This window comes from Pseudomonas sp. B707, assembly GCF_022496685.1.
In the GTDB taxonomy this organism is placed as follows: Bacteria; Pseudomonadota; Gammaproteobacteria; order Pseudomonadales; family Pseudomonadaceae; genus Aquipseudomonas; species Aquipseudomonas paraglycinae.
Map to the genome: position 1 here is coordinate 1 of NZ_WTVE01000019.1, position 114068 is coordinate 114068.

The 114068-nt window shown below is 61.4% G+C and carries 106 protein-coding genes (1 of these 106 running past the window's edge); 61 read left to right on the forward strand and 45 right to left on the reverse strand.

Annotated features, from left to right (window positions below):
* Positions 1-331: 331 nt before the first annotated feature.
* Together rhtA and GQX66_RS08875 are read left to right on the forward strand one after the other, a co-directional pair.
* Entirely contained in the window at positions 332-1219 is an 888-nt protein-coding gene (gene rhtA, locus GQX66_RS08870) for a threonine/homoserine exporter RhtA (RefSeq protein WP_085744902.1), read from the forward strand.
* Between the two features lie 168 nt (positions 1220-1387).
* The gene (locus GQX66_RS08875; RefSeq protein ID WP_007955851.1) at positions 1388-1669 is read left to right on the forward strand and encodes a hypothetical protein; all 282 of its coding nucleotides are present in this window, start codon (positions 1388-1390) and stop codon (positions 1667-1669) included.
* 10 nt (positions 1670-1679) lie between these two features.
* Here GQX66_RS08875 and GQX66_RS08880 read toward each other — a convergent pair whose 3' ends face one another.
* Positions 1680-2249 carry a TetR/AcrR family transcriptional regulator gene (locus GQX66_RS08880; RefSeq protein WP_240868231.1) on the reverse strand — a complete coding sequence of 190 codons (570 nt, stop codon included), beginning with the start codon at positions 2247-2249 and terminating at the stop codon, positions 1680-1682.
* A 91-nt stretch (positions 2250-2340) separates the two neighbouring features.
* Here GQX66_RS08880 and GQX66_RS08885 point away from each other — a divergent pair, with 91 nt between their 5' ends.
* On the forward strand, positions 2341-3069 hold the full coding sequence (locus GQX66_RS08885; RefSeq protein ID WP_129973797.1) for an SDR family oxidoreductase: 729 nt from the start codon (positions 2341-2343) through the stop codon (positions 3067-3069).
* Between the two features lie 33 nt (positions 3070-3102).
* Positions 3103-3693, forward strand: a complete 591-nt coding sequence (locus GQX66_RS08890) for a 2-hydroxychromene-2-carboxylate isomerase (protein WP_240868235.1) — start codon at positions 3103-3105, stop codon at positions 3691-3693.
* Here GQX66_RS08890 and GQX66_RS08895 read toward each other — a convergent pair.
* Complete coding sequence (locus tag GQX66_RS08895) at positions 3690-4688, reverse strand: zinc-dependent alcohol dehydrogenase family protein (RefSeq protein WP_102686417.1); 999 nt, start codon at positions 4686-4688, stop codon at positions 3690-3692. The two genes, GQX66_RS08890 and GQX66_RS08895, sit on opposite strands and share 4 nt — an antisense overlap.
* Before the next feature lie 112 nt (positions 4689-4800).
* Between GQX66_RS08895 and GQX66_RS08900 the strand changes: the two genes are divergently transcribed.
* Complete coding sequence (locus GQX66_RS08900) at positions 4801-5709, forward strand: LysR family transcriptional regulator (RefSeq protein ID WP_240868237.1); 909 nt, start codon at positions 4801-4803, stop codon at positions 5707-5709.
* Here GQX66_RS08900 and GQX66_RS08905 read toward each other — a convergent pair.
* The 4 genes from GQX66_RS08905 to GQX66_RS08920 form a co-directional block, all read right to left on the reverse strand.
* A complete protein-coding gene (locus tag GQX66_RS08905; protein WP_134021123.1) occupies positions 5702-7510 on the reverse strand; it encodes an aminopeptidase P family protein in 1809 nt (602 codons plus the stop codon). The genes GQX66_RS08900 and GQX66_RS08905 overlap by 8 nt on opposite strands.
* Positions 7511-7567: 57 nt before the next feature.
* On the reverse strand, positions 7568-8734 hold the full coding sequence (locus GQX66_RS08910) for an aminotransferase class V-fold PLP-dependent enzyme (protein WP_085744909.1): 1167 nt from the start codon (positions 8732-8734) through the stop codon (positions 7568-7570).
* Between the two features lie 206 nt (positions 8735-8940).
* A complete protein-coding gene (locus tag GQX66_RS08915) occupies positions 8941-9555 on the reverse strand; it encodes a LysE family translocator (RefSeq protein WP_007955835.1) in 615 nt (204 codons plus the stop codon).
* Positions 9556-9656: 101 nt separating this feature from the next.
* Positions 9657-9926, reverse strand: a complete 270-nt coding sequence (locus tag GQX66_RS08920) for a hypothetical protein (protein ID WP_085744911.1) — start codon at positions 9924-9926, stop codon at positions 9657-9659.
* A 387-nt stretch (positions 9927-10313) separates the two neighbouring features.
* Here GQX66_RS08920 and msuE point away from each other — a divergent pair, with 387 nt between their 5' ends.
* From msuE to GQX66_RS08940, 4 genes are read left to right on the forward strand one after another with little or no spacing between them, the layout of a single operon-like run.
* Entirely contained in the window at positions 10314-10877 is a 564-nt protein-coding gene (gene msuE, locus GQX66_RS08925; protein WP_134021129.1) for an FMN reductase, read from the forward strand.
* Between the two features lie 10 nt (positions 10878-10887).
* Entirely contained in the window at positions 10888-12033 is a 1146-nt protein-coding gene (ssuD, locus tag GQX66_RS08930) for an FMNH2-dependent alkanesulfonate monooxygenase (RefSeq protein WP_007955828.1), read from the forward strand.
* A 10-nt stretch (positions 12034-12043) separates the two neighbouring features.
* A complete protein-coding gene (locus GQX66_RS08935; RefSeq protein ID WP_085744913.1) occupies positions 12044-13231 on the forward strand; it encodes an acyl-CoA dehydrogenase family protein in 1188 nt (395 codons plus the stop codon).
* Between the two features lie 23 nt (positions 13232-13254).
* Positions 13255-14358: a sigma-54 dependent transcriptional regulator gene (locus GQX66_RS08940; protein ID WP_127799091.1), complete on the forward strand. Its 1104-nt coding sequence runs from the start codon at positions 13255-13257 to the stop codon at positions 14356-14358.
* Here the strand turns inward: GQX66_RS08940 and GQX66_RS08945 are convergent.
* A complete protein-coding gene (locus GQX66_RS08945; protein WP_085744915.1) occupies positions 14355-14720 on the reverse strand; it encodes an antibiotic biosynthesis monooxygenase in 366 nt (121 codons plus the stop codon). The two genes, GQX66_RS08940 and GQX66_RS08945, sit on opposite strands and share 4 nt — an antisense overlap.
* 90 nt (positions 14721-14810) lie before the next feature.
* Here GQX66_RS08945 and soxR point away from each other — a divergent pair, with 90 nt between their 5' ends.
* Positions 14811-15269 (forward strand): redox-sensitive transcriptional activator SoxR, encoded by a 459-nt coding sequence (gene soxR / locus GQX66_RS08950; protein WP_085744916.1) that lies wholly within the window; start codon positions 14811-14813, stop codon positions 15267-15269.
* Between the two features lie 36 nt (positions 15270-15305).
* Here soxR and GQX66_RS08955 read toward each other — a convergent pair whose 3' ends face one another.
* The 3 genes from GQX66_RS08955 to GQX66_RS08965 form a co-directional block, all read right to left on the reverse strand.
* Positions 15306-16076 (reverse strand): MetQ/NlpA family ABC transporter substrate-binding protein, encoded by a 771-nt coding sequence (locus GQX66_RS08955; protein ID WP_240868251.1) that lies wholly within the window; start codon positions 16074-16076, stop codon positions 15306-15308.
* Positions 16077-16148: 72 nt separating this feature from the next.
* Entirely contained in the window at positions 16149-16814 is a 666-nt protein-coding gene (locus GQX66_RS08960) for a methionine ABC transporter permease (protein ID WP_129973792.1), read from the reverse strand.
* A 2-nt stretch (positions 16815-16816) separates the two neighbouring features.
* Positions 16817-18031 carry an SfnB family sulfur acquisition oxidoreductase gene (locus tag GQX66_RS08965; RefSeq protein ID WP_240868277.1) on the reverse strand — a complete coding sequence of 405 codons (1215 nt, stop codon included), beginning with the start codon at positions 18029-18031 and terminating at the stop codon, positions 16817-16819.
* A 283-nt stretch (positions 18032-18314) separates the two neighbouring features.
* On the opposite strand from GQX66_RS08965, the gene GQX66_RS08970 reads away from it, so the two are divergent.
* The 10 genes from GQX66_RS08970 to GQX66_RS09015 all read left to right on the forward strand — a co-directional run bounded on the left by GQX66_RS08970 (position 18315) and on the right by GQX66_RS09015 (position 26199).
* Positions 18315-18773: a VOC family protein gene (locus tag GQX66_RS08970; protein ID WP_085744920.1), complete on the forward strand. Its 459-nt coding sequence runs from the start codon at positions 18315-18317 to the stop codon at positions 18771-18773.
* A gap of 142 nt (positions 18774-18915) precedes the next feature.
* Complete coding sequence (locus tag GQX66_RS08975; protein ID WP_240868280.1) at positions 18916-19791, forward strand: alpha/beta hydrolase; 876 nt, start codon at positions 18916-18918, stop codon at positions 19789-19791.
* A gap of 255 nt (positions 19792-20046) precedes the next feature.
* A complete protein-coding gene (locus GQX66_RS08980; RefSeq protein ID WP_134021144.1) occupies positions 20047-21249 on the forward strand; it encodes a PepSY domain-containing protein in 1203 nt (400 codons plus the stop codon).
* Positions 21246-21785: a thiamine pyrophosphate-binding protein gene (locus GQX66_RS08985; protein ID WP_240868301.1), complete on the forward strand. Its 540-nt coding sequence runs from the start codon at positions 21246-21248 to the stop codon at positions 21783-21785. Before GQX66_RS08980 ends, GQX66_RS08985 begins: the two co-directional genes overlap by 4 nt.
* Positions 21782-22123 (forward strand): hypothetical protein, encoded by a 342-nt coding sequence (locus GQX66_RS08990; protein WP_085612248.1) that lies wholly within the window; start codon positions 21782-21784, stop codon positions 22121-22123. The genes GQX66_RS08985 and GQX66_RS08990 overlap by 4 nt, the downstream gene beginning before the upstream one ends.
* A complete protein-coding gene (locus tag GQX66_RS08995; protein WP_085744925.1) occupies positions 22120-22695 on the forward strand; it encodes a DUF6162 family protein in 576 nt (191 codons plus the stop codon). Before GQX66_RS08990 ends, GQX66_RS08995 begins: the two co-directional genes overlap by 4 nt.
* Before the next feature lie 35 nt (positions 22696-22730).
* Positions 22731-23660 (forward strand): metal ABC transporter substrate-binding protein, encoded by a 930-nt coding sequence (locus GQX66_RS09000; protein WP_064598220.1) that lies wholly within the window; start codon positions 22731-22733, stop codon positions 23658-23660.
* Entirely contained in the window at positions 23657-24400 is a 744-nt protein-coding gene (locus GQX66_RS09005; protein ID WP_240868315.1) for a metal ABC transporter ATP-binding protein, read from the forward strand. The genes GQX66_RS09000 and GQX66_RS09005 overlap by 4 nt, the downstream gene beginning before the upstream one ends.
* On the forward strand, positions 24400-25299 hold the full coding sequence (locus tag GQX66_RS09010) for a metal ABC transporter permease (protein ID WP_033059198.1): 900 nt from the start codon (positions 24400-24402) through the stop codon (positions 25297-25299). The genes GQX66_RS09005 and GQX66_RS09010 overlap by 1 nt, the downstream gene beginning before the upstream one ends.
* Positions 25300-26199, forward strand: coding sequence for a zinc ABC transporter substrate-binding protein (locus GQX66_RS09015; RefSeq protein WP_134021152.1), 900 nt, complete (start codon positions 25300-25302; stop codon positions 26197-26199).
* A 207-nt stretch (positions 26200-26406) separates the two neighbouring features.
* On the opposite strand, the gene GQX66_RS09020 is transcribed toward GQX66_RS09015, so the two are convergent.
* The 5 genes from GQX66_RS09020 to GQX66_RS09040 all read right to left on the reverse strand — a co-directional run bounded on the left by GQX66_RS09020 (position 26407) and on the right by GQX66_RS09040 (position 30865).
* Positions 26407-26631, reverse strand: coding sequence for an MbtH family protein (locus tag GQX66_RS09020; protein WP_007917715.1), 225 nt, complete (start codon positions 26629-26631; stop codon positions 26407-26409).
* Between the two features lie 83 nt (positions 26632-26714).
* Complete coding sequence (locus tag GQX66_RS09025) at positions 26715-28127, reverse strand: aspartate aminotransferase family protein (protein WP_085744929.1); 1413 nt, start codon at positions 28125-28127, stop codon at positions 26715-26717.
* 142 nt (positions 28128-28269) lie between these two features.
* A complete protein-coding gene (locus tag GQX66_RS09030) occupies positions 28270-28755 on the reverse strand; it encodes a GNAT family N-acetyltransferase (RefSeq protein ID WP_085744930.1) in 486 nt (161 codons plus the stop codon).
* 107 nt (positions 28756-28862) lie between these two features.
* Positions 28863-30185 (reverse strand): ATP-binding protein, encoded by a 1323-nt coding sequence (locus tag GQX66_RS09035; protein ID WP_240868318.1) that lies wholly within the window; start codon positions 30183-30185, stop codon positions 28863-28865.
* Positions 30185-30865, reverse strand: a complete 681-nt coding sequence (locus tag GQX66_RS09040) for a response regulator (protein WP_064378569.1) — start codon at positions 30863-30865, stop codon at positions 30185-30187. The genes GQX66_RS09035 and GQX66_RS09040 overlap by 1 nt, the downstream gene beginning before the upstream one ends.
* A gap of 312 nt (positions 30866-31177) precedes the next feature.
* Here GQX66_RS09040 and GQX66_RS09045 point away from each other — a divergent pair, with 312 nt between their 5' ends.
* The 4 genes from GQX66_RS09045 (at position 31178) to dsbG (ending at position 35322) form a co-directional block, all read left to right on the forward strand.
* On the forward strand, positions 31178-31849 hold the full coding sequence (locus GQX66_RS09045; RefSeq protein ID WP_085744932.1) for a hypothetical protein: 672 nt from the start codon (positions 31178-31180) through the stop codon (positions 31847-31849).
* 124 nt (positions 31850-31973) lie between these two features.
* A complete protein-coding gene (gene dsbD / locus GQX66_RS09050) occupies positions 31974-33704 on the forward strand; it encodes a protein-disulfide reductase DsbD (protein ID WP_102686436.1) in 1731 nt (576 codons plus the stop codon).
* Positions 33704-34576 carry a TlpA disulfide reductase family protein gene (locus GQX66_RS09055; RefSeq protein WP_064378572.1) on the forward strand — a complete coding sequence of 291 codons (873 nt, stop codon included), beginning with the start codon at positions 33704-33706 and terminating at the stop codon, positions 34574-34576. Before dsbD ends, GQX66_RS09055 begins: the two co-directional genes overlap by 1 nt.
* Entirely contained in the window at positions 34552-35322 is a 771-nt protein-coding gene (dsbG, locus tag GQX66_RS09060) for a thiol:disulfide interchange protein DsbG (protein ID WP_007955786.1), read from the forward strand. Before GQX66_RS09055 ends, dsbG begins: the two co-directional genes overlap by 25 nt.
* 32 nt (positions 35323-35354) lie before the next feature.
* Here the strand turns inward: dsbG and GQX66_RS09065 are convergent, their stop codons facing one another.
* A complete protein-coding gene (locus GQX66_RS09065; protein ID WP_102718524.1) occupies positions 35355-36167 on the reverse strand; it encodes an alpha/beta fold hydrolase in 813 nt (270 codons plus the stop codon).
* Between the two features lie 120 nt (positions 36168-36287).
* Positions 36288-49289, reverse strand: coding sequence for a non-ribosomal peptide synthetase (locus GQX66_RS09070; RefSeq protein WP_240868340.1), 13002 nt, complete (start codon positions 49287-49289; stop codon positions 36288-36290).
* Between the two features lie 380 nt (positions 49290-49669).
* Between GQX66_RS09070 and GQX66_RS09075 the strand changes: the two genes are divergently transcribed.
* The gene (locus tag GQX66_RS09075) at positions 49670-50224 is read left to right on the forward strand and encodes an RNA polymerase factor sigma-70 (protein WP_007955779.1); all 555 of its coding nucleotides are present in this window, start codon (positions 49670-49672) and stop codon (positions 50222-50224) included.
* Positions 50225-50297: 73 nt separating this feature from the next.
* On the opposite strand, the gene GQX66_RS09080 is transcribed toward GQX66_RS09075, so the two are convergent.
* From GQX66_RS09080 to GQX66_RS09090, 3 genes are all read right to left on the reverse strand, one after another.
* Positions 50298-51311, reverse strand: a complete 1014-nt coding sequence (locus GQX66_RS09080) for a GNAT family N-acetyltransferase (protein ID WP_102686439.1) — start codon at positions 51309-51311, stop codon at positions 50298-50300.
* A gap of 87 nt (positions 51312-51398) precedes the next feature.
* Positions 51399-52196 (reverse strand): transporter substrate-binding domain-containing protein, encoded by a 798-nt coding sequence (locus GQX66_RS09085; protein ID WP_102686440.1) that lies wholly within the window; start codon positions 52194-52196, stop codon positions 51399-51401.
* A gap of 91 nt (positions 52197-52287) precedes the next feature.
* Positions 52288-52911, reverse strand: a complete 624-nt coding sequence (locus tag GQX66_RS09090; protein ID WP_007955773.1) for a TetR/AcrR family transcriptional regulator — start codon at positions 52909-52911, stop codon at positions 52288-52290.
* A gap of 194 nt (positions 52912-53105) precedes the next feature.
* Here GQX66_RS09090 and GQX66_RS09095 point away from each other — a divergent pair, with 194 nt between their 5' ends.
* The 8 genes from GQX66_RS09095 to GQX66_RS09130 all read left to right on the forward strand — a co-directional run bounded on the left by GQX66_RS09095 (position 53106) and on the right by GQX66_RS09130 (position 62436).
* The gene (locus GQX66_RS09095) at positions 53106-54896 is read left to right on the forward strand and encodes an acyclic terpene utilization AtuA family protein (protein ID WP_240868343.1); all 1791 of its coding nucleotides are present in this window, start codon (positions 53106-53108) and stop codon (positions 54894-54896) included.
* A 12-nt stretch (positions 54897-54908) separates the two neighbouring features.
* Positions 54909-55778 carry an SDR family oxidoreductase gene (locus GQX66_RS09100; RefSeq protein WP_085744941.1) on the forward strand — a complete coding sequence of 290 codons (870 nt, stop codon included), beginning with the start codon at positions 54909-54911 and terminating at the stop codon, positions 55776-55778.
* 3 nt (positions 55779-55781) lie between these two features.
* Positions 55782-57398 (forward strand): acyl-CoA carboxylase subunit beta, encoded by a 1617-nt coding sequence (gene atuC, locus GQX66_RS09105; RefSeq protein WP_240868359.1) that lies wholly within the window; start codon positions 55782-55784, stop codon positions 57396-57398.
* A gap of 29 nt (positions 57399-57427) precedes the next feature.
* A complete protein-coding gene (gene atuD / locus GQX66_RS09110) occupies positions 57428-58585 on the forward strand; it encodes a citronellyl-CoA dehydrogenase (RefSeq protein WP_085710720.1) in 1158 nt (385 codons plus the stop codon).
* Positions 58582-59379 carry an enoyl-CoA hydratase-related protein gene (locus GQX66_RS09115; RefSeq protein WP_240868381.1) on the forward strand — a complete coding sequence of 266 codons (798 nt, stop codon included), beginning with the start codon at positions 58582-58584 and terminating at the stop codon, positions 59377-59379. Before atuD ends, GQX66_RS09115 begins: the two co-directional genes overlap by 4 nt.
* A gap of 116 nt (positions 59380-59495) precedes the next feature.
* Entirely contained in the window at positions 59496-61457 is a 1962-nt protein-coding gene (locus GQX66_RS09120) for an acetyl/propionyl/methylcrotonyl-CoA carboxylase subunit alpha (RefSeq protein ID WP_102686446.1), read from the forward strand.
* 69 nt (positions 61458-61526) lie between these two features.
* Entirely contained in the window at positions 61527-62069 is a 543-nt protein-coding gene (locus GQX66_RS09125) for an exonuclease domain-containing protein (protein ID WP_011335265.1), read from the forward strand.
* Between the two features lie 82 nt (positions 62070-62151).
* Positions 62152-62436: a pyrimidine/purine nucleoside phosphorylase gene (locus GQX66_RS09130; RefSeq protein ID WP_236189604.1), complete on the forward strand. Its 285-nt coding sequence runs from the start codon at positions 62152-62154 to the stop codon at positions 62434-62436.
* A 71-nt stretch (positions 62437-62507) separates the two neighbouring features.
* Here GQX66_RS09130 and GQX66_RS09135 read toward each other — a convergent pair whose 3' ends face one another.
* Together GQX66_RS09135 and GQX66_RS09140 are read right to left on the reverse strand one after the other, a co-directional pair.
* On the reverse strand, positions 62508-63314 hold the full coding sequence (locus tag GQX66_RS09135; protein WP_085744946.1) for an MOSC domain-containing protein: 807 nt from the start codon (positions 63312-63314) through the stop codon (positions 62508-62510).
* A gap of 90 nt (positions 63315-63404) precedes the next feature.
* The gene (locus GQX66_RS09140; protein ID WP_034155209.1) at positions 63405-64340 is read right to left on the reverse strand and encodes a chemotaxis protein CheV; all 936 of its coding nucleotides are present in this window, start codon (positions 64338-64340) and stop codon (positions 63405-63407) included.
* 452 nt (positions 64341-64792) lie between these two features.
* Between GQX66_RS09140 and GQX66_RS09145 the strand changes: the two genes are divergently transcribed.
* From GQX66_RS09145 to GQX66_RS09155, 3 genes are all read left to right on the forward strand, one after another.
* Positions 64793-65263, forward strand: coding sequence for a hypothetical protein (locus GQX66_RS09145; RefSeq protein WP_085744947.1), 471 nt, complete (start codon positions 64793-64795; stop codon positions 65261-65263).
* Positions 65264-65745: 482 nt separating this feature from the next.
* Entirely contained in the window at positions 65746-66639 is an 894-nt protein-coding gene (locus tag GQX66_RS09150; protein WP_085744948.1) for a sensor histidine kinase, read from the forward strand.
* Positions 66636-67295 carry a response regulator transcription factor gene (locus GQX66_RS09155; protein WP_007955750.1) on the forward strand — a complete coding sequence of 220 codons (660 nt, stop codon included), beginning with the start codon at positions 66636-66638 and terminating at the stop codon, positions 67293-67295. The genes GQX66_RS09150 and GQX66_RS09155 overlap by 4 nt, the downstream gene beginning before the upstream one ends.
* On the opposite strand, the gene yegS is transcribed toward GQX66_RS09155, so the two are convergent.
* A complete protein-coding gene (gene yegS / locus GQX66_RS09160; RefSeq protein WP_102686451.1) occupies positions 67279-68196 on the reverse strand; it encodes a lipid kinase YegS in 918 nt (305 codons plus the stop codon). The genes GQX66_RS09155 and yegS overlap by 17 nt on opposite strands.
* Positions 68197-68510: 314 nt before the next feature.
* Between yegS and GQX66_RS09165 the strand changes: the two genes are divergently transcribed.
* The gene (locus GQX66_RS09165; RefSeq protein WP_173892738.1) at positions 68511-68819 is read left to right on the forward strand and encodes a hypothetical protein; all 309 of its coding nucleotides are present in this window, start codon (positions 68511-68513) and stop codon (positions 68817-68819) included.
* 56 nt (positions 68820-68875) lie between these two features.
* Here GQX66_RS09165 and glp read toward each other — a convergent pair whose 3' ends face one another.
* On the reverse strand, positions 68876-70102 hold the full coding sequence (glp, locus tag GQX66_RS09170; protein WP_134021169.1) for a gephyrin-like molybdotransferase Glp: 1227 nt from the start codon (positions 70100-70102) through the stop codon (positions 68876-68878).
* Positions 70086-70625 carry a molybdenum cofactor biosynthesis protein B gene (gene moaB / locus GQX66_RS09175; protein ID WP_085744951.1) on the reverse strand — a complete coding sequence of 180 codons (540 nt, stop codon included), beginning with the start codon at positions 70623-70625 and terminating at the stop codon, positions 70086-70088. The genes glp and moaB overlap by 17 nt, the downstream gene beginning before the upstream one ends.
* Positions 70626-70706: 81 nt before the next feature.
* On the opposite strand from moaB, the gene mobA reads away from it, so the two are divergent.
* Both mobA and GQX66_RS09185 read left to right on the forward strand, forming a co-directional pair.
* The gene (gene mobA, locus GQX66_RS09180; protein ID WP_085744952.1) at positions 70707-71309 is read left to right on the forward strand and encodes a molybdenum cofactor guanylyltransferase MobA; all 603 of its coding nucleotides are present in this window, start codon (positions 70707-70709) and stop codon (positions 71307-71309) included.
* A 78-nt stretch (positions 71310-71387) separates the two neighbouring features.
* Entirely contained in the window at positions 71388-71609 is a 222-nt protein-coding gene (locus tag GQX66_RS09185) for a YgdI/YgdR family lipoprotein (protein WP_039770418.1), read from the forward strand.
* A gap of 83 nt (positions 71610-71692) precedes the next feature.
* Here the strand turns inward: GQX66_RS09185 and GQX66_RS09190 are convergent, their stop codons facing one another.
* The 3 genes from GQX66_RS09190 to GQX66_RS09200 form a co-directional block, all read right to left on the reverse strand.
* Positions 71693-72586: a pseudouridine synthase gene (locus GQX66_RS09190; RefSeq protein WP_129972566.1), complete on the reverse strand. Its 894-nt coding sequence runs from the start codon at positions 72584-72586 to the stop codon at positions 71693-71695.
* A 68-nt stretch (positions 72587-72654) separates the two neighbouring features.
* Positions 72655-72972, reverse strand: a complete 318-nt coding sequence (locus GQX66_RS09195; protein ID WP_240868629.1) for a transcriptional regulator — start codon at positions 72970-72972, stop codon at positions 72655-72657.
* 164 nt (positions 72973-73136) lie between these two features.
* Positions 73137-73373, reverse strand: coding sequence for a glutaredoxin family protein (locus GQX66_RS09200; protein WP_007955734.1), 237 nt, complete (start codon positions 73371-73373; stop codon positions 73137-73139).
* A 190-nt stretch (positions 73374-73563) separates the two neighbouring features.
* Between GQX66_RS09200 and GQX66_RS09205 the strand changes: the two genes are divergently transcribed.
* Positions 73564-75276 (forward strand): monovalent cation:proton antiporter-2 (CPA2) family protein, encoded by a 1713-nt coding sequence (locus GQX66_RS09205; RefSeq protein WP_240868385.1) that lies wholly within the window; start codon positions 73564-73566, stop codon positions 75274-75276.
* Here the strand turns inward: GQX66_RS09205 and GQX66_RS09210 are convergent.
* Positions 75273-76481, reverse strand: a complete 1209-nt coding sequence (locus GQX66_RS09210) for an ammonium transporter (protein WP_085744955.1) — start codon at positions 76479-76481, stop codon at positions 75273-75275. The two genes, GQX66_RS09205 and GQX66_RS09210, sit on opposite strands and share 4 nt — an antisense overlap.
* Before the next feature lie 318 nt (positions 76482-76799).
* Here GQX66_RS09210 and GQX66_RS09215 point away from each other — a divergent pair, with 318 nt between their 5' ends.
* The 8 genes from GQX66_RS09215 (at position 76800) to GQX66_RS09250 (ending at position 88102) form a co-directional block, all read left to right on the forward strand.
* Positions 76800-77114: a YqjD family protein gene (locus tag GQX66_RS09215; RefSeq protein ID WP_085744956.1), complete on the forward strand. Its 315-nt coding sequence runs from the start codon at positions 76800-76802 to the stop codon at positions 77112-77114.
* 2 nt (positions 77115-77116) lie between these two features.
* Positions 77117-77503, forward strand: coding sequence for a phage holin family protein (locus tag GQX66_RS09220; RefSeq protein WP_085744957.1), 387 nt, complete (start codon positions 77117-77119; stop codon positions 77501-77503).
* Positions 77500-77838 (forward strand): hypothetical protein, encoded by a 339-nt coding sequence (locus tag GQX66_RS09225; protein WP_085744958.1) that lies wholly within the window; start codon positions 77500-77502, stop codon positions 77836-77838. Before GQX66_RS09220 ends, GQX66_RS09225 begins: the two co-directional genes overlap by 4 nt.
* A gap of 124 nt (positions 77839-77962) precedes the next feature.
* On the forward strand, positions 77963-79126 hold the full coding sequence (locus GQX66_RS09230; RefSeq protein WP_085744959.1) for an EAL domain-containing protein: 1164 nt from the start codon (positions 77963-77965) through the stop codon (positions 79124-79126).
* Between the two features lie 68 nt (positions 79127-79194).
* Positions 79195-80523 (forward strand): deoxyguanosinetriphosphate triphosphohydrolase, encoded by a 1329-nt coding sequence (locus GQX66_RS09235; protein WP_085744960.1) that lies wholly within the window; start codon positions 79195-79197, stop codon positions 80521-80523.
* A gap of 308 nt (positions 80524-80831) precedes the next feature.
* A complete protein-coding gene (locus GQX66_RS09240; protein WP_007955724.1) occupies positions 80832-81458 on the forward strand; it encodes a response regulator transcription factor in 627 nt (208 codons plus the stop codon).
* Between the two features lie 8 nt (positions 81459-81466).
* Positions 81467-85111: a transporter substrate-binding domain-containing protein gene (locus GQX66_RS09245; protein ID WP_085744961.1), complete on the forward strand. Its 3645-nt coding sequence runs from the start codon at positions 81467-81469 to the stop codon at positions 85109-85111.
* 48 nt (positions 85112-85159) lie between these two features.
* Positions 85160-88102 carry an HD domain-containing phosphohydrolase gene (locus GQX66_RS09250; RefSeq protein ID WP_240868400.1) on the forward strand — a complete coding sequence of 981 codons (2943 nt, stop codon included), beginning with the start codon at positions 85160-85162 and terminating at the stop codon, positions 88100-88102.
* Here the strand turns inward: GQX66_RS09250 and GQX66_RS09255 are convergent, their stop codons facing one another.
* Together GQX66_RS09255 and GQX66_RS09260 are read right to left on the reverse strand one after the other, a co-directional pair.
* A complete protein-coding gene (locus tag GQX66_RS09255; RefSeq protein ID WP_240868402.1) occupies positions 88103-88585 on the reverse strand; it encodes a GAF domain-containing protein in 483 nt (160 codons plus the stop codon).
* Positions 88582-89472 (reverse strand): ATP-binding protein, encoded by an 891-nt coding sequence (locus GQX66_RS09260; RefSeq protein ID WP_007955716.1) that lies wholly within the window; start codon positions 89470-89472, stop codon positions 88582-88584. The genes GQX66_RS09255 and GQX66_RS09260 overlap by 4 nt, the downstream gene beginning before the upstream one ends.
* 166 nt (positions 89473-89638) lie before the next feature.
* On the opposite strand from GQX66_RS09260, the gene GQX66_RS09265 reads away from it, so the two are divergent.
* Positions 89639-91960, forward strand: coding sequence for a response regulator (locus GQX66_RS09265; protein WP_129972561.1), 2322 nt, complete (start codon positions 89639-89641; stop codon positions 91958-91960).
* On the opposite strand, the gene GQX66_RS09270 is transcribed toward GQX66_RS09265, so the two are convergent.
* The 3 genes from GQX66_RS09270 to msrB all read right to left on the reverse strand — a co-directional run bounded on the left by GQX66_RS09270 (position 91944) and on the right by msrB (position 93385).
* The gene (locus GQX66_RS09270) at positions 91944-92405 is read right to left on the reverse strand and encodes a MarR family transcriptional regulator (RefSeq protein ID WP_085744964.1); all 462 of its coding nucleotides are present in this window, start codon (positions 92403-92405) and stop codon (positions 91944-91946) included. The genes GQX66_RS09265 and GQX66_RS09270 overlap by 17 nt on opposite strands.
* Complete coding sequence (locus GQX66_RS09275; RefSeq protein ID WP_085607138.1) at positions 92402-92887, reverse strand: glutathione peroxidase; 486 nt, start codon at positions 92885-92887, stop codon at positions 92402-92404. Before GQX66_RS09275 ends, GQX66_RS09270 begins: the two co-directional genes overlap by 4 nt.
* Positions 92888-92989: 102 nt before the next feature.
* The gene (gene msrB, locus GQX66_RS09280) at positions 92990-93385 is read right to left on the reverse strand and encodes a peptide-methionine (R)-S-oxide reductase MsrB (protein ID WP_129972559.1); all 396 of its coding nucleotides are present in this window, start codon (positions 93383-93385) and stop codon (positions 92990-92992) included.
* Between the two features lie 225 nt (positions 93386-93610).
* Between msrB and GQX66_RS09285 the strand changes: the two genes are divergently transcribed.
* Both GQX66_RS09285 and htpX read left to right on the forward strand, forming a co-directional pair.
* Positions 93611-94822: a pyridoxal phosphate-dependent aminotransferase gene (locus GQX66_RS09285; RefSeq protein WP_007955711.1), complete on the forward strand. Its 1212-nt coding sequence runs from the start codon at positions 93611-93613 to the stop codon at positions 94820-94822.
* 303 nt (positions 94823-95125) lie between these two features.
* A complete protein-coding gene (gene htpX / locus GQX66_RS09290) occupies positions 95126-96013 on the forward strand; it encodes a protease HtpX (RefSeq protein WP_007955710.1) in 888 nt (295 codons plus the stop codon).
* Positions 96014-96072: 59 nt separating this feature from the next.
* On the opposite strand, the gene GQX66_RS09295 is transcribed toward htpX, so the two are convergent.
* Positions 96073-96726 (reverse strand): thiopurine S-methyltransferase, encoded by a 654-nt coding sequence (locus GQX66_RS09295; RefSeq protein ID WP_240868413.1) that lies wholly within the window; start codon positions 96724-96726, stop codon positions 96073-96075.
* 102 nt (positions 96727-96828) lie between these two features.
* On the opposite strand from GQX66_RS09295, the gene GQX66_RS09300 reads away from it, so the two are divergent.
* Positions 96829-97596, forward strand: coding sequence for a class III extradiol ring-cleavage dioxygenase (locus GQX66_RS09300; protein ID WP_085744966.1), 768 nt, complete (start codon positions 96829-96831; stop codon positions 97594-97596).
* A 77-nt stretch (positions 97597-97673) separates the two neighbouring features.
* Here GQX66_RS09300 and GQX66_RS09305 read toward each other — a convergent pair whose 3' ends face one another.
* Positions 97674-99347 (reverse strand): DEAD/DEAH box helicase, encoded by a 1674-nt coding sequence (locus GQX66_RS09305; RefSeq protein ID WP_007955707.1) that lies wholly within the window; start codon positions 99345-99347, stop codon positions 97674-97676.
* Between the two features lie 422 nt (positions 99348-99769).
* Here GQX66_RS09305 and GQX66_RS09310 point away from each other — a divergent pair, with 422 nt between their 5' ends.
* Positions 99770-100561 (forward strand): crotonase/enoyl-CoA hydratase family protein, encoded by a 792-nt coding sequence (locus GQX66_RS09310; protein WP_102718498.1) that lies wholly within the window; start codon positions 99770-99772, stop codon positions 100559-100561.
* Between the two features lie 3 nt (positions 100562-100564).
* Here the strand turns inward: GQX66_RS09310 and GQX66_RS09315 are convergent, their stop codons facing one another.
* Positions 100565-101320, reverse strand: coding sequence for a spermidine synthase (locus tag GQX66_RS09315; protein WP_134021195.1), 756 nt, complete (start codon positions 101318-101320; stop codon positions 100565-100567).
* A 150-nt stretch (positions 101321-101470) separates the two neighbouring features.
* On the opposite strand from GQX66_RS09315, the gene GQX66_RS09320 reads away from it, so the two are divergent.
* Positions 101471-102817, forward strand: a complete 1347-nt coding sequence (locus GQX66_RS09320) for a 3-deoxy-7-phosphoheptulonate synthase class II (protein ID WP_240868415.1) — start codon at positions 101471-101473, stop codon at positions 102815-102817.
* Here GQX66_RS09320 and GQX66_RS09325 read toward each other — a convergent pair.
* Positions 102814-104061 carry a winged helix-turn-helix domain-containing protein gene (locus GQX66_RS09325; RefSeq protein WP_240868426.1) on the reverse strand — a complete coding sequence of 416 codons (1248 nt, stop codon included), beginning with the start codon at positions 104059-104061 and terminating at the stop codon, positions 102814-102816. The genes GQX66_RS09320 and GQX66_RS09325 overlap by 4 nt on opposite strands.
* Positions 104062-104125: 64 nt before the next feature.
* Positions 104126-104341, reverse strand: coding sequence for a DUF1127 domain-containing protein (locus GQX66_RS09330; RefSeq protein ID WP_085744970.1), 216 nt, complete (start codon positions 104339-104341; stop codon positions 104126-104128).
* Positions 104342-104438: 97 nt separating this feature from the next.
* Between GQX66_RS09330 and GQX66_RS09335 the strand changes: the two genes are divergently transcribed.
* Positions 104439-105293, forward strand: a complete 855-nt coding sequence (locus GQX66_RS09335; protein WP_240868632.1) for a LysR substrate-binding domain-containing protein — start codon at positions 104439-104441, stop codon at positions 105291-105293.
* Here GQX66_RS09335 and GQX66_RS09340 read toward each other — a convergent pair.
* On the reverse strand, positions 105283-106032 hold the full coding sequence (locus GQX66_RS09340) for a sulfite exporter TauE/SafE family protein (protein ID WP_102686458.1): 750 nt from the start codon (positions 106030-106032) through the stop codon (positions 105283-105285). The two genes, GQX66_RS09335 and GQX66_RS09340, sit on opposite strands and share 11 nt — an antisense overlap.
* A 112-nt stretch (positions 106033-106144) precedes the next feature.
* On the opposite strand from GQX66_RS09340, the gene GQX66_RS09345 reads away from it, so the two are divergent.
* From GQX66_RS09345 to GQX66_RS09360, 4 genes are all read left to right on the forward strand, one after another.
* Positions 106145-107101, forward strand: coding sequence for a LysR family transcriptional regulator (locus GQX66_RS09345; protein ID WP_011335300.1), 957 nt, complete (start codon positions 106145-106147; stop codon positions 107099-107101).
* Between the two features lie 83 nt (positions 107102-107184).
* Positions 107185-107649, forward strand: coding sequence for a MarR family transcriptional regulator (locus GQX66_RS09350; protein WP_085744972.1), 465 nt, complete (start codon positions 107185-107187; stop codon positions 107647-107649).
* Positions 107650-107922: 273 nt separating this feature from the next.
* Positions 107923-108342 (forward strand): organic hydroperoxide resistance protein, encoded by a 420-nt coding sequence (locus tag GQX66_RS09355; protein WP_034155242.1) that lies wholly within the window; start codon positions 107923-107925, stop codon positions 108340-108342.
* Positions 108343-108375: 33 nt separating this feature from the next.
* Positions 108376-109389 carry an alpha/beta hydrolase gene (locus GQX66_RS09360; RefSeq protein WP_085647565.1) on the forward strand — a complete coding sequence of 338 codons (1014 nt, stop codon included), beginning with the start codon at positions 108376-108378 and terminating at the stop codon, positions 109387-109389.
* 65 nt (positions 109390-109454) lie between these two features.
* Here GQX66_RS09360 and GQX66_RS09365 read toward each other — a convergent pair whose 3' ends face one another.
* Positions 109455-110024 (reverse strand): elongation factor P, encoded by a 570-nt coding sequence (locus GQX66_RS09365; protein ID WP_007955690.1) that lies wholly within the window; start codon positions 110022-110024, stop codon positions 109455-109457.
* Positions 110025-110072: 48 nt separating this feature from the next.
* Complete coding sequence (gene earP / locus GQX66_RS09370; RefSeq protein ID WP_240868438.1) at positions 110073-111215, reverse strand: elongation factor P maturation arginine rhamnosyltransferase EarP; 1143 nt, start codon at positions 111213-111215, stop codon at positions 110073-110075.
* Between the two features lie 124 nt (positions 111216-111339).
* Between earP and GQX66_RS09375 the strand changes: the two genes are divergently transcribed.
* Together GQX66_RS09375 and GQX66_RS09380 are read left to right on the forward strand one after the other, a co-directional pair.
* Positions 111340-111747, forward strand: coding sequence for a hypothetical protein (locus tag GQX66_RS09375; RefSeq protein ID WP_240868441.1), 408 nt, complete (start codon positions 111340-111342; stop codon positions 111745-111747).
* A 2-nt stretch (positions 111748-111749) separates the two neighbouring features.
* The gene (locus tag GQX66_RS09380) at positions 111750-112232 is read left to right on the forward strand and encodes a GreA/GreB family elongation factor (protein ID WP_074687988.1); all 483 of its coding nucleotides are present in this window, start codon (positions 111750-111752) and stop codon (positions 112230-112232) included.
* 8 nt (positions 112233-112240) lie between these two features.
* On the opposite strand, the gene cysB is transcribed toward GQX66_RS09380, so the two are convergent.
* The 3 genes from cysB to GQX66_RS09395 form a co-directional block, all read right to left on the reverse strand.
* Complete coding sequence (gene cysB, locus GQX66_RS09385) at positions 112241-113215, reverse strand: HTH-type transcriptional regulator CysB (protein WP_007955684.1); 975 nt, start codon at positions 113213-113215, stop codon at positions 112241-112243.
* Positions 113216-113328: 113 nt separating this feature from the next.
* Entirely contained in the window at positions 113329-113832 is a 504-nt protein-coding gene (locus GQX66_RS09390; protein ID WP_007955683.1) for a universal stress protein, read from the reverse strand.
* Positions 113833-113930: 98 nt separating this feature from the next.
* Positions 113931-114068: the final stretch of a 5'-nucleotidase gene (locus GQX66_RS09395; RefSeq protein ID WP_007955682.1), read on the reverse strand. The gene runs 768 nt beyond the window's last position; only the last 138 of its 906 coding nucleotides appear in the window; the start codon falls outside the window, past its right edge — the gene reads right to left on this strand; it ends in the stop codon at positions 113931-113933.

The following is a 114068-nucleotide window of genomic DNA, read 5'->3' on the forward strand; positions in this document are numbered from 1 at the left end:
GCTGTCAACACCTCTTTTTCTCCGCTTTCGACCGAGAAGATCGAACCGTTGAAAGCACCAAAAGAACCGGCATTTCCAACTCCTTCCAGACTTCGATGAACTGAAGCGACCCGCNTTCGAAACCTACTTAACTCATTGAATCTCAAGGAGTTTTCCGTTTCGACTGCGCCGGAAGTGGGGCGAATTATAGAGACTCAGAATCTGCCGTCAACCCCTAATTTGCGTTTTCTATCAAGAGAGGGAAAAAGGCTGCTCCTATATAGACGCGAACGCAGTGAGTGCGCACTATATTGCCCAACACACCAGCTACTTCCTCGGATGATGCCACGCAATGAACGACCAACCTCGCAGCCTTGCCTCAACCCTGTTCCCGGTTGGCCTTTTATTAATAGCTATGGCATCAATCCAGTCCGGCGCTTCGCTGGCTAAAAGCATGTTCCCCATCGTGGGCGCCCAAGGCACAACGACGCTGCGTTTGATTTTCGCCAGCGTGATCATGCTGTTACTGCTCAAACCCTGGAGGGCGAAGCTGACAGCCAAGTCGCTGCGCACAGTGATTGTCTACGGGATGGCGCTGGGGGGGATGAACTTCCTCTTCTATATGTCGCTACGCACCGTTCCGCTCGGCATCGCAGTTGCCTTGGAGTTTACCGGCCCGCTGGCGGTCGCCATCTATGCCTCACGTCGCGCAATCGACTTTGTTTGGATTGCCCTGGCTGCAATCGGCTTGTTGCTATTGATACCGACTGGCGCTACGTCCGCGGGCATCGATCTGGTCGGTGCAGGTTATGCACTGGGAGCCGGCGTTTGCTGGGCGCTATACATTCTGTTCGGCCAAAAGGCCGGCGCAGATAACGGCGTGACCACCGCAGCGCTTGGCGTGATGATCGCAGCCCTGTTCGTCGCCCCCATCGGCATCGTCCATGCCGGCAGCGCACTGCTGACTCCGGCATTGATCCCGATCGCTATCGGCGTCGCGATCCTGTCTACCGCCCTCCCCTACACACTGGAAATGGTCGCCCTCACCCGCATGCCCGCCCGCACTTTCGGCACGCTGATGAGCATCGAACCGGCCTTTGGCGCGCTGTCGGGCCTGCTATTCCTTCAGGAATACCTTTCTTTGTCACAATGGATGGCGATCCTGTGCATTATTCTGGCCTCCGTCGGTGCAACCATGACCATGGGCAGCACTGCCAAACCCGCCATCGCCGCGGATTAAAAGGGGATTGAACGAAGGTCTGGCATTTGGCGCTCATTTAGGCCATGTTTAGCCTCGCAACCCAATGCCAGACATGGATTTTTTCGGATAGGGACATCGGAACGCGTCAAGCGAGAGCGCATACAGGCAGACCCGAGCGCCAGACTCGAGGCCGCCATAAGGACGGTAATGAAACGAATTTTGATACTGATCGCCATACTCGCCGTTGCGGGCTGCGCGGCGACGTCGAAGACCCAGGTCAAGCATGGCAAGAAAGGGCTGCACATCAACTGTTCGGGGTTGTCCTCTTCTTGGGACAAGTGCTACGCCAGCGCTGCAAACTCTTGCGCGCCGAAGGGCTACAAGGTAATCGCAAAATCAGGCGATACCGTGGAAGAACCGGGTGATTACCCCTTCGGCCTCAACCCCGCCGGCTATACCAGCCGCAGCATGATCGTCATCTGCAAATAAACCATCGCCACTAGTGCGTTCGCGAAGCGGCGAGCTGGTGTCCGATCTCCTCATGACAGGACTTCAGCACCCGTTGCTGAATCTTCGGTGACGCCAACATACGCGCCACCACCAGTGCCCCGATACATTGCGACAGAATCGCCCAGGCCAGGCTGTCGCTTTCCAGAATCTGCGCCCAACTTTCCTGAAGCTTACAAATCCACAGCTCGGCCTGCTCCCGCACAACAATATCCGACCGCGCTATCTCGGCGCCCAGTGCAGGCAATGCGCAGCCCAGCTCAGGCTGCTCGACATGGGCCATGTTCAGATACAGTTTCAGGCACCGCTCCAGCCGTTCGCGATCCTGCGTACCCTGCCCGCCCAAGCGTTCAAGACTCTGGCACAACTCGCGCTCGACGATAGCCGCGAACAGGGCGTCCTTGGACGAGAAATGGCTGTAGAACGCGGCCCCGCTCAAGCCGATCGCCTTCATCAGGCCATCGACGCCCATTGATGAAAACCCGGTCTTTTTCGCAGACAGCGAGCTGCTTTGCAGGAGCTTTTCTTTGGTTTCCAGCTTGTGACCGGCGGAATACCGCATGTATTTGTCCTCACATTGAGTGCCTTGACGCTGAGCAAATCCTAGCATAACGTTCGTTCACTTAACGATCGTTTACTAAAGGGATCCACCCATGAATAACAAGAAGGTCGTATTGGTTGTCGGTGCAGGTGATGCCACGGGCGGCGCCATCGCCAAGCGGTTCGCCAAGGAAGGTTTCGTCGCGTGCGTCACGCGGCGCAGCGCCGACAAATTGCAGCCCTTGGTGGAAGCCATTCAAGCGAACGGTGGCGAAGCCCACGGTTTTGCCTGCGACGCGCGCAAGGAAGAAGACGTAATTGCGCTGATCGAAGATATCGAAACCCGCCTGGGCCCGATTGAAGCATTCGTCTTCAACATCGGCGCCAACGTACCCTGCAGCATCCTCGAAGAAACCGCACGCAAGTATTTCAAGATCTGGGAAATGGCCTGTTTCTCCGGATTTCTCAATGCCCGGGAAGTCGCCAAACGGATGGTGACCCGTAGCCGCGGCACTATCCTGTTCACCGGCGCAACTGCCGGATTACGCGGCGCCTCAGGCTTCGCCGCATTCGCCGGAGCCAAGCACGGTATCCGGGCTCTGGCACAGAGCATGGCCAGAGAGCTTGGCCCGATGAACATCCATGTCGCCCACGTCGTGGTCGACGGCGCCATCGATACCGACTTCATCCGCGACAATTTCCCTGACAAATATGCCACCAAGGATCAGGACGGTATTCTCAATCCCGACCACATCGCCGAGAACTACTGGTATCTGCATAGCCAGCCACGGGACGCCTGGACGTTCGAACTGGATCTGCGTCCGTGGAACGAGCGCTGGTAATCCCCCCAATAACAAAAACAGAGTGCAGCGAACATGAGCAAAACCGTGGAGTTCTATTTCGATCTCGGCAGCCCCGCCACCTACCTGGCGTATACCCAACTGCCGAAAATCTGCGCTGAAACCGGCAGCCAGTTGATCTACATTCCGATGTTGCTGGGCGGCGTCTTCAAAGCCACCGGCAACGCGTCGCCGGCAATGATCCCGGCCAAGGGTCGTTACATGTTTCAGGACCTGGACCGTTACGCCAAACGCTACGGCGTGCCCCTGAAATTCAACCCGCATTTCCCGATCAATACCCTGATGTTGATGCGTGCGGTCACCGGCATTCAACTGCGTGATCCCGATCGCTTTCAGGCGTTCATCGATTGCCTGTTCAAAGCGCTGTGGGTTGAAGGCCGCGCCCTTGATGAACCGTCAACAGTTGCCGCCGTGCTCACCGAACATGGCTTCAATCCTGAAGAAGTACTGGTATTGACCAACGATGAAGCAGTCAAGGCTGCGCTCAAAGACAACACCGAAACCGCCGTGAAGCGTGGCGTCTTCGGTGCGCCGAGCATGTTCATCGACAACCAGTTGTTCTTCGGTCAGGACCGGCTCGACTTCGTTGTGGAAGCCCTTCGCTAAATCTCCACGACCACACGCCCCTGAGCTGCTTTCGCTGCCAGCAGCTCATGGGCTTCTCCGGCGGTTTCCAGCGTGAACCGATGCGGATCGAGCATAGGTCGCAGCTGACCGGACTCAATCAGCGCGGCAGCCTGTCGCAAAATCTCGCCATGATGCTCACAGCCCCTGCCGGTCAGTAACGGCAACAAGGTGAACACGCCCGAATACGTCGCCCCACGAAACGACAACGGCGCAAGACTGTGCTGCCCCCAACCGAGGCAACTGAGTACATGCCCGCTGTAGATCCGTGCGGCCTTGAACGAGGCGTCCAGTGTATCGCCCCCGACCGTGTCATAGACAATGTCGAACCCCTCCCCCGCCGTGAACTCGGCGACATAGTTCTCCACCGAGCTCTCTCGATAATCAATGAACGTCGCGCCATACCCCTCGATGATCGAGCGTTGTCCCGCAGAACCCGTTGCATACACTTCAGCACCGAATGCACGGGCCAGTTGTACAGCCACATGCCCGACGCCGCCCGCTCCACCGTGAATCAATACTTTATGCCCCGCACTCATCCGAGCCCGATCCACCAGGCCTTCCCACGCCGTGACCAATATCAATGGCAGGCTCGCGGCCTCGCGCGGGCTCAGGTTCAAAGGCTTACGCGCCAGCAGTCGTGCGTCCACCACTGCAAACTCGGCCAACGAACCTTGCGCGCCACCAATGCCTGTGGCCAACGCATACACCTCGTCGCCCGGCGCCCAATTCTGCACGCCCTCACCCACCGCTTCGACCACACCCGCCAGATCCAGCCCCAACACCGCCGGCAACGGTTGCCGGGCATGGGCGGCCTGCCCCGCACGGATTTTCAGATCCAGCGGATTCACACCGCTGGCCTTGATCCGCACCAGTACCTGCCCGGCCTCTGCCACGGGGCGCTCAAGGGAAACCAAGCGTAACGGCCCGTTCGCGGTGTCCACTATCAGGGCTTTCATGTTGAGTGAGTCAGTCATTTCGGTCATTCCTGTGGGAGAAAGTGAAGCCATGGTCCCGCAGCAGACCCATGCCGATAAGACGTCAAATGACTATAGTGAGCATGCCGAATCGGCATGAATGAGGCGCTTCATGGACAAGCTCAACGCAATGGCCATCTTCGTCCGGGTGGTCGAACGCGGCAGTTTTTCCGCCGTTGCCCGGGAACTGCACACCACCCAGCCGACCATCAGCAAAGTCCTGCGCGCCCTTGAGAATGAATTGGGCGGCAAGCTGATTGCCCGCAGTACACGCAAGCTGTCACTGACCGATGAAGGTCAGCGGTACTACAACGAATGCCGAAATATCCTCGCCGCCGTGGATGCCGCCGAGCACAGCTTCCAGTCCGGCAGGGAAACCGTGGCCGGACCTTTGCGGATCGGCTCCTCCGTCAGTTTCGGCCGCTTGCAGATCGCTTCGCGGCTGGCGGAGTTTCTGCAGCGCTTCCCGCAGGTGCAGGTCGACCTGCAACTGAGCGATCAGAATCTGGATCTGGTCAGCGAAGGCCTGGACGTCAGCCTGCGCATCGGTGAGCTGAACGACAGCGGCATGATCGCCCGACGCATCGGCACCACCCACCGGCTCACGGTGGCGACGCCCGATTACCTGCAACGCCACGGTCACCCACAATCACCTCAGGATCTTACGCAGCACAACTGCCTGCAATTCAACCTGCTCAGCACTCAGAATCTGTGGACTTACGAGAAGGATGGCCAACACCACGACGTACGCATCCAGGGCAACGCCCAGAGCAACAACTCCGAAGCGATCCGCGAAATGGTCTTGGGAGGACTGGGGATTTCGCTGTCACCGGTCTGGTTGTTCAGCGAGGACTTGAAGGCCGGTCGAGTGGTCGCCCTGTTGCAGGACTATCAGACCCGATCATTGCCGATTCACGCCGTGTCCCCGGCGAACCGTCGCCAGTCCGCCAGGGTCAACGCGTTTGTCGATTTCATGACCCAGGCGCTGGCTGCAGCGCCCGAGCTTCAACCTGTTAAATAGCAGCAGTACGCGTGTTCAACCATTGCAGTGCCGCGCCTTCAAGCAGCGGACTCAGGCGCTCGCGCACTTCGGCGTGATAGGCGTTAAACCACTGTTTCTCTTCCTGCGTCAGCAACGACGGCTCCAGGCAGCGAGTGTCGATCGGGCACAGGGTCAGGGTTTCGAACTTGAGGAACTCGCCGAACTCGCTGCTTCCCGCTTCAACGTTCATCGCCAGGTTCTCGATCCGCACACCCCAGCGGCCCGGACGATAAGTGCCCGGTTCAATGGAAGTGATCATCCCTGGTTGCATGGCAGTTTGCGGCGCCGGCGCCGCCTGATAGGCGATCACCTGCGGACCTTCGTGAACGTTGAGGAAATAACCCACGCCGTGGCCGGTGCCATGACCATAGTCGACGTTCTCTGCCCAGATCGGCGCGCGGGCAATCGCATCCAGCAGCGGCGACAGAATGCCTTTCGGGAAATGTGCGCGGGACAAGGCAATCACGCCTTTCAGCACACGAGTGCAATCGCGCTTCTGCTCTTCGGTTGGCGTACCAACAGCCACCATGCGCGTGATGTCGGTAGTGCCGCCCAGGTATTGACCACCGGAATCGATCAGCAACAATCCATCACCCTCGATCACCGCGTGCTCCTCCGGGGTGGCGTGGTAATGCGGCATCGCGCCGTTGGCGTTGAATGCGGCGATGGTGTTGAAACTCAGCGACACATAATCCGGACGACGCTCACGAGCAGCAGTGAGTTTCTCGTCAATGGTCAGCTCGGTAATGCGCTCGCGACCCCAGGCCGATTCCAGCCAGGTGAAAAACTCGCACAGCGCCGCGCCATCCTGCTCCATCGCCTGACGAATGTGCCCGGCATCCGCCAGGCTCTTCTGCGACTTGGCCAGTGTGGTCGGGTTCAGGCCTTCGACCAGCTTCACGCCAGTGTCGAGGTTATCCAGCAGACCGCTGGTGACCCGCGCCGGATCCACCAGCAGGCTCGCGCCACTCGGAATAGCACGCAAGGCGTCAGCGACTTCGCTGTAGTCACGCAGGGTCACGCCGTCTTTTTCCAGCACGGCACGCAGCTCAGCATCGACCTTGCTCAGTGCCACAAACAGCGTGGCTTGTTGCTGGCTGATCAGCGCGAAGGAAACGAATACCGGATTGAACGACACATCGCCGCCGCGCAGGTTGAACAGCCAGGCGATGTCGTCGAGGGTGGCGATGAAATGCCAGTCAGCACCGCGCTCCTGCAGGGTTTCGCGCAGCTTGGCGAGTTTCTCGCCACGGCTGACAGTCGCCTGCGGCGGCAGGTGCTGGTAGATCGGCGCATTCGGCAGCGCCGGGCGATCGCTCCAGACTTCTTTCAACAAGTCGATGTCGGTACGCAGACTGGCGCCCCGCGCTTCGAGCTTGCTGCCCAGCGTACGCGCCGACGCGACGGCCATCACTGCGCCGTCGACCGCGACCACGCCACCTTCCGGCGTCTGCTCGGCCAGCCAGTCCAGCGGGCTCGGCTGACCCGGTTGCAGTTTCACCAGTTCGATACCGCTGCCCTTGAGTTCCTTGGTCGCCTGTTCCCAGTAGCGACTGTCGGCCCAGACCCCGGCGAAATCGGTGGTGACAATCAACGTGCCGACCGAGCCATGGAAACCCGACAGCCATTGCCGGCCCTGCCAGTAACCCGGCAGATATTCCGACAGGTGCGGATCGGCGGACGGCACCAGCAACGCGTGGATACCTTCGCGACGCATCAGTTCACGGGTGTGCGCGAGGCGCTGGGGAACCGTTCCTTCGGTCAAAGTCTGGGTACTCATCATGTCTCCTGCCAATCACTTCATCGTTATTGTTCGGTGCCGTTCGAAGCCGGCTCGTTAAAGCCCTGTCGCCCAGAATGCCGGAGCACTGGCGCAGGCGGTCTTGATCAGATCTACAGCCTTGTCGATGTCCTCGGCGGTGGTGAAACGACCGAGGCTCAGACGAATCGTGCGTCCCGCCAGGTGGGCGTCATGCCCCAGTGCCAGCAAGACGTGGGACGGTGTGTTGCTGGCGGAATTGCAGGCCGAGGTCGCGGAAAACGCGATCGAATGGCTCAGCGCCGCCGGATTGAACTCGCCTTCGCTGAAGGTCAGGCTCAAGGTGTGCGGGATACGTTGGGTGGAACTGCCGTTGAGGCGTACGCCGGGCAGGCTCAACAGTTGTTCGAGCAGTCGCTCGCGCAGCGCGACGATGGTTTTCTTCTCGTCATCGAAAGCCTCGGCGGCCAGGGCAAAAGCCGAGCCCATGGCAGCAATCTGGTGAGTCGCCAGGGTACCGGAACGCAAGCCGCCCTCGTGGCCACCACCGTGAATCTGCGCCTGCAAACGCTGCTGCGCACGCGGACCGACGTACAGCGCGCCGATGCCTTTGGGGCCGTAGAGCTTGTGCGCCGAGAACGACATCAGGTCCACCGGCCATTGCGCCAGATCGATCGCGACCTTGCCGGCGCCCTGGGCCGCATCGACGTGGAACAACGCTCCACGCCCACGCACCACTTCGCCGATGGCCGGGATGTCGTTGACGGTGCCGAGTTCGTTGTTGACCAGCATCAGCGACACCAGAAAGGTGTCATCGCGCATCGCTTCGCTGACCGCTTGCGGGGTAATCAGGCCTTCGGCGTCCGGTACCAGATAGGTCACGGCGACACCGGCGTCCTGCAATTGCCGGGCGGTGTCGAGGATGGCCTTGTGTTCAATCTGACTGGTGATGATGTGCCCGCCGGACACACCACGAGCCTGAGCCACGCCTTTAAGGGCGAGGTTGTTGGATTCTGTAGCGCCGGAGGTCCAGACGATCTGCTGCGCCTGGGCGCCGACCAGTTCGGCGACTTGCCGGCGAGCGTTCTCGACCGTTTGCCGGGCCTGCTGGCCGAAGGCGTGGGAACTGGAGGCCGGGTTGCCGAAGTTACCGTTGAAACCCAGACACTCGATCATCACCTGGATGACCCGCTCGTCCACCGGGGTGGTGGCGGCGTAATCGAAATACAGCGGACGTGTGTTCATAAAAAGACTCGCAGAGCGTGTTCCGGGATCAGGAAGCTCGTGTCTACAAACGGCACGACGCAGCCTTGTGAGCTGCGTCCGGGTTCGAGAGCGTCATCAATACCTGATCGGATGCCGTTAAAGAAGAACAACTTCATTTAAAAGTGCGTAGGAACGCTCCTGAACGCGACTTTAACAGGCATCGGGCCGGCGGTTGTAGCACTGCGTCAGCTAAAGCTTTCAAGGAGTAACGGATACAGCGAAATCACCAGCAGCGCCGCCATGCCCCAGTTGAACACCCGCAACCAGCGGCGATCCTTGAGCACGTTGCGCAGCAAGGTCCCGCACGCAGCCCAGACGCCGACGCTCGGCAGGTTGATGATGGCGAACACTGCCGCAATCACGATCACGTTGGTGAAATAACCCTGCATCGGCGTATAGGTGCTGATGGCACCGATGGCCATGATCCACGCCTTGGGATTGACCCACTGGAAGGCTGCCGCACCGAGATAGCTGATCGGTTTTGCCTCGCCCTGCTCGCTGTCGCCGACGGGGCCGGAATGGGCGATTTTCCACGCCAGGTACAGCAAGTACGCCGCGCCGACGTAACGCAGGACCGTATAAAGCAGCGGATAGGTCTGGAACACCGCGCCCAGGCCAAAACCCACCGCCACCACCAGCACGAAGAAACCGCAGGTAATGCCGAGCATATGGGGTATGGTGCGGTTAAAGCCGAAGTTCACGCCCGATGCCAGCAACATGGTGTTGTTCGGCCCCGGTGTGATCGAGGTGACAAGGGCAAACAGGGCGAAGCCCAGCAACAGGTCGAGCGAGAGGGTCATGGCAGGCAGTCCGTCAGGGTCATTCAGGTGTTGACCCTATCCCACGGCGCCGTGCAAACCCACGGACAGTTGGGTAAAACTTCAAGCAGTACAGTTATGAATCAGCTTGGACGACCGTGCAGCTGTACGGCCCGCTCGGCGCTCATCTCACCTTTGCTATCAAACCCGAAAGTCTTCTGTGGCTGGCCGAGCAATTCGGCTTTTTTCGCATGATATTCCTCAAATGACAGACCGCGACGGTTCAAGGTTTCAAGGGCCAGTTCGCGGGTTTCTTCCGCCGTGTAAGGGCGCAGTTCCGGGGAAACATGGCTCGCGCAACCGGCGAGAACGGAGACAGCGAGCATCAGCGAAACAGTCAGTAAACGATTCATGGGAGCGTCCTGGCGAGCAGTGTGGGTCGATGGAGAAAGGCTACGCCCGGGCACGCTTTGGCAGAAATCAACGCTCTCAATAGTGGCTATCAGAATTCGAACAGTATCCCCCTTTATATTCTAAAAAGACCTATCAATATCAATTAACAGTCTTTTACGGAATAACAGTCACCCTTTATAAATCCCTCATCGCGTTCGGCACTGTTGCTCCAGCAACTGTTTCCCAGGCAACAGTGGTTCAACAAACCGGCCTGAAAGTCACATGAGCACAGTCACCGACAACGCTCAAAGCCCCGGAATACGGGCCTTACAGGAATTGGTACAGCGCTTGCTGTGCTCCAGTGACTACTCACTGCTCGCCGAGCAACTGTTGAAAAGGAACTGACCATGTCGCGTCCACTGAAAGTCGTCGCCCTGTCCGGCGGAACCTGGCGTCCGTCCCGCACCCTGGTGCTGACCCAAGCCCTGCTGACCGAATTGTCCGGGCACCTGCCGGTCGAGAGCCATCTGATCGAACTCGGTGACATCGCCCGCCCGCTGGGCGCCGCACTGTCCCGTCAAGAACTGCCGGCCGAGATCGAAGCCGAGCTGCAGGCCATCGAACAGGCTGATCTGCTGATCGTCGCCGCGCCGGTGTATCGCGGCTCCTATCCGGGACTGCTCAAGCATTTGTTCGACCTGATCGACCTGAATGCGCTGATCGACACGCCTGTGCTGCTCGCCGCCACTGGTGGCAGTGAACGTCATGCACTGGTGCTCGATCACCAGTTGCGCCCGCTTTTCAGCTTCTTCCAGGCCGTGACCCTGCCGATCGGTGTGTACGCCACCGAAGCCGATTTCGCCGACTACCAGATCACCAGCGAACCGCTAAAAGCGCGCATCCGCCTGGCCGCCGAACGCGCCGCGCCGCTGTTCGGCACTCACCTCAAACCGTTACTGAAGATCGCTTAAGGAGCTGTTCATGGATGTTTTCTGGTTCCTGCCGACTCACGGCGACGGTCACTATCTGGGCACCACCCAAGGCGCACGCCCGGTCACCCTCAATTACCTGAAACAGGTGGCGCAAGCCGCCGACAGCCTCGGTTACCACGGCGTACTGATTCCCACCGGGCGGTCCTGCGAGGATTCGTGGGTGATCGCATCGGCACTGGTGCCGCTGACCGAACGCCTGCGTTATCTGGTGGCGATCCGTCCGGGAATCATCTCGCCGACCGTCTCGGCGCGCATGGCCGCGACCCTGGATCGACTGTCCAATGGCCGCTTGCTGATCAACGTTGTGACCGGCGGTGACCCCGACGAAAACCGTGGCGACGGCAGTTTCCTCAGCCACAGCGAACGCTACGAAGTCACCGACGAATTCCTGAAAATCTGGCGCCGGGTGTTGCAAGGCGAAGCGGTGGATTTCGAAGGCAAACACCTGAAGGTGCAGAACGCCAAAGCCCTGTATCCGCCGGTGCAGAAACCCTATCCACCGCTGTATTTCGGCGGTTCCTCCGACGCGGCCCACGATCTGGCCGCCGAGCAGGTTGACGTGTACCTGACCTGGGGCGAACCACCGGCCGCCGTCGCCGAAAAACTCGCCGATGTACGCGAACGCGCCGCGCGTCACGGGCGCAAAGTGAAGTTCGGCATCCGCCTGCACGTGATCGTGCGCGAGACCGCCGAAGAAGCCTGGAAAGCCGCCGACAAACTGATCGAACACATCAGCGACGAAACCATCGAGGCCGCACAGAAATCCTTTTCGCGCTTCGACTCCGAAGGCCAGCGACGCATGGCCGCCCTGCACGACGGGCGCCGCGACAACCTGGAAATCGCCCCCAACCTGTGGGCCGGCGTCGGCCTGGTGCGCGGCGGTGCCGGTACTGCATTGGTCGGCGATCCGCAGCAGGTGGCGGCGCGAATCAAGGAGTACGCAGACCTCGGCATCGAGAGTTTCATCTTCTCCGGCTACCCGCATCTCGAAGAGGCCTACCGCTTTGCCGAGCTGGTGTTCCCGTTGCTGCCCGAGCCGTATGCAAGCTTGGCCGGACGCGGCGTGACCAACCTCACCGGGCCGTTTGGCGAAATGATCGCCAATGATGTTCTGCCCGCCAAAGCCAACGCCTGAGGAAGACCGAGTGACTGCCAAACCGCAAAGCACCCTGCTTTCCCCGTTGCAGACCGCCCGCCAACTGGCCGCTGAATTCGCCCTGACCGCCGTCGAGCGCGACGAGCGTGGCGGCACGCCGAAAGCCGAACGCGACGCCCTGCGCGACAGCGGTCTGCTGGCCCTGAGCATTCCCACCCGTTACGGCGGCCTCGGCGCGCGCTGGAGCGAAACGCTGGAAGTGGTGCGCGAGTTCGCCAAGGTCGACAGCTCGATCGCCCACGTCTTCGGTTTTCATCATTTGATGCTCGCCACCGTGCGGCTGTTTTCTCGCCCGGAACAATGGCAGCCGTGGTTCGAACAGACCGCGCGGCAGAACTGGTTCTGGGGCAACGCGCTCAATCCGCTGGACACCCGCACCGTGGTCAAGGACCTCGGTGGCTGGCGCGAGTTTTCCGGCAAGAAGAGCTTCTGCTCCGGCGCCAGCGATTCGCAGATGCTGATCGCCTCGGCGGTGGATGAAAGCAACGGCGGCAAACTGCTGATCGCGGCAATCCCCAGCGGGCGCAGCGGCATCACCCTGCACAACGACTGGAACAACATCGGCCAGCGCCAGACCGACAGCGGCAGCGCCACGTTTGAACGAGTGCGGGTAGAAGAATCGGAACTGCTGCTGGATCCCGGTCCGCTGAGCACCCCCTTCGCCTGTTTGCGCCCATTGATTGCACAACTGACGTTCACCCATATGTTTCTCGGCATCGCCGAAGGGGCCTTTGAAGAAGCGCGGCAATACACCCTGAGTGAAACCCGTGTCTGGCACAAATCCTCGGTGCGCGAGGTACGTGAGGATCCTTATGTGCTGGCCCATTACGGCGAGTTTTGGGTCGCCCTCGAAGGCATCCGATTGCTGGTGGAACGCGCCGCTGCGTTGCTCGACGAGGCCTGGGCCAAAGGCCCGAACCTGAGCGCCGAAGAACGCGGCCATCTGGCCACGGCGATTGCCACAGCGAAGGTCGCCGCCAGCCGCCAGGGCCTGGAGATTTGCGGCCGATTGTTCGAAGTCACCGGCGCCCGTTCGACCCACGCCTCGCTGCGCCTCGACCGACACTGGCGCAACCTGCGCACGCAAACCCTGCACGACCCGCTGGATTACAAACTCCACGAGCTGGGCGACTGGGCACTGAACCAGTCCCTGCCGGTGCCGACGTTCTATTCCTGATTTCCTTTCGTGGAGCGAGACCCATGCAACTGCTGACCCTGCCGCCCTCACCCGCCCTGGCCACTTCGATTCGCGCCACCGCCCAGGTGTTCGAAGACCCGAAATCCCAGGCCCTGCTTGCGCATCTGCAACAGGTCGCGCCGAGCGAAGCCAGTGTGCTGATCATCGGCGAAACCGGCACCGGCAAAGAGTTGGTGGCGCGGCACATCCACAACCTGAGCAACCGGCGCAACCGACCGTTCATTGCGGTGAACTGCGGGGCGTTTTCCGAATCGCTGGTGGAAGCCGAACTGTTCGGCCACGAAAAAGGCGCCTTCACCGGTGCCCTCAGCGCCAAGGCCGGTTGGTTCGAAGAGGCGGATGGCGGCACTTTGTTCCTCGATGAAATCGGCGATCTGCCGATGGCGATTCAGGTCAAGTTGCTGCGGGTCTTGCAGGAGCGTGAAGTGGTGCGCCTGGGTTCGCGCAAGAGCATCCCCATCGATGTGCGGGTGCTGGCGGCAACCAACGTGCAACTGGAGAAAGCCATCAACGCCGGGCATTTCCGCGAGGATCTGTATTACCGGCTGAACGTGGTCAATCTGGAACTGAGCCCGTTGCGCGAGCGGCCCGGCGACATCCTGCCGCTGACCCGGCATTTCATCGAGGCCTACAGTCAGCGCCTGGGCTACGGACGCATCACCATCAGCCCCGGCGCCGAACACAAACTGCGCGGCTACAGTTGGCCGGGCAACATCCGCGAACTGGAAAACGTCATCCATCACACGCTGTTGATCTGCCGTAACGGCGTGATAGAACGCGACGATCTGCGCCTGTCGAACCTGCGCATCGACCGTCCCGACGATCAGCACGCGACCGCCGACGACTCACCGGAAGCGCTGCTGGAACGCGCCTTCCAGAAACTCTTCGAACAACAGGCCGGCGCCCTGCATGAGAAGGTCGAAGACGCGTTGCTGCGCGCAGCTTATCGCTTCTGCCATTACAACCAGGTGCACACCGCGTCCCTGCTCGGCCTGAGCCGCAACGTCACCCGCACGCGGCTGATCAAGATCGGCGAACTGGCGGTGAACAAGCGGCGGCCCACGGAAAACCTGCAAGGCGAGCGCTTGATCCAGCTGTCGATCTAGCCGACCAGTTGGCAGTGCAAACCGTCGTCGTGACTGCGGGCGATGCTGCTCAGCACCTGGAATGAACCGAAGGTCACGGTGCGCGCCTGATGGGTACGAATCAGTTGCCAGAAATCCTGCTCGCCGGATTCGAAACTCTGGAACGCCGCCTCCCCCGCCTCGCGGGACTGCCATTGCAGAAAGCTCAACACTCGCCGGCCATCGTCGCTGGCCTGGACGCTGGCGCTGACGAAGCCGGCGTAACGCTGGGCCAGACGTTCGGTCTGCACCGCCAGCGCCGAGACCAGCGCCGGTTGCTGGCCGGGTTCGATTTCAAATTCGATCAATTGGGTAAAGCTGCGGTTTTTCGCTGGTGCTTGCATGACATCCCCACTCTGTCAGACGAATCTTGCGATTCGAAGGCCTGCAGGGTAAAACCTCGAGTTAACTAGAGGTCAAGGGGCATTTTGCAAATGATCACTGCGGAAAATGTGCACAAACAACTGACCGTCGGCGAAGTCGCGGCCCGCAGCGGCGTGGCGGTCACCGCCCTACATTTCTATGAATCGATAGGCTTGATCAAAAGTCAGCGCAACGCCGGCAACCAGCGGCGTTATCCACGGGAAGTGCTGCGGCGGGTCGCGTTGATCAAAGTGGCGCAACGCCTGGGCATTCCGCTGGCGGAAATCGGCGAGGCGTTAAAACAGCTACCGGACAACCGCGCACCGACGGCGGCGGACTGGAAAGTGTTGTCGGAGCAGTGGCGGCGGGAGCTGGACGAGCGGATCAATCAGTTGATGCTGTTGCGGGACCGGCTGACCGGTTGCATCGGTTGCGGATGCCTGTCGATGGAAGCCTGCCCACTGCGCAATCAGGGCGATGTGCTGGGCGAGCAAGGGCCGGGGGCGCACTTTCTCGACGTACCCAAGTGAGGGTTCCCATGCCGTGGGAACCCTCAATTCGATCCATCAGAAGCCCGGCGCAATCTGCCCTTTGTAGCGGGTCAGAATGAACTGACGCACTTCATCGGAATTCAACGCCTTGGCCAGTTTCTGCAGGCCCGGGTCGTTGATGTTGTCGGGACGCGCGACCAGAAACTCGATGTACAGGCTCTTGCCTTTATCGACGATCAGCGCGCTGTTGGTGTCGATCCCGGCTTCCAGCGCGTAGTTGGCGAACACGAACGCCAGGTCCACCTGACTCACTGAACGAGCCAGCAACGCGCCTTCCAGCTCACGGATTTTCAGGTGCTTGGGGTTTTCGACGATGTCGCGCTGGGTGGCCAGGGTGTTGCTCGGATCCTTGAGCTTGATCAGCCCCGCCTCGTGCAGCAGCACCAAGGCGCGACCGGTGTTTACCGGGTCATTGGGGATCGACACGCTGGCGCCGTCCTTCAGCTCCGAGATGTTTTTGATTTTGGTCGAGTAAGCACCGAACGGTTCGATGTGCACGCCGACCACCGGCACCAGATCGGTGTGGCGAGTCTTGTTGAAATCATCGAGAAACGGCCGGTACTGGTAGTAGTTGGCGTCAAGGTTTTTCAGCGCCAGTTGCTGATTGGGCTGGATGAAGTCGGTGAAGACCTTGATATCCAGATCCACGCCTTCCTTGGCCAGGGTCGGTTTGACGAATTCGAGGATTTCCGCGTGCGGCACCGGGGTGGCACCGACGATCAGTTTTTCGTTGGCATGGGCGCCGAACGACAGAACGGCAGCCAGTACGGCCAGGGTCTTTTTCATGCTGTGCTCCAAGGCAGATTTGAGTGGCCGTCGTGGGGTGAACGTGGGGCCTTTATGGGTGAACTTGTTTTTTCAGCGTCGGCTGTAGTGCGCCACCAGGCGGTCGCCGGTCATTTGCAGGGCCTGCACCAGAATCAGCAGCAACACCACGGTGACCACCATCACGTCGGTCTGAAAGCGCTGATATCCGTAGCGGATCGCCAGATCGCCGAGCCCGCCGCCACCGATCACGCCGGCCATCGCCGTGTAATCCACCAGCACGATGGCGGTGACCGTCACCGCCGCCAGCAACCCGCCGCGGGCTTCCGGCAGCAAGGTGTGGCGAATGATTTGCCAGGTGTTGGCGCCCATCGCCTGGGTCGCCTCGACCACGCCGCGATCGACTTCGCGCAACGCGGTTTCCACCAGCCGCGCAAAGAACGGCGTGCAGCCGACCACCAGCGGCGGAATGGTCCCGGGCACGCCCAGCGACGTACCCACCAGCAGCGTGGTGAGTGGAATCAGCACGATCAGCAAAATGATGAAAGGCAGCGAACGCAGCATGTTCACGATCACCGACAGCACCCGGTACAGGCCGACCGTTTCATGCAACTGGCGCTTGCCGGTGAGAAACAACAGCAGCCCCAGCGGCAAGCCCAACAACACCGTGAACAGCAGCGCCGCGCCGAGCATGCTCAGGGTGTCGAGACAGGCCTGGGCGATGTCGGCCCAGTAAAGGTGTTTGAACCACTCGGCCATGATCAGGACCAGTCGTGGCGCGGCGGTTTGACGCCGTTGAGCAGCCAGTTGCCGACCACGTGGTACTTCCAGCGCACCGGGTCATGCAGGGTGTGGACCCGGGCGTTGCGCCAGTGGCGGTCGAAGTTGTGCTTCCTCAAGGTCGAACGGGTGCCACCGAGTTCGAACAACTTGTTGCTGGCCTCGATGGCGATTTCGGTGGTCAGCACTTTGGCCTTGGCTACCGCGAGTGACGCCAGTGCGACGTTGTCTTCATCGGGTGCCGGACGTGCGGCGTCGAGCGCCCAACCGGCGCGTTCCAGCAACGCCTCGGCGGCTTCCAGACGGATTTCCAGTGCGCCGATCTGAATGATGGTCAGCGGATCTTCGCTGGCCTTGTCCACACCCGCATCGATCCATGGCCGGGCGAACTGGCGGACAAATTCGACCGTATCGCGCAGCGCCGCACGGGCAATGCCGGCGTCGATGGCAGCGGTGGTCAACTGGGCGAACGGCCCGGCCAGGGTCGGGTTCTCGTAGGAACGGTACGTCGGAAACAGATTGAATGGCGCCACTTGCAGATTTTCCGCCAGCACCGTGCCGCTGGAGGTAGTGCGCTGGCCGATGCTGTCCCAGTCATCGACGATCACCAGCCCTTTCGTGCCGCGCTCGACGAAGGCCAACTGGCCCTTCTGTTCTTCATCCAGCGCCAGCACCGCCAGCCAGTGGGCGTAGAGCGAACCGGTGCAGTAGCCCTTGCGACCGTTGATCACAAAACCGTTGCCATAACGGCGGAGGGTCGCCTGAATGTCCTGCACATTCTTGCCGCCGGTTTCCGACAGCGCATTGGCGAAACGATGACCTTGCAGCGCCAGCTCAAAGAAATGCGCCTGCTGGGCCGGTGTGCCTTGCAGGCGGATGTCTTCGAGCAGGCAGTAATGGTTTTGCGGGATTTGCCCGAGGGACGGATCGGCGGCGGAAATGATCGCGATCACCTGCGCCAGCACCGCACAGGACACCTGCGCGCCGCCGTATTCCTTCGGCACGGTGATGCCCCACAGGCCACTGTTGGAATACAGATCGACGATCTCGGCGGGCACTTCGCGGTTGCGGTCACGCTCGGCGGCGTGTTCCTGCAAGACGGCGGCGACCTGTGCAGCCACGCGCAAGGCTTCGGCGTCGTCGGCGATCCGGTAGGCGGCCGGCGGGTTGATCGGATAAACGGCAGATTCAGACATGGATAACTCTCGGTATCGGTGTTGTACCGGGTCATTGCAGCTTCTGTGCCTGACAGACAGGCCTTGTTTTTCGGGGGTTGCAGCGGACTTTCAGGGCCTTGGACGATGAAAACCCGCGCATTCTGTTGCTTCACTGTCGATGGCAGAACAGTGCGAGGGCTGCTCGTCGGCTACTCGGCCATGGCGGCGGCACGGATCTATAGTTGAGCGACCGGCAACCCCGGCGAAGGCACACCTTCAACCTCTAATAAAAACCAGGCAACAAATAACAGGGAGTACCGCCATGAGCGTCAAACCCATTCCCGAGGGGTATCACAGCATTACCCCGTACCTCGGCATTCACAAAGCTGCCGAAGCCATCGACTTCTATAAAAAGGCGTTCGGTGCCACCGAAGTCATGCGCCTGAGCATGCCCGACGGCGGCATCGGCCACGCCGAACTGCGCATCGGCGACAGCGCGATCATGCTCGGCTCGCCATGCGATCAAGGTCCGTTGAGCAATCCGGACACAGCGGTGTCGGTCGGTCTGCATCTGTACGTGACCGATGTCGACAAATCCTTTCAGCGTGCGCTGGAGGCCGGCGCCACCTCGGTGTCCGAGGTCAAGGATCAGTTCTACGGCGACCGCAGCGGGACGTTGAAAGATCCGTACGGGCATCTGTGGTTCCTGGCCACGCGCAAGGAAGACCTGACCCAGGCGCAAATCGAGCAGCGGGCGAAGGAGATGTTCCAGCAGGGTTAGCAAAGCCAAGATGTCCATTCCCGCGCAGCGCGCGGGGATGGGCGAACACGATTCATGAACCGTCGAACCACACTTCACGTCTTGTCATGAACGCCCGGCGATTTCAGGATGCAGGCCACTCGCCTGAATAAAGGATCACCCGATGTTTGCCGGATTCGTCAAAGACCAGCGCCACGTCAACGGTGTGGACATCAGCTACCGCCTCAAAGGCAGCGGCCCGGGCCTGCTGCTGTTGCACGGGCACCCGCAGACCCACGTCATCTGGCACAAGATCGCCGAGCAACTGGCGGAGCACTTCACGGTGATCGCCGCCGACCTGCGCGGTTATGGCGACAGCAGTCGCCCGCCGGCCGATGAGGATCACCTCAACTATTCCAAACGCGAGATGGCTCGCGACGGCGTGGAATTGATGAAGGCGTTGGGCTTCGAGCAGTTCTCGATCCTTGCCCATGACCGTGGTGCGCGGGTTGCCCATCGCCTGGCGCTCGATCATCCCGAGGTTGTACAGCGCATGGTCCTGCTCGACATCGCGCCGACCCTGGCAATGTACAGCCAGACCAACGAAGCCTTTGCCCGGGCCTACTGGCACTGGTTCTTCCTGATCCGCCCGGCGCCGTTGCCGGAAACTTTGATCGAAGCCGATCCCGAAGGTTATCTGCGCAGTGTCATGGGCAGCCGCAGCGCCGGGCTTGCACCCTTTACCGACGAGGCATTCAGCGAATACCGGCGTTGCCTGGAACGTCCCGGCAGTGCTCGGGGGATCTGCGAGGATTACCGCGCCAGTGCCGGCATCGACCTGGAACATGACCGCGCCGACCTTGCTGTCGGCCGTCATCTGAACCTGCCGTTACTCGTGCTGTGGGGCGCCGGGGGCACCGTCGGTCGCTGCTTCGATCCGCTCAAGGAATGGCAACAGGTTGCCACCGACGTACGGGGCAACGCGCTGCCAGCCGGGCATTACCTCGCCGAAGAAGTGCCCGAATTGTTGCTGGCCGAAGCACTCGAATTTCTCCGCTGATTCCCCCTCCTTCAATCCGGCGGCATGCGCAGCCGGACTGCTTCGCCTCCCCCGCAAAAAATCCGCCCACGCGACAGCCACCTGCAATCGCGAAACATTTACTTTCATATGTTTTATCGGGATTTGCTTCGGTCATCCGTCTTATAGAAATGCGGGCTGGTCGCGTAGGCAAAAGCCACGACCGGCCTTTCAGGGGACTCCCGTGCTGCGAAGCCCGTAGTACCGCTCCCTCTCACTGAAACAAGACCCGTCATCATGTCGAAGAAATCCCGCTCGAAACTGTGGTTCCTGGTACACAGCTGGCTAGCGTTGCCGATCTGGTTTTTCGTTCTGATCGTCTGCGTCACCGGCACCCTGGCAGTGGTCAGCCAGGAAATCGTCTGGCTGGCCAACCCGCAAATGCGCGCCAGTGCCCCATCGGACGAAGCACCGTTGCTCAGCTACGATCAGGTCCTGGCCGCGATCAAGAAGGCCGAACCGCAGACCGTGGTGCAAAGCATCAGTCGTCCGGACGAATCGCACTTTGCCCTCGACGTCGAGGTCAGCTACCCCGACGGGCGTTCGCTGACGGTCTACGTCAACCCGTACACCGGGGTCATCCAGGGCCCCGCGCCAACCTTCAACTTCAAGGCGTTCACCCGCGCACTGCATGGCTGGTGGCTGGTGCCGTTCACCAACGGTTTCAGCTGGGGCTGGTATCTGGTGTCGTTCCTCGGCCTGCCGATGCTCGCTTCGCTGGTGACCGGGCTGGTGGTGTACAAGCGCTTCTGGAAAGGCTTTTTCCGCCCGACCCTGCGCATTCGCCACGGTGCGCGGATTTTCTGGGGCGACTTTCACCGCCTCAGCGGCATCTGGTCGATCTGGTTCATCGCGGTGATTTCCATTACCGGCGTGTGGTTCCTGATCCGCGCCCTGCTGTTCGACTTCCAGATTTCCATTTCCAGCGAACCGATCATCCCGGCGATGTCCAGGGAAAGTGTGCCGATCTCCGCCGACGGCACACCGCCACCGCGGATCAGTCTCGACTCGGCCATCGAGATCGCTCAACAAAAGATCCCGGGGCTGGAAGCCAGTTTCGTCAGCCTGCCCGGCAACGCCTACAGCCACATGAGTGTCGGTGGTCGTGGCTGGTATCCACTGATGTTCCAGACCGCCACGCTCAATCCTTACAACGGTGACATTGCCGCCTCGCGCCTGCTGTCCGACCGCTCCGCCCTGGAGTTCGTCACCGAATCGATGCGTCCGCTGCACACCGGCGATTTCGGCGGAATCTGGATCAAGCTGATCTGGTTCTTCTTCGGCCTGCTGCTGAGCATGATGGTTCTCAGCGGCCTACTGATCTGGACCAAGCGCACCGCCCTGGCCACGCTCAACGCACTCAAACGCGAAGACAAGAGAAACCGCAAGGTCGCGCCGCGATCGACGTCCCGACATGAACCTTCGGAGGTGCGTCCGTGAGCCACATTGGAATAACACCACCGTCGCGCCTGAACCGGTTCTGGCACAAATGGCGTTTCCACCTCAACGTCCTGTTGGTGCTGATCCCGCTCGGTTTCATGCCCAAATACTTCGCCGATGCTTCGCTTTTTCGTGGTGACAGCGGACTGGGTGAACGGGAGATCGGCGAAATCCAGGTCGGCCCCTGGAGCCTGCGACTGGCCGAACTGCGCAATCAGGCCCCGATCCTGACCGGCCCCGCCGGCTACATGAAAGATTTCAGCGCCGCCCTCTGCAACGCCTGTGTCGACCACGTCAAGGCGACGTACCTGCGCATCGGCAAACCTCGCAGCCTGCGCGCGGCCGGGGTGATTTTCTTCGGCACGCCGTACCGCATGGGCACCCAGTTGCCGGTGCCGGAAAAAACCGCTGCCGACGCCGAACTGTGGATCACCATGGAAGGCTGGGACGGCAGCATGCACCAGGCCTCGATTCCGCTGAGCCAGGCCTCGCCTGCCACCCTCGCCTGGCTGAACAAACAAGGAGCCAAACCATGAGTCATGCCCAACGCCCCTTCCGCCTGCACCTGAGCGCTGCCTTGGTGGTGCTGTCTGCCGGTTTCAGCACAGGCGCCCTGGCCCACAACCCGATGTGCGAGTGCAAGGCCATCGATGCCGAGCAGATCAAGTGCACCGGCGGTTTCTCCGACGGCAGCGGGGCACCGGGGGTGACCCTCGATGTGATCGGCTATGACGAAACCATTCTGGTGCCGGGCAAGCTCGGCGCCGATTCGACCCTGACCTTCAAGAAACCCGGCGCCGAGTTCTACGTGCTGTTTGACGCCGGCCCCGGTCACGTGGTCGAAATCGACCAAGCGGATATCGAAGCCCCATGACCACGCCGACCACCCAGGTTGTACGCCCGGCCGGTGCCGGGCACGAAACCCTCAATGTGCTGCTGATGTGTCTGTTGATCCTCACCGTCGCCGGATCGGTAGTCGCATGGCGCGGCGTTTCCCACGAACCGGAGCCGGTTTCCAGCCATCAACTGGACGCCCGCCGCGACCTAGGCGCCAGCGAGCAAGGCATCTATGCGGATCTGCGGGTGACCCTCGACGAGATCCACCTGTTGCGCGAAGAACAGCAAACACTGCCGACCCCGCAGAACCTGGCGGACGAAGGTTTCGCCCCGTTTGCCCAGGACGCCAGTTCGGTCAGTCGTGGTGGTCATGCCTGGCAGTTGCTGGCCGACCGCGCCTACTTCGGCCACAGCCAGGCACCAGCCGTGGCCGGTTCGTTTCTGATGCGCCTCAACGTAGCCGACGACGCTGCGCCGGACATCTGGCTCAACCGCGCCACCGACCTGCAAGCGCCAGCAGACCTGTCCGACGCAGCGCTGTCCGCCGCCGGCTGGAAACAGATCGTCGCGCAATTCGATGCCGGGGTGACCCGCGAACATCGTCATTGAACCCTCGCCTTCATTCGAGAGAAGACCGCTTGCCCATGCCTAGTTCATCTCAACGCCGTCCTTTCCTGCGCCTGCTGCTGATCGGTCTGTGCGCCTGCCTGCTGAGCCCGCTGGCCAGCGCCGATCAGGCCAAGCGCCTGCGCATCGGCATCACACTGCATCCGTATTACAGCTATGTGGCGAACATCGTCGGCGACAAGGCCGAGGTCGTGCCACTGATTCCCGCCGGTTTCAACCCGCACGCCTACGAGCCGCGCGCCGAAGACATCAAGCGCATCAGCGGGCTGGACGTGATCGTGCTCAACGGCGTCGGCCATGACGACTTCGCCGACCGCATGATCGCCGCCAGCGAAACGCCGAACATCAAGACTATCGAAGCCAACGAAAACGTGCCGTTGCTGGCCGCCACCGGGGTTGCTGCGCGCGGCGCCGGCAAAGTGGTGAACCCGCACACGTTCCTGTCGATCAGTGCCTCGATTGCCCAGGTCAACAACATCGCCCGGGAACTGGGCAAGCTCGACCCGGATAACGCCAAGACCTACACCCAGAACGCCCGCGCCTACGGCAAACGCCTGCGGCAGATGCGCGCCGACGCCCTGGCCAAACTGACCCAGGCGCCGAACGCCGAACTGCGAGTAGCCACGGTGCACGCCGCTTATGACTACCTGCTGCGCGAATTCGGTCTGGAAGTCACCGCCGTGGTCGAACCCGCCCACGGCATCGAGCCGAGCCCGAGCCAGTTGAAGAAAACCATCGATCAATTGCGGGAATTGGACGTGAAGGTGATCTTCTCCGAGATGGATTTCCCGTCCACCTACGTCGAAACCATCCAGCGCGAATCCGGTGTGAAGCTGTACCCGCTGTCGCACATTTCCTATGGCGAATACACCGCCGACAAGTACGAAAAGGAAATGACCGGCAACCTCAACACCGTGGTGCGGGCGATTCAGGAGTCCGGCGCATGACGGCTCAGGAAAACCTGTCGATAGCCAGCAGCGGCCCGACCCTGGATTTCGCCGACGTCAGCCTGACCCTCGGCCGCACGACGATCCTCGACAAAGTCACCTTCCAGGTGCAGCCCGGCAGCGTGCATGCGCTGGTCGGCCCCAACGGCGGTGGCAAGAGTTCGCTGATCAAGACCCTGCTCGGGCAGATGCCCCATCACGGCCGGCTCAGTCTGCAATGGCCCGGCGAACCCGGCACCATCGGTTACGTGCCGCAGGCGCTGGAATTCGATCGGGGTCTGCCGATGACCGTCGATGATTTTATGGCCGCCATGTGTCAGCGTCGCCCGGCCTTTCTCGGTTTGAGCAAACGCTACGCCGGCGCTATCGGTGATGCGCTGGAGCGGGTCGGCATGCAGGACAAGCGCAAGCGCCGGATGGGTGCGCTGTCCGGTGGCGAACGCCAGCGGGTACTGCTTGCTCAGGGCCTGATTCCGACACCGCAATTGCTGGTGCTGGATGAGCCGATGTCAGCCCTCGACGAAGCCGGGATCCAGGTGTTCGAACGCCTGCTCGGCGACTGGCGCGCGGCGGGCATCACGGTGCTGTGGATCGAGCACGATCTGGAAGCGGTCGGGCGTCTGGCCAATCGCGTCACCGGCCTCAACCGCCGCGTGCTGTTCGACGCCACGCCACAACAGGCCCTGACCCCGGAACGCCTGCTGACCCTGTTCTCGACCCATCCACGGAGCGCTGCCTGATGAGTTACGAAGCCTTTCGTTTGATGGTGCAAGGCTGGGCCTCTTCCGGTTACCTGCCGGAAGCCCTGGCCTATGGGTTTGTGGTCAACGCCTTGCTTGCCGGTCTGCTGATCGGCCCGGTGCTCGGTGGCCTCGGCACGCTAGTGGTGGTCAAGCGCTTCGCGTTTTTCTCCGAAGCAGTCGGTCACGCGGCGTTGACCGGCGTGGCCATCGGCATTCTGCTCGGCGAGCCCTACACCGGGCCGTACGGCAGCCTGTTCGGTTACTGCCTGCTGTTCGGCATTTTGCTCAACTACCTGCGCAACCGCACCGGTCTGGCACCCGACACATTGATTGGCGTGTTCCTGTCGGTGTCCCTCGCTTTGGGCGCCAGCCTGCTGCTGATTCTGGCGGGCAAGATCAACGTGCACATTCTGGAAAACGTGCTGTTCGGCTCGGTGCTGACCGTCAACGGCAACGACCTGCTGGTGCTGGCGATTGTCGGCTCACTGGTGATGGCGCTGGCCCTGCCGCTGTACAACCGGATCATGCTCGCCAGCTTCAATCCGCAACTGGCGGCGGTGCGCGGCGTCGCGGTGAAGACCCTGGATTACCTGTTCGTGATTCTGGTGACGCTGATTACGGTTGCTGCAGTGAAAGTCATCGGTGCGATTCTGGTCGGTGCGCTGCTGGTGATTCCGGCGGCGGCAGCACGTCTGCTTAGCCAGTCGCTCAAAGGCTTTTTCTGGTGTTCGGTGCTGATTGCCACGATCAGCACGCTGTGCGGGATTCTCGCGCCGATCGTGTTCGACCTGCCGATTCCGTCCGGCGCCGCGATCATCCTGGTCGCCGGTATCGCCTTCGCCCTCGCCGCGATTGCCCGGGGCGTCGTCCCCAGTCTGAAAGGGAACCTTGGATAAATGGCTTTTTCATTACGAAAACTGACTCTGGCAATCGCCCTCAGCGGTGCAGTTTCAAGCCCTCTGCTGGCTGCCGAGAAACCGTTGCGAGTGCTGGCCTCGTTGCCCATCACTTATGGTCTGGGTGAAGTCCTGCTCAAGGGCACCGACATCAGCCTCGAACGTGCGGCGCCAGCGAATCTGCCGGGCAGCCGCCAGACCGCCTATTTCACCGGTCGCGGCGCCCCGGCGCTGAGCAAACTGGCCACTGGCGCCGATGCCGTGATCGGCGTGCGCTCGCTGTGGGCCGATGATCCGCTGTATCCGATCGCCCGCCGCAGCAACATCCGCATCGTCGAAGTCGACGCCGCCCGCCCTGTGGACGGCGCCCTGCCCGGCATTGCCGTACAACCGGGGCTCAAGGTCGACGGTTTGAACAGCCAGCCGTGGCTGGCGAGCAACAACATGGGTCGCATGGCCGACGTGATGGCGGCAGACTTGGTGCGCCTGGCACCGAAGGACAAACCGAAGATCGAGGCCAATCTGGCGGCACTGAAACAGCGCCTGCTGAAACTCAGTGCCGACAGCGAGGCGCGTCTGGCCAGTGCCGACAACCTGAGCGTGATGAGCCTGAGCGATCACTTCGGTTACCTGATCGGCAGCCTCAATCTGGAATTGATCGGACAGGATGCCCGCGCGGATGCCGAATGGACGCCGGAGGATCTGAAAAAACTCACCGCCACCCTGAAAGACAATGACGTGGCAGTGGTGCTGCACCATCGGCAGCCGTCGGACGCGGTGAAAGCGGCGATTGCCGAATCGGGCAGTCATCTGCTGGTGCTGAGCACCGATGCAGCGGATCCGGTGGCAGAGCTGGAAGGCAATGTGGATGTGCTGCTCAAGGGCCTGAGCGGCGCCTAAGGCCAGTTGCCCCCCGTTGATCGTTCCCACGCTCCGCGTGGGAATGCAGCCCGGGACGCTCCGCGTCCCTTGCGAAGCGGACGCGGAGCGTCCAATGAGGCATTCCCACGCAGAGCGTGGGAACGATCACCGTCTGGGTGGGAACGATCGACATGAAAAAACCCGCTGACCGTTCCCGGTTCAGCGGGTTTCTTTTTGCCTGAAGACTTACTGTGCAGCCGCTTGCGCTTCCATCTTCTGGCGCAGGCTCAGCGGACGCATGTCGGTCCAGACTTCTTCGATGTAGGCCAGGCATTCCTTTTTCAGGCCACTCTTGCCGACGGTGCGCCAGCCTTCCGGCACGGCCTTGTAGTCCGGCCAGATCGAATACTGCTCTTCGTGGTTGACCACGACTTGAAAGAGGATGTCCTCGCGGTCGAATACTGACGTCATGCTGTGTCTCCATCGCTGTAAGGGTGGGCTGCACGACGGGTGCAGCCGGGTATGTAGAAAGAACGTTCGACGCGGCGAAAAATTTACAGGCCGGCGGTCGCGGCGCTCAACGCACGGCCGAAGATCTCGGCGACGCGGTCGATTTCCGCGGCGGTGATCACCAGCGGCGGCAGGAATCGCACCACCGCACCATGCCGACCGCCCAGCTCCAGAATCAGCCCGCGCTTGAGGCATTCGCGCTGAACCAGCGGCGCCAGACGCGCAAACGCCGGTGGATGGCCCAGTGCGTCCGGCGTGCCGTTCGGATCGACCAGTTCGACACCGAGCATCAGGCCACGACCGCGAATGTCGCCCAGCTGCGGGAAGTCACGCTGCAGGATGTGCAGATGCTCGCTCAGGCGTTCGCCCATGGCGGCGGCGTGTTCGCAGACCTTGTGCTCGACCAGGTAACGCATCACGGCAGAGCCGGCGGCCATCGCCATCTGATTGCCACGGAACGTACCGGCGTGGGCGCCCGGCTGCCAGGTGTCGAGCCAGTCGCGATAAACCACCACGGCCAGCGGCAGGCTGCCGCCGATGGCTTTGGACAGCACCACCACGTCCGGGGTGATGCCGGCGTGCTCGAAGGCAAACATCTTGCCGGTACGGGCGAAACCGCTCTGGATTTCGTCGATGATCAATGCGACGCCGGCCTTCTCGGTGATGCGGCGCAGACCGCGCAGCCACTCGATGTCAGCCGGGATCACACCGCCCTCGCCCTGCACCGCTTCAACGATGACTGCGGCCGGCAATTGCACGCCGGCCTCGGGATCATTGAGCAGGTTTTCCAGGTAACTCAGGTTGGCCTTCACACCCGCCGCGCCACCGAGGCCGAACGGGCAGCGGTAGTCGTACGGGAACGGCATGAATTGCACGCCGGTGCTGAGCAATGCGCCCAACGGTTTCTTCGGACCGAGGCTGCCCATCAGACTCAAGGCGCCCTGGCTCATGCCGTGATAACCGCCGGAAAACGACAGTACGGTGCTGCGCCCGGTGGCGGTGCGCACCAGTTTCAGCGCAGCTTCCACGGCGTCGGTGCCGGTCGGGCCGCAGAACTGGATTTTCGCTTCCTTGGCCAATGCTGGAGGCAGCAGGCCGAACAGGTCCTGAACGAATTGGTCTTTCACCGGCGTGGTCAGGTCCAGGGTGTGCAGCGGCAGCTCATCGGCCAGCACCTGCTGGATCGCCTCGATCACCACCGGGTGGTTATGCCCCAGCGCCAGAGTGCCGGCACCGGCCAGGCAATCGATGAAGGTACGGCCTTCGACGTCTTCGACGTACAGGCCCTTGGCGCGCTTCAGTGCCAGCGGAATTCGGCGCGGGTAGCTGCGGGCATTGGATTCCTGCTGGCTCTGCCGGGCCAGCAACGGTGATTCATTGAACTGATACAGCGTTTCAGCCGGCGCGGAGGCGATCCGGGCCGACGACTCTTCAATAAGACTGGTGGCGACTGACATCTCTCGACCCCTCAATACGCTATGGATAGTGACCAAAACTGCACACCGGGCAGGTGCGCGTTCCGGTCGCGGGGCGCACATGCAGGTTTTCCTGTTCTGGAAACGCACCAGCGTGTCGAGGATTTACACCCTTGATCGAATGTCAGGCCGACAATGCCAGCGGCTTGTGCATCGGCAGGCTCAAAACGCCGTGATGCGTGAAGGCAGACGCCGCTTCGCGATACCCCAGGCGCCGGTAGAACGCCTCGCCGGTTCGCGTGCTGGCGAGCGTGACGCAAGGCCGGCCGCGAATCCTCAGCCAACCCTCGAGATCGCCCACCAGCGCGCGGCCCGCGCCCCGACGAAACCACTCCGGCTGCACATGACAAAACGTGATCTCGCCATTGGCGGCGGCCATGCCGACCCCGACCGGCTTATCGTGAAGAAGCGCGATATTCAGATAGAGATGCGGATCGGCGAGCCAGCCGCTGATGTGTTCCGCCGATTGTCGGCGAACCCAGCGGTCGACCAGTTGGGGATCGTTGCGATGATCGAGCGCGCAACCGACACGAATAGAGCGCTCGAGAATCCGGCTGATGATGCCGGCGTCGGCGGGTGTGGCGGGACAGATGTGGATGGGTGCTTCCATGGCGCTGTTTCCCTCAATCCATTGAGTCAAAGGCTGGGGCGACAATAACGTCGCGGCCGGCGGATGACTAATGGAGAGAGGTTACATTTGATGTGCCTGGCAACCTTTCAGACCGGTTGCAGCGGCATCGTCAGCTCGACCCGCAAACCATCCGGGCGGCTGTCGAAATGCAAGGTGCAGGCGCAGCGCTGAACGATGGCCTGGACAATCGCCAGCCCCAGTCCGCAGCCGGTGCTCTGGCCGTTGCGCCAGAAGCGCTGGGTCAAGTGTTGCAGATCGTCCGGGGCAATCCCCGGCCCATGATCGCGCACCACGAAACGCACACGATTGGCGATGGTTTCCAGGCTCAACTCCACCGCGCCGTCGGTCGGCGTGTGGCGCAGGGCGTTGTCCAACAGATTACGCAGAGCCGCGATCGACAGCACCGCCGGCATTTGCAGGGGCGCATCGGACAATCGCTCAGGCAGGTGCAGCTTGATGCGCTGGCGCTGGTCACTGGCCGAATCCTGAATCGCCAGTTTCGCCACCTGTTCGGCGCTGCACTGCACACCGTCGTCGAACGACAGACTGCCCTCGACCCGCGCCAGCAACAGCAATTGCTCAAGGGTCCGGTGCAGGCGGTCGGCGCCCTCCTCGGCCCGGGCCAGGGACTGATCGCGGGCGTTGCCTTCGGTCATGCGCGCCACTTGCAGGTGGGTCTTGATCGCCGTCAGCGGGCTGCGCAGTTCATGGGCGGCATCGCCGGTCAGGCGACGTTCGCGTTCGATGGTCTTGCCGATGCGCTGGAACAACTGGTTCTGGGTTTCGAGCAGCGGTTTCAATTCGCTGGGGAATGACTGCAACGGCAAAGGTTCGAGCGAATCCGCGTTGCGACGCATCAAGGCTTCACGCAAGCGATTGAGCGGCGCCAGGCCCTGACCGATCCCCAGCCACAACAGGCACAGGCAGCCGAGCAGCGCCACGCCCACCGGCACCGAGGCCGCCAGCAGGATCGACATGTTCAGGGCTTCGCGCTCGATGACCCGGTCGGCAGTGGTAATTCGCACATCGCCCCGAGCCAGGGTGAAGCTGCGCCAAGGCGCGCCATCGATCATCTGATCGTGAAAACCCATTTTCTGCGCTTCCAGCGCCTGTTCCGGATTGTTGTGGCTGCGGGCAAGAATTTCCCCGCGCAACGAGCTGACCTGACAGGCCATGCCGCCGGGAATGTTCAGTTGCTCGGCGCTGAAGTGAGTGCCTTCGCCTTTGCTCGGGATGGCCGGCAATTGTTCCAGCAATCCGGCGACCATCCGCGCCGACGCCACCAGGCGCTGGTCGAGGGAAAACATCATCTGGTTACGCAGGTCGCTGAGCATCCAGGCGGCCGCCAGTGCCCAGATCAGCGCGAACGCGGCGCCGAGGGTCAGGCTCAGACGCAGGCGCAGACTCATCACTTGTCAGTTTCTCCGCCATCGGCCGGGCCCAGGCGATAACCCAGACCGCGCACGGTTTCGACGATGCCCTTGCCAAGTTTGCTGCGCAGGTGATGGATGTGCACGTTGAGCGCGTTGCTCTCCAGCTCATCGTTGAAACCGTAGACGCTGTCCTTCAATTGCTCGGTGGACAGCACCCGGCCACGGTTGTGCAGCAAGGCTTGCAGCAGGGATTGTTCACGACGGGACAGGTCCACCGGACGGCCCGCCAGCGTGGTTTCACGGCTGCTCGGGTCGTAGGTCAGCGCACCGTGTTCGATCAGGTTGACACTGCGCCCGGCTACCCGGCGCAGCAGGGTTTGCAGACGCGCGAACAATTCGCGCAGATCGAAAGGCTTAAGCAGATAGTCGTCGGCACCGGACTGCAAACCGTCGACACGGTCGGTGACCGAATCCCGCGCGGTGAGGATCAGCACCGGAATTTCCAGCCCTTGCTGACGCAGTTGTTGCAGCAGTTTGAGGCCATCTTCGTCCGGCAGGCCGAGATCGAGCACCATCACGTCGAACTCGGCAACCTTGAGAATCGCCCGCGCCTTGGAGGCGGTGTTGACGTGCTCGACCGTCAGGCCTTGCGCCGTCAGCCCGGCGACGATCCCGCTGGCGATCAACTCATCGTCTTCGCAAACCAGTACGTGCATGGGAGCTCCATGAGAAAAAAAGCGATTCAAGCAGGAGAGGATTAAGCGGCAATTATGGACACTGCCCGCGCCAAGGAAAAGCATGATCCCGATGTATACGACTGCGGGCAGTGGTTTTCTCAATAGCGACTATTGCAATGACAACTAAAAAACCAACAGACAATAATTTATCAAGTTCAAAGCGACACAAATGGTAATCACAAAATCAGTGCGCAAAAGTTATTTATAGCGATAACCTTCAACTGCAGAACATACAAACACCACACTCACTACAAAACCAAACAACCATTATTTATTCCAAGGAACTATCAAATGTCCAAACTCAACAACTTTGTTGCTATTGACTGGCGCTCCGGCCCTGACCGGATTTACTTTTTCTTCAAAGATACTGAAACCTTTTCCTGCTACAACAATGGCGACGAAGAAGTACCCGGCGAATATCCAAAACCGATCAAGGGGCACTGGGAAGGGTTCGATGCCTATGCCAAGCACCTGCGGTTCGGCTTCACCCAGACCCAGGCGGGCGACAAGGATATTGTCTGGTTATTCTTTTACAATGGTGATCGCCCAATGGTTTGTGCCTATAACCAGGACACCGGAAAGGCTGATGCCTTTTACAATCTTTCCAACTCCCTGTGGACGCCGATCCTGCCCTACTTCGACAGAATCGTTGCCGGTACTTGGCTGGAAGCCATCGGATACAAAAATCTGTTTCGCTTCTTGTTGAATGACGGGACCCACTTGACGCTGGATACTGTAACGCGAAAAGTAAATCACCATCCAACAGCAGTACTGCCCGGACTTGAACTTTATAAAGATCGCCTTGTTACCGCGGCTCAGATTGATCCGACCTTTAGCGACAACCTCTGGTATATCTTCCTGACCAATGACCAGTTCGTGGTTTACAACATGCAGAAAGGCCGAGTCGAGGGTGGTGTGCACAACGTGAGCGGTACATTCGCCGGGCTGACACGGGGTCTCTGACTCCATCATTCGTTTGCAATACTGCAGCGTCTCGCAGGTTTGACGCATGGATATACCCGGTTAATCACCGGTTAATCGCCGCCGCCCATTGTGCCCCTCAATTGCACAGGGACAAGGCTCCTCCATGCGTCATTTTTTTCTATTGTTTGCACTGTTGATTTCGAGTCTGGCCCAGGCAGGGAATGATCCTTTTGCGTCAAAACCGGAGTTCCTGCCGGTCGACAAGGCATTCGTACTGACCTCTGAGCGTCTGGATTCCGGTGAGACCCAGCTGTTCTGGCAAATCGCCGACGGTTATTACCTGTATCAGAAGCGTCTGAAGTTCGACGGGCTGGCGACGCAAAACGTCCCGGCCCTGCCCGAAGGCGAGTCCCACAGCGACGAGTATTTCGGCGAACAACCGGTTTATCGTCAGGGTCTGGAACTGAAGATTCCCGCAGCCGCCACGGGCCAGATAAAGGTCAGCTATCAGGGCTGCGCCGACGCCGGTCTTTGCTATCCGCCACAAACCCGAGTGATCGACCTCGGCGGCAAAGCCGCAGCAACGACAGATGAAGCGCCGGATCAGGCACTGGCCAGCGGTCTGCAACAGCACTCGCTGGGCTGGAGTCTGCTGGTGTTCTTCGGCCTCGGTCTGCTGCTGGCGTTCGCGCCGTGTTCGTTGCCGATGTTGCCGATTCTGGCCGGCATGGTGGTCGGCAGCGGCGCCACGCCACGTCGTGGTTTCGCGCTGGCCGGCAGTTATGTGGTTTGCATGGCGCTGGTGTATGCGGCGATGGGCGTCATCGCTGCGCTGCTGGGGGCGAACCTGCAGGCGTGGTTGCAGAACCCTTGGTTGCTCGGGACTTTTGCGGCCGTATTTGTGGTTCTGGCGCTGCCGATGTTCGGCTTCTTCGAGCTGCAATTGCCGGTGGCCCTGCGGGATCGACTGGAACATGCCTCGCGCAGTCAACGCGGTGGCAGTCTGGTCGGCGCGGGCGTACTGGGCGCGTTGTCCGGTCTGCTGGTCGGCCCATGCATGACCGCACCGCTGGCGGGCGCCCTGCTTTACATCGCGCAAAGTGGCAACGCGCTGCACGGCGGTCTGATTCTGTTTGCCCTCGGGATCGGCATCGGCGTACCGCTATTGTTGCTGGTAACCGTCGGCAATCGCTTCCTGCCCAAACCCGGCGCGTGGATGAACCTGCTCAAGGGCGTGTTCGGTTTCCTGTTCCTCGCCACCGCGCTGCTGATGCTGCGTCCGGTGCTGGATCCGTCGCTGTGGCTGGGTCTGTGCGGCGCGCTGCTGTTGATCGCCGCTTACAGTGCCTGGAAACAGTCAGAAGGCTTCGGTCGCGTGGCGCAGTTGTTCGGTGCCGGTTCGCTGTTACTGGGCTTGTGGGGCAGTCTGTTGGTGGTCGGTGCGGCGGGTGGCAGTGACGATCCGTATCAGCCGTTGCAGGTGTACAGCGCCGGCCGTGTCGGATCTGCGGCGCCCAGCGGCCACGAAGCCTTCACGACGATCAAGGATCCGGGCGCCCTGCAACGCGAGCTCGACACCGCCAAAGCGCAGGGCCAGTGGGTGCTGCTCGATTACTACGCCGACTGGTGCACGTCGTGCAAAGTCATGGAGAAACAGGTGTTCGGCCAGGCGCGGGTGATGCAGGCCCTGAGCGATGTGCGCTTGCTCCGACTCGACGTGACCGCCGACAATGCCGCCAGCCGCGAACTGCTCGGCCGTTATAAAGTGCCGGGGCCACCGAGTTTCGTGTGGATCGGCGCCGACGGCGAAGAGCGCCGCAGCCAGCGCATCACCGGCGAGGTCGATGCCGATACTTTCCTGCAACGCTGGACCACCACCCGAGACGCCCGTTAATGCTGACCTTCACCCTCGGCACCTTTGCCATCGCACTCAACCACCTGCTGCTGATCAGCGCGCTGGCGCTGGCGACCTTCGTCGGCTGGCGGGTGGCCAAGCGCGGCGGTGACAACCCCGAGTCGGCGCTGTTCAGCCTGTTTCTGCTCGGCATGCTGGCGGCGCGCATGGCGTTTGTCGCCATGTACTGGGGGCACTATCGCAACGATCTCTGGCAGATCATCGACTTGCGCGACGGCGGTTTTCTCGCCTGGCCGGGGGTGATCGTGCTGTTGCTGGCGGCGCTGTATCGCGGCTGGCGCCGGCCGGGTTTGCGTCGACCGCTGGGCTTCGGCGTGGTCAGCGGCGTGGCGTTCTGGGTGCTGGCGACCCTGTCGCTGAACATCTACGAGCAAGGCACACGCCTGCCGGACATCACCCTGCGCAACGCCGCCGGGGAAACCGTGAAACTCACCGACTATCAGGGCGGGCCGCTGGTGATCAACCTGTGGGCCACCTGGTGCCCGCCGTGCCGCCGGGAAATGCCGGTGCTGGAAAACGCCCAGCAACAACGCCCGGACCTGACATTCCTGTTCGTCAATCAGGCCGAAAGCATGCAAAGCGTCGCCACGTTTCTCGAAACCCAGGGCTTGAGCCTGAACAACGTGCTGTTCGACCGCAGCGGACGCCTCGGCCAGGCCGTGGGCTCCATGGCTCTGCCGACTACGCTGTTCTATAGCCCGGACGGTCGCCTGCTGGGCAGCCATCTGGGCGAGTTGTCGAACGCCAGCCTGGCCCGCGCCCTGGAAAACTTCGACACCCCGGCTTCCAGTCCGAACCCGGCCACCTCTTCTTCAAGGAAACTGCCATGCCCCGCCTCCGCCACCTGCTGACGCTGACCATGAGCGCAGCCCTGCTGCACTTGCCGTCGGTCCAGGCCGCCGAAGAACTGCCTGAAGCGATCAAGAAGATCGAAGCCAAGGGCGCGAAAATCGTCGGCCAGTTCGACGCGCCGGACGGCTTGCGCGGTTACGCCGCGCAATACCAGAACCGCGGCATGGCGCTGTACCTGACGCCGGACGGCAAGCATGTGCTGCTGGGCAATCTGTACGACGCCGACGGCAATGACCTGAGCAGCGCGCCGCTGCAAAAACTGGTCTACGCGCCGATGGCCAAGGAAGTCTGGGCCAAGTTCGAAGCAAGCAACTGGATTCAGGACGGCAACAAGGATGCGCCGCGCACGGTGTACCTGTTCAGCGACCCGAACTGCCCGTACTGCAACATGTTCTGGGAACAGGCCCGTCCATGGGTCAAGGCCGGCAAGGTGCAGTTGCGGCACATCATGGTCGGCATCATCCGCGAAGACAGCCCGGCCAAATCCGCCGCCCTGCTCGCCGCCAAAGACCCGAGCAAGGCCCTGGAAGATCACGAGAAGGCCGGCAAGGCCAGCACCCTCAAGGCCTTGAAGGACATTCCGGTCGCCGTGCAGACCAAACTCGCGGCGAACATGCAGTTGATGGAAGACCTGGACTTGCAGGCCACTCCGGCGATCTTCTACATGGACGACAAGGGCGAACTGCAACAACAGCAAGGCGCGCCGACGCCGGACAAACTGGCGAAGATTCTCGGCCCGAAATAAAAAAACGCCCACGCAATGCGTGGGCGTTTTCGTTACTTCCGCTCAGCCAGAAACTTCAGCAGCGTGTCGGTCACAAACTCCGGATTCTCCAGATTGGAGATATGCCCTGCCTCCGGCACCAGCACACACGGACAGCCAATCAGCTCAGCCATTTCCCGTGCTTCCGACGGCGGGCGTGGCTTGTCCTGATCGCCACAGACCACCAGCGTGGTGGCCGCATTCAGCTCGCCCAGACGCGGCAACAGATCGTCACGGCCAAAAGTGATGCGCCCCATCGGCACGATGCTCTCGCGCAGGCGTTCGGCGCAATAGCCGGCGAGTTTGGCGCGGAAATCCTGATACAGCGCCGACTCTCGATTGATGCCCGGACGGAAGAAGATCGGCACCACGATATCCAGCAGTTGTTCGGAGATTCCGCCGCTTTCCTCGATCTGTTTGAACAGCGAGAAATAGTACTGGCGGGTCGGCTCCGGCTCGACGCCTACGTAAGTGTCCATCAGCACCAGACCGTTGAGCCGCTGCGGCGCCGACAACGCCAGACGCACGCCCCACATGCCGCCGACCGACAGCCCGACCAGTGTCACCCGATCGATGTCCAGATGATCGAGCAAGGCCAGTGCCTGACGGGCGATGTCGTCCAGCGAAGCGGTGCCTTCAGGCAAGCGACCGGATTCGCCGTGCCCCCACAGATCCAGTGCAATCACCCGATAGTGCGCCGATAGCGCTGCGATCTGCGGTGCCCACATGGCCTGATCCCACAGGTAGCTGCCGGCCAGCAACACCGCCGGGCCTGTGCCTTGATCAATGTAGTGAAGCGCCTGTCCGTCAACTTCGAAGAAAGCCATCGATCACCCCCGCGACAAAAAAGAGAACCGGCAGACTGGGCTGCCGGTTCGGGATCGTCAACTATACAAACGTACATCCATGTACCGGTTGATAAATGTTGAGTTCACTGACTCTGAAGACTACAAGCCTTCCAGCTCTGCCATCAGGTCATTGAGCCGATCAACCTTCTCCTCGGTAATGTCGCTGGCCGCCAGCCCTTCGATGTACCCGGCCAGTTCCTCCACCGTGCTGCATTCGAACATCGCCCGCAGCGGAACGTCCCGTTGCAGGGCTTTCTGCACCCGCGAGGCGATCTGCGTGGCGAGCAGCGAATGGCCGCCGAGTTCGAAGAAGTTGTCGCGTACCCCGACCTTCTCGACCTTTAGCACCTCGGCCCAGATATCGGCCAGGGTCTGCTCCAGCTCGCTGCGCGGCGCCAGGTAGTCCTGGCTTTGCAACTGGCCGATCTCCAGCACCGGCAAAGCCTTGCGGTCCAGTTTGCCGTTGGCGTTGAGCGGCAACCGGTCGAGCCACAACCAGTGCAGCGGCACCATGTATTCCGGCAGTTCGGCGCGCAGGCGCTGCTTGATCCGCTCCAGCCGTTCGCTCTGATTCAGTGCGGAATCTGCGGCCACCAGGTAGCCCACCAGATGCTTGCCGTTGACGCCTTCCTGCACGCCGACCGCGCCATCGCGAACTTCCGGCTGCTCGTGCAGACGCGCCTCGATTTCACCCAGCTCGATCCGGTAACCGCGAATTTTCACCTGATGGTCGACCCGGCCGACGTACTCCAGCACCCCGTCACTGCGGCGGCGCGCCAGGTCACCGGTGCGGTACAAACGCTCACCCGGCGCACCGAATGGATTCGGCACAAACACCGGCGCGGTGCGCAGCGGATCGCTGACATAACCACGGCCGACACCGGTGCCGGCGACGCACAACTCACCCACCGCACCCAACGGCACCAGATCCAGCGCGCCATCGAGCAGGTACAGCAAGTTGTTGTCGGTCGGCGTACCGATCGGCAGGTAACTGCCGCGAGTCGAGGCCAGGTCGACGCGGAAGAACGCCACATCGTCCGAGCACTCCGCCGGGCCATAGGCGTTGACCAGACCGATCTCCGGATAACGCAGCAGCCACTGGTGCGCCAGTTCCGGCGGCATCGCTTCACCGGTTGGCAGCATCCAGCGCAGACCGTCGAGGCTCAGGCGATCCGAAGCGAGCATGCCCTGAATCAGCGACGGCACGCTCTCCAGCACGGTGATGCCCTGCTGCTGCACATGCACCAGCAAGCCTTGCGGATCGTGGGCGATGGTGTTCGGCACGATGTCCACCCGCGCACCGAACAGCGGCGCGGCGAGGAACTGCCAGACCGAAATGTCGAAGCTTTGCGAAGCAGTCTGGGCGATCACATCGGCGTCGCTCAGGTTCAGGTACGGCACTTTGCTCAACTGGTTGTTGAGCATGCCGCGCTGCTCGACCATCACGCCTTTCGGCAACCCGGTGGAGCCCGAGGTGTAGATCACGTAGGCCAGATTGTCCGGGCCGCTGAAGATGCCCGGATTCGCCGACGACACCGTGCCGGCCTGAACCTCTTCCCACACCAGCAAGCGTGGACGGTTGGCGCAGCTGAATTCATCCAGCAAGGTCGTCGCCTGTTCACGGCAAGCCTTGGTGCACACAAGCACCGGCGTGCGGCTGAGTTCAATGATGCGTTGCAGACGCTGGCTCGGCAGGCCCGGATCCAGCGGCAGGTAACCGGCACCGGCCTTGAAGCTGCCGATGATCATGCCCAGCAGATCCAGATTCCGTTCAGCCAGCAGCGCCACCGGTTGATCCCTCTGCACCCCGGCTGCGACCAGTGCGTGGCCGAGACGGTTGGCGTTCTGGTTCAGCTCGGCATAGCTCAGTTGCTGATCAAGGCAACTGGCGGCAATGCGTTGCGGATGTTGTGCGACCTGGGCTTCGAACAGCTCGACGTAGCTCTGCTCCAGCGGATAGTCGTGCTCACTCTGGTTGCAGCCGTGGAGCAGGAAGTCCTGTTCCTCATGGCCAAGCAGCGGCAGGTCGGCCATGTCGCCATGGAAGCCGTCGACCAACGCCAGCAACAGACGCTTGAACTCGCCGAGCATGCGCTCGATGGTCGACTCGTCGAAGTAGCGCTGATCGTAAGACAGGTGCAGACCGAGGTCGTCGCCCGGATAGCAAACCGCCGTCAGCGGGAAGTTGGTGTGGGTACGGCCCGAGTCCGAGGTCGCGTTGAGGCTCTGCGCGCGGTCCAGCACCGAGACTTCCACCGGGGCGTTTTCGAACACGAACAAGCTGTCGAACAGCGGCTGGCCTTTCGGCAGTTCGCTTTGTTCCTGGATGTTCACCAGCGGCAGGTATTCGTACTCGCGCAGTTGCATGTTGCTGTCGAGCAGACCGCTCAGCCATTGACGCACGCTGGCGCGCTGATCGTCCGCCGGGATCTGCACCCGCAGCGCGATGCTGTTGATGAACAGGCCGACGGTGCGCTGCATCTCCGGCATCTCCACCGGGCGCCCGGCCACGGTCACGCCGAACAGCACGTCGCGATCACCGCTCATGCGGCGCAGCACCAGTGCCCACGCCGCCTGGGCGAAGGTGTTGATGGTCAATTGATGGGCCTGGGCCAGTTCGCGCAGACGAGCGCCGTCCTCGACATTCAGTCGGGTGTAGCGGTCACCGACGATCATGCCGCCGCTTTCGCCGGCGTGTTCACGCAGGAACGGACGGTCGCTCGGGATAGGCGTGGTGCGTTCGAAGCCTTGCAGGTTCTGCTGCCACCACTGACGCGCTTCGGCCAGGCTCTGGCGTTGCAGCCAGCCGATGTAATCGCGGTAGCGCGGCGGCACTGCCAGTTGCGCTTCGCGACCTTCGCCGAGGGCGGTGTAGATCTCGAAGAAATCGTTCATCAGCAGCGAACGGCACCAGGCATCGATCAGGATGTGGTGGTTGCTCATCATGAACCAGTAGCGCGCCGCGCCAACCTTGATCAGGCGCAGGTGGAACGGTGCCTGATTGAGCAGATCGAACCCGGCTTCGCGCTCGGCCTTGAGCAGCGCTTGCAGTTTCGGCTCTTGCTCGGCGTCAGCGATGGCGCTCCAGTCCAGATATTCGATTGGCGTGCGACCCGGCGTATGAATCACTTGCAGCATGTCTTCGCCGACGTTCCAGCAGAACGACGCACGTAACGCTTCGTGACGGGCGACCACCGCTTGCCACGCCTGGGCGAAACGTTCGGGGTCGAGTTCGCTGTTGATGCGGTAGCGATCCTGCATGTAGTACAGACCGGTGCCCGGTTCGAGCAAGGTGTGCAATAGCATGCCTTCTTGCATCGGCGTCAGCGGGTAGACGTCTTCGATGTGCGCCGCCGGTACCGGCAGTGCGTCGAGTTGGGCCTGGGTCAATTTTGCCAGCGGGAAGTCCGACGGCGTCAGGCCACCGGCCTCGTCCTGCAGGCAATGTTCGATCAGGCTCTGCAACTCGCCGACGTAGGCATCGGCCAGCTCGTTGATGGTCTGCGCGTCGTAGCGTTCGGCGCTGAAGGTCCAGCGCAGCAGCAACTCACCGCCGTACACCTGACTGTCGACGCTCAACTCGTTCGGCAGCGGTGCGTGCGGATCGTGGGCAGCGCCGACCGACTCATCCAGCGGACGGAACAGCGCATCGCTGCCGAAGCTCTGGTCGAACTGGCCGAGGTAGTTGAAGGTGATCGGTGCGTTCGGCAACGCCGTCATGCTCTGACGGCTGGCATCATCGGCGAGATAACGCAGCACGCCATAGCCCAGACCTTTGTGCGGCACGGCGCGCAGTTGTTCCTTGATCGCCTTGATCGAAGCGCCCTGCCCGGCAGCCTCTTCGATGTTGTGTGGGGTCAGGCGCAGCGGATAGGCGCTGGTGAACCAGCCGACGGTGCGGGTCAGGTCGATCTCGTCGAACAGGGTCTCGCGGCCGTGGCCTTCCAGTTGAATCAGCGCCGAGGGCTGACCACTCCAGCGGCACAGCACGCGGGCCAGCGCAGTCAGCAGCAGATCGTTGACCTGCGTGCGATAGGCGCTCGGTGCCTGTTGCAGCAGTTGCCTGGTGCGTTCGGCATCCAGACGCACGCTGACGGTTTGCGCATGACGATTCTCGCGACCGCCCTCAGGACGTTCGCACGGCAAATCGGCAGTCGGACCGGCCAGTTGCGCTTGCCACCAGCTCAGTTCTTCACGCAGGGATTCGCTGCCGGCGTAAGCCTGCAAACGCGCCGCCCAGTCCTTGAAGGCGCTGGTTTTCGCCGGCAGTTTCACCGACTGATCGGCGTCGAGCTGGCGATACACGGTTTGCAGATCGTCGAGCAGAACCCGCCACGACACACCGTCAACCACCAGGTGATGGATCGCGATGAACAGTCGTTGCTGAGCGTTCGGCCCATCGACCAGCACGGCACGCAGCAGCGGGCCCTGGGCAAGGTCGAGACTGCGCTGGGCGTCGGCGAACAGTGCAGCGCACTTGTCCATCGACGGCACGCGAACCTGCCACAGCACGGCGGCATCGGTGACCGGTTGATGGGTCGCTTGCCATGCGCCGTTGACCTCGGTGAAGCGCAGACGCAGGGCATCGTGCTGCTCGATCACCGCCAACAGCGCTTGCTCCAGACGGTGCTGTTCCAGCGCAACCGTCGGTTCCAGCAGAAGCGCCTGGTTCCAGTGCTGACGCTCGGGAATCTCGGTGTCGAAGAACCAGTGCTGGATCGGTGTCAGACGCGATTCACCCGTTACCAGACCTTGCTCAGCGGTCACGGTTTCACTGCGGCTGGCAACAGCGGCCAGAGTCTGCACGGTCTGATGCTGGAACAGGTCGCGCGGGCTGAAGTGAATGCCCTGCTGGCGCGCGCGGCTGACCACTTGAATCGACAGGATCGAGTCGCCGCCCAGTTCGAAGAAGTTGTCGTTCAGACCCACCTGCTCGACGTTGAGCACCTCGCACCAGATCTGCGCCAGGGTCTGCTCCAGCTCGTTGCTCGGCGCCACGTAATCCTGACGATTGAGCTCCGGATCCGGTGCCGGCAATGCGCGGCGATCGAGCTTGCCGTTGGCGGTCAGCGGCATGCTCGCCAGCAGAATCAGATGCGTCGGCACCATGTAGTCCGGCAGTTGCGTCTTCAGGTGCGCCTTCAGCGCGTCGCGCAGATCGGCCTGCTCGGCTTCGCTTCGCGAAGCCACCTCGGTCACGAGATAGCCGACCAGTTGCTTGCCGCTCGGCGCATCCAGCGCCAGCACCACCGCTTCGCGGATCGAATCGTGATCGAGCAGGCGGGTTTCGATCTCGCCCAGCTCGATGCGGAAACCACGGATCTTCACCTGATGGTCGATCCGCCCCAGGTATTCCACCAAGCCATCGGCGCGCTGGCGCACCAGGTCGCCGGTGCGGTACATGCGCCCGCCATCGACGGCAAACGGGTCAGCGACGAAACGTTCGGCAGTGATGCCCGCACGCTCGTGATACCCCACCGCCAGACCGGCGCCACCGACGAACAATTCACCGGTCGCGCCTTGCGGCACCAGCGCCAGATCAGCGTCGAGAATGTAGGCCACGCGATCACCGATCACGCTGCCGATCGGCACACTGCCGGCGCCCTCTTCCAGCACTTCCGGCGCAAGACTGGCCAGCGGCATGACCACGGTTTCGGTCGGGCCGTAGGCGTTGAAGAACAGGCTCGGTTTGAACGCCGCGCGAATTCGTTGCAGGTGTTCGCCGGTCAGCGCTTCGCCACCGGTGATGATCATCCGCACCGGCAAAACCTCGTTTTGCGTCGCGAGGAACTGCGCCAACTGACTGCCGTAGCTCGGGGTGAAACCGAGAATATTGATCCGATGTTCGCGGATCAGGCCGCAGATTTCTTCCGCGTCCCACTGGCCTTGCGCACGCAACGCCACCTGCGCACCGCTGAGCAGCGGCACCAGCAGTCGCTCGGTGGCAGCGTCGAAGTTGATCGAATAGAAGTGCAGTTCGCAGTCGTCCGGACGCATGCCGAAACGCTCGATCACCGCCTGGCAATGCATGGCGATTTCACCGTGGGACACCACCACGCCTTTCGGCTTGCCGGTGGAACCCGAGGTGTAGATCAGGTACGCCTGATGCTGCGGCAGGCTGATAAATGGCAGCTCGGTAGCCGGGTAATCGGCCAGCGCGGCGCTGTCATCTTCCAGGCACCAGCGCGCCACGTTCGACGGCAGCTCGCCGAGGGCCTTGAACATCGCGCGGTCGCTGAGCAGCAGGCCGACGCCGCTGTCTTCGATCATGTAATGCAGGCGGTCGAGCGGGTATTCCGGGTCCAGCGGCACATAGGCGCCGCCGGCCTTGAGGATCGCCAGCAGGCCGACGACCATTTCCAGCGAACGCTCCAGCGCCAGGCCGACCCGCACTTGCGGGCCGACACCGCGCTCACGCAGGGCCCAGGCCAGACGGTTGGCGCGGGCGTCGAGTTCGGCGTAGCTCAGGGTCTGCCCGGCGAAGGTCAGGGCCGGCGCATCTTTGCGCGCCAGTGCCTGCTCGGCGAACAGGTGATGTATGCAGTGGTCGAGACGACGCTCGCCCGGCTCGACGCCAAGGCTGTCGAGCAATTGCTGTTGCTCAGGCGCATCGAGCAGCGGCAGTTCGCTGAGGCGTTGTTGCGGGTCGGCGATCAACGCTTCCAGCAGGTTGCGCCAATGTCTGGCCATGCGCGCGATGGTCGGTTCATCGAACAAGTCGGTGCTGTAGGTCAGGCAGCAACCGAGGCGATGGTCGAGGTCGGTGACTTCCAGGTTGAGGTCGAACTTGGTCGCCCGCGCATCGTTGGCCAGGTACTCGACGGTCATGCCGGCGAGCATGCGGCTCTGCTGGAATTCCCAGCGCTGCACGTTGCACATCACCTGGAACAGCGGGTTGTACGCGGCGCTGCGCGGTGGCTGCAGGGCTTCAACCAGATGGTCGAACGGCAGATCCTGATGGGACTGGCCTTCGATCACGGTGTGGCGCACCTGCTCGAACAATTCGCCGACCGACATCTGGCCGTCGAGCTGGCAACGCAGCACTTGGGTGTTGAGGAACGCACCGATCAGGCCCTCGCTTTCAGTGCGGATACGGTTGGCCACCGGCGCGCCTATGCGCAGATCGGTCTGGCCGCTGTAGCGGTAAAGCAAGGTCGAAAGGGCGGCGGTCATGGTCATGAACAGGGTCAGACCGTTCTGCGCGTTGAACGCCCGAACCCGTGCAGCGAGATCATCGCTGAGGTCGAAACGGAACAGCTCACCCTGATGACTTTGCACCGGCGGGCGCGGACGGTCGCCCGGCAGTTCCAGCAGCGGATGTTCGCAGCCCAGTTGTGCAGTCCAGTAGTCGAGCTGACGCTGCCGCTCGCCGGACTCCAGCCAGTTGCGCTGCCACACGCTGTAGTCGAGGTACTGCACCGGCAGCGGTTGCAGCGGCGATTCGCGGTCGTCGACGAACGCTTCGTACAGTGCGCTGAGCTCACGGGCGAAGATGTCCATCGCCCAGCCTTCGGTGACGATGTGGTGCAGGGTCAGAACGAAGTAATGCTCCTGCTCGGCGGTCTTGACCAGGCAGGCGCGCAGCAGCGGACCGGTTTCCAGATCGAACGGCAGGTGCGCTTCATCGTCGGCCAGTTGCTGGACTTTCTGCTCGCGCACATCGGCGGCGAGTTTCGAGAAATCCTTCCAGTCCATGCGCACGCCGGTTTCGGCATGCACCTGCTGACGGGCCACGCCGTCGATGCTCGGGAACGTGGTGCGCAGGGTTTCGTGACGCAGGATCAGCGCTTGCAGCGCGGCCTCGAAACGCCCGACATCCAGCACGCCACGCAGGCGCGCCATGCCGCCGACGTTGTACGCCGGGCTGTCCGGTTCCATCTGCCAGAGGAACCACATGCGCTGCTGGGAATAGGACAGCGGCACCGGTTTGCTGCGATCAACCTTGTCGATCGGCGGCTGTTTGTTGGTGCGGCCGCTGGCCTGGATCTGGCGGATCTGCTCGGCGAAATCACCCAGTTCGCTGTGCTCGAACAAGGCACGCAGCGGCAGCTCGACGTCGCAGGCCTGGCGGGTGCGGGAGATGATTTGCGTGGCCAGCAGCGAGTGACCGCCGAGGGCGAAGAAGTCGTCGCGCAGGCCGATCTGTTTCAGGCCCAGCACTTCGCGCCAGATCGCAGCGATCTGCTGTTCCACCTCGGTGACCGGCTCGACGTGTTCGCGCACCTGCCATTGCGGCTCGGGCAAGGCGCGGCGGTCGAGTTTGCCGCTCGGACTCAGGGGCATTGCGTCCAGGCGCATCAGTTGCGCCGGGACCATGTATTCCGGCAGCTCTGCAGCCAGTGCGGTTTTCAGGCGAGCGATTTGCCCATCCTGATCTTCATTGGTGTCGGTGGCGGTGAAGTAGCCGATCAGTTGCGGGCCGGCGACGGTTTCACGCACCAGCACGGCGGCCTGCGCCACGCCGTCCTGAGCCAGCAGACGCGCTTCGATTTCTTCCGGTTCGACGCGGAAGCCGCGCAGTTTGACTTGCTGATCGAGACGGCCGAGGTATTCGATCACGCCATCGTTCGTCCAGCGTGCGCGGTCACCGGTGCGGTACAGACGCGCGCCCTGCTCGCCCAGCGGATCGACCACGAAACGTTCGGCGGTCAGCGCCGGACGGCCGAGGTAACCACGAGCCAGACCGATGCCGCTGATGCACAGTTCACCTGGCACACCGGCCGGCACTGGATTGAGATCGCTGTCGAGCACGCGGCAGACCACGTTGCCCAGCGGACGGCCAATCGGCGAACGCTCGCCATCCGCCACGCTGCAGTGCCAGTGGGTGACGTTGATCGCGGTCTCGGTTGGTCCATAACGGTTGTGCAGCTGCACCGCTGGCAGTTGCGCCAGCACTCGGTTGCGCAGCTCCGCCGGCAGCGCTTCACCGCCGGAGAATACGCGGCGCAGGCTGGTGCATTCGGCACTCAACGGTTCGTCGATGAACAGCGAAAGCAGCGGCGGTACGAAGTGCAGCGTGGTCACACCGTACTGCTGAACCAGCTGCGCAATGCGATGCGGATCGCGGTGTTCACCGGGGCCGGCGATCAGCAGGCGCGCGCCAGTGATCAGCGGCCAGAAGCACTCCCACACCGACACGTCGAAACTGATCGGCGCCTTTTGCATCAGCACGTCGGTGTCGTTCAGGCGATAGGTGTTCTGCATCCATTGCAGGCGTTCAGCCAACGCCGCGTGAGTGTTGCCCACGCCTTTCGGCTGGCCGGTGGAGCCGGAGGTGTAAATCACGTAGGCGAGGTTGTCGCCGTGCAGCTGCAGGCCCGGTGCCTGGCTCGGCCAGTTCTCCAGGTGCAGGGTGTCCATGGCGATCACGCTGACGCCTTCGCTGGCCGGCAAGCGGTCGAGCAATGACGTCTGGGTCAGCAGCAGTTCGACGCCGCTGTCGCTGAGCATGTAGGCCAGACGATCGGCCGGGTAATCCGGGTCCAGCGGCACGTAGGCGCCACCGGCCTTGATGATCGCCAGCAGGCCGATCAGCAGTTGCGGCGAACGCTCGGCGGCGATGGCTACGCACACGTCCGGGCCGACGCCCTTGTCGCGCAGGTAATGGGCCAGACGGTTGGCCTGGGTGTGCAGTTCAGCGAAGTCGAGGCTGCCGCCGTCCCACACCAGTGCGGTGCGATCAGGGGTTTGCCGCGCTTGTTCGTTGAGCAGTTCCAGCAGCCATTGTTGCGCCGGGGTGCACGGGGCGATGCTCCATTCGCTTTGCTGAGTATGTTCGGCGGCGGTCAGCAATTGCAGATCGCCGATAGTTTGTTCCGGACGTTCGCAAACTGCTCGCAGCAGGTTGCTGAAATGCTCGGCGAGGCGCTCGATAGTCGCGGCGTCGAACAACTCATCGGCGTAGTCGAAGGACAGCGTCAGGCGACCGTTGCGGTCTTCTTCACTGTGCAGTTGCAGATCGAACTTGGCCTCACGGCTGTGCCACGGCAGTTCTTCGGCCAGCAGGCCCGGCAGACGTTTTAGCGCACTCAGGTCGCGCTGCTGGTGGTTGAACATGACCTGAAACAGGCCCTGCTCGCGCGCCTGTGGGAAGGCTTCCAGCAGTTGTTCGAATGGCAGATCCTGATTCGTCTGGGCGCCGAGTGCAGCTTGTCGGGTTTGCGCCAGCAATTCGGTGAACGGCAGACGCGAATCGACGTCGGCGCGCAGCACCTGGGTGTTGATGAAGAAGCCGATCAGGCCCTGGGTTTCCAGGCGCGGACGGTTGGCGTTGGGTACGCCGATGCGGATGTCGCGCTGGCCGCTGTAACGATGCAGCAGGCTCTGGAACGCCGAGAGCAGCAGCATGAACGGCGTGGATTGATAAGCCTGTGCCGTCTGGCGGATCGCGTCGCTAAGGCTGATCCCCAGACGAACGCTGTGGCGTGCGGCGCTGTGAATTTGTTTGGCAGAACGCGGATGGTCAGTCGCCAGTTCCAGGGTCGGATGCTCGTCGCCCAACTGCGCCTTCCAGTACGCCAGTTGCCGTTCGCCCTCGCCTTGCGCCAGCCATTGGCGCTGCCAGCTGCCGTAGTCGGCGTATTGGGTTGGCAGCGGCGCGAGTTCGGCGCGCTGGCCTTGGGAAGCGCCGGCGTACAGGCGCGAGAACTCGTCGATCAACACGTTCAGCGACCAGCCGTCGGCGATGATGTGGTGCAGGGTCACCAGCAGTTGGTGATCTTCGTCGTCAAGGCGAACCAGCGTGACCCACAGTAGCGGACCTTTCTCCAGATCGAACTGGGTGCGGGCTTCGTCTTCGCGGATCCGTTGTGCGCGGGCTTCACGTTCGCTGGCCGGCAGGTCGCTGATGTCGATCAGTTGCAGATTGAATTCGCCCGCCGCTTCGACCTGTTGCAGGGCCACGCCATCGCGCTCGAAGAAGCGCGTACGCAGGGATTCGTGGCGTTCGATCAGATGCTGGAAACTGATGCGCAGAGCGTCCTCGTCCAGTTCGCCACGCAAGCGCAGGGCGCCGGGAATGTTGTAGGCGCTGCTCTGCGGGTTGAGCTGCCAGGTGATCCACAGTCGGTTTTGCGCCAGCGATTGCGGCAGCGCTTCGTTGCGCGACAGTGCGGTGATTTCGCCTTGGGCGCTGCCGCCGTCCTGCTGCTGTTGCGCCACGGCGGCGGCGAATGCGGACAGGGTCGGGGCTTCGAACAGCAGGCGCAGGTTCAGCTCCAGGCTCAGCTCTTCGCGAACCTTGGCAATCACTTGGGCGGCGGCGATCGAGTTGCCGCCGAGCAGGAAGAAGTGATCGTCGGCGTTGACCTGTTTGACGTTGAGTTGCTCGGCCCAGATCTTGCCGATCAGGGCTTCCAGTTCGGAGGCGGACGCGGTCGACTCATGAGCGGTTTCAGCGGTGGCCGACGGGAACACCGCGTAGCTGTCGAGGCTGCCGTCGGCCAGACGATTGCGGCAGGCCGAACGCTGCAACTTGCCGCTGGAAGTTTTCGGCAACGCGCCCGGATTGAGCAGCACCACCACGCTCGGTGCTTCCTGATACGCCTCGGCCACGGCCTGACGGATGGCTTTGATCAGTGCTTCAGGCGGGAGGATTTTCTGCACGCTGCGGCTGATTTCCGCCGCAATGCCGATGCCTTCTTCGCCATTCTGATTGACCGCGAACGCGGCGACGCGACCCTTGCGCACCACCTCGACTTCGTTCTCTACCGTTTTCTCGAGATCCTGCGGGTAGAGGTTGTGGCCGCGCACGATCAGCATGTCTTTCAGGCGGCCGGTGATGAACAGTTCACCTTCGCGGATGAAACCCAGGTCTCCGGTGCGCAGCCAGGTCTGGCCGGCGTGCTGGACGAAAGTCTTGGCGCTGGCCTCGGCGTTGCGCCAGTAGCCGAGGGCAATGCTCGGGCCGGCGGCCCAGACTTCACCGACGGCATTGTCGGCCAGCTCTTCAAGGGTGTTCGGTTCGACGATCAGCACCGCATGATCGGGCTGACTGATGCCGCAGCTCATGATCGGGCTGCCCTCGCCCGGCTCGGCGCGGTTTTGTGCCAAGGCTTGATCGTCGACGCGCAACGCCGGAATCCCTGTGCCCCGCGGTGTGCCGGCGACGAACAGGGTCGCTTCCGCCAGACCGTAGGACGCCATGAAGCTGTTTTCGCTGAAACCACACGCAGTGAACTTCTCGGCGAAACGCTCAAGGGTGTCGAGACGGATCGGTTCGGAGCCGGAATAGGCCACACGCCAGCGGCTCAGGTCGAGACGTTCCAGCGCCGATTCGCTGACCCGCTCGCTGCACAGACGATAAGCGAAGTCAGGCCCACCGCTGATGGTGCCGCCGTACTGGCTGATCGCTTCAAGCCAGCGCAACGGCCGGCCGAGGAAGTACGCCGGCGACATCAGGATGCACGGCACACCGCTGAAGATCGGTTGCAGCAGACCGCCGATCAGGCCCATGTCGTGATACAGCGGCAGCCAGCTGACGATCACGTCGTCCGGGTTCACGTCGATGCCGAAGCCGTGGCGGATCAGCAGTTCGTTGGCCACCAGGTTGCCGTGGCTGACCTGCACCCCCTTGGGCAGCGCGGTGGAACCGGAGGTGTATTGCAGGAAAGCGATGTGATCTTGCGGCAAGGTCGGTTCGACCCAGCGCTCGGCCAGCGCAGCGTCGAGGGTGTCGACGCACAGCAGCGGTGGCGCGCCTTCGATTTGCTGCAAGGCGTCGCGCAGGTCGGCGCTGGTCAGCAGCAGACGCGGCTCGGCGTCGGCAATGATCGACAGCAGGCGCTCCTGATGATGACGCTTGGCCGATTCCGGCGGATAAGCCGGCACCGCGATCACGCCCGCGTACAGGCAACCGAAGAACGCCGCGACGTAATCCGGGCCGCTCGGGAACAGCAATACCGCGCGATCACCGAATCCGGCCTCGGCCTGCAATGCGGCGGCAATGGTGCGCGCACGTTGATCCAGCTCGCGATAACTGAGCACCACAGCCTGCGCCTCGGTTTCAGCGAGAAAGCGCAAGGCCAGCCGATCCGGCGTCAGAGCCGCGCGGCGCTGGAGGGCTTGAACCAGGGTGCTGGGGAGTTCGAACGCGTCGGTCATGAGGTTTCCTGCCTGAATTCGGCTTGCTGGTGGAATCGGGTTGGCTGCGGCATGCCCGTGCAAGGCATGCGGGACACGGTCTTTGCCGACCGTGCAAGGCATTGGAATGCGGTAGGTCCGGGGCTGCGTACCCGGATCCATTCACCAATGAGAACGGATGACGTCTTGAAATAATTAGTCGGCAGGCTGGATCGCCAACGGGGCTGGGCGCTTGGGCGAGTGCGACGGCGTGTCGCAGTTCTCAGATCGCACTGTTATGGATCATTAGTTCTCTTTCTCAATTGACAATCATTATCATTCAACATAATTTGTCGCTCGATGTGTAGGACGGCCCCGTCCCCCAGGCGTCCCACTAACCTATTGGCAGCAAGGTGATTTCCATGACGGAACAAGTATCCACAAGCAGGTGCGATTCACCGCTACTTCAGGCATTCGTCGACAATCGACTGATTCTGGTCAAGATTGCAGCCCGCATTACCGGCTGCCGGTCACGCGCCGAAGATGTGGTCCAGGATGCGTTCTTCCGACTGCAGTCGGCGCCGCCGATCACGTCGTCGATCAAGGCCCAGCTGAGTTATCTGTTCCAGATCGTGCGCAATCTGGCGATCGATCACTACCGCAAACAGGCGCTGGAGCAGAAGTACGCCGGCCCCGAGGAGGAAGGGTTGAACGTGGTCATTCAGGGCGCTTCGCCGGAAACCTCGCACATCAACTTCTCGACCCTGGAACACATCGCCGACGCGTTGACCGAGCTGCCGGTCCGCACCCGCTATGCGTTCGAGATGTACCGTCTGCACGGCGTGCCGCAGAAGGACATTGCCAAGGAACTCGGCGTTTCGCCAACGCTGGTCAACTTCATGATTCGCGATGCGCTGGTGCACTGCCGCAAGGTATCCGGCAGCCGCGCCGATGCGGTGTCCGCGAACCGTCGCTGACCTGAAACAGAGCCAAAAAAAAGATCGCAGCCTTCGTTGAAGGGCTGCGATCTTTTTTGTTTTCAGCGAAATATCACACCAGCGTGCACCGGTCGAAGAACCGCTCGCGCCCGAGAATCATCAGCGCCGCGCGCTTGTGCGGGAAATCGAATTCTTTCTCGCAGTGGAAGCACTGGTTGTGCATGTGGCCGATCATCTTCGCATTGTCGGCACGCGGTTCGGCAACGACGCGCTGCGTGCGCGGATCATCCAGAAACAGGTAGTGCACCAGCGCCGACAGCCAACTCGCCACCTTGTGCGGACCGCGATGGTCTTCTTCCCCGACCAGCATGTGAATGCCGCGATCGTAATTGTCGGCATCGTAGAACGGCGCGATGCGATCTTCCTTGGCCCAGTAAGCTTCGAAATAGGCAAACGGCTGATCATCGAAACAACCGATCAGGGTCAGCGTGTGCGGATCGGCGTCGAGCTTGCTCAGGTACTCGCGATGCTGTTCGAGGCTGCCCTCTTCCTGCCAGAAACTCGCGACGCGCGGGCTGTTCTGCCAGCGATTGAAACGCGCCAGATCCTGCTCGATCTCCACCGTTCGCAGGGAAATCCAGGCACCGAGACGGGCATCGAAACGCCGATAGACTTCCCCACGCGGTTTCACCGGGCGCAGCGGATGACGCTTGCCGTTGCTGATGACCATCTGCTGCGGATAGCTGCCGGTCAGCGATGTGCCGAGCCACGGCTGCGGCAGTTGCCAGAACAGCGTGCGCTCGCAGCGGTATTCACCCGCCACTTCAGTGCCCACCAGCAAACCGCTGAGCAAGGCTTCGGTCGGCGCCTGATCGAGTTGCCAGATCAATTGCTGACGCGCCGGATCCCGGGCAAACAGCCAATAACAGGCCGCCCACAGCGCCTGGCCCGGCGGCAGTGCATAGCGCTCATCGATCTGGATCGGCCCCTGGCCTTCACGATCAAGACGCAGGCGAATCAGCGGTTGCCCGTCCAGGCTCAGGCTCAGACGGCTTTCGGTGGCATCGGCTACCAGTTGGCTGCCCGAAGGCAGGGCCAGGGCAGTCAGGTCATTCAGATTGGACATGGGTCGGGCTCACGATAATCGTCGACAGTTCAACGATGGGACGTGAGCCGGGGCGGGAAATTTAGGCCGTTCGGCAAAAACCGCCGGTCACTGATGAGGTACCGGCACCACCGCAATCTTGTACGGGTCGAAGATCTTCAGCATCTGCCCGTTGTCGCGCAGGCCTTGCAGCAGCTTGCCGAACGCTTCGCCGGTGATCGGCGCCTTCGGACTGAGAATCGCGTAGTGGTGGTAGATCTGGTCGATGCGCTGGGACACCAGCAACTCGTCGCGCACCTTTTCGTTGCGCAGCAGGTAATCGAACAGGTACGAGCGAGTCACCAACGCAATGTCCGCGCGCCCGCGCAAGACCATCAGCAGGTTGCTGTCGTGGGAATAGGTCAGCGTGGCGTTGTAGGTTTCGGCGAGGTACTTGGGATCGGCGTTGAAGTTGGCGAATTCGTAGTGATAGCCGCTGTACAGCGCCAGCCTTTTGCCCTTGAGATCCGCGAAGTAGTTCTGCTGGCGACCGGGCTTGTTCTGCGCGACGAAAATCTCTGCGTCCTCAAGCCCCATGTCGACGGTGGTGTGGGGAATGTCTTTCCAGCCCCACTCCGGATTTTCGAAGATCGCCATGTCGGTGCGGCCATCCTTGAAATCGCCGAACCGGCGAGGAATCGAGGTGGGCACCAGTTCAAAACGATAGTCGCTCTGGGCGCTGTTCAACGCGGCGACCAGTTCCGGCAGCAGGCCGGTGTCGGCGCCGTTTTCCGGGCGAATGGTGTAGGGCGGAAAATGCGCTGCGCCCACCCGAACCACCTGCGCCGCCGGAGCAGGCAATACCCATAAAGCAGCCAGCGCTGCGAGCATCAGCCCGGCGGCCGTCCGAATTGGCGAAGACTTCAAAACACCCCACTCCCCGAAAAAGTACCGATCATTGCATTCAAGCTAGGCGGTTTCGCCCAGTTAGCCAGTTTCCCGGCCCGATAGAAAGCGCCTAGCGCTCCTCGAGCACCAGAATCAGCGCTTCTTCGGCCAGTTGATCCAGGCTCAGACTGCCGCCGGCACGGAACCAGGTGGTGGTCCAGGACAACGCGCCCGTGAGAAAACGTCGGGTAATGAACACGTCGCCACGGATGAACCCCGCCTCCTTGGCCTCGCCCAGCACTTGCAGCCAGAGGTCTTCGTAGATGTCGCGCAGCGCCAGCACTTTGGCCTGGCCGTCTTCGGACAGCGAGCGCCATTCATACACCAGCACCGCCATCGCCTCGCCGCTGCCGCCCATGATCGACTGCAATTCGCAGCGGATCAGCGCCAGCACCCGCTCGCGCACATCGGCGGCATCGGCAAGGGCCGCACGCATCAGCGCGGTGTTGTAGCGGATGGTTTCTTCCATCACCGCCCGCAGGATTTCATCCTTGCTCTTGAAGTGATGAAAGATGCTGCCCGACTGAATCCCCACGGCACCGGCCAGATCGCGAACCGTGGTGCGCTCGTAGCCTTTGTTGCGGAACAGGTGGGCCGCCACTTGCAGCAGTTTGCCGCGAGCGCTGTCCGGATCGGTCAACTGGCCGGCATCGACCAGTTCACGCATGACCCTCAGGGCTTTTTGCTCGTCCACCCGTTCTCTCCTACAGTCGATCAGTCAAATGCGCCGTACGCCGCAGAAACGGCGGGGTTGCGCGGGCAATTTAAGCCGCCGGCGGTGACCAAGCAAGCGCTTGGGCAGAAGATAATTCCAGGCGTTTACAAACCAAGCGCTTGCTTGGTAGTCTCGATGCACTTCTGTCACAGGTTGCTGAGTCGGAGATCAAAATGCCCACCACGGTTCGCATCGGATGCGCCAGCGCATTCTGGGGAGACACCTCGACCGCCGCCGCGCAGCTTGTGGCCGCAGGACAGCTGGATTATCTGGTCTTCGACTACCTCGCCGAAATCACCATGTCGATCATGGCCGGCGCACGCATGAAGGATCCGCAGGCCGGGTTCGCCGGCGATTTCATCGAAGTCCTCGCGCCTCTGTTGCCGCAACTGGCCGAACAGAAAATTCGCGTCATCAGCAATGCCGGCGGGGTCAATCCCAAGGCCTGCGCCGCCGCGCTGCAAGCGGCCTGCGACAAGGCTGGCGTGGCGCTGAAGATCGCCGTGCTGTCGGGCGATGACCTGCAACCCCAGTTCAAACAACTGGCCACCCAAGGCATCACGGAAATGTTCAGCGGCGCCCCGCTGCCGCCGATGTGCGTGTCGACCAACGCCTACCTCGGCGCGCCGGGCATCGTCGAAGCGCTGCGCCTTGGCGCCGACATCGTGATCACCGGCCGGGTGGTCGACAGCGCAGTGGTCAGTGCCGCGCTGGTGCACGAATTCAGCTGGTCGTGGCACGACTACGACAAACTCGCGCAAGGCGCCTTGGCCGGGCACATCATCGAATGCGGCGCGCAGTGCACCGGCGGCAACTTCACCGACTGGCGCGACGTGCCGGACTACGAACACATCGGTTTCCCGATCGTCGAAGTCAGCGCCGACGGCCAGTTCATCGTCAGCAAACCCGAAGGCTCCGGCGGACTGGTTACGCCACTGACCGTCGGCGAGCAGATGCTCTACGAAATCGGTGATCCGCAGGCCTATCTGTTGCCCGATGTGGTCTGCGATTTCAGCCAGGTCAAACTCCAGCAACAAGGCAAAAACGCGGTCCGGGTCCACGGCGCCAAAGGCTTGCCGCCCAGCGACCAATACAAGGTCAGCGCAACGTATCCGGACGGTTTCCGTTGCACCGCCAGTTGCCTGATCGCCGGCATCGATGCCGTGGAGAAAGCCCGGCGCGTCAGCCAGGCGATTCTCGACAAAACCTCGGAGATGCTCGACCAGAAAGGTCTCGGGCTCTACACCGAAACCCACGTCGAACTGCTCGGCAGCGAAGCCACCTACGGCCCTCACGGCCAGCGCCGGGACAGCCGCGAAGTGGTGATCAAACTCGCCGTACGCCACCCGAACAAACAAGCGTTGATCCTGTTCTCCCGGGAGATCGCCCAGGCCGCCACCGGCATGGCGCCAGGGCTGACCGGGATCGTTGGCGGACGGCCGACGGTATATCCGTTGATCCGGCTGTTCTCGTTCCTGATCGACAAAAGCGCCTGCACATTGCAGATCGACATCGCCGGCGAATCTCACCCGTTCACCCTGCCCGCCCCTGCAACACTCGACAGTCAGGATCTGCCCCTGCCCCACGAAACGCCCAAACCCCAGGGCCGCGCCGACGCGAGCGTGCCATTGGTGAAACTGGCCGTGGCGCGCTCCGGCGACAAGGGCAATCACAGCAACATCGGCGTCCTGCCGCGCCGTCCCGAATACCTGCCGTGGATCGCCGAAGCGCTGACCCCGGCCGTGATTGTCGACTGGATGAGCCATGTCCTCGACCCGATTCACGGCCGGGTCGAGCGCTGGTATCTGCCGGGCACCCACAGCCTCAACTTCCTGCTGGAAAACGCCCTTGGTGGCGGCGGCGTGGCGAGCCTGCGCATCGACCCGCAAGGCAAGGCCTTCGCCCAGCAATTGCTGGAAATCCAGATCCCGGTGCCGCAGAGCATCGCCGAACAGTTCGACTAGAGGATTGGCACCATGGCGTTCGAATCGATTTTCCGGGCTGATCTGTTCAGCGGCCAGACCGTCATCGTCACCGGGGGCGGCAGTGGCATCGGGCGTTGCACCGCCCATGAACTGGCGGCGCTCGGGGCCAACGTGGTGCTGGTCGGGCGCAAGCCGGAAAAGCTGCAAAGCGTCGCCGCCGAAATTGCCGAGGACGGCGGTCGGGCGAGCTGGAGGGCCTGCGATATCCGTGACGAAGAGGCGGTGAAGGCGCTGGTCAGCGAACTGATCCGCGAACACGGGCCGATCCACGGGCTGGTCAACAATGCCGGCGGCCAGTACCCGTCGCCCCTGGCCTCGATCAATCAGAAAGGTTTCGAAACCGTACTGCGGACCAATCTGGTCGGCGGCTTCCTGATGGCCCGGGAAGTGTTCAATCAATCGATGAGCAAACACGGCGGCAACATCGTCAACATGCTCGCCGACATGTGGGGCGGCATGCCCGGCATGGGCCACTCCGGCGCTGCGCGTTCGGGCATGGACAACTTCACCAAAACGGCGGCGTTCGAATGGGGTTATGCCGGCGTTCGGGTGAATGCGGTGGCGCCGGGCTGGATCGCGTCCAGCGGCATGGACACTTACGAAGGCGCGTTCAAGGCCGTGATCCCGACCTTGCGCGAACACGTGCCGCTCAAGCGCATCGGCACCGAATCGGAGGTCAGCGCAGCGATCGTGTTTCTGCTCAGCCCGGCTGCCGCGTTCATCAGCGGCAGCACCTTGCGCATAGACGGCGCGGCCAGCCTGGGCAGTCGCGCCTGGCCGCTGCACAAGGCGACCCACAGCGAATCCTTCAACGGTTTTCACCGGGCCTATATGCCGGACGTTTTGAAGGACAAGGAGTAAGCCATGCCGCAGATCCAGTCCCAACTCGACCCGCACAGCGAAGCCTTCGCCCGCAACCGCGCAGCCATGCTCGCCGCCATCGAGCAAGTCCAGCAGCTCGAACAGAACCTGCTGAACAAGGCGGCCGAGGCTAAGCCGAAATTCGACAAACGTGGACAACTGTTGCCCCGTGAACGTCTGAATCTGTTGCTCGACCCCGGCGCGCCGTTCCTCGAACTGGCGAGCCTGGCCGGCTACAAACTCCACGACGACAAGGACGGCAGCTCGGCCGGTGGCGGCTTGATCGCCGGCATCGGTTACGTGTCCGGCGTGCGCGCCTTGATCGTGGCGAACAACAGCGCGATCAAGGGCGGGACGATTTCCCCGTCGGGTCTGAAAAAATCCCTGCGCCTGCAACAGATCGCCCAGGAAAACAAACTGCCGGTCATCACCCTCGCCGAAAGCGGCGGCGCCAACCTCAATTACGCGGCGGAGATTTTCGTCGAAGGCGCACGCAGCTTTGCCAATCAGGCGCGGATGTCGGCCATGGGGCTGCCGCAGATCACCGTGGTGCACGGTTCGGCCACCGCCGGTGGCGCGTATCAGCCGGGGCTGTCGGATTACGTGGTGGTGGTGCGCGGCAAGGCCAAGCTGTTTCTTGCCGGCCCGCCGTTGCTTAAAGCAGCGACCGGTGAAGTCGCCACCGACGAAGAACTGGGCGGCGCCGAGATGCACGCGCAAGTCGCCGGCACCGCAGAATACCTGGCCGAAAACGATGCCGACGGCGTGCGTCAGGTGCGGGAAATCGTCAGCCTGCTGAACTGGAACGAGCAAATACCGTGGCTGCCCGAGCCGCAATTCAAAGAGCCGCTGTACCCCATCGACGAACTGCTCGGCCTGATCCCGGACGACCCGAAAAAGCCCTACGACGTGCGCGAAATCATTGCGCGGATCGCCGACGAATCGCGCTTCCTGGAGTTCAAGGGCGAGTTCGATCAGCAGACCGTTTGCGGGCACCTGAAAATCCAGGGGCGCGCCTGCGGTTTCATCGGCAACAACGGCCCGATCACGCCCAACGGCGCGAGCAAAGCGGCGCAATTCATTCAACTCTGCGATCAGAGCCAGACACCGCTGCTGTTTTTCCACAACACCACCGGGTTCATGGTCGGCACCGAATCGGAACAGCACGGCGTGATCAAGCACGGCTCGAAACTGATCCAGGCCGTTGCCAATGCGCGGGTGCCGAAACTGACGATCGTGGTCGGCGGCTCCTACGGCGCGGGCAACTACGCGATGTGCGGACGCGGGCTTGATCCGCGCTTCATCTTCGCCTGGCCCAACAGCCGCACCGCCGTGATGGGTGGCGCCCAGGCCGGCAAGGTGTTGCGCATCGTCACCGAAGCCAAACAGCTCAAGGACGGCCTGGTGCCCGACCCGAAAATGCTCGACATGCTGGAGCAGGTCACCGCGCAGAAACTCGACAGCCAGTCCACCGCCCTCTACGGCAGCGCCAACCTGTGGGACGACGGGCTGATCGATCCGCGTGACACCCGCACCCTGCTCGGCTACCTGCTGGACATCTGCCACGAAGCCGACATCCGCACGCTGCAACCCAACAGCTTCGGCGTCAGCCGGTTCTGATCGCCACGGACTAAAGGAGAACAATAAAAATGATCTTCACCCCGGAACACGAAGCACTGCGCCGTACCGTCCGCCAGTTCGTCGAGCACGAGATCAACCCCCACGTCGATGAATGGGAAAAGGCCGGGCGCTTTCCGATCCACGAGATTTTCCGCAAGGCCGGCGACCTCGGTCTGCTGGGGATTTCCAAGCCGGAAAAATTCGGCGGCATGGGCCTGGATTACAGCTATTCGATCGTCGCCGCCGAAGAGTTCGGCACCATCCACTGCGGCGGCATTCCGATGTCGATCGGCGTGCAGACCGACATGTGCACCCCGGCCCTCGCCCGCTTCGGTTCCGATGAATTGCGCGACGAATTCCTGCGCCCGGCCATCACCGGCGAGCAGGTCGGTTGCATTGGCGTCTCGGAAGTCGGCGCTGGCTCCGATGTCGCCGGGCTCAAGACCACCGCACGCAAGGACGGCGACGACTATGTGATCAACGGCAGCAAGATGTGGATCACCAACTCGCCGAGTGCTGATTTCATCTGTCTGCTGGCCAACACTTCGGACGACAAACCGCACGTCAACAAGTCGCTGATCATGGTGCCGATGAACACGCCGGGCATCAGCCTCAGTTCGCACCTCGACAAGCTCGGCATGCGCAGTTCGGAAACCGCCCAGGTGTTTTTCGACAACGTGCGCGTGCCCCAGCGCAATCGCATCGGCCACGAAGGCGCCGGGTTCATGATGCAGATGCTGCAGTTCCAGGAGGAACGCCTGTTCGGCGCGGCGAACATGATCAAAGGCCTGGAATACTGCGTCGACAGCACCATCGAGTACTGCAAGGAACGCAAGACTTTCGGCAATGCGCTGATCGACAACCAGGTGATCCACTTCCGCCTCGCCGAATTGCAGACCGAAATCGAATGCCTGCGGGCGCTGGTCTATCAGGCCACCGAGCAATACGTGAAAGGCCAGGACGTCACCCGACTGGCTTCGATGGCCAAACTCAAGGCCGGGCGCCTCGGCCGCGAAGTCAGCGACAGTTGCCTGCAATACTGGGGCGGCATGGGCTTCATGTGGGACAACCCGGTGGCCCGCGCCTACCGCGACGTGCGGCTGGTGTCGATTGGCGGCGGCGCCGACGAAATCATGCTGGGGATCATCTGCAAACTGATGGGCATCCTGCCGGGGAAAAAGAAATGAGCGCCCTGCCCGATTGCCAGACGCTGCTGCTGGAACGGCACAACGGCGTGTTGCACATCACCCTCAATCGCCAGGAAAGCCGCAATGCCATGAGCCTGCAAATGGTCGCCGAGTTGCGCGCCGTGCTGGCAGAGGTGCGCGATGACCGCAGCGTTCGCGCGCTGGTGCTCAGCGGTGCCGGCGGGCATTTCTGCGCTGGCGGCGATATCAAGGACATGGCCAACGCCCGCGCTCAGGGCAGCGATGCCTATCGCGAGTTGAACCGTGCCTTCGGGTCGTTGCTGGAAGAAGCGCAGCACACGCCGCAAGTGCTGATCACCGTGTTGCAGGGCGCGGTGCTCGGGGGCGGGTTCGGGCTGGCGTGTGTCAGCGATATCGCCATCGCCGATCATCAGGCGCAATTCGGTTTGCCGGAAACCAGCCTCGGCCTGCTGCCGGCACAGATCGCGCCGTTTGTTGTGCAGCGCATCGGCCTGACCGAGGCCCGCCGCCTGGCCCTGACCGCCGCCCGCTTCGACGGCCATCAGGCCCGACGTCTGGGGCTGGTGCATTTTGTCGAGCAGGATCCACAGGCGCTCGCCGAGCGACTGGATGAAGTGCTCGACCATGTCCTGTGCTGCGCCCCCGAAGCGAATGCCGTGACGAAAAAATTGCTGCTGGCCAGCGCCGGCCAGCCGTCGAGTGAACTGCTGGACGAAGCCGCGCAGTGGTTCAGCGAAGCGGTGACCGGTGCCGAAGGCATCGAAGGCACGATGGCGTTTGTGCAAAAGCGCAAACCGAGGTGGGCCCCTTAGAAGCATCGCGGGCAAGCCCGCTCCCACAGTTTTTGTGAGCACCACTGAATCCTGTGGGAGCGGGCTTGCCCGCGATGAGGCCCTTCAATCCACCGCCAACATTCAGGAAAACCACCATGCCCGCCCTCCACAAAATCCTGATCGCCAACCGCGGTGAAATCGCCTGCCGCATCCAGCGCACCGCCCAGGCGCTTGGCTATCGCACGGTCGCGGTGTTCAGCGACGCCGACGCCGACGCACTGCACGTGCAAATGGCCGATCAAGCGGTGAACATCGGCCCGGCGCCGGTGCAGCAGTCCTACCTGAACATCACGGCGATCCTCGACGCCGCCCGGCGCAGCGGTGCCGACGCAATCCATCCCGGCTACGGCTTTCTCTCGGAAAATGCCGAATTCGCCCGCGCCTGCGAACAGGCCGGCCTGACCTTCATCGGCCCCAGCGTCGAAGCCATCGAACTGATGGGCAGCAAACGACAGTCGAAAATCGCCATGCTCGCCGCCGGCGTCCCGTGCATCGCCGGCTATCAAGGCGCCGAGCAGGACGACGTGACGCTGACCCGCGAAGCCGAGCGCATCGGTTACCCGTTGATGATCAAGGCCAGCGCTGGCGGTGGCGGGCGCGGCATGCGTCTGGTGCACAGCGTCGAGGAATTGCCAGCGCAATTGCGCACGGCGCGCTCCGAAGCCTTGAACGGTTTCGGCAGCGACGAACTGATCCTCGAACAGGCGTTGATCGAACCGCGCCATGTCGAAGTGCAGCTGTTCGGCGATCACCACGGCAACCTGATCTACCTCGGGGAACGCGACTGTTCGATTCAGCGTCGGCACCAGAAAGTCATCGAAGAAGCACCCTGCCCGGTGATGACCGAAGAACTGCGCCAGGCAATGGGCGAAGCGGCGCTCAAGGCCGGGCGTGCGGTGAACTATGTCGGCGCCGGCACCGTGGAGTTTTTGCTAGATGCCGATGGCCGGTTCTACTTTCTGGAAATGAACACCCGGTTGCAGGTCGAGCACCCGGTGACTGAACTGATTACCGGGCTGGACCTGGTGGCGTGGCAACTGTCGGTCGCCGAGGGCCAACCGCTGCCACTGACCCAGGCGCAGGTGAAACTCGATGGCCACGCGATGGAAGTGCGCCTCTACGCCGAAGACCCGGCCCAGGGTTTTCTACCGCAGACCGGGCGTGTCGAAGCCTGGGCGCCGGCACTGGATCGCGGTGCACGGATCGATCACGGGTTGATCGAAGGCCAGTCGGTCTCACCGTTCTACGACCCGATGCTCGGCAAACTGATCGCCCACGGCGCGACCCGTGAAGAGGCCCGGCGCAAACTGCTGTGTGCGGTTCAAGACAGCGTGTTGCTGGGCGTGCATAGCAATCAGCGGTTGCTCGCCAGCCTGTTGCAGCATCCGCAGTTCATCAGCGGGGAGTTCGGCACTGGCTTCATCCCGCAATACTTCGCAGATCACGACTGCCTTCGCGCCTATTCGCCCAGTGCCGAAGATCTGGCCGTGGCGGCGGTGCTGTTTTACCAATCTGTCGCACAGCAACACCGCGCCCCGCTGTCCGGATGGCGCAACAATGCCGGTGCGCCGTTGCTCTATCGCATCAGTCTCGACGCCCGCGACTGGAACGTGCAACTGCGCGCCAGTCCGGACAATACGTTTGCAGTGCAGGTCGCGGAGCGCGTCATCGAACTCAAACTCATCGAACACACCGTCGGGGCCGTGACACTGGAAATCGACGGCCTGCGACAGCGCCATGCCTATCGGCTGCGCGACGACCAGCTCTGGCTGTTCACCCACCCCGGCAGCCTGCACCTGGTGGATCGAACTCATGCTGTGATCGACAGTCAGACCAGCGTCAGTTCCGGCACGTTGAAAGCCCCGATGGATGGCGCCATCATCGATGTGCTTGTCAGCGAAGGCAGCCCGGTCAGCAAGGGCCAACTGCTGGTGGTGCTGGAAGCGATGAAAATGGAGCACCCGCTCAAGGCCGGCATCGACGGCGTGCTCAAGCGGGTGCAGGTCAAGATCGGCGATCAGGTAAAAAATCGTCAGGTTCTGTTGCAGGTCGAGTAGTCGCCGCGCGCATCCGCAAGGTTTGACTACGCTCTGAATAATCAGGACGCGGAAATCAGGAACCCTGCGATGCCCCATTGGCTGGTCATAGATCTGGAAGCCACCACCGATGAGGGTGGCTGGCCGGTTACGGAGATGGAGATCATCGAGATCGGCGCGACCCTGGTTGATCGCGCCGGTCGCGAGCAGGATCACTTCCAGCGCTTCGTCAAACCGACGCGGCGTCCCTTGCTGACGCCGTTTTGCCGCGAACTCACGCACATCACCCAGGCCAACATCGACGCGGCGCAGCCGCTGAGTGAAGTGTGGCCTGCGTTCGAGCGCTGGCTCGGTCAGCACCAGACACGCCTTGAAGGCTGGGCCAGCTGGGGCGATTACGACCGCAAACAGTTGCTTCAGGAATGGCAGCGCCTGCAACTCGACAGCGCGCTGAGCCGGGTGCCGCACATGAACCTCAAACAGCGCTTTGCCAAGGCCCGACGCCTCGAACGGCCACTGGGCCTCAATGGCGCGTTGCAACTGGCGGGCATGCAATTCACCGGTCAACAACACCGGGCGCTGGAAGATGCGCGCAATACCGCCCGATTATTGCCGTTGGTGCTGCCGCTCTAGGGCAGGTGACGGCGCCATGAGCCTTGTGCATACTGGCCGACCCTTTTTGACCCTTTTAAGCCCTTTTCGAGAGGAATCGCCCATGTTTAAAGTCAACGAGTACTTCGACGGCACCGTCAAGTCGATCGCTTTTGGCACCGCTGAAGGCCCTGCGACCATCGGCGTCATGGCCCCGGGCGAATACGAATTCGGCACCAGCCAGCGTGAAATCATGCACGTGGTTTCGGGCGCACTGACCGTCAAACTGCCGGACAGCAGCGACTGGGAAACCTTCGCCGCCGGCAGCCAGTTCAACGTGCCAGCCAACAGCAAGTTCCAGCTGAAAGTGGCCGTCGACACCGCTTACCTGTGCGAATACCGCAGCTGAAACCCCGGTTTCCTGCGGTCATAAAAAATGCCCGTGTCCTTGGACACGGGCATTTTTCGTTTCAGGGCCGTTTATTCGAGGATTTCCACCGGCATACCGACTTCAAGCCGTCCGTTGCCGTCGTTGACCAGGTTCTGGCCAAACATCGCGCCGTCGGCTTGGGCGCGAGTCTTCTGCAAGGTCGCCAGCGGTTCACGGTCAGCGCTGCGCTCACCTGTCTGCGGATCGATCGTGGTGAGAATGCACCGCGAGCAGGACTTGACCACGCGGAACTCGACATCGCCGATTCGAATCCGCTTCCAGCCATCCTCGGCGTAAGCATCACTGCCTTCGATCACCAGATTCGGCCGGAACCGCAGCATTTCCAGCGGACGCCCGACTTCCTGCGACAGGTGTTGCAGCGAGGCCTCACCAATCAGCAGCAGCGGGAAACCATCGGCGAATGCCACTTGATCGTCATCGTTGCCGTACCCGGCCTGGGTCGTCCGGGCACGATCCAGCGGCACTTGCACCAGTCGGGTCGGCTTGCCGATGAAATCGCTGACCCAGCGGGCCGCCTCTTCACCGGCATCCGGCACACGCAGGGTGTCACGCCAGATGGTTACGCCGCGCAGGTCATCGTCGCTGCCGGGCAGGGCGACATCGATTGCCGAATGCCCCGGCGCGCTGAGCGTCAGACCGCCGCTGGCATTCCACAATGCCGACAACTGGCTCATCTTCGCTTCGGCACGCTGGGTCAGGAATCGCCCGCTGGCCTCGTCCACCAGCATCCAGCGTCGGTCGCCCTCAAGCCCCAGTTTGTCCAGGCCGATCCCTTGCAGGACTTCGCCCTTGGCGGATTTCAACGGGTAACGATAAAGCGCGCTCAGACGCAGCATGGCCAGCTCCCTGGTGGGTCAAAAACGCCACCCTATACGAGCTTTGTCAGCGAATCAAAGGCTGACGCAGGGTCAGCCTCGACACGTTGATCAGGCCGGCACTTCGTCGAGCATCAGACGCTGGCGCACCACATCGACCAGCTTGTCCGGCTGGAACTTGGAGAGGAAGTTGTCGCAGCCGACCTTCTTCACCATCGAGTCGTTGAAACTGCCGGACAGCGAGGTGTGCAGCACCACATACAGGCCACGCAGGCGCGGGTCGTTGCGGATTTCGGTGGTCAGCCGGTAGCCATCCATTTCCGGCATTTCAGCGTCGGTAAAGATCATCAGCAGCTTGTCGGTCATGTTCACCCCGGTGTCCGCCCAGGCCTTGAGCATGTTCAGGGCTTTCAGGCCGTCGCTGGCGATGTGCATCTTCACGCCCAACTGGCCGAGAGTGTCGCGCAATTGCGAGAGCGCCACGTTGGAGTCGTCCACCAGCAACACTTCACGGCCACGGGCGCGTTCGAGCACCGGATCGTCCAGTTTGTCGCGCGAAACCTTGGCGTTGTACGGCACGATTTCGGCGAGGACTTTCTCGACGTCGATGATTTCCACCAGTTGATCGTCGACCTTGCTGATGGCCGTCAGGTAATGCTGACGACCGGCGCTTGTCGGCGGTGGCAGGATGGCTTCCCAGTTCATGTTGACGATGCGGTCCACGCCACCGACGAGAAACGCCTGCACCGAACGATTGTATTCAGTGACGATGATCGTGCTGTTCGGGCCAGGCACCAATGGCCGCATGCCGATCGCTTGGGACAGGTCGATCACCGGCAGCGTCTGCCCACGCAGGTTGACCACACCGCAGACAAACGGGTGACGCTGGGGCATCAGGGTCAGTTTCGGCAACTGCAGGACTTCCTGAACCTTGAACACGTTGATCGCGAACAATTGGCGTCCGGCCAGTCGAAACATGAGAATTTCCAGGCGATTCTCACCCACCAGTTGCGTGCGTTGGTCTACCGTGTCGAGAATGCCGGCCATCAATGACTCCTGGGCTTGTTCTGATGAATTCACTATTGGGGGTTATCGGCTGAATCTGACGGATCTTGATCCCGTCACAAATCACCAACAAAATGCCATGAGCAGGCATTGATGTCACATTAACATCATGCTTTACTGGCCCGGTGAAATCATCTGCTACATTCTCTTCGGCGCGACCTCGATTTGCGCGACAGGTTCCCGTGCCTAAGGGAATCCCCTAGTAACAATCAGGCCCAACCTGATATTCGCGATATCCAATAGCCATTAATGTGACGCCATTCTCATTGCATGAACGGAGTCAGGCTATTGTGTGCGATCGCAATTCAGTGGAAACACATCCTCTTGAAACCCCAGGTCTGTGCCAATGCACACCGGGGCGCGGTCTCGCGACGGTTCATGATCGTCGACACACACGGCATTCCCTCATCAGACATGACGTGGTGGAGATAAGCATGCCGAACGACCGTAGTGACTGGGCGCAGCGGTTCCCCGAATTTCTTGTCGAGGCTGAAACGCTCCTGGCCAAGTCTGAAGAATGCCTCAGCCACTTGCAGCTGATCAGCAATGACAAGGACGCCATCGACTGCATGCTCAGCACCCTCCTCAAGCTGGCGAACAAGGCCGATGCCCTGGCGCTGGGGGCGGTGTCCGAATTCTCCCTGCACCTGCATGGCCTGCTCACCCAGGTTCAGGATCACGTGGATTTGCATGCGCAGGCCCTGGAAGCACTGAAAGACTGCTTCACCCTGATGGCCTGGCAACTGGAGCTGGTTGACCCAAGCACCGGCCAATTGGGCCTCGATGAAAGCGAGCAGGCGTCGCTGATTGAAGCCTTTGCCTGCCAGGTCGGACAGACTCACTTTCAAATGCCGCTCAATGGCAAGCCGATGTCCCTCGTCTCCTGGACGGAACGCCAAGCGTAACCGAGCATACAGTGGGCTGTTCGGGCCCGTCAGTTCTCGCCGTCGAATGTCGCAATTGAATAGTTCATGCCTGCCTGCGACACCTCCCAATAAATAATTACGTGCGATGAATGCAGACTATCCTCTGCGGATGTCAGGGTTTTCCTGTGTAAAAGAAAACTTGTGGTGCATCGATAATTATCGAGTCGGGTACTTCAACTTTTCCATTATGGAACCCTCGTCCAACATGGCCTGTTTCCTGACTCTTTGGACATATAGCGCAAACGCGACCAACGGTATGTTAAGTGGTATTATGCCGCCCGTTAGTTGTTTCAGTTAATGGCATTGTGACTTCTATGAGCAGTCTCCACCGAAGTTGGCGCTCAATTATCGATCACTGAACCGTTTTGAAATCAACAACCTGAATGACAGTTTTCCAGACAGAGACCGCCAGCCCTTCTGACCGGTCTGCCCGCAGCGAACATCCATTGGCTCCATCCGCTATGTACGCCAGCCTCAAGTCAATCACCACATGGCCTCCCTCCCGAGAAAATGCCCGCAGGTTCACACTCCTGCTGTGCACGGCTTCGGCCTTGGGCAGTCTGTTGAGCTATGGCATCTCTGCGCCGTTGTCGCTCGGCCTGCTGCTGATCAACGTGGCGGCTGCCGGTTGCGTCTGGACCCAACATCGTCTGTCGCGCAAATCCATCAAGTTCCAGCCTCAGGAACTCGCCGACCGTTTGCTGGAAGTCCAGGAAAACGAGCGCCATCGCCTGAGCCGTGAACTGCATGACGATATCGGCCAACTGCTGACCGCCGCCAAGCTGCAAAGCGAATGGCTCAAGCGTCGCTTGCCCGCGGACATGCAGGAACACTGTTCAGTACTTTGCGAGACGCTCGAAGAAACCCTTAACAAGGTTCGCGACGTTTCGGCCATTCTCAACCCGCGGCAACTGACCAGCCTTGGTCTGGAAGCGAGCTTGCGTGCGCACCTGCTCAAGGTACTGGCCAATACTTCGGTGCACTGGAGTCTGGACTGCCAGCAGCGCCTGAACGGAATCCCCGAAGAAATGGCCGTGGCCGCCTTTCGTATCACTCAGGAAGCGGTGACCAACATCCTTCGCCATGCGCAGGCCAAAAACCTGTTGATCCGCGTGCAACGCCTGCCGCAGGGCCTGACCCTGCTGATCAGCGATGATGGCCTGGGCTTTTCCCCGGCAGCGAATCCGGGTCGCGAAGGACAGCGGGGCATGGCCGGGATGGCCGAACGGATCGAGCAACTGGGCGGCACACTGAGCGTGACCAGCGAGCCGGGCAAAGGTACTCAAATCGAAGCACTATTCCCCTGGGCGCCCCGTGCACTCGAGCGGGCCAGTACGAATAAGGTTATGCGTTGACTTGTAACTTACTTCTGGTGGATGACCACTCGCTGATCAGGGCCGGCGTGCGCGCCCTGGTGCTGGATATTCCCGGTTATGCGGTCATCGGCGAGGCCAATGATGGCTCGCAGCTGCTCGAGATGGTCGAGCTGCTGTCTCCCGATATCGTATTGCTGGACATTTCCATGAAGGAAACCGGCGGCCTGGAAGCCTTGCAGCGGCTCAGACGGGTACGCCCGCACGCCAAAGTGCTGATCCTGTCGATGCACACCGACCCCGCGCTCATCATGCAGGCGCTGGAGTCCGGTGCGCACGGTTACCTGCTCAAGGACACCACGGCCACCGAGCTCGAACATGCACTGGAAGCACTGCGCAACAACGAGCGCTACCTGAGTCCTGCCATCGCCCATACCGTGATCAATCAGGCGCTGACCCGCAATCTGAAGCAGCAGCCGGAAGTCGCCGAGTCGCACAACCTGACGGCACGCCAGCTGGAAATCCTGCGTTTGATCGTGCGCGGCAAGTCCACGCGAGAAATCGCCAATGGCCTGGGCTTGAGCATCAAGACGGTCGAAACCCACCGGTCGCAGATCATGAAACGCCTGCAGATCTACGATGTGGCGGGCCTGGTGCTGTTCGCCGTGCGCGAACAGATCATCAGTCTGGACGACTGACCCGGGGCGTTGCGCCCAACAGCGGCGAGTCCTTGGGCAAATGCAAACGCAACGCCCCCGGGCGCGCCGCAAACCGCAGGCTGTCGCCCTCCAGTGGCTCACCGTCGAGATTGATGCAAAGCCCTTCGGCAACCTTGATTTCAACCCACGGCAAACGGGTACGCACGAACATGTTATCGATGCCAAATCCGTCGCTGAGCAGATTTTTCAGCGTGCCGACCAGCTCCTGTGGCGCTGGCAGAATGCTGATATCCAGAAGACCGTCGTCCACCAACGCTTCCGGGCACAACACATGCCCGCCGCCCGCCTGACGACCGTTGCCGATCCCCAGCGCCAGCAGCTCGCCACGCCAGTGAAAATCCGGACCCTGCAATTCGCCATAAGCGGCATGCAACTCACTGAACCGCGATAAACCGGTGAACAGATAGGCCGCGCCGCCCAGCACTTTTTTCAGATCTTCCGACGTGTTGGCGGTCACCTGGCTGCCGAATCCGCCGGTGGCCATGTTCAGGAAAATCTGCCCGCCGACCTCGCCCAGATCAATGTCATGGGCGGGTGCCTCAAGCAATTCGAGCGCTTCGGCCGGCTCCAGCGGAATGGCCGCCGCGCGGGAAAAATCGTTGGCGGTTCCCAGCGGCAACAGCACCAGGCTGGCCTTGCCCGGCTGCGCCGCCATTGCTTCGGCGATATCGCGCAGGGTGCCATCTCCGCCACCGGCAATGATCTGACTGTATCCCGCCGCCAGCGCCTCCTCCACCAGTCGCTGGGCATCGCCGGCCTCCCAGGTCAGGCGCACAGCCAGTTCCCAGCCCTGCTTGCGTTTGTTCTCGACAGCGGCACGAACCGCCTCGTTGAGTGCCTGCTTGCCATGCAGAATCAACAATGCCTTGCGTTCACTCATTGCTGTTACTCCCGGAATTGAATCAGTACGGGACATCTTGACCACCAACGCAGGTAAAAAAGTCACACGCCTTCTGATTAATTCCTGAGGCTCACACTGATCGTCCTACATGCCGGTACATTTTCGTACAGAACGTAAGGAATCGGCTCAATTGACCCAGCCCGGTCCTTGGTACAACGTGTGTCGGCGTCAGCAATCTTCAATTCAATTACACAAGGATGTGCATGTAATGAGTGCATACAGTTTCAGGACTTACGAAAATTTGCATTCCGGCATTTGCCGACAGAACCCCATCGCATCAGGCGGGTGTTTCCATGCAAAGCCATGAAGCAAGATTATCCGTGAGTCCGGTTGCCTCTCTCTCCGAAAGTCGCGCCAGTCTTAAAGACGAATTCAAATGCAGCGCCAGAAGTACTGGAGAAAACGAAATGGAACCGCGCGTCACCGAGCTGGAAACTCACCTCAAGTACATTCGACGTGACATGGACGAAGTCAGAGGAGACGTCAAAGCCATCAAACATCGTCTTGCCTATTCGGCAGGCGCGACAGCGATGGTGCTCGGACTGTTGGGCTGGATTGCCAACAGCCGGTTCGATCAGCTCGTCACACTGCTCAGCCGTTGAACGGCTGAAAGGCACGCATCGTTTTGCGACGATGCCTGCCTTTCAAATGCCTGCAATCAACCGAGAAGCTCGCTGAGTGGAATGAATGGCACCTGGTCACCCTTGGCCAAGACTCGGCCTTCCTGCACCTCCACCAGACCCTCGGCCCAGGCAGCGCTGCGCAGAACGCCCGAACTCTGGTTGCGGTAGATAATCGCTTGCCCCTGCTCCAGACGTCCGCGCAGAAATTCACGGCGGTTACCGGCCTGAGGCCAGACAAATCCTGCGGGCACCGAAAACTTCAGCGGCTCGACATCCTGCACGCCTTGGCGACGCAACAGATAAGGTCGGGTCAACAAAGCAAAGGTCACCAGTGTCGAGGCCGGATTACCCGGTAACCCAATCACCGGGACACCGCGAAAATGCCCGACCGTCAGCGGCTTGCCGGGTTTGATCGCCAGCTTCCAGAGTGTCAGTTCGCCCTCTTCCCTCAATGCGATTCCGAGGAAATCCGCTTCCCCTACCGATACGCCACCGGTCGACAGGATCAGGTCTACATCCTGGAGCTCCCCAAGTCGCGCACGGGTGGTGGGCAAGTCATCAGGAAGAATACCGGCATCCACCACTTCACATCCCAGGCGCTGCAACCAGCTGCACAACAACACCCGGTTACTGTTGTAGATCTGTCCCGGCCCCAGTGTCGTGCCCGGCTCGACCAACTCGTCCCCCGTGGACAGCACCGCCACACGGACCCGGCGAATCACCTCGAGCCCAGCGCAACCCAGTGACGCGGCCAACCCCTGCTCGATCGGACCGAGCCGGGTTCCGGCAGGCAAGACCAGCTCGCCAACAGTCGTTTCCTGGCCTCGCGGGCGAATGTTTTGCCCGGTCACCATCGTCTCGATGAAACTCACACGTTCGTCGGCATGAATCTCGGCGTTTTCCTGCATCTCGACACAGTCGGCACCGGCAGGCACCGGCGCGCCGGTAAAGATCCGCGCACAGGTGCCTGGTTCCAAAGGCTTGGGCGCCTGTCCGGCGAAGATCTTCTGACTGACCGGCAACGGTTCGCCGGTCCAGTCGGCCAGATTCAACGCGTAACCGTCCATGGCGCTGTTCGGCCACGGCGGCAGATCCAGTGTCGAAATCAGATCCTGCGCCAGCACCCGCCCCTGAACATGCGCCAGTGGCAAAAACTCACTCTCGACAATCCGCGAGCTCTCGGCCATTTCCAGCAATCGCGCGAATGCCTCTTCGACGGGCATCAGGCTGCCGGTCTTGCCCGGCTTACCCACGGGATTCACAAGGCGCCGCCTGTTTCAAATGAGTGACGAAATTGCACGGGCGGTGGCGTGAGTCCAGTTGCTCGGCGAGGATGCCATCCCAACCGGTGCGCACTGCGTTGGTCGAACCTGGCAGGCAGCAGACCAGCGTGCCATTGGCCAGTCCCGCCAAAGCCCGGGATTGCACGGTGGAGGTGCCGATGTCGGCCACCGAGATCTGGCGGAACAGCTCACCAAAGCCATCGACCTGTTTGTCCAGCAGGCAAGCGACCGCTTCCGGGGTGCTGTCACGGCCAGTAAAACCGGTGCCTCCGGTGATCAGCACGACTTGCACGACGTCTTCGGCAATCCAGTGGGCGACTTGCGCACGGATCTTGTACAGGTCATCTTTGAGCAGCACTCGCTGCGCCAGATAATGGCCGGCGGCCGTCAGCCGGTCGACGAAGACCTGGCCGGAGGTATCGGTTTCCAGGGTTCGGGTATCGCTGACCGTCAACACCGCGATATTAAGCGGCACGAAAGGTACATCAGCCTTGGCTTTCATAGGCTCGTCCAGTTGTAGAAGAAACAGCCCGGTGTTATATCACAGCGCCCCCTTTTTTCGCCGCCCCTGCAGAGAGCTGCCATGACTTCGAACTCGCCACTACCACCCTGCTCCATTCTGTTGCTGGCAGGTGGACGCGGCCAGCGGATGGGCGGCCAGGACAAGGGACTTGTGGAGTGGCACGGTGAACCACTGATCGCACATCTGCATCGCAAGGTTCGGCCGTTGACGGATGACCTGATCATCTCCTGCAACCGCAATCGTGAACGCTATGCGCCGTTCGCCGACCAATTGGTAAGCGATGACGAGGAGGACTTTCCCGGACCATTGGCCGGTATACGCGCCGGCTTGAAAGCCGCGCGCCACACCCACCTGCTGGTTCTGCCCTGTGATGTTCCGCGCATCGATATTGCGCTTCTGCACAGCATGCGCGAGGCGGCCAGTCTGAATTCTGAAAAACCTTTAATGTTGCGCCATGACGATCACTGGGAACCGCTACTTTGCGTGATCCCGGTGGCACTCCTGCCGGCATTCGAAAACGCCTGGAGCGCAGGAGAACGCAGCCCCGGCCGAGTGATGCGCAATCTTGATGCCCAGGCCCTGGTTTGCCCTGACAACGATCCACGCCTGGCCAATCTCAACACCCCTGAACTGTTGAGTTCGCACAACACTGTGTCAGACTGACAGCATTCAAGGAACTTGCACGCCTTGTATACGTCTCAAGCTCAGTAACCAAAAGAATTTCCCTTCGGAGACACACTCATGACTCAACGGACCCTCGCCACTTTCATGCTCGCACTGGGCCTCGCCACCCTCGCCGGTTGCGCTTCGCCAACAGTGATCACCTTGAATGACGGTCGCGAAATCCAGGCTGTCGACGCCCCTAAGTATGATGAAGATTCGGGCTTCTACGAGTTCGAACAACTGGACGGCAAGCACACTCGCATCAACAAGGATCAGGTCCGCACAGTCAAAGAGCTGTAAGTATTCAGTTCGACAGCGGATACAGAAAAGCCCGCAATATGCGGGCTTTTTCGTGTCTGGCAGAAAAGGGTCGATACCCGGAATCACCAGTCCAGCGTGATTCGGCTTTCAAATTCGCGCACCTGCCCCGTGACCGGATCGATGAATCGCAATCCCTGCGCCAGCAGTTTGAGCGGATTGGCGTAGTCATCTTCAACGTCTTTGAGCACTTCAGGGTAGAACGGATCATTGCAGATGCTCGCCCCCAGCGCCGTCATGTGCACCCGTAACTGATGCTTCTTGCCAGTTACCGGGTACAGGCCGTAGCGCCAGAGTTCGCCGTTCTTTTCACGAACCTCCACCGCCGTTTCAGTGTTACTCACACCCGGCCCTTCCTGCATGCGGAAAAACGGTTCGCCGTCGACCATGCGACTCTTGTGCACCAACGGAAAGTCCAACTCGGGCAGCGCGGCCGCAATGGCTTCATAGCGTTTTTCGATCTGCCGAGTCGGGAACAGTGACTGATACGCCGACCGCGTCTGTGGGTTGGCCGAAAAAATCACCAGCCCGGCCGTGTGCCGGTCAATCCGGTGCAGCGGCACCAGATGGGGATTGTCCAGGCGCCGGATCAATCGGCGAAGCAACGTCTGTTCGACGTACTCGCCTGCCGGGGTCACCGGAAGGAAATGCGGCTTGTCCGCCACCACCAGATGGTCATCCGCATACAGGATCGACTCGACCACCGGGATCGGCTTTTCATCCAGCACTTCACGAAAATAGTGAATGCGCAGCCCTTCCTTGTAGGGCAAGTCCAACGCAATCGGCTGACCCTGACCGTCGAGCACCCGGCCCCGGGCGATCCGATCCAGCCATTGATCGCGCCCGATGGCATTGAAATGCTCACACAGGCAGTCGAGCACTGTCCGCCAGCTACCGGGGGGCAGATACAGCGTGCTGGCCTGATTCTGTGCGGCGGAAAACGTTGATGTGCTGGACATACGAAAACTCTAACCTTCAAAGCAGAGCGGCATTATCCAACACCGGGCGCAGCAGACCTAGCGCGGAATCAGGCGGGGATCGATTTGAGCGCTGCTGCCTCGGTGAATTCCTTCAGCCAGCGAAGTACATCAACGGCTTCCCAGCGACCTGGGTCATACAAGGCGTACAAAAGCCCCTGATAACCGACCACATCCAGTTGCTTGTGATAGCCGGCGCGCTGGAACAACGCCTCGATCTCGGCAAAGCAGGTATTGAAATGCAGCTTGTTGAAGGGAGTCTTGCCTTCCGTGACCAGACCGTCCAGGCGCAATTCGTGGACGGCCTCGCGCACCACGTCAACCGACATCCCCTTCACGCTGCTTTTCAACTGTTCGACATTGACCACGGTGGCTCCCTCTGACATCCAGTTTGCCCTGACAAATGCCCGAAAACGGCAAGGCAGGCCAACCCAATTACTGTATGCGCATACAGTAACCGAATAACCCGAAAAGTGCCAAGCCGTGATTAGCGAAGGTGGCGAACGCCATCAACGCAAACGAGAAAAAGTCATTAACGCAGGAATGCCACCACCTGATCGGCGCTGAACGGCCACCCCAGTTCCGCGCCGGTATCGACCCTGCGCAAGACCGGGATCCGCAGGCTGTAAGCCTCGAACCATGATTCATCGTCAGCAATATCCACCAGCTCCACCAGCAGACCATGCTCGACAAAAGGCATCAGTTCGGCCTCCGCGACTTCACACAAATGGCACCCCAGGGTGCCGAACAACTGGCATTCAGGAAGCATGTGCGCTCAACCCCAAAAATCGAGTGATCATTCTAGGCCTGCCCGCAAAGCCCGTCGACCCACCCACCGGGTTCGATCCCGTCCCTTGTAAAACCCTGATGTAAATCAGCCCACAAAATCGCCATTTACGCGATGCTCCGGTGTTTTTTACCTCTACGCTTGAAGAGCCTGACCTGTCCCGGAGTGCCTTGTGTTTGCCAATCTGCTGATCATTCTGGCGTCGTCCCTGGTGATGATTGCCCTGTTCCGTCGCCTGCGCCTGCCACCTGTGCTGGGCTACCTGTGCGTGGGCTTGATGGTCGGGCCGAAGGCATTCGACTGGATCAATGAAAGCGAACATCTGCCGGATCTTGCCGAACTGGGCGTGGTGTTTCTGCTGTTTTCCCTGGGGCTGGAGTTCTCCCTGTCGAAAATGATTGCCCTGCGCCAGGTGGTTTTCCGACTGGGCAGCCAGCAGGTGCTGATCACCACATTCCTGCTGGGAGGCGTGCTGATGCTGTTGGGCATGCCTGCTACACCGGCCTTGCTGCTGGGCGCTGGCCTGTCGTTGTCATCCACTGCAATCGTAACCAAAGAGCTGGGCAGTCTCGGCGAAATCTTCAGCAGCCATGGCCAGAACGCGGTGGGTGTCCTGTTGTTCCAGGACGTGGTGGCCGTGTTGCTGCTGACGCTGGTGCCAGTGTTCGCCGGCAGCAGTGATCAGGCCTGGTACTGGGCGTTGCCCCTGACCTTGTTGAAGACCGTCTTGCTGTTCTTCGGTTTGTTGTTGGCCAGCCGCTGGCTGCTGCCCCGCCTGTTTCAGGAAGTCGCGGCGTCCCGCTCAGCAGAGTTGTTCGTGCTGCTGGCACTGGTGATCGTGTTGCTGACGGCCTGGCTGACCCACCTGCTGGGCCTGTCTCCGGCCCTCGGCGCGTTCCTCGCGGGCATGCTGCTGGGCGAGAGCCATTACCGGCATCAGATCGAGGCCGATATCCGGCCGTTTCGCGACATTCTGCTGGGACTGTTTTTCGTCAGCATCGGCATGCTGATCGACCTGCAACTGTTCGCCAGCCACAGCCTGCTGATTATCGGGATGACCCTGGGTTTGCTGGTGATCAAAGGCCTGGTGGTGGCGCTATTGGTGAAATGGCGCGGCAGCGACAGTGAAACGGCCTGGCGCAGCGGTCTCGCCCTCGCCCAGGGCGGTGAATTCTGCTTCGCCCTGATGGCGCAGATGCAGCAGAGCCGGTTGCTCCCCGCCGAGATCGGCGCCCTGCTGCTCGCCGCCACCTTCTGCTCGATGCTGCTGACGCCCCTGCTGTTACGCGCCGCACCGCGCATCGCCGCCGCCCTGCACCGCAAACCCAATCAGGAAGCGCAGATCGAGGAAATCAGCGCCCTCAATGCCGGGTTCGACGGGCATGTGGTGATCTGTGGCTACGGCCGTGTCGGTCAGTCGATCGGACGCTTCATGCGCAATGCCGGGCAATCCTACGTCGCGCTGGACAACGATCCGGTGCGGATTCAGGAAGCCGCCACCGCCGAACGCGACGTCCACTACGGCGATTCAACCCGCGGCGATCTGTTGATCGCCGTCGGTTTGCTGCGCGCAAGGCTGCTGGTGATTGCCGTGGATCAAGCCGACGTGGCCTTGCGGGTTCTCAAGGAGGCCAGACGCCTCAACCCGACGGTGCCGATTCTGGTGCGCACCCGGGACGACAGCCAGTCGGCAGTGCTGAAGGCAGCCGGCGCCAGCGAAGTGGTGCCGGAACTGCTGGAGTCGAGCCTGATGCTCGGCTCCCATGCCCTGATCCTGCTGGGGTTTCCTGCGCACCGGGTGCAGGAGAAAGTCGATCAGGTGCGCATCGATCGCTATCGCCTGCTTCACGGCTTTTACCCCGGAACCGACGATGAAGAGACCTAGTCCTGGCTCACCGCGCCGATCTTGTGCAGCGACAGGTCAGCGCCGTAGTACTCCTGTTCCTGGCTCAGGCGCAGACCATGCAGCGCCTTGATCGAACCATAGACAGCGAAACCGCCGATCAGCGCCACCGCCACACCGAGGGCGGTGCCAATCAACTGACTGATCAGGCTGACGCCGCCGAGTCCGCCCAACGCGGTCGAGCCGAAGATCCCGCAGGCAATGCCGCCCCACACACCACACAGACCGTGCAACGGCCAGACACCCAGCACATCGTCGATGCGCCATTTGACCTGCGCCGCCGTGAAGCACCAGACAAACAGGGCGCCGGCAATCGCGCCGGTCACCAGAGCGCCGACCGGATGCATCAGGTCGGAACCGGCACACACCGCCACCAGCCCGGCAAGCGGGCCATTGTGCAGAAAACCCGGGTCGTTGCGCCCGACGATCAGCGCCGCTACCGTGCCGCCGACCATGGCCATCAGCGAGTTGACCGCCACCAGTCCGCTGACCCCTTGCAGGGTCTGCGCGCTCATCACGTTGAAGCCAAACCAGCCGACGATCAGGATCCACGAACCCAACGCCAGAAAAGGAATGCTCGACGGCGCGAACGCCACCAGCCTGCCATCGCGATAGCGCCCGTTGCGCGGCCCGAGCAGCAACACCGCCGCCAGCGCCAGCCAGCCGCCCATGGCATGCACTACCACCGAACCCGCGAAGTCATGGAAAGGGGCACCGAACTGCGCGGTCAGCCAGGCTTGCAGACCGTAGTTGCCGTTCCAGATCATGCCTTCGAAAAACGGGTAGATGAACGCTACGATCAGCGCCGTGGCGCACAGTTGCGGCACAAACCGCGCCCGTTCCGCGATACCGCCGGAGATGATTGCCGGGATCGCCGCCGCAAAGGTCAGCAGGAAGAAAAACTTCACCAGCCCATAACCATGATCAGCACTGAGCACCGCCGCCGGCTGCAGGAAGGTCACCCCGTACGAAAGCCAGTAGCCTATAAAGAAATAGGCCAGGGTCGACACCGCAAAGTCGCTGAGAATTTTCGACAGGGCGTTGACCTGGTTTTTCTGGCGAACCGTTCCGACCTCCAGAAACGCGAAACCGGCGTGCATGGCAAGTACCATGACCGCACCGATCAGAATGAACAACGTGTTGGAACTGTGAACCAGCGTGTCCACAGCGCTTTGCAGATTTTCCATGAGGAGGCAGACCCAAGGCAGAAAAAGGCACCAAAGCGGTTCATGCGCGCATTTCATGCACCAAGTTGCGACTGCACGATCACTGATCCGGTGGTTCGGTGAACCGCTTTGGCGCACAAGGTCGATGGGCTGACATGAACCTTCATCATCCGGGCCTTGCGCTGCCCGGCTTCGCGCCCGGCAACAGCGCACTGCCACCGATCGACGCACCACGACACAGCAAAAGTTGTACCAGCCATTTGCACTGAACCTTCACACTTGGCTCATACTCGAACGCTTCAGAACACCGCTTCAGAACGCCACTTACGGAGATCCCTCATGGCCAGCATCAAGGCAAAGACTGCTCAAGAAATCCTGATGAACGACTTCCAGACTCTGGTCAGCGACACTGAGCGGTTGCTGGAACACACCGCCACGCTGGCCGGTGATCAGGCTGACGAGCTGCGCGAACAGATCCACGAAAGCCTGCTTCGCGCGCGGGAAACCCTGAAGCTGACCGAAGAAACCCTGCGCGAGCGCGGTCAGGCGGCGGTCACCGCCACCGAGGATTACGTGTCGGCCAACCCTTGGCAATCGGTGGGCATCGCCGCCGGCGTCGGCTTTCTGATCGGCCTGCTGGCCACGCGGCGCTGATCATGTCGATCGGTGAATCCGGCCCGAATGCGGGCACCGCCTCTTCCACGCGTCGCCTGGGGGCTGCCGTTCTCGGTCTGCTGCACAGCCACGTCGAACTGTTCGGCATCGAACTGCAGGAACAGAAATCACGCACCGTCAGCCTGTTGCTGTTCGCCGGTCTGGCGCTGGTGTTTGCGCTGCTGTTGCTGGTCGGCCTGTCGACGCTTGTCCTGATCGTGTTCTGGGACACGTATCGCCTGGCCGCAATTATTGGTCTGTGCGTGTTCTACACCTTGGCGGCAATCTTTTGCGCGCTGCGTCTCAAAGCCGCGATCTTCGATGAATCCTCGCCCTTCCACGGCACGCTGGAAGAACTGGCCAATGATCGGGAGCGCCTGCTGCCATGAGCCTGCCTGAACTTCCGCACAACAGCTCACGCCGGGAAATGCGCAAGGCACTGATCCGCCTGCGCATGGAAATGCATCGACAGGAGATCCGCCATGAAACCGGCCAGGTCTTGCAACCTCTGCATCGTATGCGTGGCATGACGCAGAACCTGCAGGGCGGTTTCGGCATCAAGCACGCGCCGTTGTGGGGCGTGGCGGCTGTGACGCTGCTGGGTTTCATCACGGGTAAAGGGGCCAAAAGCGGTGGCGTCGGCGGCTTGACCCGACTGATCCGCCTGGGCACCAGCCTCGCTCCGCTGATCAAGCTGGTCATGCAGAGTTCAAGCAAGCGCTGATCCCCACGCATCTGGCTGCATTCTTGCAACACCGGCGGGATTGAATCTCTTATCCGGAGATTCAATCCCGCTTGCCTATCCGGCCGGCAAAATCTGACCAGAACAAGAACGACAAGGAGGCCCCGTGATCGACGGGCAACCGCTCGCCTGCTTTCAACCTTTCATCGATACCGCCACCGGACGCATTGCAGGCGTCGAGGCACTGGGTCGTCTGCGCCAGGCCGATGGCCAACTGGCATCGGTCGGACCGCTGTTCGCCGACCCGCGCACCCCGGCCATCGCGCTGCGCCGAATGGACCGGCAGATTCGCGACAACGCGCTGAGTCGACTGCACGAGGCGCCGCCGGACTGGTTTCTCAGCCTGAACATGTCACCGCGCTGGATCAGCCGCTTGCGTGCCGACCAAGCACTGCCCAGCCTGAAGCAACTCGCGCGGCACGGTATCGACCCGCAACGGATTGTTTTCGAGATCACTGAACTGGGCGGTAACAGCCAGCGCCTGACCGAAGTCGTGGCGCGCTATCGCGATGCCGGCGCCCGGATTGCCATCGATGATTTCGGCGCGGGGTATTCACAGCTTGATCGCGTGCTGGCGCTGCAACCGGACATTCTCAAACTCGACATGCGCCTGTTCCAGGCCGCCGCACTTGGCGGACCGAGCAGTGACGTGGTCAAGGCCCTCGCGCAAATGGCCGAAAAGACCGGCTGCTGGATCATCGCCGAAGGCGTGGAAACCGCAGCGCAACTGAATTTTGCGCTGGAGTGCGGATCGCGTTACGTGCAGGGATTTCTGTTCGCCCGGGCGCAGGAGGCGCTTTTCGGTACCAATGATTTCGTGGAGCGCTTTGCCGAGCTGCGCCAGTCTTACGTGCGTCAGAAGCTGGCCGAGCGCAGCAAGCTGATGTTCATGCGCCAGCAGCTCAGCGAACTCATGACCATCCTGCAAACCTGGGCTCAGGCCCGCGCGCCGCTCAGTGCCCTGCCGCAGCTCGACGCCTTTCCCTGGCTGCTGCGCTTTTATCAGTGCGACCGTCACGGCACCCAGCTGACGCCGAACCTGGAGTGGCGACAAAGCGGCTGGGTGGCCGACAACCGCTACCTGGGCCACAACTGGTCGTGGCGCCCCTACTTCTATCACCTGCTGGCCGAAGGCTGGGAGGAACGGCGACTGACCCTTTCCAACACCTATCGCGACGCCACCAGCAACCAGTATTGCCTGACCGCCGGGCAGTTTTTCGATAACGGCGAGCGTCTGTTGCTGATCGACATTGATGCGGCGGGGCTGTAGTTGCGCTTGCAGATGCCAGCCTGAACCGGGAAGCTAGGGAATCAGTCACCAGACGGAGAGAATCAGCCTTGGATTGGCATACCCTGCTCAACCGCGAACGTCTCGGCAAACCGTTGCACAGCCCGCAGGAACTTGGCCGCAGCCCGTTCCATAAAGACCATGACCGCATCATCTTCTCCGGCGCCTTCCGCCGCCTGGGGCGCAAGACCCAGGTGCATCCGGTGTCGAGCAACGACCATATTCATACGCGCCTGACCCACTCGCTGGAAGTCAGTTGCGTCGGCCGCTCGCTGGGCATGCGTGTCGGCGAGACCCTGCGCCGCGCCCTGCCTGAATGGTGCGAACCGAGCGATCTGGGCATGGTGGTCCAGTCGGCCTGCCTGGCGCACGACATCGGCAACCCGCCGTTCGGCCATTCCGGCGAAGACGCGATCCGTCACTGGTTCCAGCAGGCTGCCGGGCGTGGCTGGCTGGATGCGATGAGCGACGCCGAGCGCGGTGACTTCCTGAACTTCGAAGGCAATGCGCAGGGCTTCCGGGTCCTCACGCAACTGGAGTATCACCAGTTCGACGGCGGCACCCGGCTGACCTACGCCACCCTCGGCACTTACCTGAAGTACCCGTGGACCGCCCGTCACGCCGACTCCCTCGGCTACAAAAAGCACAAGTTCGGTTGCTACCAAAGCGAGTTGCCGTTGCTGGAGCAGATCGCCCACAAGCTGGGTCTGCCGCAACTGGAAGAGCAGCGTTGGGCGCGCCATCCGCTGGTGTATCTGATGGAGGCGGCGGACGATATCTGCTACGCCTTGATCGATCTGGAAGATGGCCTGGAAATGGAGCTGCTGGAATACGCCGAAGTCGAGTCGCTGCTGCTCGGCCTGGTCGGCGATGATCTGCCGGAAACCTATCGCCAGCTCGGTCCCCAGGATTCGCGCCGGCGCAAACTGGCGATCCTGCGCGGCAAGGCCATCGAGCACCTGACCAACGCCGCTGCCCGGGCATTCGTCGAACAACAGGACGCGCTGCTGGCCGGTACGCTGCCGGGGGATCTGGTGGAACACATGCACGGACCGGCCAAACGCTGTGTGTTGAACGCCAAGGACATCGCCCGCAAGAAAATCTTCCAGGACAAGCGCAAGACCCTGCATGAGATCGGCGCCTACACGACCCTGGAGATTCTGCTCAACGCCTTCTGCGGTGCTGCCCTGGAACAGCACAACGGCCGCACGCCGTCGTTCAAGAGCCGCCGGATTCTCGATCTGCTGGGCAATAATGCGCCGAACCCGCACGGCCCGCTGCATGCATCGTTCCTGCGCATGATCGACTTCATCGCCGGCATGACCGACAGCTACGCCAGTGACATGGCACTGGAAATGACCGGACGTTCCAGCCATTGACGCCTGCTCCCCGACCGATCTGCAATGGATTGGTCGGGAGGGCCGAAGATAATGTCTTAAATAAACAAAGAACAATCATCGAAGGTCTTTTCCCGATAAACTTTCTCTGCGCACTTAAACTTATATCAAGCCCCGTCACTGGACATCTCACGCATCTACCTACGGCAAACCTAGTTAACACGTAGTCTGATTCCTCTTTATTTGTAGGACTTATCCTAGATTGCCGCTAACACTCCGTCAGTTCATGCGACCGCTCATTCATCTGAGCTAAGGTGCGCCCTTTATTCGCGCTCGTATGGGATTTGATTATGAACTCCGTTTTTATTGTCGACGATCACCCGGTCATCCGCCTCGCCGTTCGAATGCTGCTGGAGCATGAAGGTTATAAAGTAGTCGGAGAAACCGATAACGGTGTCGATGCCATGCAGATGGTTCGCGAATGCATGCCCGACCTGATCATTCTCGACATCAGCATTCCCAAACTCGACGGTCTGGAGGTCCTGGCCCGCTTCAACTCCATGAGTTCGCCGTTCAAGACCCTGGTGCTGACCGCACAATGCCCGACCCTGTTCGGCATTCGCTGCATGCAGTCAGGTGCGTCGGGGTATGTATGCAAACAGGAAGACCTGAGTGAACTGGTCAGTGCAATCAAAGCCGTACTGTCCGGTTATAACTACTTTCCCAGCCAGGCCTTGAATCCGGTTCGTCACGATGATGTGCGCTATGTAGAACTTGAACTTTTCAAGTCCGTCAATGATCGGGAACTCATGGTCCTGCAACTATTTGCCCAAGGCCGCACCAACAAGGAAATTGCCAAAGGCATGTTTCTCAGCAATAAAACCGTCAGCACTTATAAAAAACGCCTGATGCAAAAACTCAAAGCCAAGTCCCTTGTAGAACTTATCGAAATGGCCAAACGTAACGCACTCGTGTGAGAGCCAACATGCCCAGTCGCTTAAAGAGTTTTCTGATTGCATTGAGTGCATGCCTGAGTCTCAGCGCGCCTGTCACAGTTGCATCGTCAACCTTCCAGGACCTTGCCCTGCTCGCGCGTTCGACCGACAGATCAATTCCGGTCCTGTTCGAGCCATCGCAAGAGGCGTGGCTGCACACTCGCAATGAGTTGATTCTGGGAGCATCCGCTCCGGACTACCCCCCTTTCGACATGACAACCAGCGGACACGACTACGAAGGTTTCACAGCGGACTACGCCGGGCTGGTGGGACAGGCGACGGGGCTACCGGTCAAGGTCAGGCGCTTCGCCTCGCGCGAGGCCGCGATCCGCGCATTGATCGAGGGCAGCATCGACATGCTCGGTACGTCCAACGGGTTCGAAGCGGAGAACGCCAACATCATGCTGTCCAGGCCATACGCAGTCGATCAACCGGTCCTGGTCACACGCGAAGGCGAAACCCGCTCTCTGACCGAAGGCCTGGCCAGTCTGCGGCTGAGCATGCTCTATCACTACCTGCCGCTGGAGGAGGTCAAGGCGATGTATCCCAAAGCCCTCATCACCTCCTATCCGTCCTACCAGAACGCGATCAATGCCGTCGCGTTCGATCAGGCGGACGTGTTTCTCGGCGACACCATCTCCACTCACTACATGATCAGCAAGGGCTATCTGAACAACATCCGCATGGCCAACTTCGGCAAGCACGAAGCCCACGGCTTCAGCTTCGCCGTGCATCGCAACAATACGCAATTGACCGGCATCATCGACGCGGTGCTCAAGGCGGTTCCGGGCAGCGAGCGCGAAAACATCGCCAAACGCTGGAGTGTCGGCAGCGACACACTGCTCACCGACCAGAAGTTGCAACTGACCAAGCGTGAAGAACAATGGCTGAAAAGGAATCCGGTGGTAAGCGTCGTCGTCAACGAAGCCTTCGCACCGCTGACGTTCTTCGACAGTGATGGCAACTTTCGCGGCATCAGTGCCGACCTGCTCGAACTTATTCGCCTGCGCACCGGTCTGCGATTCGAGATACGCCGCAGTCGCAGCGATGCCGAGATGATCAGGCAGATTGAAAATCACCAGGCCGACCTGATTGCCGCCCTGCTACCCACCGCTCAGCGCGAGGAAACCCTGACCTTCAGCCGTCCCTACCTGGAAAACTCCTACGTTCTGTTGACCCGAAAAGCGGCCGACAGCCCGACGCACCTGGGCCAGCTCAAACGCAAACGTCTGGCGATCGCGCAGGGCAATCCGATGATCGAATACCTGCGCACCGAATTTCCACGTATCCAGCTGATCGAAACGCCGGACACCTTCAGCGCCGTAGCGTTGCTCGACGAAGGCCAGGTCGAGGGCGCAGTGAACTCGCTGGTCATCGCCAACTACTTCATCTCCTCCCGCATTTTCGAACAGCCACTGCAGATCACCACCACCATCGGCACACGTCAGGCGGCGTTCTCGCTGGCAACTGCCAGGGACAGCACGGAACTGGGCTCGATCATCGACAAGACCCTGATGAGCATCACCCCCGAAGAACTGGGCATCATCAATGGCCGCTGGCGGGGTTACTCAAGTGTTTCGCAAGGCACCTGGCGTCAATACCAGCGCTTTTTCTATCAGGCGATCGGCGGGGCCTGCCTGCTGTTGCTGCTGTCGCTGTTCTGGAATGCCTACATGCGCCGCCAGATCAATCAACGCAAGGCAGCCGAACGGGCGTTGAACGACCAGCTGGAGTTCATGGGTTCACTGGTCAACGGCACGCCCCATCCAATCTATGTGCGTGACCGACAGGGACTTCTGCAAAGCTGCAATGACAGCTATCTCCATGCGTTCAATGCCCGGCGTGAAGACGTCATCGGCAAAAGCGTGATGCAGGGTGCATTGAATAATGCTTTCGAGGCACAGACTTTTCAGGCCGACTACCAGCGGGTGGTGGCCGAGGGCAGGCCGCTGGTGCTCGACCGGCCGCTGCAGATCGGCAACCGGCGCCTGACGATCTATCACTGGATCCTGCCGTACCGGGACTCCAGTGGTGAAGTGCGGGGGATCATCGGCGGCTGGATCGACATCAGTGAGCGTCGCGAGCTGCTCGACGAACTGCGCTCGGCCAAGGAACGGGCGGACGATGCCAATCGCGCCAAAAGTACGTTCCTGGCGACCATGAGCCACGAGATCCGCACCCCGATGAACGCAGTGATCGGCATGCTCGAATTGACGCTCAAGCGCATGGATCAGGCTCACCCGGATCGCTCCGGAATCGAAACGGCCTACCATTCGGCCAAGGATCTGCTGGGCCTGATCGGCGACATACTGGACATTGCCCGCATCGAATCCGGGCGATTGAGCCTGCACCCCGAGCGAATCAACCTGATTGATACCATAGGCTCAGTGGTCAGGATCTTCGAAGGCCTCGCCCGACAGAAACAGCTCTCACTGGAAGTTAGCGTCACTCCTGCCGAATTGAATGTCGATGTGCACCTCGACCCCCTGCGCTTCAAGCAAGTGCTGTCGAACCTGATCAGCAATGCCATCAAGTTCACCGAAGAAGGACACATCAGGATCACGCTGGATGTTCTACCCACGAATGATCCCGAACGCTCGATGGTGCAGTTGACCGTACAGGACAGCGGCATCGGGATCACGACGCAGGATCAGTCGCGTCTGTTCGAACCCTTTGCCCAGGCCGGTAATGGCGGACAGAGAACCGTCAGCGGTGCAGGACTGGGATTGGTCATCAGCCGTAACCTGTGCGAGATGATGGGTGGAAAACTGCGGTTGAGCAGCCTGCCCGGAGTCGGCACCCAGGTCAGTCTGTCGCTGCCACTGACGATTTTTCCAGCGAGAGTGACAAAAGCTGAGGACGAGCCGCAGATTCACGCGTCTCTCACCCCGCTGACGGTTCTGGTGGTCGATGACCATCCGGCCAACCGGTTGCTGATGTGCCAGCAGCTGGAATACCTCGGCCATCGTTTCTGTATCGCCGAAGACGGCCTGCGCGGACTGGAAGAATGGAAGAGCGGTGAGTTTGATCTGGTCATCGCCGATTGCAACATGCCCGTCATGAACGGCTACGAGCTGACCCGCGCGATTCGTCAGCACGAAAAGCTGACCCACCGCCCGGCTTGCACCGTGTTGGGGTTCACCGCCAATGCCCAGCCCGAAGAGATCCTGCGCTGCAAGCAGGCAGGCATGAACGAATGCCTGTTCAAACCCCTGAGCCTCAACAGCCTGAGCCAATGGGTCAACAGCGTTCAGCCGCTGTTCCGCGCGCCGGCGTTCAACCTGCAGGGGCTCACACTGCTGACCGGCGGCAACCCTTCCCAGACTCACCGCCTGCTGGCAGAACTGCTCAACAGCAGCCGCGTTGACCGACAGGAATTGCAGGCACTGTCCCTTACTCGGGATCCCCCTGCGCTGGCCGTCATCGCCCACAAGATCAAGGGCGCGGCCCGAATTGCCCAGGCCTCGCGCCTGATCGACAGCTGCGATGCGCTTGAGCAGGCGTGCCTGCAAGCGCTGCCGGGGGATGAGATCGAGCGTCGCTGTCAGGCCAGCCGTCTCGCCATCCTGGAACTGGAGCAGGCACTGGAACAGCAACTCGCCCGGATCCACCAGAGCAAAGTGACCGGGGCTTAACTATGCTTGGACGCTGAGCAGTGTGCTTACCTATACGGAGAGTCCGCAATGCCCAGCCCACTGCGCCCGGAACAACGCCGGTTTCCGCTGCATGTGCACATCAGCGTCATGTTCACTTTTCTGCTGTTGCTCACCGGGGTGGTGCTGGGTCTGTTCAACTATCGGCAGACCACGCAGATCATCCTGTCGAGCAGCGAAAAACTGTTCAACCGCATCGAACAGGATGTGCGCCTTGATCTGCAGGCCACTTATGAACCGATTCGACACCTGCTGAGCCTGCTGGCGGACACCCCCGCCGCCCGCTCTTCCGGCCTCGAACCGCGTCTGGCGCTGCTCAAGCCGTTCAGCCAGTCACTGACGGACAACCCGGACCTGGCCTCGCTGTACCTGGGTTATGGCAACGGCGATTTTTTCATGGTCCGTCCTTTGCGCACACCCGCGCTGAAAACCCTGCTCAAGGCACCCGACGCCGCGGCATTTCAGGTCTGGAGCATCGAACATGACGCCAGCGGTCAGGCGCATTCGCAGTCGCTGTTCTTCGACCAGGCCCTGTCCCCGGTCGGCCGGCAGGACAATCCCGACGATCCTTATGATCCCCGCAGCCGGGCGTGGTACATCAACGCACGGCAGCAGACCGAACAGATCACCACCGAACCCTACGTCTTTTTCTCCACCCACAACGTCGGCACGACGCTGGCCCGGCGCAGCGGTGAAGACGCGGTAATCGGCGCCGACCTGACCCTCGACGCGCTCTCCGCAACCCTGATCAAACACGTGGTGACACCGGCCACGGAAATCGTCCTGTTCGACGCCGACGGCAACGCCGTGGCCTACCCCGACAGCAGCCGGCTGATCGTCGATGATCGTACGGCGCGTCTGGCCAAGGCTGCCGACCTGAGCCCCGCCCTTGGCGCCTTGTTGTCCGGCCATCAGGGCAATCGACTCAAGGCCGACGGTCGGCTATGGATCGTCGCCCGCAGCCAGTTGCAGGAAGGCGGGCCGAAAGGTTTGCAGATGGCGTTGCTGGTGCCGGAGGACGAGTTGCTGGTCGATGCCTATCGCATGCGCTGGCAAGGCGCGCTGATCACCTTGGCCACCCTGCTGTTGTGCCTGCCGCTCGGGTGGCTGATCTCGCGAATTCTGGTCAAGCCGCTGCATGCGCTGGTCAAGGAAGCCGATGCGATCCGCAGCTTCGATTTCAATTTTCCCGTGACCCGTCGATCACCGGTGCTGGAGGTCGACCAGCTGAGTCTGTCGATGGCCCGCATGAAAGACACCCTGGCCAGCTTTTTTCGGATCACCGACAGCCTGACTGCTGAAACCCGCTTCGAACCGCTGCTGCAACGGGCGCTGTTCGAGACCGTGCAGATCGCCCAGGCTCAGGCGGGCCTGATTTATCTGCGCGAAAACGACGGCAATCGCATGGAGCCCTACGGGCTGGTGGTCGATGGCGCGTCCCAAGCTCTGGCCGCGTTCGATATTCAGGGGCGCAATCTTGACGCCACTGAGAGCCCCGAATGGTTCCGGCAACTGGCGAACGCCAACACGGTGGTGAGCAATCTGGGCTTCGAACAGGCCACCGATCTGCAGAAAGTGCTGCTGGCCATGGAGTCGCCAAGGGTGCACCTGATCGGTATCCGCCTGCATAACCGGCACAACGAGACCGTCGGCCTGCTGGTGCTGTTGATCAATGACAGCGGCACGGCGAGTGATCTGGAAAAGCTGCGGCCCGACCGCATTGCCTTCCTGCAAGCGGTGTCCGGGGCAGCGGCGGTGAGTATCGAAAGCCAGCGCCTGCAAGCCCGGCAGAAGCAACTGCTGGATGCGTTCATTCAACTGCTGGCCGGCGCGATCGATGCCAAGAGCCCTTATACCGGCGGGCATTGCCAGCGTGTGCCGGAGCTGACCCTGATGCTCGCCCACGCCGCCGCGGCCAGTCAGGCACCGGAATTCAGCGATTACCAGCCGAACGAAGACGAATGGGAGGCCCTGCACATCGCCGCATGGCTGCACGATTGCGGCAAGGTCACGACCCCGGAATACGTGGTCGACAAAGCCACCAAACTGGAAACCCTGAACGATCGCCTGCATGAAATCCGCACCCGCTTCGAAGTGCTCAAGCGCGATGCCTGGGTCAGCTACTGGCAAGCCCTGGCCATGGGCGGCGAAGAGCGGCAACTGGCCGAGCTGCGCGACGCAACCCTGACAGCACTGGATGATGATTTTGCATTCGTCGCCCACTGCAATCTGGGCAGTGAAGCGATGGCCGAGGCCGACCTGCAACGCCTGCAAGGCATCGCGAAACGCCCATGGACGCGCACGCTGGATGATCGGCTGGGCCTGTCATGGGAAGAGAACCGGCGTCAGTCACGCACCCCGGCACCGACCTTGCCGGCCACCGAACCGTTGCTGGCAGACAAGCCGGAGCATCTGCTGGAGCGCGCCGAAGGTGAGTTGATTCCGGAGGACAATCCGTGGGGCTTCAAGCTCGACGTGCCGCCCTATAAATACAATCGCGGCGAGCTGTACAACCTGAGCATCCCCCGGGGCACCCTGACCCGCGAAGAACGCTACATCATCAACCACCACATGGTGCAGACGATCCTGATGCTCAGCCACCTGCCCTTCCCCGGGCATCTGAACAGCGTGGCGGAAATCGCTGGCGGGCATCACGAAAAGATGGACGGCACCGGTTATCCCAAGCGCCTGAAACGCGAAGACATGAGCCTGCCGGCGCGCATGATGGCGATTGCCGATATTTTCGAAGCCCTGACCGCCGCCGACCGCCCGTACAAAAAGGCCAAGTCCCTCAGTGAAGCGCTGGGGATCATGGCCACCATGTGCCGCGAGGCGCACATCGATGCCGAGCTGTTCGGGCTGTTCATCCGCGATGGCGTGTATTTGCAGTACGCCACGCGGTTTCTCGATCCACGGCAGATCGATGCCGTGGACCCGGCGGCCGTGCTGTTCAAGGCAGGCCTTACAGCGTGATCAGCAGTCGGTCAGGCGCAGGAAGATCGCCGCCAGTTGTTCGATCCCGGCCTGATCGTCGGCACCGAAACGCGCGAGCTTCGGGCTGTCGAGGTCGAGCACGCCGATCAGACGGCCGTCCTTGACCAACGGCACGACCAGTTCGCTGTTCGACGCACTGTCGCAGGCGATATGGCCGGGGAACGCGTGAACGTCTTCAACCCGTTGCGTTTGCAAGCTGGCAGCCGCCGCGCCGCACACACCGCGTCCGAACGGAATGCGCACGCAGGCGATCTGGCCCTGGAACGGACCGAGCACCAGCTCTTCGTTGCGATTGAGGTAGAAACCGGCCCAGTTCAGGTCATCGAGCTGGTTGAACAGAAACGCCGAAACCTGCGCGGCGTTGGCGATGAAATCGCGCTCGTCCGCCAGCAGCGATTCCAGTTGCGCGGCCAACATGCCATAGCCTTCGAGGCCCTGGCCGCTCTGTTGCAAATCAATCATGCCTTGTGCTCCAACAATTTCAGTCCCACCCAGTAACGGGCGAATTGGTACGCGCAACGTCCGTTGCGGTTGCCACGGCCGGTTGCCCAGCGCACGGCGAGAATGTCCAGCTGTTCGTCGCGCTCCCAGCTCAGGCCGGCCTTGGCGGCCAACTGGCCGATCCAGTGCTCGACGACGTTGAGGAAATGTTCCTGGGTAAACGGATAGAACGACAGCCACAGGCCGAAACGATCCGACAGCGCGATCTTGTCTTCTACCGCCTCGCTCGGATGCAGCTCGCCATCGACGCGCTTCCAGTTTTCGTTGTCGCTTTCCTTTTCCGGCACCAGATGACGACGGTTGGAAGTGGCGTACAGCAACACGTTGTCAGGTGCCTGTTCGAGCGAGCCGTCCAGCACGCTTTTCAGCACGCGGTAGTCGCCTTCACCGGACTCGAACGACAAGTCGTCGCAGAACAGCACAAAGCGTTGCGGCAGCTTGGCGATCTGCTCCACCACCCGTGGCAGGTCCGCCAGGTGATCGCGCTCGATTTCGATCAAACGCAAACCGGCCTTGGCGTGTTCAGCCAACAGCGCCCGCACCAGCGACGATTTACCGGTACCGCGCGAACCCCACAGCAGCGCGTGGTTGGCCGGCATGCCGTCGAGAAATTGCTGAGTGTTGCGGCCCAGTTGCTCCAGCTGGCGGTCGACGCCGATCAGGTCCGACAAGCGCATGTCGAGGCTGACTTCCAGCGGCAGCAGATAACCGCTGCGACCGTCACGCTGCCAGCGTGCGGCGAGGCAGGTGCCCCAGTCGATGACCGGGCGTGGAGCCGGCAGCAGTGGTTCGATCCGCGCCAGAACCGACTCGGCGCGCTCAAGAAAAGCATTCAATCGGGAATCCACGTCTTCTCCTCGGGCTCGTTCACAGTGATGATGGCGGTGCAGCGACGACACACAGCGTTCGAAACCAGTCCCGGCCCTTGTTACAAGGCGCTTCGGGAACCCCGGAATCCATGCATGATCGACTATGCTTGAGCAGCGAAGGGAAACGGAAGTGGTTCAACACCCCATGGATATCAAATTCACCCACCGGCTGTCGTACAAACAGGCCCGGCTTACCGTGCTGGTCGGGTTCATTCTGGGCACGCTGCTCAGCCTGCTGCAAATCGGCATCGATTATGCCAGTGAAGACGCGTCCATCAACCGTGAAATCCTGTCTTTGCTGGAAATCAGCCACAACCCGGCCTCGCGCATCGCCTATAACATCGATGCCGAACTGGCGCAGGAACTGACCCTGGGCCTGCTGCGCTCGCCGGCGATCATTTCCGCACAACTGACCGACAACAATCAGACGGTGCTGGCCAACGTCAAACGCCCGGAGCTGCAAAGCGGCTACCGGATGATCAGCGACTTCCTGTTCGGCGCCAAACGCCAGTTCGAAGACCGCCTCTACCTCGATCACCTGCCCAACGAATCCCTCGGCACCTTGAAACTGGAAGTCGACACCTACGCGTTCGGCAGCCGCTTCCTGCGCCGGGCCGAGGTCACGCTGCTCAACGGGTTTGCCCGCAGCCTGATTCTCACCGGGATTCTGCTCGCGCTGTTCTACGTGATGCTGACCAAACCGCTGGTGCGGGTGATCCGCGAACTCAGCGGCCGCGACCCGCGCAGCGCCGAGCCGACGACCCTGGAATGTCCGGGCGGGCACGCCAACGACGAGATCGGCGTGCTGGTCAAGGTTGCCAACCAGCAGTTCGAAAACATCGCCACCGAAATCCAGCAGCGGCGCAATGCGGAAAACCGCCTCACCGACTACCTCGCGCAACTCGAAGACATCGTGTCGGCGCGTACCGCCGAGCTCAAGGCGATCAACGCGCGGCTCAGCCAGTCCAACCAGGAACTGGAAGTGGCCCGCAGCACGGCACTGGACATGGCCGAGGCACGCTCGGCGTTTCTCGCCAACATGAGCCACGAGATCCGCACCCCGCTCAACGGCCTGCTGGGGATGATCGCCCTGTCGCTCGACGGCCCGCTCAACGCCGAACAACAGCAACAACTGTCGATCGCCCACGACTCGGGCAAGGTATTGGTGGAGCTGCTCAACGATATTCTCGACCTGTCGAAATTCGATGCCGGGCAACTGGAGCTCGAACACATTCCATTCGATCTTGGCTCGCTGATCGAAGACACCGCCAACCTGCTGTCGCAGAACGCGGCGCCGAGTGTCGAACTGACCTGCCTGATCGATCCGTACTTTCCGGCGCTGGTGCTCGGCGATCCGACCCGGGTCAGGCAGATCGTCAGCAACCTGTTGTCCAACGCCCTGAAATTCACCCGCTTCGGTCGGGTCGATGTGCGCTTGTCCACCTGGAAAGACGGCGTCCGGATCGAAGTCTGCGACACCGGTATCGGCATCGCCCAGGAAGCGCAGGTGAAGATTTTCCAGCCGTTCACCCAGGCGGGTGCCGGCATCACTCGCCAGTACGGCGGCACCGGGTTGGGCCTGGCACTGACCTACAACCTGTGCGAAGCCATGCAGGGGCGCCTGACCATCAGTTCCGAAGTGGGTTTCGGCAGTCAGTTCTGCGCCGAACTGCCACTGCCCTGCCACACTCGAGCGGTGATTCCGCCACCGTTGCACGGCAAGGTGCTGGCGATCACCAACGCGGTCAGCGGGCTGGCGGAACTGCTGGAAAGTCTGCTGCCGGTCTGGGGACTGACCTACGAGCAGCGAACCCTCGACGACCCGCTGCTCGGTCTGTCCCCCGACGTCATCATCACCGACTGCCCGGAATGCCTGTTCGGCCTGCGCCCGGCGATGACGGCACCGATTCTGCTGGTGACTGCCTACGGCAGTTTCATGCCGGGTGAAGAAGCCGCCGCCCTCGCCCCGTTGCAGCAGCAGGCGCGACCGCTGGCTCGCAACGCGCTGTATCAGAATCTGCGCCGGACGCTGCAGCCGGACCTCACCACCATCGACCGCGCACGCCTCGAAAGCGTGCCGTCGCAGCGGCGCGGTCGGGTGCTGCTGGTGGAGGACAACCCGGTCAACCAGTTGGTGGCCAAGGGCATGCTGGGCAAACTCGGCTGCGACGTAGTAGTCGCCGCCCATGGCGTGGAAGCGCTGGATCAGCTGGAACACGACGAATTCGATCTGGTGCTGATGGACTGCAACATGCCGGTGATGGACGGCTACGAAGCCAGTCGCCAGATCCGTCAGAGCGGGCGCTGGCCGCATCTGCCGATTGTCGCCCTGACCGCCAACGCCATGTCCGAGGAGCGCGAACGTTGCCGGGCCGCGGGCATGAGCGACTATCTGGCCAAGCCGTTCCGTCGGGAAGAACTGGCAGCGCTGCTGGACCAGTGGATTCCGACTACGACAGTGCTTTGATCTGCCCCAGCAAGTGATCGAGACCGTCGCGCAAGTCATTGAGCCGGTCCAGATCCACCCCGCTGTCGCACAACAGTCGCGCCTTCAACGGCCCGACCTGTTCACGCAGCGCCTGCCCCTGCGGCGTGAGGCTCAGATGAACCTCGCGTTCGTCCCGGGCCGAGCGCTGACGCTGGACCAGTTGCAGTTGCTCCAGACGTTTGAGCAGCGGCGTCAGCGTGCCGGAATCCAGTGCCAGACGTTCACCCAGCGCCTTGACCGTCGGCTGCTCCGGCGCGGATTGCTGCCACTCCCACAACACCAGCATCGCCAGGTATTGCGGGTAGGTCAGACCGAGCTGATCGAGCATCGGCTTGTAGGCACGGATCACCGCCCGCGATGCGGCATACAACTTGAAGCACAGCTGACTGTCGAGCTTCAGCGAATCGGCGGACAGGCTGTTCATTTGAGCAGGGCTTCGATCTCGCGGCTCAGATCCTGCGGCTTGGTGGCCGGGGCGAAGCGCTTGACCAACTGGCCGTCCTTGCCGATCAGAAACTTGGTGAAATTCCACTTGATGCCCTGGGAGCCCAGCACGCCCGGCGCGCGTTTCTTCAACTGCACGAACAGTGGATGCGCGCCGTTACCGTTGACTTCGATCTTCTTGAACAGCGGGAAGCTGACACCGTAGTTCAGCTCGCAGAACTCGCTGATGGCGCCCTCGTTGCCCGGCTCCTGCTTGCCGAACTGGTTGCACGGGAAGCCCAGCACCACCAGGCCCTGATCCTTGTAGGTCTGCCACAGTTCCTCAAGGCCTTTGTACTGCGGCGTGAAACCGCATTTGCTGGCGGTATTGACCACCAGCACTGCCTTGCCGGCGAAATCGGCGAGGGTCTTTTGCTCGCCTTTGATGGTGGTGCACGGAATGTTCAGCAGGTTATCGCTCATGGTGCGCACTCTTGAAAAATGGGTAGACGGCAAAAATAGCGAGCAATTGAATTGTGTGCAATTTAATTATTCGAAAGGCGACCCGTGGATCGCCCTTATCGGTTACTCGCGCGGCACCAGGTCCAGGCACACCGAGTTGATGCAGTAACGCAGGCCGGTCGGCGGCGGACCGTCAGGGAATACGTGGCCCAGGTGCGCATCGCACTTGGCGCATTTCACTTCGGTGCGGATCATGCCGTGGCTGGTGTCACGGATTTCGGTCATGGCGCTCTCGCCGATCGGCGCGTAGAAGCTTGGCCAGCCGCAACCGGAATCGAATTTGGTCTTGGAATCAAACAACGGCTCGTTGCAGCAGACGCAGTGGTAAACGCCATCGGTCTTCGTGCCGTTGTATTTACCGGAGAACGGTCGCTCGGTAGCACTGAGACGGCACACGTTGTATTGCTCGGGGTCGAGCATGGCCCGCCATTCTTCCAGGGTCTTTTCAATCTTTTCCATCATCACACCTCAGCGGCTGAAAAAGCCCGATCTGTACCTTTTCCACGGATCGGGCGGCACGTATGATTGCGCCTCGTCACACGCCAGTCTGGCAGCGGGTTCCTGCGCATTCAAACGGATTGTTGGAAACCGCCGCTCGAGACACTTGCCTGTGTGAAGACGCAGGATTCCCAGCACGGTTGTCCACCCGCCGCCTGGATCGTTCATTTTCGGGATCACATCGCCATGCAGTTCAGCAAATCGAACAAGCTCGCCAACGTCTGCTACGACATTCGCGGCCCGGTGCTCAAGCACGCCAAACGACTGGAAGAGGAAGGCCATCGCATCCTCAAGCTGAACATCGGCAACCCGGCGCCCTTTGGTTTCGAAGCGCCGGACGAAATTCTCCAGGATGTGATCCGCAACCTGCCGACCGCCCAGGGCTACAGCGATTCCAAAGGTCTGTTCAGCGCGCGCAAGGCGGTGATGCAGTACTACCAGCAGAAGCAGGTCGAAGGTGTCGGCATCGAAGACATCTATCTGGGTAACGGCGTGTCCGAGCTGATCGTGATGTCGCTGCAGGCGCTGCTCAACAACGGCGACGAAGTGCTGGTGCCGGCGCCGGACTACCCGCTGTGGACCGCAGCCGTGAGCCTGGCCGGCGGTAACGCGGTGCATTACCTGTGCGACGAGGGCGCCGACTGGTTCCCGGACCTGGCCGACATCAAGGCCAAGATCACCCCGAACACCAAGGCGATGGTGATCATCAACCCGAACAACCCGACCGGCGCGGTGTATTCGAAGGAAGTGCTGCTGGGCATGCTGGAGCTGGCCCGCCAGCACAACCTGGTGGTGTTCTCCGACGAGATCTACGACAAGATCCTTTACGACGACGCCGTGCACATCTGCACCGCTTCGCTGGCCCCGGACCTGCTGTGCCTGACCTTCAACGGTCTGTCCAAGTCGTATCGCGTGGCGGGTTTCCGCTCGGGCTGGATCGCCATTTCCGGGCCGAAACACAACGCTCACAGCTACATCGAAGGCATCGACATGCTGGCCAACATGCGTCTGTGCGCCAACGTGCCGAGCCAGCATGCGATCCAGACCGCCCTGGGTGGTTATCAGAGCATCAATGATCTGGTGCTGCCGCAAGGTCGCCTGCTGGAACAGCGCAACCGTACCTGGGAATTGCTCAACGACATTCCCGGCGTCAGCTGCGTGAAGCCGATGGGCGCGCTGTACGCGTTCCCGAAGATCGACCCGAAAGTCTGCCCGATCCACAACGACGAGAAATTCGTGCTCGATCTGCTGCTCTCCGAGAAGCTGCTGGTAGTGCAAGGCACGGCGTTCAACTGGCCGTGGCCTGACCACTTCCGCGTGGTCACGCTGCCACGGGTCGATGACCTGGACATGGCCATCGGTCGTATCGGCAACTTCCTCAAGTCCTACCGCCAGTAACCGGCGCTCAGTGCGCAACGGCCCGAACGTTGCGCACTGTCTGATTCAGCAACACTTCTGCTCCGCCCCTCCTCCAGCACCTTCTACACTTGCGACTCATACGAATCATGCGTGCCTGACGCAATGAGACCGGGTGCCGTGTGCCTGTCATCCATACCGGATTCAGCAGTGGGAAATATCCCATGCCCGACAAATCCGGTGTAGGACACAGTTTGAAATAGTCACTCGGTTGAATCGCCAGGTGCCGCGCCTTATATACCCCGCAGTACGCTACATCTTTAGCTTGAGGAGATTTCTACAACCATGATGCGCATCCTGCTGTTTTTGGCCACTAACCTGGCGGTCGTGCTGATAGCCAGCATCACCCTGAGCCTTTTTGGCTTCAACGGGTTCATGGCGGCCAACGGGGTTGATCTCAACCTCAGTCAGCTGCTGGTTTTCTGTGCAGTCTTTGGTTTCGCCGGTTCCCTGTTCTCGCTGTTCATCTCCAAGTGGATGGCGAAGATGAGCACCAGTACCCAGATCATCACCCAGCCACGCACTCGCCACGAGCAATGGCTGCTGCAAACCGTCGAGCAACTGTCCCGGGAAGCCGGGATCAAGATGCCCGAGGTGGGGATTTTCCCGGCCTATGAAGCCAACGCCTTCGCCACCGGCTGGAACAAGAACGACGCACTGGTCGCAGTCAGCCAGGGCTTGCTCGAGCGATTCAAGGAAGACGAAGTGCGGGCCGTGCTGGCCCACGAGATCGGTCACGTGGCCAACGGCGACATGGTCACCCTGGCGCTGATCCAGGGCGTGGTGAACACCTTCGTGATGTTCTTCGCGCGAATCATCGGCAACTTCGTCGACAAAGTGATCTTCAAGAACGAAGAAGGCCAGGGCATGGCCTACTACATCGCGACCATCTTCGCCGAACTGGTGCTGGGCATTCTGGCCAGCGCCATCGTGATGTGGTTCTCGCGTAAACGCGAGTTCCGTGCCGACGATGCAGGTGCCCGCCTGGCCGGTACCGGCGCGATGATCAACGCCTTGCAACGCCTGCGCGCCGAACAAGGCCTGCCGGTGCACATGCCGGACACCCTGAACGCCTTTGGCATCAACGGTGGCATCAAGCAAGGGTTCGCCCGCATGTTCATGAGCCACCCGCCGCTGGAAGAGCGTATCGACGCCCTGCGTCGTCGCGGCTGATCAAACCGGTGCACCAACGAAAAGGCCCGCAGTGATGCGGGCCTTTTTTTGCCTGTCGATTACGCCCCGGAAATCCGGTAGACCCGCTCTTCCAGCCGAGTTACGCCGGCCTGCACGAACTTCCAGCTTTCACCCAGCACATCCTGCTCCTCCAGCATCTCGACACGCCAGACACTGCCCAGCAAACGCTGCACTTCGGCATCGTCTACGGAAAATGGCGGCCCGGGCATCTGCGACTGGTCATAATCCAGCGTCACCAACAGCCCTCGGCATGTCGGCAAAAGACCCTGCAAGTGCGCCGCATAACGCTCGCGCATCGCGGGCGGCAAGGCGATCACCGCCGCCCTGTCATACAGTGCGGTGCAACCGGCAACATCATCTGCCGTCAGCGAGAAGAAATCCCCGCACCACAACTCGATCGCGCCCGCGCGATAAACCTTGAAACCGCCCTGCTCGCTCACCCGCGGCTGCAATTGCTGCTCAATAAAGAAGTCTTCCACGGCCTTTTCCGACAGCTCGACGCCGAGCACCTGATGACCACGGCCGGCAAGCCACAGCAGATCCAGGCTTTTACCGCACAACGGCACCAGCACACGCGCCTGCGACGGGATGGCCAGATCAGGCCAGTGCCGCTGCAAATAAGGGTTCACCTCAGGCTGGTGAAAGCCGATCTGGTTCGATTCCCACTTCTTGTGCCAAAACTCCGGCTGCATGCATCCTCCTAAGAATTCGATAAAAAGACGTTAAAACTTATATTGGAATTAGATCAATGAACTGACTGAAGATGGGTCATCTTAACGCTCAGGAACCCTTCCATGTTTCCCAGCCTGTTTATCTCTCACGGCTCGCCCATGCTGGCGCTGGAGCCCGGTGCCAGCGGTCCGGCCCTGGCGCGACTGGCAGCCGAACTGCCACGCCCGAAAGCCATCGTCATCGTTTCCGCCCATTGGGAAAGCCACGAGCTGCTGGTCAGCAGCCATGCGCAACCGGAAACCTGGCACGACTTCGGCGGTTTCCCCCGCGCGCTGTATGAAGTGCAGTATCCGGCACCGGGCAATCCGCAAATGGCCCGCGAGGTTGCCGATCTGCTGACCGCCAACAACCTGCCGGCGCGTCTCGACCCGCAACGACCGTTCGATCACGGCGTGTGGGTGCCGCTCTCGCTGATGTACCCGCAAGCCGACATCCCGGTGGTTCAGGTTTCCCTGCCCAGCCGTGGCGGCCCGGCGTTGCAGAACCGCGTCGGTCAAGCGCTGGCCAGTCTGCGCGAACAGGGCATTCTGTTGATCGGCTCCGGCAGCATCACCCACAACCTGCGGGAACTGGACTGGCACGCCGGCCCGGAAAGCGTCGAGCCATGGGCCCGGGATTTCCGCGACTGGATTGTCGACAAGCTCGCCGCCAACGACGAAGCCGCCCTGCACGATTACCGCCAGCAGGCACCGAACGCCGTGCGCAGCCATCCGAGTGACGAGCATCTGCTGCCGCTGTACTTTGCCCGCGGCGCTGGCGGCGACTTCAGCATTGCCCATCAAGGTTTCACCATGGGCGCACTGGGCATGGACATCTACCGCTTCGGCTGATGCCCAAATCGCAGGCAAAAAAAATCCCCGAACCAGTCGGGGATTTTTTATGTTCGATCAATCAGCCCAGAGGCGGATCAATCTTCGCGGTAGCGACGCAGTTTCAGCTGCTTGCCGGCAACGCGAGTGTCCTTCAGTTTGGTCAGGAGCTTGTCCAGACCATCTTCCGGCAGCTCGACGAGGCTGAAGCTGTCACGCACCTGGATGCGACCGATGGCTTCACGTGCCAGACCACCTTCGTTGAGGATGGCGCCCAGCAGGTTTTTCGCCGCGATACCGTCACGCGCGCCCAGCGCGGTACGGCAACGGGCACGGCCTTCGCCCAGTGGCATCGGAGCACGACGCTCGCGGTCACCACGGTCCGGACGATCACCGGAACGCTCAGGACGGTCGCCACGCGGTGCGCTGTTCGGCACCAGTGGACGTTCCTTCTCGATCGCTGCCAGGTTCAGCGCCTGACCATTGGTGGCCTTGCGCAGCAGAGCGGCAGCCAGGGCACGCGGGGTGCAACCGATGTCGGCGGTCAGGCGATCCAGCAGATCACCGTGAGTCGATTCGGCGTCAGCCACCAGCGGCGACAGGCTGTTGGTCAGTTTCTTGATGCGGGCATCGAGAACGGCCTGGGCGTCCGGCAGACGCACTTCGGCAACTTTCTGACCGGTCACACGCTCGATCACTTGCAGCATGCGGCGCTCACGCGGAGTCACCAGCAGCAGCGCGCGGCCTTCGCGACCGGCACGGCCGGTACGGCCGATACGGTGCACGTAGGATTCCGGATCGTACGGCATGTCCACGTTGAAAACGTGGGTGATGCGCGGAACGTCCAGACCACGGGCGGCAACGTCGGTCGCTACAACGATGTCCAGACGGCCATCTTTCAGCGAGTCGATGACGCGCTCACGCTGGTTCTGGGCGATGTCGCCGTTCAACGCGGCGGCTTTGTAGCCTTTGGCGTCGAGGGCGCTGGCCAGATCCAGGGTCGCTTGCTTGGTGCGCACGAACATGATCAGAGCGTCGAAATCTTCCACTTCCAGCAAGCTGAGAACGGCAGAAGTCTTCTGGTCAGCGTGAACCAACAGGTGAGCCTGTTCGATCGCGGTAACGGTCTGGGTCTTGCTCTGGATCTTCACGTGCTTTGGATCGCGCAGGTGACGCTCGGCGATGGCACGGATCGATTGCGGCAGGGTCGCCGAGAACAATACGGTCTGACGGGTTTCCGGCATGGCCTTGAAGATGACTTCGAGGTCGTCCATGAAGCCCAGTTTGAGCATTTCGTCTGCTTCGTCGAGAACCAGGTGGTTCACGGTCTGCAGTACTTTTTCGTCGCGACGCAGGTGGTCGCACAGACGGCCCGGAGTGGCGACAACGATCTGTGCGCCATTACGGATTGCTTTCAATTGTGGGCCCATCGGCGCGCCGCCGTAGACAGCCACAACAGTCACGCCCGGCATTTGCTTGGCGTAGGTTTCGAAAGCGGTTGCAACTTGTAGCGCCAACTCACGAGTTGGGGCCAGGATCAGAGCTTGCGGCTCGCGCTTGGACGGATCGATGCGGTGCAGGATAGGCAGGGCAAAGGCAGCGGTTTTACCGGTACCGGTTTGCGCCTGACCAATCATATCGTGACCGGCGAGGATGATCGGGATCGACTGCTGCTGAATGGCCGAAGGCTCTTCATAGCCGGTAGCGACTACTGCAGCGACAATATTGGGATGAAGTTCAAGAGCGGCGAAGCCGCCGATTTCCTGGGTCATGGGTCTGCCTCTAAGTGCATCCGCAAAGACCCATGCTCCAAAGCTGCACATGCCGTGTTGAGACTCAAGAGTCGCCCTGGCAGCTTTGTCGGCGGGGATTTGCGAAAACGAATGAATGAAAAAGAATCGTCAAGGAAGAGCCCGCAGTGCGGACGTGCAGCCGAAGCTGACTTCGGGGAATTGCGCTACCTAAACGCGGCCCGGTTAAAGGCCGGCGCGCACTATACCGGAATTTGCCCAAAAAGGGAGCTTTTTTTATCGGCGAAATACAGTTGTCACCGCTGTGTAACGGGGTTTTGCGGATAATCGGGCAAAGGTCTATTTTTCAAAGACCCCGGCCCTGCGGGCGATGGCGCTTAAACGATTCACCGACGTGCGGCATCTGGTCGCTGCACCTTTTCTTCCCCTGCGAGGAAACACCCATGAATCAGCCCTGCCCCGGCCGCGTGAGCCGTGCGCGCCACGGTCACGTGCATTTGATCGGCCTGGACCGCGCCGCCAAGCGCAATGCCTTCGACCTCGACCTGCTCAACGACCTGGCCCTGGCCTACGGTGAATTCGAGGCCGACAGCGACGCACGGGTGGCGGTGGTGTTCGGGCATGGCGAGCATTTCACCGCCGGCCTCGATCTGGTCAACGCCAGTTCCGCCCTCGCCCAGGGCTGGCAGGTGCCGCCCGGTGGTTGCGATCCATGGGGCGTGTTCGTCGGGCCACGGGTCAGCAAACCGGTGATCGTCGCGGCGCAGGGTTATTGCCTGACCATCGGCATCGAATTGATGCTCGCCGCCGACATCAACCTGTGCGCGAGCAACACTCGGTTCGCCCAGATGGAAGTGCAGCGCGGGATCTTTCCGTTCGGCGGCGCGACGTTACGCTTTCATCAGGTCGCCGGCTGGGGCAATGCGATGCGCTGGCTGCTGACCGGCGACGAGTTTGATGCCCATGATGCGTTGCGCCTGGGTCTGGTGCAGGAAGTCATGGCCAGCGAAGACTTGCTGCCACGCGCCATCGAATTGGCCGAGCGAATCGCCCGACAGGCGCCGTTGGGCGTACAGGCAACGTTGATGTCGGCACGCCAGGCGCGCTATGAAGGCGAGACCGCAGCGGCTAAAAGCTTGCCGCCACTGGTGAAGAAGTTGCTGGCCACTGAAGACGCCAAGGAAGGTGTGCGCTCCCTGGTAGAGCGCAGGCCTGGCGTTTTCAAAGGCCTTTGAAGATCAGGTCGCCGGACGGATGCAGTTGATCAACGTCTGCAACGAGTAACCCAGCTTCGGCGCCAGCGCTTCAGCCCGGGCGGTCAGCGCCTGCATATCCAGCACCTGATCAAGATCCGCCGGCACGATCAGAATGACGTTGCCCTCCTTCACCGGCAGTTCCCAGTAATGCCGGTGATAGAGCCCGCGCAGCAGCGCCGCACCCAAGGGTTTGCCGTCATCAGTGGCCCATTGGTTGATCACCAGCCAGCCGCCAGGATTCAGACGCTTCTGACAGTCACCGAGGAAATTCCACGCAAGGTGCCCGGCGCCGGGGCCGACATCGGTGTACAGGTCGACGAAGATCAGATCCGCCGGCTCAGCCGTCGGCAGCAGTTCGAGGGCATCGCCGACGCGGATGTACAGCCGTGGATCGTCATCCAGCCCGAGGTATTCGATGGCCAGACGCGGTACGTCCGGGCGCAGCTCGATGGCTTCGACATCTTCCAGCGGCAGGAAATTGAGGCAGGCCTGGGTCAACGTCCCCGCGCCCAGCCCGAGGAACAGCGCACTCTCCGGTTGCTGATGGCACAGCGCGCCGATCAGCATCGCCCGGGTGTAGTCGTACTCCAGCCAGCTCGGGTCGGCGGTAAACACGCAGCTTTGCTCGATCGCATCGCCGAACTCCAGAAAGCGGTAGTCGGCCACTTCCAGCACGCGAATCACGCCGAACTCATCCTGTACCTCGGCGAGCAACAGCTCGACGCGCTCCTCAGTCATTTCGTCTCCTGGTGGTCACCGGGCGCGGTGACGCGATGGCACCGCTCTGGCGCCGTGGCAAAGCGGCGATTGTCGGCGAAGCGGCGGCAGCAGGTCACGCACTAATTGCTGCTAACATGGCCGTCCGTGCGTAGAACCTTAGAGACCGTGATGAGCCAACCCTGGAGCCCTGACAGCTGGCGCGCCCTGCCGATCCAGCAACAACCCCAATACCCCGACGCCGCGCATCTGCGCCAGGTCGAGCAGACGCTGGCCAGCTACCCGCCGCTGGTGTTTGCCGGCGAAGCGCGCGAGCTGCGTCGTCAGTTTGCCGAAGTCACCCAGGGCCGGGCGTTCCTGCTGCAGGGCGGCGACTGCGCGGAAAGCTTCGCCGAGTTCTCCGCCGCGAAGATCCGCGACACCTTTAAAGTGTTGCTGCAGATGGCAATCGTCATGACCTTCGCTGCCGGCTGCCCGGTGGTCAAAGTCGGGCGCATGGCCGGCCAGTTCGCCAAGCCGCGCTCGGCCAACGACGAGACCATCGACGGCGTGACCTTGCCGGCCTACAGGGGTGACATCGTCAACGGCATCGGTTTCGACTCGGCCAGCCGCGTACCGGATCCGGAGCGTCTGCTGCAGTCCTATCACCAGTCCACCGCCACCCTCAACCTGCTGCGCGCTTTCGCCCAGGGCGGTTTTGCCGACCTGCATCAGGTGCACAAGTGGAACCTCGATTTCATCGCCAACTCGGCGCTGGCCGAAAAATACAGCCACCTCGCCGACCGTATCGATGAAACCCTGGCGTTCATGCGCGCCTGCGGCATGGACAGCTCGCCGCAACTGCGCGAAACCAGTTTCTTCACCGCCCACGAAGCGCTGCTGCTGAACTACGAAGAAGCCTTCGTGCGCCGCGACAGCCTGACCAACGATTACTACGATTGCTCGGCGCACATGCTGTGGATCGGCGACCGCACCCGTCAGCTCGACGGCGCCCACGTCGAATTCCTGCGCGGGGTGAACAACCCGATCGGGGTGAAAGTCAGCCCGAGCATGAACCCCGACGACCTGATCCGCCTGATCGACGTGCTCAACCCGGACAACGATCCGGGCCGCCTCAACCTGATCGCACGGATGGGCGCGAACAAAGTCGGCGATCACCTGCCGGCGCTGATCCGCGCGGTGCAGCGCGAAGGCAAGCAGGTGCTGTGGAGTTCCGACCCGATGCACGGCAACACCATCAAGGCCAGCAGCGGCTACAAGACCCGCGACTTCGCGCAGATTCTTGGCGAGGTGAAGCAGTTCTTCCAGGTTCACGAAGCGGAGGGCAGCTACGCCGGCGGTATCCACATCGAAATGACCGGGCAGAACGTTACCGAGTGCATCGGTGGCGCGCGGCCAATCACTGAAGATGGCTTGTCGGATCGCTATCACACTCACTGCGACCCACGGATGAATGCCGATCAGTCGCTGGAACTGGCGTTCTTGATTGCCGAGACGCTGAAACAGGTCAAACGCTAAATCGCGATGACGTTGGCTCGGTCGTTTTCGACTTGAGCCAACGCCACCCGCAATCGCCCCGCACTTTCCCGCTGACAATTGAGCTGCACATGCTCAAGCCCCAACCAGTCCGCCATGCGCCGCAAATTCAGCGCCAGCGCCAGCATCCCCGCGTCATCCAGTCCGGTTTCTTCCTCGTGCACCGCATGCACTGCCAACCGCCCCGCCGCCCGTTCAGCACGCAGATCGACCCGCGCGGCAATCCGTTCATTGTGCAGGAACGGCAGCACGTAATAGCCGTAGACCCGCTTGTCCTGCGGCGTGTAGATCTCCAGCCGATAGCGAAAATCGAACAGCCGCTCGGTCCGGCTGCGCTCCCAGATCAGTGAGTCGAACGGCGACAGCAATGCACTGGCCTCGACCTTGCGCGGGATTTTCGGCTCGGGCAGACAATAAGCAATCTGGCGCCAACCGGCGACTTCGCAGGTCAGCAGTTGCCCGTCTTCGACCAGTTCGGCCAGACGAGGGCAGGCATCAGAGGGATTCAGGCGGAAGTAATCACGCAGGTCTTTTTCCGTGCCGACACCCAGCGCCTGCGCTGCGTGCAGCAGCAAACCGCGCTGCGCCTCGGCTTCATCGGGCAATGGCTGTTGCAGCACGGAAGCCGGAATCACCCGCTCGGGCAAGTCATACAAACGCTCGAAACCACGACGTCCGGCGACGGTGACTTCGCCAGCGGCAAACAGCCATTCCAAGGCGTGCTTTTCCGCGCTCCAGTCCCACCATGGCCCGGCCTTTTCCTTGCGGGTCGACAGGCTGCCGGCGCCCAGTGCGCCCTGCTCTTCGACCGACGCCAGCACCCGGCGAATGGTGTCCAGCTGCTCGCGACCGAACCGCGCCAGTTGCTGATAGATGTCTTCACCACGTCTGGCCCGCTGCATGCGCCAGCCCATCAGCGGGTACATCGACAGCGGCAGCAACGACGCCTCATGGCCCCAGTATTCGAACAGCGAACGACGACGCCCCGAACTCCAGGCAGCCTGGTCGAGCAAGTCAGCAGAGTAGGAACCAAGACGGGAGAACAGCGGCAGGTAGTGCGAGCGCACCACGGCATTGACGGAGTCGATCTGCAACAGGCCGAGGCGTTCGATCAGCCGGTTGACGTGCATCGCCTTGACAGCCGGCGGCTGGCGCCCGTGAAACCCTTGGGCAGCCAGTGCCAGACGTCGAGCCTGTTTAAGGGAAAAGGACAATGTCGCGGGCATGTGTTCCTCCATGTCTGCTCGCAACCTACCTCACCTGAAAGTGGTTTGTGTAGCAATGGCCTCATCATTTATGCATCGGATCATCCCAGAACGGCCGCACCGACTCATGTTCGACATCGGCACGGCTGACCCCGATGTCCTTCAACGCTTCGTCGCTCAGACTGGCAAGCAACTCGCGTTCGCGGTGAAGTTCGTACCAGCGACTAAACTTGTGCAGCAAATCGGTAATCAGATGGACCGGCACTCTGTCATCGCTCACATAGACTTTTTGACCTTTCATCGTGTTGCCCTCCTTTAGGGATGGCTCAAGTCTCGCGCCGGCGCTACGATCAATCCAACGAATGTTTCTGATGGCATGCATCACGGAGATTCATCAATTGTCGGCATATCCCAGTATCGATACCGATATCCTGCGCACCTTTGTCGCGATTGCCGATCAGGGCGGTTTTACCCGTGCCGGCGAAATGGTCAACCGCACCCAATCGGCGGTGAGCATGCAGATGAAGCGTCTGGAAGAGGACGTGTTGCAGCGCCAGTTGTTCGAGCGCGACGGGCGTCAGGTGCGCCTCACCGCCGAAGGCCAGGTGTTGCTCGGCTACGCGCGGCGCATCCTGAAATTGCACAGTGAAGTTTTCAACACCCTGCGCGAGCCGCACATGGTCGGCACGGTGCGGATCGGTACGCCGGACGATTACGTGATGCGGTTTCTGCCGGGGATCCTGTCGCGCTTCGCCCAGTTCTATCCGTTGATCCAGATCGAAGTGCATTGCGAGTCGACCAAACAATTGCTGCAGCGCACGGATCTGGATCTTTCGATCGTCACCCGCGAGCCGGGCAACGAGATTGGCCAGTTGCTGCGCAAGGAGCGCTTCGTCTGGGCCGAGGCGCAGAATTTCAGCGCCCACGAACAGACGCCGTTGCCGCTGGCGATGTTCAATAGTGATTGCTTTTGCCGCCTGTGGGCCTGTAACGCGCTGGACGCGATGGGCCGCGAGTACCGGATTGCCTACAACAGCACCAGCCTGTCGGCGTTGATGGCAGTGGTGAGCGCGGGTCTGGCGATCACCGCGCAACTGGAAAGCCTGATCACCCCGGATCTGCGCATTCTCGGCGCCGCCGAAGATCTGCCGCTGTTGCCCGAGGCCAGCATCATGCTGATCCGCAACCTCAACAATCCCTCGCCGATCACCGAATGCCTGGCCGAGCACATCGTCGAAGGCTTCAAACTTTAAAGGCGAGCATCACCGCGCACAGCACCAGGAACCCGCAGAACAGCCCGCGCAGGAGTTTTTCCGGCATCGCGTGGGCCACTTTCACGCCCCAGCTGATGCTGGCCAGACCGCCAATGGCCAGCGGCAGGCCGATCATCCAGTCCACTTCGTGGTGCACCGCGTACGTCACCAGCGTGACGCCGGTGCTCGGCAACGCCAGCGCCAGCGACAGGCCTTGGGCAACCACCTGAGTGGTGCCGAACAGGCTGGTCAGCACCGGCGTCGCCACCACCGCCCCACCGACACCGAACAAGCCGCCCATGGTGCCCGACGCCGCGCCGAGCACGCCCAGCCACGGCCATGAATAACGCATCTCGGAAGTCGCTGCCGGACGCGCGCCAAACATGCGCACCAGGTTGTAGGCCGACAACGCCACGAGGAACGCGACAAAGCCGATGCGCATGGTTTGCGCGTCGATGCCCACGGCCCAGATCGAGCCGATCCACGCGAAACAGAATCCCATCACCGCCAACGGCATTGCATGCCGGAGCTCAATGCGATTGCGCTGATGATAACGCCACAGCGCCAGCATCACGTTCGGCACCACCATCACCAGCGCCGTGCCTTGGGCGATCTGCTGATCGAGCCCGAACCACACGCCCAGCAGCGGAATGGCGATCAAGCCACCACCGATGCCGAAGATCCCACCCAGCGTGCCGAGGGCGGCGCCAAACAACAGGTACAGCAAAAACTCGATCACAGCAGAATTCCTCAAACGTCAGGCGACTCATCCTACGCAGTCGACGCTGGCACGGAAACGCACAGCAACGCACAATGGCTGTGCCAAATCCGCATAGGCACTGAACTGATTCATGAATCCCAATCAATTGACCGAACAACTCGGGCTGTTTCTCGATGTGCTGGAAAGTGGCAGTTTCTCCGCCGCCTCACGCCGACATCCGCTGACGCCGTCCGCCGTTGCCCGGCGTATCGACAGTCTGGAAAGCGCTGTCGGCAGCCAGTTGTTCATCCGCAGCACTCACGCGGTGCGCGCCACGCCGGCGGGTCTGGCGTTTGCCGAACGGGCGCGACGGATCGTTGCCGAGCTGCAACTGGCCCGGGCGGAAGCGGTGTCCCTGAGCAGCGCGCCGGAGGGTCTGATTCGGGTGGATGCGCCGGCGGCATTCGGGCGCCGGCATCTGGCGCCAGTGATTGCCGATTTTCTGGTGCTGTATCCGGGGCTCGACGTGCAGCTGCATCTGATCGACAGCTTCGTGGACATGGACGGTTCGAACCTGGGCAAGGTCGATCTGGTATTGCGCGCCGGGCAGATGGCCGACACCCGGCTGGTCGCCACACCGTTGGCGAGCATGGTGCGCATCGCCTGCGCCAGCCCCGATTATCTCAAGCGCCGAGGCGTGCCGAGCGAGCCAGCGCAATTGAGTGAACATGACGGTCTGGATTGGGACGGTCTTGCCCCGCCCTTCGCCTGGCGCTTCGAACAGGACGGGCAGATGCAATTGCATCGTCCGGCGCGGGTGCGCATGAGCGCCAACAACGCCGAGGCGCTGGTTTGCGGTGCGCTCGCGGGACTCGGGATCGCGCATCTGCCGACCTGGCTGGCCAGCGAATACCTGCTGCGCGGCGAGTTGCTGCCGCTGTTCTGTGAAAACGGCCTGCCAAAACCGGAGAGCACCGGCATCTACGCGCTGCGGCTGGAGCAACAGGCCAGCTCCCGCAGTCGCTTGCTGCTGGAATACCTCAAGACCCGGTTCAGCCCCGTGCCGCCGTGGGATCTGGCCCTGCAGCGGGAACTGGGCCGGCACTGACCGATTCGCCACCGGGCACAATTGTCTGGCGCATTAAAGATTCGAACGCTAGATTCAACTGCATCACCGTTCAAGGCACTGACATGACCACCGACCGCGACACCTCCGATCACTGCGAAGAGCTGCTGCTCGACAATCAGGCCTGCTTCGCCCTGCATTCCACTTCGCTGATGATGACCAAGGTCTACAAGCCGCTGCTGCAAGCGCTTGGCCTGACGTATCCGCAATACCTGGCGATGATGGTGCTGTGGGAGAAGGATGGTTTAACCGTCGGAGAAATCAGCACGCGCCTGCTGACCGATCCGGGTTCGCTGACCCCGCTGCTCAAACGTCTGGAAGGTGAAGGCTTGCTCAGCCGAACCCGCAGCCGGGAAGATGAGCGCGTGGTGATCGTTGAACTGACTGCCCAGGGACACGCCTTGAAAGACAAGGCCCGAACCGTTCCGCAGTGCATTCTGGGGGCCAGCGGCTTCACCCTGGAACGTCTGCAAAATCTGCAAGCCGAGTTGCAGGCCTTGCGTGGTCATTTGCAGGACAGTCTCGCTTAAAACTCCCCCTTTCCTGTGGGCGCAGCCTTGCGCCTGCAGGCTAATCGCACCTTCCCCGCTGATCCCCGAAAATTTTTTTCCTCTCGTTTCACACTAAAAAAACCTTCTATATCAAAAGCTTGGGATCACTACCCTACCCGATCCAAGTGACCATTCGCGCGTTCTTCAAAAAATTTATCTTGCGCGCTAAATATTAGCGAAGTACATTTACTTCGCACCTAGTTAGCGTGCAAACAATTAGCGCAACGAACCACACTCAATGAGGCTCACACTATGCAAACTCTCTACACCGCAATCGCAACCTCCACTGGCGGCCGTGACGGTCGTGCGATCTCCAGCGACAACATCCTCGACGTCAAACTCGCCACCCCGAAAGAACTCGGCGGTGCCGGCGGCGCAGCTACCAACCCTGAGCAACTGTTCGCCGCCGGCTACTCGGCCTGCTTCATCGGTGCCCTGAAATTCGTCGCCAGCCAGACCAAACGCAAAATTCCGGACGACGCCTCGATCACCGCTCACGTCGGCATCGGCCAGATTCCTGGCGGTTTCGGCCTGGACATCGACCTGCACATCAGCCTGCCGGGCCTGGAACAGGCAGACGCACAAAGCCTGGTCGACGCTGCCCACCAGGTCTGCCCGTACTCCAACGCCACTCGCGGCAACGTTGATGTGCGTCTGCACGTCACCGTGTAATCACTGACACTCAGGCCCGTACAGGAAATGAACATGAACACTTTCAGCAAAGTCTTGACCGGTACCCTTCTCGCCCTGTCCATCCACAGCGCATTTGCCGGGGAAGTTGAACACAACACCCAGGCGTTTCTCGATGTGCTGAATGCCGGCACCGGCAAACCGATGGAACAGATGACGCCCAAGGATGCCCGCGCCGTGCTGACGGGCGCGCAGTCCGGGGTCAAACTGACGCTGCCCAAAGCGGACGTCAGCGAGAAGACCATCCAGGTCGATGGCCAACCGTTGAGCCTGACCATCGTCCGGCCGGCCGGGGTCAAGGGCGAGCTGCCGGTGTTCATGTTCTTCCACGGCGGTGGCTGGGTGCTGGGGGATTTCCCGACCCACGAGCGTCTGGTGCGGGATCTGGTGGTCGGCTCGGGTGCGGCGGCGGTGTTCGTCAACTACACCCCTTCGCCGGAAGCGCATTACCCGGTGGCGATCAACCAGGCTTACGCCGCGACCAAATGGGTGGCCGAACACGGCAAAGAGATCAACGTCGACGGCAAGCGTCTGGCGGTGGCGGGCAACAGCGTCGGCGGCAACATGGCGGCGGTCGTCGCCCTGATGGCCAAAGACAAAGGCACCCCGGCGATCAAATTCCAGGTGCTGCTGTGGCCGGTGACCGATGCCAATTTCGACACCGGTTCGTATAACCAGTACGCCGAGGGGCACTTCCTCACTCGCAACATGATGAAGTGGTTCTGGGACAACTACACCACCGACGCCAACCAGCGGAACGAGATCTACGCCTCGCCGCTGCGGGCAACCACCGCGCAATTGAAAGGTCTGCCGCCCGCGCTGGTGCAGACTGCGGGGGCTGACGTGCTGCGTGACGAAGGTGAAGCCTACGCCCGCAAACTCGACGAAGCCGGCGTGCCGGTGACCTCGGTGCGCTACAACGGCATGATCCACGACTACGGTTTGCTCAACGTGGTCAGCCAGGTGCCGGCGGTGCGTTCGGCGATGCTGCAGGCCTCGGAAGAGCTGAAACAGCACCTGAAGAAGTAATTTTCATCAGGCACAAAAAAGCCCGACTCAATGGTCGGGCTTTTTCTTTCCGCAAAAAGCAGTGCTTATTTGGCACGGCCTTTGTAGGAACCGCCTTCGCGGGTATCGATCTCGATCATGTCGCCGATTTCGATGAAGTCAGCAACCGACAGCTCGGTACCGTTCTTCAGTTTGGCAGGCTTCATCACCTTGCCGGAAGTGTCGCCGCGAGCGGAACCTTCGGTGTAGTCAACCTGACGCACGATGGTGGTCGGCAGCTCTACGGAAACCAGACGGCCTTCGAAGAATACGGCTTCGCAAACGTCGGTCATGCCTTCTTCCACGAATGGCAGAACGCTTTCGATGTCTTCGGCGTTCAGCTCGTACATGGTGTAGTCGGTGGTGTCCATGAACGTGTAGGAGTCACCGCTGATGAAGGACAGGGTCGCTTCTTTGCGATCCAGGATCACGTCGTCCAGCTTGTCGTCCGCACCGTAAACGGTTTCGGTCTTGTAACCGGTCAGCAGGTTCTTCAGCTTGGTCTTCATGATCGCGCTGTTACGGCCCGATTTGGTGAATTCAGCTTTCTGAACCAGCCAAGGATCGTTGTCGATACGGATCACGGTACCGGGTTTGAGTTCTTTACCAGTTTTCATTGCGAATATCCGAATTTGGATGGGATTTACAAAAATCTAGGCCGCGTATCATATCCAATTTCGGTAAAACTGTACCAGCGCCGTCGCAAGATCCGCCTGCAAGGCCTGTTCCAGACACCACGCGCGGGCATTTTCCTGCAGTTCGGGCCAGTGTTTGCGGGCCTCAAGCCAGTGGTCGCCGATAGGCTGCCCGGCACTCCAGGCACGCCAGAGACCGTTCATCGCCTCGGCGGCAACGGGCGAAAGACCTTTTGTGTAGAGCGCAAGGAAGGCGTCGAGCTTGTCGAGATGGATGTCTTCGTCCTGCTGATAGATGTGCCACAACATCGGCCGCCCCGCCCATTGCGCCCGGACAAACGAGTCCTCGCCGCGCACCGCGTTGAAATCGCAGCACCAGAGCAATTGATCGTATTGATCCTGACGGACGAACGGCAGCACCTGCACGGTCAGCGCTTGACGAACATGCTTCGCCCCGACCGCCAGCGACTCGAACCCGAGCCAACGGGCGACATCGCCGAGAATCCGTCCTTCCGGCACCAGCAGATGAGTGGGCATCGAGTCAGCGGCGAGCACATCCAGCCAACTGGCGAGTCCCGCATTCTCGTAGGCAAACAGCGAAATCAGTTGCGCACCGGGCGCAGGAATGATCCCCAGACCTTGCAGGAATTGTCGCTGCGCCTCGGGGACCTGCTGAAACTGCTGACGCCGCTCCAGCAAACCGCTTTCACGCAACAGGCCGCCGGTGCCCGGCTGGAATCCCGGAAAGAAAAAGTACTTCTGCACCGACTTGTACTTCACCGACGGCAGTCCGTGGCAACCGACCACCCAGTCTTCGGCGCTGAGATAGTCGAGGTTCATCCACAACGGCGGTTTTTCCCGAGCGGCCATGGCGTCCATGTAGGAGCTCGGCAACTGGCAGGCAAACGCGGCGATCACCACCTCGGCCGCCTCCGCTTCCTGCCATTCGGTCGGCCAGTGCCGGACTTCGACGCCCTGCTGCCATTGCTGATCGAGGCCGATGTCGATTTCGGGGCAAATGCGCTCGAAGGCGCGCAGGTCATCGACCCACAGCCGCACCGTCATTGCCTGCTCGCTGACCAGTTGCCGGGCCAGACGCCAGGTCACGCCGATGTCGCCGTAGTTGTCGACGACCGTACAAAAAATGTCCCAGCGGGTTTTCGGTTGCGGCATTCAAGGCTCCCGTTGGCAAAAGCGCCGATTGTCCGCATAAATGTCTCCATGCAGAAGAGCCGACGGCAATTAATCTTCGTGCGACAATCGCCACTCGCCCGCATTCATCCGCCAGGAGGCAACCATGCCCTATCGTCCCAACCCGCGTCGCCCCTTGCCTGTTCAGCTTAGCGCGCTGCAATTGACCGGCAGCATTGCCCTGGGTCTGTGGCTGGGTTTCCTGGCCATTGCGCTGAGCTGCTGGCTCGCTTCACGCTTTTTCTTCAATGAACAACTGGCGCCGGTTGCCCAGGCCGTACAGCAACTGGCCAATCCACCCGCCGTCCGAGCGGTGCCGGATATTCCGCCGCAGAGTCCGTTGTTCGAGCAGTACGAAGAAAACCTGCGCAAGAACGAACAACAGGCACGCCTGGATCAGGCGCGTGGCAGCACACGTAATCTGTCGAACCCCAAATGCCAGTTCTGGCTGCAACAGGATCAGACGGCCCCGAGCGAAAAGAGCCGCGCCAATGTCCTGCAATTCTGCGATTGATCATGAATAAACAGACGGTTCATCAACTGATTCTCGACAAGCTGCGCGTCGACCTCGACATCGCCGAACGCGCGGCGCAAACCGCCTACGAAACCGCGACCCACGAAGAGAACATCGCCGAAAACAAGTACGACACCCTGGGTCTTGAGGCGTCGTACCTGGCGGCGGGCCAGGCGAAACGGGTCGAGGAAATTCGTCAGTCACTGGCGCTGTGCCAGAACCTGACGCTGCGCGCGTATGACGATCAGCGGGGGATTGAAATCGGCGCCCTGCTCGGTCTGGAAGACGAAAAGGGTCGTGAACAATGGCTGTTTCTGGCGCCGGATGCGGCAGGTTTGAAGGTCGACGTGGTGGGTCAGCCGATTACCGTCATCACCCCGCGCTCGCCGCTGGGCAAAAGCCTGCTGGGCAAATTCGAGGGTGACGAGGTAGAGATTCTGGTGGCAGGCACCCGGCAACAGTTTGCTGTCACCGAGGTGCTGTAGACAGGGGCTTAGTGAACCGGCAGTTCGACGCCTTCGAACAGTTCTTCCAGTTCCTGCTTGTTGTGGCACTGAATGGCCTTGGCCATGACTTCGCGGGTCAGGTGCGGCGCGAACTTCTCGATGAAGTCGCACATGAAGCCGCGCAGGAAAGTACCGCGACGGAAACCGATCTTGGTCACGCTGGACTCGAACAGTTCGCTGGCATCGAGCACCACCAGATCGTTATCCAGTTTGGTGTCGACCGCCATTTTCGCCACGATGCCAACGCCCAGGCCCAGACGCACGTAGGTTTTGATCACGTCGGCGTCGGCCGCGGTGAACACCACTTTCGGCGTCAGGCCGCGATGGCTGAAGGCTTCGTCGAGTTTCGAACGGCCGGTGAAACCGAACACGTAAGTCACGATCGGGTATTCGGCCAGCGCTTCGAGGGTCAGCTTCGGCAACTTGGTCAGCGGGTGGCCCTGAGGCACAACTACGCAACGGTTCCAGCGGTAGCACGGCATCATCACCAGATCGCCGAACAGCTCCAGCGCTTCGGTGGCGATGGCGAAATCGACGGTGCCGTCAGCGGCCATCTCGGCGATCTGCATCGGCGAACCCTGGTGCATGTGCAGCGCCACGTCCGGGTATTGCTTGATGAAATTGCTGATCACCGGCGGCAGCGCATAACGTGCCTGGGTGTGGGTGGTGGCGATCGACAGGGTGCCCTTCTTCTCGTTGGAGAATTCCTGGGCGATCTGCTTGATGCTTTCGACCTTGCGCAGAATCTCGCCGGCGGTGGTGATGATGCGCTCGCCGGCTGGGGTGACGCGGGTCAGGTGCTTGCCGCTGCGGGCGAACACTTCGACGCCCAGTTCGTCTTCCAGCAGGCGGATCTGTTTACTGATGCCCGGTTGCGAGGTGTAGAGGCTTTGGGCTGTAGCGGAAACGTTGAGGTCGTGGTGCGCCACTTCCCAGATGTAGCGCAATTGTTGAAGCTTCATATGAATCCCTCAAAGCAGGTAGACGCCACGGGCATCAGCGACGGTATATAACTATATTAATGGTTTGAAGAATAAATCTAGAACTTTTTTATCAAAGTGCCATTATTCCTGCCTCAGCGATCCTCCCGACGCCGACGCTCCACCAGCGGCACCAGATAAACCGGCACCTTGGACAATTGCAGCAGCCGGGCCGCCGTTCGCCCCAAAGGTGTTTCCGCCCCGACCCCGTGGCTGTGACTTCCTACGATCAGCAAATCGACGGAGAGTTTCTGTACCTGATCGAGAATCACCTGTGACGGATCGCCCTGCAGCACCCGCACCGCGCGTATCCGCTGCAAGTCCTGCTCGCCCTCGTCCCCCAGTTCTTCACGAAAACTGTCGAGCACCCGCTGCTCGATATTGGCGATGACGGTTTTCAGACCCTGACTGTGAAATTCGTTCAACGCCTGTTCGTCGAGATAGCTCTGCAACACCGATTCGGCAAACAGCCCCATGGGTTCCACCGCGTGCACCACGTACAGATCGGCATTGAACGTTCGCGCCATTGCCAGGGCATGCTGCATCACTAACGGTGCGTACAGACCGAGGTCAGTGGCATACAGCATCGAACGAATCATATGACCTCCTCGCGTGCCAACATGGCGGAGATTTGATTCAGCTTAGCAGTGCCTTGACGACTACGGCGTGCGACGCAACGTCTTGAACCACGTGGGCTTTAGACCGCCGGTTCGTTGCTGATGCCGTGGGGCACGTGACCGGTCGCCACGACTTCCCGGGCCAGCTCGCAGTGGCCGGCCTGATCGTCGAAAAACACGTCGGCGGCGAAGGCTTCGAGGAACGCCGATTTGGTCAG

What these genes read in the sequence shown, in the direction of transcription:
- rhtA (WP_085744902.1), top strand. Translation starts at nt 332, where the DNA reads ATGAACGACCAACCTCGCAGCCTTGCCTCAACCCTGTTCCCGGTTGGC.
- GQX66_RS08875 (WP_007955851.1), top strand. Translation starts at nt 1,388, where the DNA reads ATGAAACGAATTTTGATACTGATCGCCATACTCGCCGTTGCGGGCTGC.
- GQX66_RS08880 (WP_240868231.1), bottom strand. Translation starts at nt 2,249, where the DNA reads ATGCGGTATTCCGCCGGTCACAAGCTGGAAACCAAAGAAAAGCTCCTG.
- GQX66_RS08885 (WP_129973797.1), top strand. Translation starts at nt 2,341, where the DNA reads ATGAATAACAAGAAGGTCGTATTGGTTGTCGGTGCAGGTGATGCCACG.
- GQX66_RS08890 (WP_240868235.1), top strand. Translation starts at nt 3,103, where the DNA reads ATGAGCAAAACCGTGGAGTTCTATTTCGATCTCGGCAGCCCCGCCACC.
- GQX66_RS08895 (WP_102686417.1), bottom strand. Translation starts at nt 4,688, where the DNA reads ATGACTGACTCACTCAACATGAAAGCCCTGATAGTGGACACCGCGAAC.
- GQX66_RS08900 (WP_240868237.1), top strand. Translation starts at nt 4,801, where the DNA reads ATGGACAAGCTCAACGCAATGGCCATCTTCGTCCGGGTGGTCGAACGC.
- GQX66_RS08905 (WP_134021123.1), bottom strand. Translation starts at nt 7,510, where the DNA reads ATGAGTACCCAGACTTTGACCGAAGGAACGGTTCCCCAGCGCCTCGCG.
- GQX66_RS08910 (WP_085744909.1), bottom strand. Translation starts at nt 8,734, where the DNA reads ATGAACACACGTCCGCTGTATTTCGATTACGCCGCCACCACCCCGGTG.
- GQX66_RS08915 (WP_007955835.1), bottom strand. Translation starts at nt 9,555, where the DNA reads ATGACCCTCTCGCTCGACCTGTTGCTGGGCTTCGCCCTGTTTGCCCTT.
- GQX66_RS08920 (WP_085744911.1), bottom strand. Translation starts at nt 9,926, where the DNA reads ATGAATCGTTTACTGACTGTTTCGCTGATGCTCGCTGTCTCCGTTCTC.
- msuE (WP_134021129.1), top strand. Translation starts at nt 10,314, where the DNA reads ATGTCGCGTCCACTGAAAGTCGTCGCCCTGTCCGGCGGAACCTGGCGT.
- ssuD (WP_007955828.1), top strand. Translation starts at nt 10,888, where the DNA reads ATGGATGTTTTCTGGTTCCTGCCGACTCACGGCGACGGTCACTATCTG.
- GQX66_RS08940 (WP_127799091.1), top strand. Translation starts at nt 13,255, where the DNA reads ATGCAACTGCTGACCCTGCCGCCCTCACCCGCCCTGGCCACTTCGATT.
- GQX66_RS08945 (WP_085744915.1), bottom strand. Translation starts at nt 14,720, where the DNA reads ATGCAAGCACCAGCGAAAAACCGCAGCTTTACCCAATTGATCGAATTT.
- soxR (WP_085744916.1), top strand. Translation starts at nt 14,811, where the DNA reads ATGATCACTGCGGAAAATGTGCACAAACAACTGACCGTCGGCGAAGTC.
- GQX66_RS08955 (WP_240868251.1), bottom strand. Translation starts at nt 16,076, where the DNA reads ATGAAAAAGACCCTGGCCGTACTGGCTGCCGTTCTGTCGTTCGGCGCC.
- GQX66_RS08960 (WP_129973792.1), bottom strand. Translation starts at nt 16,814, where the DNA reads ATGGCCGAGTGGTTCAAACACCTTTACTGGGCCGACATCGCCCAGGCC.
- GQX66_RS08965 (WP_240868277.1), bottom strand. Translation starts at nt 18,031, where the DNA reads ATGTCTGAATCTGCCGTTTATCCGATCAACCCGCCGGCCGCCTACCGG.
- GQX66_RS08970 (WP_085744920.1), top strand. Translation starts at nt 18,315, where the DNA reads ATGAGCGTCAAACCCATTCCCGAGGGGTATCACAGCATTACCCCGTAC.
- GQX66_RS08975 (WP_240868280.1), top strand. Translation starts at nt 18,916, where the DNA reads ATGTTTGCCGGATTCGTCAAAGACCAGCGCCACGTCAACGGTGTGGAC.
- GQX66_RS08980 (WP_134021144.1), top strand. Translation starts at nt 20,047, where the DNA reads ATGTCGAAGAAATCCCGCTCGAAACTGTGGTTCCTGGTACACAGCTGG.
- GQX66_RS08990 (WP_085612248.1), top strand. Translation starts at nt 21,782, where the DNA reads ATGAGTCATGCCCAACGCCCCTTCCGCCTGCACCTGAGCGCTGCCTTG.
- GQX66_RS08995 (WP_085744925.1), top strand. Translation starts at nt 22,120, where the DNA reads ATGACCACGCCGACCACCCAGGTTGTACGCCCGGCCGGTGCCGGGCAC.
- GQX66_RS09000 (WP_064598220.1), top strand. Translation starts at nt 22,731, where the DNA reads ATGCCTAGTTCATCTCAACGCCGTCCTTTCCTGCGCCTGCTGCTGATC.
- GQX66_RS09005 (WP_240868315.1), top strand. Translation starts at nt 23,657, where the DNA reads ATGACGGCTCAGGAAAACCTGTCGATAGCCAGCAGCGGCCCGACCCTG.
- GQX66_RS09010 (WP_033059198.1), top strand. Translation starts at nt 24,400, where the DNA reads ATGAGTTACGAAGCCTTTCGTTTGATGGTGCAAGGCTGGGCCTCTTCC.
- GQX66_RS09015 (WP_134021152.1), top strand. Translation starts at nt 25,300, where the DNA reads ATGGCTTTTTCATTACGAAAACTGACTCTGGCAATCGCCCTCAGCGGT.
- GQX66_RS09020 (WP_007917715.1), bottom strand. Translation starts at nt 26,631, where the DNA reads ATGACGTCAGTATTCGACCGCGAGGACATCCTCTTTCAAGTCGTGGTC.
- GQX66_RS09025 (WP_085744929.1), bottom strand. Translation starts at nt 28,127, where the DNA reads ATGTCAGTCGCCACCAGTCTTATTGAAGAGTCGTCGGCCCGGATCGCC.
- GQX66_RS09030 (WP_085744930.1), bottom strand. Translation starts at nt 28,755, where the DNA reads ATGGAAGCACCCATCCACATCTGTCCCGCCACACCCGCCGACGCCGGC.
- GQX66_RS09035 (WP_240868318.1), bottom strand. Translation starts at nt 30,185, where the DNA reads ATGAGTCTGCGCCTGCGTCTGAGCCTGACCCTCGGCGCCGCGTTCGCG.
- GQX66_RS09040 (WP_064378569.1), bottom strand. Translation starts at nt 30,865, where the DNA reads ATGCACGTACTGGTTTGCGAAGACGATGAGTTGATCGCCAGCGGGATC.
- GQX66_RS09045 (WP_085744932.1), top strand. Translation starts at nt 31,178, where the DNA reads ATGTCCAAACTCAACAACTTTGTTGCTATTGACTGGCGCTCCGGCCCT.
- dsbD (WP_102686436.1), top strand. Translation starts at nt 31,974, where the DNA reads ATGCGTCATTTTTTTCTATTGTTTGCACTGTTGATTTCGAGTCTGGCC.
- GQX66_RS09055 (WP_064378572.1), top strand. Translation starts at nt 33,704, where the DNA reads ATGCTGACCTTCACCCTCGGCACCTTTGCCATCGCACTCAACCACCTG.
- dsbG (WP_007955786.1), top strand. Translation starts at nt 34,552, where the DNA reads ATGCCCCGCCTCCGCCACCTGCTGACGCTGACCATGAGCGCAGCCCTG.
- GQX66_RS09065 (WP_102718524.1), bottom strand. Translation starts at nt 36,167, where the DNA reads ATGGCTTTCTTCGAAGTTGACGGACAGGCGCTTCACTACATTGATCAA.
- GQX66_RS09070 (WP_240868340.1), bottom strand. Translation starts at nt 49,289, where the DNA reads ATGACCGACGCGTTCGAACTCCCCAGCACCCTGGTTCAAGCCCTCCAG.
- GQX66_RS09075 (WP_007955779.1), top strand. Translation starts at nt 49,670, where the DNA reads ATGACGGAACAAGTATCCACAAGCAGGTGCGATTCACCGCTACTTCAG.
- GQX66_RS09080 (WP_102686439.1), bottom strand. Translation starts at nt 51,311, where the DNA reads ATGTCCAATCTGAATGACCTGACTGCCCTGGCCCTGCCTTCGGGCAGC.
- GQX66_RS09095 (WP_240868343.1), top strand. Translation starts at nt 53,106, where the DNA reads ATGCCCACCACGGTTCGCATCGGATGCGCCAGCGCATTCTGGGGAGAC.
- GQX66_RS09100 (WP_085744941.1), top strand. Translation starts at nt 54,909, where the DNA reads ATGGCGTTCGAATCGATTTTCCGGGCTGATCTGTTCAGCGGCCAGACC.
- atuC (WP_240868359.1), top strand. Translation starts at nt 55,782, where the DNA reads ATGCCGCAGATCCAGTCCCAACTCGACCCGCACAGCGAAGCCTTCGCC.
- atuD (WP_085710720.1), top strand. Translation starts at nt 57,428, where the DNA reads ATGATCTTCACCCCGGAACACGAAGCACTGCGCCGTACCGTCCGCCAG.
- GQX66_RS09115 (WP_240868381.1), top strand. Translation starts at nt 58,582, where the DNA reads ATGAGCGCCCTGCCCGATTGCCAGACGCTGCTGCTGGAACGGCACAAC.
- GQX66_RS09120 (WP_102686446.1), top strand. Translation starts at nt 59,496, where the DNA reads ATGCCCGCCCTCCACAAAATCCTGATCGCCAACCGCGGTGAAATCGCC.
- GQX66_RS09125 (WP_011335265.1), top strand. Translation starts at nt 61,527, where the DNA reads ATGCCCCATTGGCTGGTCATAGATCTGGAAGCCACCACCGATGAGGGT.
- GQX66_RS09130 (WP_236189604.1), top strand. Translation starts at nt 62,152, where the DNA reads ATGTTTAAAGTCAACGAGTACTTCGACGGCACCGTCAAGTCGATCGCT.
- GQX66_RS09135 (WP_085744946.1), bottom strand. Translation starts at nt 63,314, where the DNA reads ATGCTGCGTCTGAGCGCGCTTTATCGTTACCCGTTGAAATCCGCCAAG.
- GQX66_RS09140 (WP_034155209.1), bottom strand. Translation starts at nt 64,340, where the DNA reads ATGGCCGGCATTCTCGACACGGTAGACCAACGCACGCAACTGGTGGGT.
- GQX66_RS09145 (WP_085744947.1), top strand. Translation starts at nt 64,793, where the DNA reads ATGCCGAACGACCGTAGTGACTGGGCGCAGCGGTTCCCCGAATTTCTT.
- GQX66_RS09150 (WP_085744948.1), top strand. Translation starts at nt 65,746, where the DNA reads ATGTACGCCAGCCTCAAGTCAATCACCACATGGCCTCCCTCCCGAGAA.
- yegS (WP_102686451.1), bottom strand. Translation starts at nt 68,196, where the DNA reads ATGAGTGAACGCAAGGCATTGTTGATTCTGCATGGCAAGCAGGCACTC.
- GQX66_RS09165 (WP_173892738.1), top strand. Translation starts at nt 68,511, where the DNA reads ATGCAAAGCCATGAAGCAAGATTATCCGTGAGTCCGGTTGCCTCTCTC.
- moaB (WP_085744951.1), bottom strand. Translation starts at nt 70,625, where the DNA reads ATGAAAGCCAAGGCTGATGTACCTTTCGTGCCGCTTAATATCGCGGTG.
- mobA (WP_085744952.1), top strand. Translation starts at nt 70,707, where the DNA reads ATGACTTCGAACTCGCCACTACCACCCTGCTCCATTCTGTTGCTGGCA.
- GQX66_RS09185 (WP_039770418.1), top strand. Translation starts at nt 71,388, where the DNA reads ATGACTCAACGGACCCTCGCCACTTTCATGCTCGCACTGGGCCTCGCC.
- GQX66_RS09190 (WP_129972566.1), bottom strand. Translation starts at nt 72,586, where the DNA reads ATGTCCAGCACATCAACGTTTTCCGCCGCACAGAATCAGGCCAGCACG.
- GQX66_RS09200 (WP_007955734.1), bottom strand. Translation starts at nt 73,373, where the DNA reads ATGCTTCCTGAATGCCAGTTGTTCGGCACCCTGGGGTGCCATTTGTGT.
- GQX66_RS09210 (WP_085744955.1), bottom strand. Translation starts at nt 76,481, where the DNA reads ATGGAAAATCTGCAAAGCGCTGTGGACACGCTGGTTCACAGTTCCAAC.
- GQX66_RS09215 (WP_085744956.1), top strand. Translation starts at nt 76,800, where the DNA reads ATGGCCAGCATCAAGGCAAAGACTGCTCAAGAAATCCTGATGAACGAC.
- GQX66_RS09220 (WP_085744957.1), top strand. Translation starts at nt 77,117, where the DNA reads ATGTCGATCGGTGAATCCGGCCCGAATGCGGGCACCGCCTCTTCCACG.
- GQX66_RS09225 (WP_085744958.1), top strand. Translation starts at nt 77,500, where the DNA reads ATGAGCCTGCCTGAACTTCCGCACAACAGCTCACGCCGGGAAATGCGC.
- GQX66_RS09240 (WP_007955724.1), top strand. Translation starts at nt 80,832, where the DNA reads ATGAACTCCGTTTTTATTGTCGACGATCACCCGGTCATCCGCCTCGCC.
- GQX66_RS09245 (WP_085744961.1), top strand. Translation starts at nt 81,467, where the DNA reads ATGCCCAGTCGCTTAAAGAGTTTTCTGATTGCATTGAGTGCATGCCTG.
- GQX66_RS09250 (WP_240868400.1), top strand. Translation starts at nt 85,160, where the DNA reads ATGCCCAGCCCACTGCGCCCGGAACAACGCCGGTTTCCGCTGCATGTG.
- GQX66_RS09255 (WP_240868402.1), bottom strand. Translation starts at nt 88,585, where the DNA reads ATGATTGATTTGCAACAGAGCGGCCAGGGCCTCGAAGGCTATGGCATG.
- GQX66_RS09265 (WP_129972561.1), top strand. Translation starts at nt 89,639, where the DNA reads ATGGATATCAAATTCACCCACCGGCTGTCGTACAAACAGGCCCGGCTT.
- GQX66_RS09270 (WP_085744964.1), bottom strand. Translation starts at nt 92,405, where the DNA reads ATGAACAGCCTGTCCGCCGATTCGCTGAAGCTCGACAGTCAGCTGTGC.
- GQX66_RS09275 (WP_085607138.1), bottom strand. Translation starts at nt 92,887, where the DNA reads ATGAGCGATAACCTGCTGAACATTCCGTGCACCACCATCAAAGGCGAG.
- msrB (WP_129972559.1), bottom strand. Translation starts at nt 93,385, where the DNA reads ATGGAAAAGATTGAAAAGACCCTGGAAGAATGGCGGGCCATGCTCGAC.
- GQX66_RS09285 (WP_007955711.1), top strand. Translation starts at nt 93,611, where the DNA reads ATGCAGTTCAGCAAATCGAACAAGCTCGCCAACGTCTGCTACGACATT.
- htpX (WP_007955710.1), top strand. Translation starts at nt 95,126, where the DNA reads ATGATGCGCATCCTGCTGTTTTTGGCCACTAACCTGGCGGTCGTGCTG.
- GQX66_RS09295 (WP_240868413.1), bottom strand. Translation starts at nt 96,726, where the DNA reads ATGCAGCCGGAGTTTTGGCACAAGAAGTGGGAATCGAACCAGATCGGC.
- GQX66_RS09300 (WP_085744966.1), top strand. Translation starts at nt 96,829, where the DNA reads ATGTTTCCCAGCCTGTTTATCTCTCACGGCTCGCCCATGCTGGCGCTG.
- GQX66_RS09305 (WP_007955707.1), bottom strand. Translation starts at nt 99,347, where the DNA reads ATGACCCAGGAAATCGGCGGCTTCGCCGCTCTTGAACTTCATCCCAAT.
- GQX66_RS09310 (WP_102718498.1), top strand. Translation starts at nt 99,770, where the DNA reads ATGAATCAGCCCTGCCCCGGCCGCGTGAGCCGTGCGCGCCACGGTCAC.
- GQX66_RS09315 (WP_134021195.1), bottom strand. Translation starts at nt 101,320, where the DNA reads ATGACTGAGGAGCGCGTCGAGCTGTTGCTCGCCGAGGTACAGGATGAG.
- GQX66_RS09320 (WP_240868415.1), top strand. Translation starts at nt 101,471, where the DNA reads ATGAGCCAACCCTGGAGCCCTGACAGCTGGCGCGCCCTGCCGATCCAG.
- GQX66_RS09325 (WP_240868426.1), bottom strand. Translation starts at nt 104,061, where the DNA reads ATGCCCGCGACATTGTCCTTTTCCCTTAAACAGGCTCGACGTCTGGCA.
- GQX66_RS09330 (WP_085744970.1), bottom strand. Translation starts at nt 104,341, where the DNA reads ATGAAAGGTCAAAAAGTCTATGTGAGCGATGACAGAGTGCCGGTCCAT.
- GQX66_RS09345 (WP_011335300.1), top strand. Translation starts at nt 106,145, where the DNA reads ATGAATCCCAATCAATTGACCGAACAACTCGGGCTGTTTCTCGATGTG.
- GQX66_RS09350 (WP_085744972.1), top strand. Translation starts at nt 107,185, where the DNA reads ATGACCACCGACCGCGACACCTCCGATCACTGCGAAGAGCTGCTGCTC.
- GQX66_RS09355 (WP_034155242.1), top strand. Translation starts at nt 107,923, where the DNA reads ATGCAAACTCTCTACACCGCAATCGCAACCTCCACTGGCGGCCGTGAC.
- GQX66_RS09360 (WP_085647565.1), top strand. Translation starts at nt 108,376, where the DNA reads ATGAACACTTTCAGCAAAGTCTTGACCGGTACCCTTCTCGCCCTGTCC.
- GQX66_RS09365 (WP_007955690.1), bottom strand. Translation starts at nt 110,024, where the DNA reads ATGAAAACTGGTAAAGAACTCAAACCCGGTACCGTGATCCGTATCGAC.
- earP (WP_240868438.1), bottom strand. Translation starts at nt 111,215, where the DNA reads ATGCCGCAACCGAAAACCCGCTGGGACATTTTTTGTACGGTCGTCGAC.
- GQX66_RS09375 (WP_240868441.1), top strand. Translation starts at nt 111,340, where the DNA reads ATGCCCTATCGTCCCAACCCGCGTCGCCCCTTGCCTGTTCAGCTTAGC.
- GQX66_RS09380 (WP_074687988.1), top strand. Translation starts at nt 111,750, where the DNA reads ATGAATAAACAGACGGTTCATCAACTGATTCTCGACAAGCTGCGCGTC.
- cysB (WP_007955684.1), bottom strand. Translation starts at nt 113,215, where the DNA reads ATGAAGCTTCAACAATTGCGCTACATCTGGGAAGTGGCGCACCACGAC.
- GQX66_RS09390 (WP_007955683.1), bottom strand. Translation starts at nt 113,832, where the DNA reads ATGATTCGTTCGATGCTGTATGCCACTGACCTCGGTCTGTACGCACCG.